This window comes from Pseudomonas sp. AIG, from assembly GCF_977020205.1.
In genome coordinates this window covers 1-93,460 of sequence record NZ_CDROCK010000024.1, presented here as the reverse complement: position 1 = coordinate 93,460, position 93,460 = coordinate 1, and the positions used below count along the sequence as shown (strand labels likewise).

The 93,460-nt window shown below is 58.2% G+C and carries 93 protein-coding genes, 2 tRNA genes and 3 pseudogenes; 58 read left to right on the top strand and 40 right to left on the bottom strand.

Translation table 11 applies throughout. The annotated features are described in order from the left end of the window. From glnA to ntrC, 5 genes and pseudogenes are all read left to right on the top strand, one after another. Nucleotides 1–444 (top strand): annotated as a pseudogene (glnA, locus tag ACWR1S_RS15570) (glutamine synthetase); the annotation flags it as partial. Between the two features lie 307 nt (nucleotides 445–751). Continuing rightward, on the top strand, nucleotides 752–1,264 hold the full coding sequence (locus ACWR1S_RS15565; RefSeq protein WP_454564111.1) for a DUF4124 domain-containing protein: 513 nt from the start codon (nucleotides 752–754) through the stop codon (nucleotides 1,262–1,264). Continuing rightward, nucleotides 1,261–1,884, top strand: a complete 624-nt coding sequence (locus ACWR1S_RS15560) for a DUF4124 domain-containing protein (protein ID WP_454564110.1) — start codon at nucleotides 1,261–1,263, stop codon at nucleotides 1,882–1,884. The genes ACWR1S_RS15565 and ACWR1S_RS15560 overlap by 4 nt, the downstream gene beginning before the upstream one ends. 231 nt (nucleotides 1,885–2,115) lie before the next feature. Beyond that, the gene (gene glnL / locus ACWR1S_RS15555) at nucleotides 2,116–3,201 is read left to right on the top strand and encodes a nitrogen regulation protein NR(II) (protein ID WP_064117045.1); all 1,086 of its coding nucleotides are present in this window, start codon (nucleotides 2,116–2,118) and stop codon (nucleotides 3,199–3,201) included. After that, the gene (gene ntrC, locus ACWR1S_RS15550; RefSeq protein WP_008080565.1) at nucleotides 3,198–4,634 is read left to right on the top strand and encodes a nitrogen regulation protein NR(I); all 1,437 of its coding nucleotides are present in this window, start codon (nucleotides 3,198–3,200) and stop codon (nucleotides 4,632–4,634) included. The genes glnL and ntrC overlap by 4 nt, the downstream gene beginning before the upstream one ends. A 552-nt stretch (nucleotides 4,635–5,186) precedes the next feature. Here ntrC and ACWR1S_RS15545 read toward each other — a convergent pair. Next, complete coding sequence (locus ACWR1S_RS15545) at nucleotides 5,187–7,121, bottom strand: leucine-rich repeat domain-containing protein (RefSeq protein ID WP_454564109.1); 1,935 nt, start codon at nucleotides 7,119–7,121, stop codon at nucleotides 5,187–5,189. 222 nt (nucleotides 7,122–7,343) lie between these two features. Further along, complete coding sequence (locus ACWR1S_RS15540) at nucleotides 7,344–7,784, bottom strand: hypothetical protein (RefSeq protein WP_454564108.1); 441 nt, start codon at nucleotides 7,782–7,784, stop codon at nucleotides 7,344–7,346. Between ACWR1S_RS15540 and ACWR1S_RS15535 the strand changes: the two genes are divergently transcribed. Further along, nucleotides 7,783–8,238, top strand: a complete 456-nt coding sequence (locus ACWR1S_RS15535; protein ID WP_454564107.1) for a tRNA (cytidine(34)-2'-O)-methyltransferase — start codon at nucleotides 7,783–7,785, stop codon at nucleotides 8,236–8,238. The genes ACWR1S_RS15540 and ACWR1S_RS15535 overlap by 2 nt on opposite strands. A 123-nt stretch (nucleotides 8,239–8,361) precedes the next feature. Here ACWR1S_RS15535 and secB read toward each other — a convergent pair whose 3' ends face one another. From secB to ACWR1S_RS15520, 3 genes are read right to left on the bottom strand one after another with little or no spacing between them, the layout of a single operon-like run. Then, nucleotides 8,362–8,847, bottom strand: coding sequence for a protein-export chaperone SecB (gene secB / locus ACWR1S_RS15530; protein WP_016772114.1), 486 nt, complete (start codon nucleotides 8,845–8,847; stop codon nucleotides 8,362–8,364). Nucleotides 8,848–8,904: 57 nt separating this feature from the next. Next, nucleotides 8,905–9,159, bottom strand: a complete 255-nt coding sequence (gene grxC, locus ACWR1S_RS15525; protein WP_454564106.1) for a glutaredoxin 3 — start codon at nucleotides 9,157–9,159, stop codon at nucleotides 8,905–8,907. 1 nt (nucleotide 9,160) lies between these two features. Beyond that, nucleotides 9,161–9,574 carry a rhodanese-like domain-containing protein gene (locus ACWR1S_RS15520; protein WP_077570333.1) on the bottom strand — a complete coding sequence of 138 codons (414 nt, stop codon included), beginning with the start codon at nucleotides 9,572–9,574 and terminating at the stop codon, nucleotides 9,161–9,163. A 153-nt stretch (nucleotides 9,575–9,727) separates the two neighbouring features. On the opposite strand from ACWR1S_RS15520, the gene gpmI reads away from it, so the two are divergent. From gpmI to ACWR1S_RS15495, 5 genes are all read left to right on the top strand, one after another. After that, nucleotides 9,728–11,257 (top strand): 2,3-bisphosphoglycerate-independent phosphoglycerate mutase, encoded by a 1,530-nt coding sequence (gene gpmI, locus ACWR1S_RS15515; protein WP_454564105.1) that lies wholly within the window; start codon nucleotides 9,728–9,730, stop codon nucleotides 11,255–11,257. 230 nt (nucleotides 11,258–11,487) lie between these two features. Continuing rightward, nucleotides 11,488–12,774: a murein hydrolase activator EnvC family protein gene (locus ACWR1S_RS15510; RefSeq protein WP_454564104.1), complete on the top strand. Its 1,287-nt coding sequence runs from the start codon at nucleotides 11,488–11,490 to the stop codon at nucleotides 12,772–12,774. Between the two features lie 31 nt (nucleotides 12,775–12,805). After that, nucleotides 12,806–14,125, top strand: a complete 1,320-nt coding sequence (locus tag ACWR1S_RS15505; RefSeq protein ID WP_016986344.1) for a S41 family peptidase — start codon at nucleotides 12,806–12,808, stop codon at nucleotides 14,123–14,125. Nucleotides 14,126–14,127: 2 nt separating this feature from the next. Beyond that, a complete protein-coding gene (locus ACWR1S_RS15500; RefSeq protein WP_454564103.1) occupies nucleotides 14,128–14,904 on the top strand; it encodes a divergent polysaccharide deacetylase family protein in 777 nt (258 codons plus the stop codon). A 115-nt stretch (nucleotides 14,905–15,019) separates the two neighbouring features. Continuing rightward, nucleotides 15,020–16,390: a Vps62-related protein gene (locus ACWR1S_RS15495; RefSeq protein WP_454564102.1), complete on the top strand. Its 1,371-nt coding sequence runs from the start codon at nucleotides 15,020–15,022 to the stop codon at nucleotides 16,388–16,390. Here ACWR1S_RS15495 and ACWR1S_RS15490 read toward each other — a convergent pair. Beyond that, nucleotides 16,371–17,126 (bottom strand): substrate-binding periplasmic protein, encoded by a 756-nt coding sequence (locus ACWR1S_RS15490; protein ID WP_454564101.1) that lies wholly within the window; start codon nucleotides 17,124–17,126, stop codon nucleotides 16,371–16,373. The genes ACWR1S_RS15495 and ACWR1S_RS15490 overlap by 20 nt on opposite strands. Before the next feature lie 263 nt (nucleotides 17,127–17,389). Between ACWR1S_RS15490 and ACWR1S_RS15485 the strand changes: the two genes are divergently transcribed. Further along, nucleotides 17,390–18,877: a trypsin-like serine peptidase gene (locus tag ACWR1S_RS15485; protein ID WP_454564100.1), complete on the top strand. Its 1,488-nt coding sequence runs from the start codon at nucleotides 17,390–17,392 to the stop codon at nucleotides 18,875–18,877. Nucleotides 18,878–18,950: 73 nt separating this feature from the next. Here ACWR1S_RS15485 and hisF read toward each other — a convergent pair whose 3' ends face one another. The 6 genes from hisF to ACWR1S_RS15455 all read right to left on the bottom strand — a co-directional run bounded on the left by hisF (nucleotide 18,951) and on the right by ACWR1S_RS15455 (nucleotide 23,941). After that, on the bottom strand, nucleotides 18,951–19,721 hold the full coding sequence (gene hisF / locus ACWR1S_RS15480; RefSeq protein ID WP_007909211.1) for an imidazole glycerol phosphate synthase subunit HisF: 771 nt from the start codon (nucleotides 19,719–19,721) through the stop codon (nucleotides 18,951–18,953). A 9-nt stretch (nucleotides 19,722–19,730) separates the two neighbouring features. After that, nucleotides 19,731–20,468, bottom strand: coding sequence for a 1-(5-phosphoribosyl)-5-[(5-phosphoribosylamino)methylideneamino]imidazole-4-carboxamide isomerase (hisA, locus tag ACWR1S_RS15475; RefSeq protein ID WP_007909210.1), 738 nt, complete (start codon nucleotides 20,466–20,468; stop codon nucleotides 19,731–19,733). Nucleotides 20,469–20,510: 42 nt separating this feature from the next. Then, the gene (locus tag ACWR1S_RS15470) at nucleotides 20,511–20,771 is read right to left on the bottom strand and encodes a DUF2164 domain-containing protein (RefSeq protein ID WP_008080554.1); all 261 of its coding nucleotides are present in this window, start codon (nucleotides 20,769–20,771) and stop codon (nucleotides 20,511–20,513) included. After that, on the bottom strand, nucleotides 20,772–21,410 hold the full coding sequence (hisH, locus tag ACWR1S_RS15465; RefSeq protein ID WP_311885034.1) for an imidazole glycerol phosphate synthase subunit HisH: 639 nt from the start codon (nucleotides 21,408–21,410) through the stop codon (nucleotides 20,772–20,774). Then, nucleotides 21,410–22,003, bottom strand: a complete 594-nt coding sequence (gene hisB, locus ACWR1S_RS15460) for an imidazoleglycerol-phosphate dehydratase HisB (protein ID WP_007909204.1) — start codon at nucleotides 22,001–22,003, stop codon at nucleotides 21,410–21,412. The genes hisH and hisB overlap by 1 nt, the downstream gene beginning before the upstream one ends. Nucleotides 22,004–22,276: 273 nt before the next feature. Beyond that, the gene (locus ACWR1S_RS15455) at nucleotides 22,277–23,941 is read right to left on the bottom strand and encodes an OFA family MFS transporter (protein WP_454564099.1); all 1,665 of its coding nucleotides are present in this window, start codon (nucleotides 23,939–23,941) and stop codon (nucleotides 22,277–22,279) included. 224 nt (nucleotides 23,942–24,165) lie between these two features. Between ACWR1S_RS15455 and ACWR1S_RS15450 the strand changes: the two genes are divergently transcribed. The 9 genes from ACWR1S_RS15450 to ACWR1S_RS15410 all read left to right on the top strand — a co-directional run bounded on the left by ACWR1S_RS15450 (nucleotide 24,166) and on the right by ACWR1S_RS15410 (nucleotide 32,143). Further along, nucleotides 24,166–24,570 (top strand): acetyl-CoA sensor PanZ family protein, encoded by a 405-nt coding sequence (locus ACWR1S_RS15450; protein WP_454564098.1) that lies wholly within the window; start codon nucleotides 24,166–24,168, stop codon nucleotides 24,568–24,570. 78 nt (nucleotides 24,571–24,648) lie between these two features. Further along, nucleotides 24,649–26,874 carry an AsmA family protein gene (locus tag ACWR1S_RS15445; protein WP_454564097.1) on the top strand — a complete coding sequence of 742 codons (2,226 nt, stop codon included), beginning with the start codon at nucleotides 24,649–24,651 and terminating at the stop codon, nucleotides 26,872–26,874. Continuing rightward, nucleotides 26,871–27,938, top strand: a complete 1,068-nt coding sequence (gene mutY / locus ACWR1S_RS15440; RefSeq protein ID WP_454564096.1) for an A/G-specific adenine glycosylase — start codon at nucleotides 26,871–26,873, stop codon at nucleotides 27,936–27,938. Before ACWR1S_RS15445 ends, mutY begins: the two co-directional genes overlap by 4 nt. Continuing rightward, nucleotides 27,935–28,207 (top strand): oxidative damage protection protein, encoded by a 273-nt coding sequence (locus tag ACWR1S_RS15435; RefSeq protein ID WP_008024947.1) that lies wholly within the window; start codon nucleotides 27,935–27,937, stop codon nucleotides 28,205–28,207. Before mutY ends, ACWR1S_RS15435 begins: the two co-directional genes overlap by 4 nt. Before the next feature lie 104 nt (nucleotides 28,208–28,311). Continuing rightward, a tRNA-Phe gene (locus ACWR1S_RS15430) sits at nucleotides 28,312–28,387 on the top strand. Between the two features lie 581 nt (nucleotides 28,388–28,968). After that, nucleotides 28,969–30,048, top strand: a complete 1,080-nt coding sequence (locus ACWR1S_RS15425; protein ID WP_454564095.1) for a hypothetical protein — start codon at nucleotides 28,969–28,971, stop codon at nucleotides 30,046–30,048. Nucleotides 30,049–30,123: 75 nt separating this feature from the next. Then, nucleotides 30,124–30,915 carry a TSUP family transporter gene (locus tag ACWR1S_RS15420; protein WP_454564094.1) on the top strand — a complete coding sequence of 264 codons (792 nt, stop codon included), beginning with the start codon at nucleotides 30,124–30,126 and terminating at the stop codon, nucleotides 30,913–30,915. Then, entirely contained in the window at nucleotides 30,912–31,793 is an 882-nt protein-coding gene (locus ACWR1S_RS15415; protein WP_454564093.1) for an alpha/beta hydrolase, read from the top strand. The genes ACWR1S_RS15420 and ACWR1S_RS15415 overlap by 4 nt, the downstream gene beginning before the upstream one ends. Continuing rightward, a complete protein-coding gene (locus ACWR1S_RS15410) occupies nucleotides 31,790–32,143 on the top strand; it encodes a hypothetical protein (RefSeq protein ID WP_116029282.1) in 354 nt (117 codons plus the stop codon). The genes ACWR1S_RS15415 and ACWR1S_RS15410 overlap by 4 nt, the downstream gene beginning before the upstream one ends. Here the strand turns inward: ACWR1S_RS15410 and ACWR1S_RS15405 are convergent. Next, a complete protein-coding gene (locus tag ACWR1S_RS15405) occupies nucleotides 32,140–32,430 on the bottom strand; it encodes a YceK/YidQ family lipoprotein (RefSeq protein ID WP_454564092.1) in 291 nt (96 codons plus the stop codon). The two genes, ACWR1S_RS15410 and ACWR1S_RS15405, sit on opposite strands and share 4 nt — an antisense overlap. 76 nt (nucleotides 32,431–32,506) lie before the next feature. Beyond that, nucleotides 32,507–32,956 (bottom strand): carboxypeptidase regulatory-like domain-containing protein, encoded by a 450-nt coding sequence (locus ACWR1S_RS15400; protein WP_454564091.1) that lies wholly within the window; start codon nucleotides 32,954–32,956, stop codon nucleotides 32,507–32,509. 259 nt (nucleotides 32,957–33,215) lie between these two features. Here ACWR1S_RS15400 and ACWR1S_RS15395 point away from each other — a divergent pair, with 259 nt between their 5' ends. The 4 genes from ACWR1S_RS15395 to ACWR1S_RS15380 all read left to right on the top strand — a co-directional run bounded on the left by ACWR1S_RS15395 (nucleotide 33,216) and on the right by ACWR1S_RS15380 (nucleotide 36,219). Then, nucleotides 33,216–34,274: a PDDEXK nuclease domain-containing protein gene (locus ACWR1S_RS15395; protein ID WP_454564090.1), complete on the top strand. Its 1,059-nt coding sequence runs from the start codon at nucleotides 33,216–33,218 to the stop codon at nucleotides 34,272–34,274. Nucleotides 34,275–34,375: 101 nt separating this feature from the next. Then, nucleotides 34,376–35,317 carry an alpha/beta hydrolase family protein gene (locus ACWR1S_RS15390; protein ID WP_454564089.1) on the top strand — a complete coding sequence of 314 codons (942 nt, stop codon included), beginning with the start codon at nucleotides 34,376–34,378 and terminating at the stop codon, nucleotides 35,315–35,317. 29 nt (nucleotides 35,318–35,346) lie between these two features. Beyond that, a complete protein-coding gene (locus tag ACWR1S_RS15385) occupies nucleotides 35,347–35,760 on the top strand; it encodes a hypothetical protein (RefSeq protein ID WP_016986326.1) in 414 nt (137 codons plus the stop codon). A 6-nt stretch (nucleotides 35,761–35,766) separates the two neighbouring features. Next, complete coding sequence (locus ACWR1S_RS15380; RefSeq protein ID WP_064117023.1) at nucleotides 35,767–36,219, top strand: hypothetical protein; 453 nt, start codon at nucleotides 35,767–35,769, stop codon at nucleotides 36,217–36,219. A gap of 70 nt (nucleotides 36,220–36,289) precedes the next feature. Here the strand turns inward: ACWR1S_RS15380 and gabP are convergent, their stop codons facing one another. Further along, nucleotides 36,290–37,681, bottom strand: a complete 1,392-nt coding sequence (gabP, locus tag ACWR1S_RS15375) for a GABA permease (RefSeq protein ID WP_454564088.1) — start codon at nucleotides 37,679–37,681, stop codon at nucleotides 36,290–36,292. Nucleotides 37,682–38,235: 554 nt separating this feature from the next. Here gabP and ACWR1S_RS15370 point away from each other — a divergent pair. From ACWR1S_RS15370 to ACWR1S_RS15350, 5 genes are all read left to right on the top strand, one after another. After that, on the top strand, nucleotides 38,236–39,009 hold the full coding sequence (locus ACWR1S_RS15370; RefSeq protein ID WP_108224284.1) for an ABC transporter ATP-binding protein: 774 nt from the start codon (nucleotides 38,236–38,238) through the stop codon (nucleotides 39,007–39,009). Nucleotides 39,010–39,022: 13 nt separating this feature from the next. Next, a complete protein-coding gene (locus ACWR1S_RS15365) occupies nucleotides 39,023–39,772 on the top strand; it encodes an ABC transporter substrate-binding protein (protein ID WP_122609212.1) in 750 nt (249 codons plus the stop codon). 78 nt (nucleotides 39,773–39,850) lie between these two features. After that, nucleotides 39,851–40,543, top strand: coding sequence for an ABC transporter permease (locus ACWR1S_RS15360; protein ID WP_095047149.1), 693 nt, complete (start codon nucleotides 39,851–39,853; stop codon nucleotides 40,541–40,543). After that, on the top strand, nucleotides 40,543–41,232 hold the full coding sequence (locus tag ACWR1S_RS15355; protein ID WP_099757735.1) for an ABC transporter permease: 690 nt from the start codon (nucleotides 40,543–40,545) through the stop codon (nucleotides 41,230–41,232). The genes ACWR1S_RS15360 and ACWR1S_RS15355 overlap by 1 nt, the downstream gene beginning before the upstream one ends. Continuing rightward, complete coding sequence (locus tag ACWR1S_RS15350; protein ID WP_454564087.1) at nucleotides 41,213–42,448, top strand: methyltransferase; 1,236 nt, start codon at nucleotides 41,213–41,215, stop codon at nucleotides 42,446–42,448. Before ACWR1S_RS15355 ends, ACWR1S_RS15350 begins: the two co-directional genes overlap by 20 nt. Here the strand turns inward: ACWR1S_RS15350 and ACWR1S_RS15345 are convergent. Then, on the bottom strand, nucleotides 42,445–42,729 hold the full coding sequence (locus tag ACWR1S_RS15345) for a hypothetical protein (protein WP_454564086.1): 285 nt from the start codon (nucleotides 42,727–42,729) through the stop codon (nucleotides 42,445–42,447). The genes ACWR1S_RS15350 and ACWR1S_RS15345 overlap by 4 nt on opposite strands. A gap of 148 nt (nucleotides 42,730–42,877) precedes the next feature. Between ACWR1S_RS15345 and ACWR1S_RS15340 the strand changes: the two genes are divergently transcribed. Both ACWR1S_RS15340 and ACWR1S_RS15335 read left to right on the top strand, forming a co-directional pair. Further along, nucleotides 42,878–42,953, top strand: a tRNA-Thr gene (locus ACWR1S_RS15340). 172 nt (nucleotides 42,954–43,125) lie between these two features. Then, on the top strand, nucleotides 43,126–44,445 hold the full coding sequence (locus ACWR1S_RS15335) for a tyrosine-type recombinase/integrase (RefSeq protein ID WP_454564085.1): 1,320 nt from the start codon (nucleotides 43,126–43,128) through the stop codon (nucleotides 44,443–44,445). Between the two features lie 31 nt (nucleotides 44,446–44,476). Here ACWR1S_RS15335 and ACWR1S_RS15330 read toward each other — a convergent pair whose 3' ends face one another. Continuing rightward, a complete protein-coding gene (locus ACWR1S_RS15330) occupies nucleotides 44,477–44,824 on the bottom strand; it encodes a hypothetical protein (protein WP_041475665.1) in 348 nt (115 codons plus the stop codon). Nucleotides 44,825–45,928: 1,104 nt separating this feature from the next. On the opposite strand from ACWR1S_RS15330, the pseudogene ACWR1S_RS15325 reads away from it, so the two are divergent. From ACWR1S_RS15325 to ACWR1S_RS15315, 3 genes and pseudogenes are all read left to right on the top strand, one after another. Next, a pseudogene (locus ACWR1S_RS15325) lies at nucleotides 45,929–46,310 on the top strand (hypothetical protein). After that, nucleotides 46,307–46,582 carry a hypothetical protein gene (locus tag ACWR1S_RS15320; protein WP_080932528.1) on the top strand — a complete coding sequence of 92 codons (276 nt, stop codon included), beginning with the start codon at nucleotides 46,307–46,309 and terminating at the stop codon, nucleotides 46,580–46,582. Before ACWR1S_RS15325 ends, ACWR1S_RS15320 begins: the two are co-directional and overlap by 4 nt. Nucleotides 46,583–46,778: 196 nt before the next feature. Beyond that, a complete protein-coding gene (locus ACWR1S_RS15315) occupies nucleotides 46,779–49,151 on the top strand; it encodes a TOTE conflict system archaeo-eukaryotic primase domain-containing protein (protein ID WP_454564084.1) in 2,373 nt (790 codons plus the stop codon). Nucleotides 49,152–49,698: 547 nt separating this feature from the next. On the opposite strand, the pseudogene ACWR1S_RS15310 reads toward ACWR1S_RS15315, so the two are convergent. Continuing rightward, nucleotides 49,699–49,809 (bottom strand): annotated as a pseudogene (locus ACWR1S_RS15310) (helix-turn-helix domain-containing protein); the annotation flags it as partial. Between the two features lie 473 nt (nucleotides 49,810–50,282). Here ACWR1S_RS15310 and ACWR1S_RS15305 point away from each other — a divergent pair. Further along, nucleotides 50,283–50,564: a DUF3077 domain-containing protein gene (locus ACWR1S_RS15305; protein ID WP_064388945.1), complete on the top strand. Its 282-nt coding sequence runs from the start codon at nucleotides 50,283–50,285 to the stop codon at nucleotides 50,562–50,564. 43 nt (nucleotides 50,565–50,607) lie between these two features. Here the strand turns inward: ACWR1S_RS15305 and ACWR1S_RS15300 are convergent, their stop codons facing one another. Together ACWR1S_RS15300 and ACWR1S_RS15295 are read right to left on the bottom strand one after the other, a co-directional pair. Beyond that, complete coding sequence (locus tag ACWR1S_RS15300) at nucleotides 50,608–51,273, bottom strand: RES family NAD+ phosphorylase (RefSeq protein ID WP_454564112.1); 666 nt, start codon at nucleotides 51,271–51,273, stop codon at nucleotides 50,608–50,610. An 11-nt stretch (nucleotides 51,274–51,284) separates the two neighbouring features. Beyond that, nucleotides 51,285–51,692, bottom strand: a complete 408-nt coding sequence (locus ACWR1S_RS15295; RefSeq protein ID WP_454564083.1) for an MbcA/ParS/Xre antitoxin family protein — start codon at nucleotides 51,690–51,692, stop codon at nucleotides 51,285–51,287. 697 nt (nucleotides 51,693–52,389) lie between these two features. Between ACWR1S_RS15295 and ACWR1S_RS15290 the strand changes: the two genes are divergently transcribed. Next, entirely contained in the window at nucleotides 52,390–53,316 is a 927-nt protein-coding gene (locus ACWR1S_RS15290; protein WP_007909129.1) for a LysR family transcriptional regulator, read from the top strand. Here ACWR1S_RS15290 and ACWR1S_RS15285 read toward each other — a convergent pair. The 6 genes from ACWR1S_RS15285 to ACWR1S_RS15260 form a co-directional block, all read right to left on the bottom strand. Next, complete coding sequence (locus ACWR1S_RS15285) at nucleotides 53,233–53,550, bottom strand: AzlD domain-containing protein (RefSeq protein ID WP_007952614.1); 318 nt, start codon at nucleotides 53,548–53,550, stop codon at nucleotides 53,233–53,235. The two genes, ACWR1S_RS15290 and ACWR1S_RS15285, sit on opposite strands and share 84 nt — an antisense overlap. Further along, nucleotides 53,529–54,245 (bottom strand): AzlC family ABC transporter permease, encoded by a 717-nt coding sequence (locus ACWR1S_RS15280; RefSeq protein ID WP_454564082.1) that lies wholly within the window; start codon nucleotides 54,243–54,245, stop codon nucleotides 53,529–53,531. Before ACWR1S_RS15280 ends, ACWR1S_RS15285 begins: the two co-directional genes overlap by 22 nt. Further along, nucleotides 54,242–54,619, bottom strand: a complete 378-nt coding sequence (locus ACWR1S_RS15275; protein WP_008080517.1) for a GNAT family N-acetyltransferase — start codon at nucleotides 54,617–54,619, stop codon at nucleotides 54,242–54,244. The genes ACWR1S_RS15280 and ACWR1S_RS15275 overlap by 4 nt, the downstream gene beginning before the upstream one ends. A gap of 79 nt (nucleotides 54,620–54,698) precedes the next feature. Next, nucleotides 54,699–55,445, bottom strand: a complete 747-nt coding sequence (locus tag ACWR1S_RS15270; RefSeq protein WP_123592948.1) for a 2OG-Fe dioxygenase family protein — start codon at nucleotides 55,443–55,445, stop codon at nucleotides 54,699–54,701. Nucleotides 55,446–55,677: 232 nt separating this feature from the next. Then, on the bottom strand, nucleotides 55,678–56,982 hold the full coding sequence (locus ACWR1S_RS15265; protein WP_077570275.1) for an OprD family porin: 1,305 nt from the start codon (nucleotides 56,980–56,982) through the stop codon (nucleotides 55,678–55,680). Nucleotides 56,983–57,279: 297 nt separating this feature from the next. Beyond that, nucleotides 57,280–57,948 (bottom strand): DsbA family protein, encoded by a 669-nt coding sequence (locus ACWR1S_RS15260; protein WP_454564081.1) that lies wholly within the window; start codon nucleotides 57,946–57,948, stop codon nucleotides 57,280–57,282. 255 nt (nucleotides 57,949–58,203) lie between these two features. Between ACWR1S_RS15260 and ACWR1S_RS15255 the strand changes: the two genes are divergently transcribed. Beyond that, complete coding sequence (locus ACWR1S_RS15255; RefSeq protein ID WP_454564080.1) at nucleotides 58,204–60,297, top strand: TonB-dependent receptor; 2,094 nt, start codon at nucleotides 58,204–58,206, stop codon at nucleotides 60,295–60,297. Nucleotides 60,298–60,472: 175 nt separating this feature from the next. On the opposite strand, the gene ACWR1S_RS15250 is transcribed toward ACWR1S_RS15255, so the two are convergent. From ACWR1S_RS15250 to ACWR1S_RS15235, 4 genes are all read right to left on the bottom strand, one after another. Beyond that, nucleotides 60,473–60,685 carry a hypothetical protein gene (locus tag ACWR1S_RS15250; protein ID WP_007909115.1) on the bottom strand — a complete coding sequence of 71 codons (213 nt, stop codon included), beginning with the start codon at nucleotides 60,683–60,685 and terminating at the stop codon, nucleotides 60,473–60,475. 246 nt (nucleotides 60,686–60,931) lie between these two features. After that, nucleotides 60,932–62,038, bottom strand: coding sequence for an agmatine deiminase (aguA, locus tag ACWR1S_RS15245; RefSeq protein WP_454564079.1), 1,107 nt, complete (start codon nucleotides 62,036–62,038; stop codon nucleotides 60,932–60,934). 5 nt (nucleotides 62,039–62,043) lie between these two features. Next, nucleotides 62,044–62,922 carry an N-carbamoylputrescine amidase gene (aguB, locus tag ACWR1S_RS15240; protein WP_454564078.1) on the bottom strand — a complete coding sequence of 293 codons (879 nt, stop codon included), beginning with the start codon at nucleotides 62,920–62,922 and terminating at the stop codon, nucleotides 62,044–62,046. A gap of 303 nt (nucleotides 62,923–63,225) precedes the next feature. Continuing rightward, on the bottom strand, nucleotides 63,226–66,138 hold the full coding sequence (locus ACWR1S_RS15235; protein WP_454564077.1) for an aminotransferase: 2,913 nt from the start codon (nucleotides 66,136–66,138) through the stop codon (nucleotides 63,226–63,228). A gap of 166 nt (nucleotides 66,139–66,304) precedes the next feature. Between ACWR1S_RS15235 and rfbC the strand changes: the two genes are divergently transcribed. Genes rfbC through ACWR1S_RS15215 form a run of 4 tightly spaced genes read left to right on the top strand, consistent with a single transcriptional unit; the run spans nucleotide 66,305 to nucleotide 70,535 of the window. Then, entirely contained in the window at nucleotides 66,305–66,850 is a 546-nt protein-coding gene (rfbC, locus tag ACWR1S_RS15230; RefSeq protein ID WP_127925462.1) for a dTDP-4-dehydrorhamnose 3,5-epimerase, read from the top strand. 42 nt (nucleotides 66,851–66,892) lie between these two features. Beyond that, nucleotides 66,893–68,701 (top strand): sensor histidine kinase, encoded by a 1,809-nt coding sequence (locus ACWR1S_RS15225; protein ID WP_454564076.1) that lies wholly within the window; start codon nucleotides 66,893–66,895, stop codon nucleotides 68,699–68,701. Further along, a complete protein-coding gene (locus ACWR1S_RS15220) occupies nucleotides 68,698–70,083 on the top strand; it encodes a sigma-54-dependent transcriptional regulator (RefSeq protein ID WP_454564075.1) in 1,386 nt (461 codons plus the stop codon). The genes ACWR1S_RS15225 and ACWR1S_RS15220 overlap by 4 nt, the downstream gene beginning before the upstream one ends. Further along, the gene (locus tag ACWR1S_RS15215) at nucleotides 70,080–70,535 is read left to right on the top strand and encodes a YiiD C-terminal domain-containing protein (RefSeq protein WP_454564074.1); all 456 of its coding nucleotides are present in this window, start codon (nucleotides 70,080–70,082) and stop codon (nucleotides 70,533–70,535) included. The genes ACWR1S_RS15220 and ACWR1S_RS15215 overlap by 4 nt, the downstream gene beginning before the upstream one ends. 219 nt (nucleotides 70,536–70,754) lie before the next feature. Here the strand turns inward: ACWR1S_RS15215 and cysQ are convergent, their stop codons facing one another. Further along, on the bottom strand, nucleotides 70,755–71,582 hold the full coding sequence (cysQ, locus tag ACWR1S_RS15210; protein WP_454564073.1) for a 3'(2'),5'-bisphosphate nucleotidase CysQ: 828 nt from the start codon (nucleotides 71,580–71,582) through the stop codon (nucleotides 70,755–70,757). 11 nt (nucleotides 71,583–71,593) lie between these two features. After that, entirely contained in the window at nucleotides 71,594–72,160 is a 567-nt protein-coding gene (nudE, locus tag ACWR1S_RS15205; RefSeq protein ID WP_454564072.1) for an ADP compounds hydrolase NudE, read from the bottom strand. Between the two features lie 88 nt (nucleotides 72,161–72,248). On the opposite strand from nudE, the gene yrfG reads away from it, so the two are divergent. Then, entirely contained in the window at nucleotides 72,249–72,911 is a 663-nt protein-coding gene (yrfG, locus tag ACWR1S_RS15200) for a GMP/IMP nucleotidase (protein ID WP_454564071.1), read from the top strand. A 100-nt stretch (nucleotides 72,912–73,011) separates the two neighbouring features. Here the strand turns inward: yrfG and lysM are convergent, their stop codons facing one another. Continuing rightward, nucleotides 73,012–73,452 (bottom strand): peptidoglycan-binding protein LysM, encoded by a 441-nt coding sequence (gene lysM, locus ACWR1S_RS15195; RefSeq protein ID WP_454564070.1) that lies wholly within the window; start codon nucleotides 73,450–73,452, stop codon nucleotides 73,012–73,014. Nucleotides 73,453–73,588: 136 nt separating this feature from the next. Between lysM and ACWR1S_RS15190 the strand changes: the two genes are divergently transcribed. The 4 genes from ACWR1S_RS15190 to ACWR1S_RS15175 all read left to right on the top strand — a co-directional run bounded on the left by ACWR1S_RS15190 (nucleotide 73,589) and on the right by ACWR1S_RS15175 (nucleotide 78,564). Next, nucleotides 73,589–74,476, top strand: a complete 888-nt coding sequence (locus tag ACWR1S_RS15190) for a LysR family transcriptional regulator (protein WP_454564069.1) — start codon at nucleotides 73,589–73,591, stop codon at nucleotides 74,474–74,476. A 92-nt stretch (nucleotides 74,477–74,568) separates the two neighbouring features. Beyond that, entirely contained in the window at nucleotides 74,569–75,408 is an 840-nt protein-coding gene (gene fdhD, locus ACWR1S_RS15185; protein ID WP_454564068.1) for a formate dehydrogenase accessory sulfurtransferase FdhD, read from the top strand. Beyond that, entirely contained in the window at nucleotides 75,405–77,753 is a 2,349-nt protein-coding gene (locus tag ACWR1S_RS15180; protein ID WP_454564067.1) for an FdhF/YdeP family oxidoreductase, read from the top strand. Before fdhD ends, ACWR1S_RS15180 begins: the two co-directional genes overlap by 4 nt. Nucleotides 77,754–78,081: 328 nt before the next feature. Further along, complete coding sequence (locus tag ACWR1S_RS15175) at nucleotides 78,082–78,564, top strand: glycine zipper domain-containing protein (protein WP_016986401.1); 483 nt, start codon at nucleotides 78,082–78,084, stop codon at nucleotides 78,562–78,564. A 55-nt stretch (nucleotides 78,565–78,619) separates the two neighbouring features. On the opposite strand, the gene ACWR1S_RS15170 is transcribed toward ACWR1S_RS15175, so the two are convergent. The 4 genes from ACWR1S_RS15170 to ACWR1S_RS15155 all read right to left on the bottom strand — a co-directional run bounded on the left by ACWR1S_RS15170 (nucleotide 78,620) and on the right by ACWR1S_RS15155 (nucleotide 83,169). Continuing rightward, on the bottom strand, nucleotides 78,620–79,051 hold the full coding sequence (locus ACWR1S_RS15170) for an acyl-CoA thioesterase (RefSeq protein ID WP_454564066.1): 432 nt from the start codon (nucleotides 79,049–79,051) through the stop codon (nucleotides 78,620–78,622). Between the two features lie 143 nt (nucleotides 79,052–79,194). After that, a complete protein-coding gene (locus ACWR1S_RS15165) occupies nucleotides 79,195–80,421 on the bottom strand; it encodes a 3-hydroxyacyl-CoA dehydrogenase NAD-binding domain-containing protein (RefSeq protein ID WP_454564065.1) in 1,227 nt (408 codons plus the stop codon). Nucleotides 80,422–80,550: 129 nt separating this feature from the next. Beyond that, a complete protein-coding gene (locus ACWR1S_RS15160; protein ID WP_454564064.1) occupies nucleotides 80,551–82,485 on the bottom strand; it encodes a RecQ family ATP-dependent DNA helicase in 1,935 nt (644 codons plus the stop codon). A gap of 180 nt (nucleotides 82,486–82,665) precedes the next feature. Then, a complete protein-coding gene (locus ACWR1S_RS15155) occupies nucleotides 82,666–83,169 on the bottom strand; it encodes a polysaccharide deacetylase (RefSeq protein ID WP_454564063.1) in 504 nt (167 codons plus the stop codon). Between the two features lie 303 nt (nucleotides 83,170–83,472). Between ACWR1S_RS15155 and ACWR1S_RS15150 the strand changes: the two genes are divergently transcribed. The 7 genes from ACWR1S_RS15150 (at nucleotide 83,473) to ACWR1S_RS15120 (ending at nucleotide 86,901) form a co-directional block, all read left to right on the top strand. Further along, the gene (locus ACWR1S_RS15150; RefSeq protein ID WP_038359843.1) at nucleotides 83,473–83,748 is read left to right on the top strand and encodes a hypothetical protein; all 276 of its coding nucleotides are present in this window, start codon (nucleotides 83,473–83,475) and stop codon (nucleotides 83,746–83,748) included. A 94-nt stretch (nucleotides 83,749–83,842) separates the two neighbouring features. Next, nucleotides 83,843–84,985 carry a hypothetical protein gene (locus ACWR1S_RS15145; protein ID WP_454564062.1) on the top strand — a complete coding sequence of 381 codons (1,143 nt, stop codon included), beginning with the start codon at nucleotides 83,843–83,845 and terminating at the stop codon, nucleotides 84,983–84,985. 47 nt (nucleotides 84,986–85,032) lie between these two features. Then, entirely contained in the window at nucleotides 85,033–85,215 is a 183-nt protein-coding gene (locus ACWR1S_RS15140) for an antitoxin PaaA2 family protein (RefSeq protein WP_123592938.1), read from the top strand. Between the two features lie 323 nt (nucleotides 85,216–85,538). Beyond that, entirely contained in the window at nucleotides 85,539–85,838 is a 300-nt protein-coding gene (locus tag ACWR1S_RS15135) for a hypothetical protein (RefSeq protein ID WP_116029308.1), read from the top strand. A 75-nt stretch (nucleotides 85,839–85,913) separates the two neighbouring features. Next, nucleotides 85,914–86,135, top strand: a complete 222-nt coding sequence (locus ACWR1S_RS15130; RefSeq protein WP_249122189.1) for a hypothetical protein — start codon at nucleotides 85,914–85,916, stop codon at nucleotides 86,133–86,135. After that, the gene (locus ACWR1S_RS15125) at nucleotides 86,132–86,302 is read left to right on the top strand and encodes a YhfG family protein (protein WP_123592937.1); all 171 of its coding nucleotides are present in this window, start codon (nucleotides 86,132–86,134) and stop codon (nucleotides 86,300–86,302) included. The genes ACWR1S_RS15130 and ACWR1S_RS15125 overlap by 4 nt, the downstream gene beginning before the upstream one ends. Then, nucleotides 86,302–86,901, top strand: a complete 600-nt coding sequence (locus ACWR1S_RS15120; RefSeq protein WP_116029310.1) for a Fic/DOC family protein — start codon at nucleotides 86,302–86,304, stop codon at nucleotides 86,899–86,901. Before ACWR1S_RS15125 ends, ACWR1S_RS15120 begins: the two co-directional genes overlap by 1 nt. 117 nt (nucleotides 86,902–87,018) lie before the next feature. On the opposite strand, the gene ACWR1S_RS15115 is transcribed toward ACWR1S_RS15120, so the two are convergent. Next, nucleotides 87,019–88,560, bottom strand: coding sequence for a phosphoenolpyruvate carboxykinase (locus tag ACWR1S_RS15115; protein WP_007917942.1), 1,542 nt, complete (start codon nucleotides 88,558–88,560; stop codon nucleotides 87,019–87,021). 181 nt (nucleotides 88,561–88,741) lie between these two features. Next, nucleotides 88,742–89,644, bottom strand: coding sequence for an Hsp33 family molecular chaperone HslO (gene hslO / locus ACWR1S_RS15110; RefSeq protein ID WP_454564061.1), 903 nt, complete (start codon nucleotides 89,642–89,644; stop codon nucleotides 88,742–88,744). A gap of 105 nt (nucleotides 89,645–89,749) precedes the next feature. Here hslO and ACWR1S_RS15105 point away from each other — a divergent pair, with 105 nt between their 5' ends. Continuing rightward, nucleotides 89,750–90,550, top strand: coding sequence for a phosphatase PAP2 family protein (locus ACWR1S_RS15105; protein ID WP_454564060.1), 801 nt, complete (start codon nucleotides 89,750–89,752; stop codon nucleotides 90,548–90,550). 133 nt (nucleotides 90,551–90,683) lie between these two features. Here ACWR1S_RS15105 and ACWR1S_RS15100 read toward each other — a convergent pair whose 3' ends face one another. Next, on the bottom strand, nucleotides 90,684–91,091 hold the full coding sequence (locus tag ACWR1S_RS15100) for an RNA-binding S4 domain-containing protein (RefSeq protein ID WP_454564059.1): 408 nt from the start codon (nucleotides 91,089–91,091) through the stop codon (nucleotides 90,684–90,686). A 116-nt stretch (nucleotides 91,092–91,207) separates the two neighbouring features. Here ACWR1S_RS15100 and rimA point away from each other — a divergent pair, with 116 nt between their 5' ends. From rimA to rimK, 3 genes are read left to right on the top strand one after another with little or no spacing between them, the layout of a single operon-like run. Next, the gene (rimA, locus tag ACWR1S_RS15095) at nucleotides 91,208–91,987 is read left to right on the top strand and encodes a S6 modification regulatory phosphodiesterase RimA (protein ID WP_454564058.1); all 780 of its coding nucleotides are present in this window, start codon (nucleotides 91,208–91,210) and stop codon (nucleotides 91,985–91,987) included. A 16-nt stretch (nucleotides 91,988–92,003) separates the two neighbouring features. Continuing rightward, nucleotides 92,004–92,483, top strand: coding sequence for a retropepsin-like aspartic endopeptidase RimB (gene rimB, locus ACWR1S_RS15090; RefSeq protein WP_045123093.1), 480 nt, complete (start codon nucleotides 92,004–92,006; stop codon nucleotides 92,481–92,483). Continuing rightward, complete coding sequence (rimK, locus tag ACWR1S_RS15085) at nucleotides 92,480–93,385, top strand: 30S ribosomal protein S6--L-glutamate ligase (protein ID WP_007949201.1); 906 nt, start codon at nucleotides 92,480–92,482, stop codon at nucleotides 93,383–93,385. The genes rimB and rimK overlap by 4 nt, the downstream gene beginning before the upstream one ends. Nucleotides 93,386–93,460 lie beyond the last annotated feature (75 nt).

Genomic DNA, 93,460 nt, shown 5'->3' with positions numbered 1-93,460 from the left:
CGGGTCCAGGGCCGCGACGCGCGGGTCTCGCGGGCCTACCCGCTCCGCAACCCCCCGGCTGCGACCGGTTTTCCTGAGGCGTCGGGCCTGAAAGCCCGCCGTATCGAAGCCCGCTTCCCGGATCCGGCTGCCAACCCGTACCTGGCCTTCGCAGCACTGCTGATGGCCGGTCTGGACGGTATCCAGAACAAAATCCACCCAGGCGATGCTGCCGACAAAAACCTGTACGACCTGCCGCCTGAAGAGGCGAAAGAGATCCCACAAGTGTGCGGCAGCCTGAAAGAAGCCCTGGAAGAGCTGGACAAGGGCCGCGCGTTCCTGACCAAGGGCGGCGTGTTCTCCGACGACTTCATCGACGCTTACATCGCGCTGAAATCGGAAGAAGAAATCAAGGTTCGCACCTTCGTACACCCACTGGAATATGAGCTTTACTACAGCTGCTGATCCGGTAGCGCCGCACTACGTGGCGTGAATGAAAGAGGCCTCCTTCGGGAGGCCTTTTTTATTGCAGATCAAAAACCCCTCACCCTAACCCTCTCCCAGAGGGAGAGGGGACTGATCTCCATGCTTTTCAGAACCTGAGTTCACATGGCAATTTCAGGTCGATGGAATTTGTAAGAGCAACACGGTCAATCCCCTCTCCCTCTGGGAGAGGGCTAGGGTGAGGGCATTACCAGATGTTTACCGAGTTGGGCCAACCGTCGCACCTGACCTATGCTGCACCCCATCGCTTTCAATCCCGGTCGATTTCATGGGTCGCATCATTCTCTACATTCTGCTGCTGATCGCCCTGCCCGCCGCCGCGCAGATCTACAAGTACACCGATGCCAACGGCAACACCGTCTACAGCGATCACTCGCCGGACGGCGTACAGGCGCAACCCGTGGAATTGCCGCCGCTCAATCGCGTCGAGCCGCAAGCACCGAGCGCACCCCCTGCGCCCGTCAGCGACAACCGCGAACCTCAGCGCAACGCCTATGACATCCTCGAACTCGCCGGGCTGCCCAGCGAAGAAGCCCTGCGCGCGAACAACGGCACCTTCACCGTCAACGTGCTGATCAAGCCACGCCTGCAACCGCCGCATCAATTAAGGCTGGTACTCGACGATGAGCCTTACGGTCAGCCGAGCAACGTGCCGATCCTGCAATTGGTCAACGTCGATCGCGGCGAACATCATCTCGCCGTGCAGGTCATCGACGGTCAGACGATCATTCAACAGAGCCCGCCGGTCGCCCTCAGCGTGCAGCGGGTGCACATACCATGATCCGCGCGTGGCTGATCGTCGCGATGGCGCTGGTGACACTGCAGGCCTCAGCCGAGGTGTTCACCTACATCGATGCGCAAGGCAATCGCGTCTACACCGATCAACCGCGCAGCAGCGCCAAGCGCGTACCGATCGCGACCAGCAACCGCATGTCCGCCACCCCCACCGCCGCTGCGCCGATCACCACCGCGAAAAAATCCCCGGAACAACCGCCCTTCCACTACGACATGTTGCGCATTCTGGTGCCTGAACCCGACGCCACCATTCGCAGCAGCGCCGGTGAAATCATCGTAAGTGTCACCAGTGAGCCGGGTCTGCAAAAGGGTCATCGCTACCGCCTGTTACTGGATGGTCAGGCCACTGGCGAGCCCGGCCTCAGTCCGGTGTTCCCGCTGAACAACATCGACCGGGGCAGCCACAACCTGTCCGTTGAAATCCTCGACGCCGAAGGCCGCACCGTCGAACGCACGGCCAATCAACCCTTCCACATGCTGCGCATCTCGCTTGCGCAGAAGCGTCAGGTCAAACCCTGCACCAAGGACGATTACGGCGTACGCCCGGAATGCCCTCTGAAAGAAAAACCCGAAGAGCCGAAAAACCCCTTCCTGCGTTTCTTCTAACGCCGCTCAGCTTTGCGCACTATATTGGTGCAATAGCCTGCACCGTACTCACATTCCAACCCATTTTGGTTCGAAACTACCCGTGAGAGCTGGCCCTGTGCCACGCAAACGAGCGTCAAACGCCTGTTTCACGGGTTAAGCGCTTCTTTTCGGAGCCTTGGTTTGGTTTTTGCATTTTCCCGATACCGACGCTTGCTTGTTGCGCACGCTCCGCCCCCAAAAGAGGCTCCGATGACCATTAGCGACGCAATCCACCGTTTGCTGCTCGACAACCTGACCACCGCCACCATCCTGCTCGACGCCGAATTGCGCCTTGAGTACATGAACCCGGCGGCGGAGATGCTGCTCGCCATCAGCGGGCAGCGCAGCCATGGGCAGTTCATCAGTGAGCTGTTCACCGAATCCACCGAGGCGCTGAATTCCCTGCGCCAGGCCGTCGAACAGGCGCATCCGTTTACCAAGCGCGAAGCGATGCTCACCGCCCTGACCGGCCAGACGTTGACCGTGGATTACGCGGTGACGCCGATTCTCAGCAACGGCGCGACCATGCTCCTGCTCGAAGTGCATCCGCGTGACCGCCTGCTGCGGATCACCAAGGAAGAAGCGCAACTGTCCAAGCAGGAAACCAGCAAAATGCTGGTGCGTGGTCTCGCTCACGAGATCAAGAATCCGCTGGGCGGCATCCGGGGCGCCGCGCAACTGCTGGCTCGCGAGCTGCCAGAAGACAGCCTGCGCGACTACACCAACGTGATCATTGAAGAGGCCGACCGCCTGCGCAACCTGGTCGACCGCATGCTCGGTTCGAACAAACTGCCGTCCCTGGCGATGTGCAACGTCCACGAAGTGCTCGAGCGCGTCTGCCAACTGGTCGAAGCCGAAAGTCAGGGCTGCATCACCCTGGTGCGCGACTACGACCCAAGCATTCCCGACGTATTGATCGATCGCGAGCAAATGATTCAGGCGGTGTTGAACATCGTGCGCAACGCGATGCAGGCGATCAGCAGCCAGAACGAGCTGCGCCTGGGCCGCATCAGCCTGCGCACCCGCGCCATGCGCCAGTTCACCATCGGCCACATCCGCCATCGTTTGGTGACCAAGATCGAGATCATCGACAACGGCCCGGGGATCCCGGCGGAACTTCAGGAAACCATTTTCTTTCCCATGGTCAGCGGACGCCCCGACGGTACCGGGCTCGGCCTCGCCATTACCCAGAACATCATCAGCCAGCACCAGGGCCTGATCGAGTGTGACAGCCATCCAGGCCACACCACCTTCTCGATCTTTCTGCCACTGGAACAAGGAGCCACATCGACATGAGCCGTAGTGAAACCGTATGGATCGTCGATGACGACCGTTCTATCCGTTGGGTTCTGGAAAAGGCCTTGCAGCAGGAAGGCATGACCACCCAGAGCTTCGACAGTGCCGACGGTGTGATGAGTCGTCTGGCCCGTCAGCAGCCTGACGTGATCATTTCCGACATTCGCATGCCGGGTGCCAGTGGTCTGGATCTGTTGGCGCGGATTCGCGAGCAGCACCCAAGGTTGCCGGTCATTATCATGACCGCTCACTCCGATCTGGACAGCGCTGTCGCCTCGTATCAGGGCGGCGCGTTCGAATACCTGCCGAAGCCGTTCGACGTTGACGAGGCGGTGTCGCTGGTCAAACGTGCGAATCAGCACGCACAAGAACAGCAAGGCCTGGAAGTCGTGCCGGCGCTGACCCGCACCCCGGAAATCATCGGCGAAGCGCCGGCGATGCAGGAAGTGTTTCGCGCCATCGGCCGCTTGAGCCACTCCAACATCACCGTCCTGATCAACGGCGAATCCGGCACCGGTAAAGAACTGGTCGCCCATGCCTTGCACCGCCACAGCCCGCGCGCGGCATCGCCGTTCATCGCCCTGAACATGGCGGCGATCCCCAAGGATCTGATGGAATCCGAGCTGTTCGGCCATGAGAAAGGCGCGTTCACTGGAGCGGCAAATCTGCGTCGCGGGCGTTTTGAACAGGCTGACGGCGGCACGCTGTTCCTCGACGAAATCGGCGACATGCCGGCGGACACGCAAACCCGCTTGCTGCGGGTTCTGGCGGATGGCGAGTTCTATCGTGTTGGCGGCCATGTCCCGGTCAAGGTCGACGTGCGCATCATCGCGGCGACGCACCAGAATCTGGAAACCCTCGTCCATGCCGGCAAATTCCGTGAGGACTTGTTCCATCGCCTCAACGTGATCCGCATCCACATTCCGCGCCTGTCGGATCGTCGTGAAGACATCCCGACCCTGGCCAAGCACTTCCTCAGCCGCGCCGCGCAAGAACTGGCGGTAGAGCCGAAGCTGCTGAAGAGCGAGACCGAGGAATACCTGAAGAACCTGCCGTGGGGCGGCAACGTGCGCCAGCTGGAGAACACCTGCCGCTGGATCACCGTGATGGCGTCCGGGCGCGAAGTGCACATCAGCGATCTGCCGCCAGAACTGCTGAACCTGCCGCAGGACTCAGCACCGGTAACCAACTGGGAGCAGGCGCTGCGCCAGTGGGCCGATCAGGCCTTGGCGCGTGGTCAGTCGAGTTTGCTCGACAGTGCGGTGCCGGCATTTGAGCGGATCATGATTGAGACGGCGCTGAAACACACCGCCGGGCGTCGACGTGATGCTGCCGTTTTGCTGGGTTGGGGGCGTAATACCCTGACGCGCAAGATCAAGGAACTGGGGATGAAGGTTGATGGTGCGGATGATGATGAGGGGGATGAGGGCTGATCAGCCTTTGAATCTTCGCTGACCGTGACATCCATTCGCGAGCAGGCTCGCTCCCACAGGGAATTGCATTCCAACGGTGGGAGCGAACCTGCTCGCGAAGCTTTTAGGGCAACCGTGCACCGCATCAATGCACGATGACCCGCGATTGCGCACAGTCGAATCCCCACGTTCGCTTCCGAAAACACCGAATAATTAATTTTTCAAATACACGAAAGCCCCGAATTCCGGGGCTTTCGTGTTTCTGATCAGATTTTTTGTTTCAGTAGATTAAAACCTGGCACGCCCCCTGCAATACCTCTTGCAGGTGATTCGTTTCACCACCCGTTTCGGGGACCTTGGTACAGGCAGGCCGGGGATTCCCCTCTTTACACCGGGCGCAGATCGCCACGCGATGCGCCCACCCTTTTGGGATCCTTGGTACAGGCAGGCCGGGGGTTCCCTCTTTACACCGGACCGACGCTCGCAGCGAAGTCCGCCCGTTTTGGGAACCCTGATACAGGCAGGTCAGGGATTCCCGCTTTTATACCAAACGCCGAGGCGTTCAGCCCGGCGTCAATCAAGCTTCGGACGCTTGGGTAAATGATGCAGGGGCTGGTTTTGCCGCCCCGAGTCATATTCCCGTATCTCTGCTTCAAGTCGGTCCAGCATTTTCCCAGGACTGGGTTCATTGATCAGAATATCCGTCAGCCGTGCCTTTTCGCCGGCGTCAGCTTTGACGTAGACCTCGAGAAACCACCAGACCCGCCGCTGCAGAAGCGGATACTCAACGTGAAACTCAGGCGTGCGGCTCAGTTTGCGGAGCCTGCTCGAAAGATCGCCAACGCTGTCCCAGAGTTCCAGTTTTTTAGGCACTTCTCCTACCGGCACATGCTGCAACCAAAGACTTGCCGACGAATCATTACTTTCCGCTCCCAGCCAAATATCGGCGTCGGTTTTTATCCGTGCGTGTATCAGCCGCCGGAGTGAGGCCGGATCCGCTATTGGATTGCCGATGAGATTGAAGCCTGCTCTGAGTTCAACGGACTCCGGGATCGAGGTAATGCGATTGTTCGCAAGGTTCAACACTTTCCCGGGAATCTCGTGGGTTATGCCCTCCGGAAATCTATTCAACCCCATGTTGGAAAGATCCAGCTCCTGCAACGTAGTCATTCCTTTGAGTGAAGGTGCGACAGAAAGCGCATTGTTGCCCAGTCTCAAAACCTCCAGTCTTGACGGCCCGTTGTCGGCATCGAGCCCGAAAGGGATTCGGTGTATTCCGGCGCCTGTCAGATCCAGCACACGCAACTCGGTCATCCCGGAAATATCAGGATCCGTTAGCAAAAAAATGCTCTGGTGTTGAACAGATAACTGGGCGCGCAAGTCGTCGGGATAATGACTCAGCCTTGCCGCCTGTATTTTACCAAGCCTCAACACCTGCAGTCTGGTCATGCCCCTCACCGAAACATCATCCTGTAAATCACAATCCTGCAGGTTCAACTCTCGTAAACGGGGGAGCTTCACTAATTGCTCGGTGAAGCGCGAATTCATATTGAATCTTGAGTAAGCACGCTCATATATAGAGGCGCCGAAGGATCTTCTGGTGATTAACTGGCTTGTTACCGTCAGACTTTCAATGTTTGGAAACTGCGCAAAAAACACCTCAGGGTTCAGCGGTGCATGACCTCTTAACGTAAGAGAAACGACTGAGTTGAACTTCAATGAAAGCAACTTATCGACTGGCCATAGCGTGAGATTGATATCCAGCTTGAAGCCCGATAGCCGCCCATCGCTATAGACCCGCTGATCTGGCTCACCTTGCCACTTGTACAACTGGCGTAGCCTGCTCCACATGGCAAACGCCTCAGATATCTCATGGGACTCGTGTACGTGATTTTGGTGGTTCGGGATGCTGACGTGTTCGCTGCCCAGCTGAGGAAGCCCGAGCTGAATACGCTTGAGTTCCACATCTGCCACATCCTTGTCACTGAACCGAGCGATAAAGTCATCTGCGTGTTGATCGGTCGATTCCGGAAAATACTGTTTGATCTGCGCTCGAGTGGCTGGCTCAACGACCTCACGCGGGTACCACAGACCGCTGTCGCCATCGCGCAGCATTACCGGGCCTAAAAGCAATTCGCTTGTGCGTCGGGCTCGATGCAATCCCGTTTGCGGATCCACGGCGACAAGAACAAGGTCGCCACTGGCCACGTCAGCGTATGTTCGCTTGTTAAAAACCCTTAAACCTTCACTGTTGACTTCTGGAAGTATCGCCCGGGCATTGACTACGTAATGGTCCAGGGACGGCTGAGATGCTGGCAGACGCGTTTCAGCGGGAATCATGTGAACGACGACGGCCGGAGCCGGATGGATGACATCAATGTCCGTAGCGCCGGCTCGTGACTGCGGATTGTCGGGAGTACCCCCTGAGTCAACGCTTCTGCGGCCGGAGGAACCGGGGAGCGAAGTGTCCACATCCACAGGTCGATTCGAGTGGGTGGAAACATCCACGTGAGTACTGCCACCGCGCGGTGGTTTTCCTGGCATGTTTTTTCATCCTTGAAAAAGTTGCCCTTGGCATTCGCCTGAGGGACGAAAGTATCGGCATCCTGCCGGCTTAAAAGAGCAGCGCACGATAGCGTGCGCCAGTGTTGAAGGAGATAGGAAAGACAGACTGGTGCAGTGAGAAACAACGCCAGGAAACGTAGGAGGAGAGAGACGGCAGGTTTTCGATCAGTTCGTTTGCAAGCGAATCTCCAGCCGCCAGCGGTTCTCGACTTCGCGGCCTGTCCACTCGCCCTGTAGCGGCCGCGCCGCCAGCACCGTCAGCAGCAAGCCACCGTCACTTTTGCGCGTACGCCAGTTCACGTCCTTGCCGTTGAGTTTGAACTGGCCCTTCTGCGCGGGACCTTCGGCTTGAAACAGCAGCGCCACCGTGCCGTCGATGATCTCGCCGTGCAGCTTGGGCTCGTTGTTGAACCACGCCACCAGGCCACCATCGATCACTTCAACTTGCTGCAACACGCTCGGATCCGGCGTGGTCAGGCGACCAATCATCAAACCGATCATCACGCCGACAATCGCCAGCGAACCGATCACGCGCGGGAATAGTTTCGAACGGTTGTCCACAGGCGGCGTAGAATGCCGCTCATCTTTACCTTCGGAGCCGTGCATGTTTCACGTCATCCTTTTTCAACCAGAAATTCCGCCGAATACCGGCAACGTTATCAGGCTGTGCGCCAACAGCGGCTGCCACCTGCATTTGATCGAACCGCTGGGCTTCGAGATGGACGACAAGCGCCTGCGCCGTGCCGGTCTCGACTACCACGAATATGCCACGCTGCAACGTCACGCGGACCTGGCCAGTTGCCTGAAAAGCCTGGGCAACCCACGGCTGTTCGCGTTCACCACCAAGGGTTCGCGGCCGTTTCATGATGCCGCGTTCGTCCCGGGTGATGCGTTCATCTTTGGTCCGGAAAGCCGTGGTCTGCCGGCCGACGTGCTTGATGCCCTGCCCGCCGAACAACGCCTGCGCCTGCCGATGCGCGAAGGCTGCCGCAGCCTGAACCTGTCCAACACCGTGGCCGTCGCTGTGTACGAAGCCTGGCGCCAGAACGACTTCAAGTAACACCGTAAAACAAATGTGGGAGCGAGCCTGCTCGCGATTACGGAGTGTCAGTCAACTTTGATGTGTCTGACAGACCGCTATCACGAGCAGGCTCGCTCCCACATGGGGTGTTGCTAGACCGTCTTACTGAACGGTTGGCGTCTCGCCGCTTTCCTGCATGCGCTGCAATTCTTGCGCGTACAGGGCGTCGAAGTTCACCGGGGCCAGCATCAGTGCCGGGAACGAACCACGGGTCACCAGGCTGTCCAGGGTTTCGCGCGCGTACGGGAACAGGATGTTCGGGCAGAACGCACCCAGGGTGTGGCTCATCGAAGCCGCGTCGAGGTTCTTGATCAGGAAGATACCGGCCTGTTGCACTTCAGCGATGAAGGCAACTTCTTCACCGTTTTTCACGGTGACGGACAGGGTCAGCACGACTTCGTAGAAATCACCTTCCAGCGCTTTCTGACGAGTGTTCAGATCCAGACCGACCGCCGGATCCCACTGCTGGCGGAAGATCGCCGGGCTTTTCGGGGCTTCGAAGGACAGGTCGCGTACATAGATGCGCTGCAAGGAGAATTGCGGTGCGGTTTCTTCTTCGCTGGCTGCAGTGTTCTGTTGGTCAGTCATCTCAGATCCTTATCGATCTTGGGTCTTTTAGGGAGTGCTGTACGTGGGTGCAGCCGTTCAGGCCTTGAGCAGCGCGTCGAGCTTGCCGGCGCGCTCCAGGGCATACAAATCATCACAACCGCCGATGTGCTTGCTGCCGATCCATATCTGCGGAACGGACGTGCGTCCGGCTTTCTGGGCCATTTCGGCGCGCACCTGCGGCTTGCCATCGACCTTGATCTCTTTGAAGGCCACGCCTTTGTTCTCGAGCAAATACTTGGCTCGGGAGCAATAAGGGCAGTAGTCGCTGGAGTAGACGATGACGTCGCTCATATCACTTCACCAACGGCAGGTTGTCGCCTTTCCAGCTGGAAATCCCGCCGGACAGCTTGGCGGCGGTGAAGCCGGATTTCATCAGTTCGCGGGCGTGGGTGCCGGCGGTCTGGCCCAGAGCGTCGACCAGGATGATGGTCTTGGCCTTGTGTTTTTCCAGCTCGGCGACGCGCGCAGCGAGTTTGTCCTGGGGAATGTTGATCGCGCCAACGATGTGGCCGGCAGCGAAATCCTTGGCCGGACGGATGTCCACCACCACGCCTGCGTCTTTATTGACCAGCGCAGTCAGTTCGCCGGTGCTCAGGCTTTTACCGCCGCCCTGCATCGTGTGCGCCAGCAGCAGAGCCAGCAGTACGACGAAGATACCGACAAGAATGTAGTGGTTAGTGGCAAATTCAATCAGGTGAGCAACCATCGAAGGAGGTTCCAGGGCGTTAAAATGTCGGCCAGTATACACAGCCACTATGGTCGGCCAAACCCCGTCCGGCGGTGACGCGGTCGGAACTTAGCTTTAAACTCCAACTCCCTTTTCCATCGCCCTCTTCTTTATTAGCCACGAGTGGATTCCATGACGACTACGCCTAAACCTTTGGTCCTGATGATTCTCGACGGCTTCGGTCACAGCGACAGCCCCGAATCCAACGCCGTTTTCGCGGCGAAGAAGCCCGTCCTTGATCGCCTGTGGGCCACCGTGCCGAACGGCTTGATCTCGGGCAGCGGCATGGACGTCGGCCTGCCGGACGGCCAGATGGGCAACTCTGAAGTCGGCCACATGAACCTTGGCGCAGGCCGCGTGGTGTATCAGGACTTCACGCGCGTGACCAAGTCGATCCGCGACGGTGAATTCTTCGAGAACCCGACCATCTGCGCCGCCGTGGATAAAGCCGTGGCCGCCGGCAAGGCCGTGCATTTCATGGGTCTGCTCTCCGATGGCGGCGTGCACAGCCACCAGGATCACTTGATCGCCATGGCCGAGCTGGCCTTCAAGCGCGGCGCTGAAAAAATCTACCTGCACGCCTTCCTTGACGGCCGCGACACCCCGCCGAAAAGCGCCGCATCGTCGATCGAACTGCTCGACGCGACCTTCCAGGCACTGGGCAAGGGCCGCATCGCCAGCATCATCGGCCGCTACTTCGCCATGGACCGTGACAACCGCTGGGATCGCGTCGCTCAGGCCTACAACCTGATCGTCGACGGCAACAGCGAATTCAACGCCGCCACCGCGCAGGAAGGTCTGGACGCTGCTTACGCGCGTGGCGAAAGCGACGAATTCGTCAAAGCCACCTCCATCGGCGAGCCGGTGAAAGTTGAAGATGGCGACGCCGTGGTGTTCATGAACTTCCGCGCCGACCGTGCCCGCGAGCTGACTCGCGTGTTCGTCGAAGACGACTTCAAGGATTTCGAACGCGCACGCCAGCCGAAACTGGCCGGTTTTGTCATGCTGACCCAATACGCGGCCAGCATTCCGGCACCGTCGGCATTCGCTCCCGGCAGCCTGGAAAACGTGCTGGGCGACTATCTGGCGAAGAACGGCAAAACCCAGCTGCGCATCGCTGAAACCGAGAAGTACGCGCACGTGACCTTCTTCTTCTCCGGCGGTCGTGAAGAACCGTTCCCGGGCGAAGAACGTATCCTGATCCCGTCGCCGAAAGTCGCTACTTACGACTTGCAGCCGGAAATGAGCGCGCCGGAAGTCACCGACCGCATCGTTGAAGCCATCGAAAACCAGCGCTACGACGTGATCGTGGTCAACTACGCCAACGGCGACATGGTTGGTCACAGCGGCGTGTTTGATGCGGCGGTGAAAGCGGTTGAATGCCTCGACACCTGCGTCGGTCGCATTGTCGAAGCGCTGGAAAAGGTCGGCGGCGAAGCGCTGATCACGGCTGACCACGGCAACGTCGAGCAAATGGCTGATGAGTCGACTGGCCAGGCGCACACTGCGCATACCACCGAGCCGGTGCCGTTCATTTATGTCGGCAAGCGTGATTTGAAAGTCCGCGAAGGCGGCGTGCTGGCGGACGTGGCGCCAACCATGCTGAAACTGTTGGGCCTGGAAAAACCGGTGGAAATGACCGGCACTTCGATTCTGGTCTGACCCGAATCGCCAAAGCACCGCAAAACCCTGTAGGAGTGAGCCTGCTCGCGATAGCCATCTGACAGTCAACTACTCTGTTGAATGTGAGCAAGCCATCGCGAGCAGGCTCACTCCTACATTGGTTTGTGGTGTTTTTCAGGCCAGTTATCACACAGCCCCAATTGGGCGTTTTTTTTGCAGCCTCGGGCGGGCATACTAGGCCGTCCCTTACCCTGGTGCCGCCCGCCTCTATGCTCCGCGTCCTGATCGCCCTCGCTCTGACCTGCCTGCTCCAACCGGCCTTCGCTGACGAGCGCGCGCAAACCCAACAGCAGTTGGACGCCACGCGTCAGGACATTGCCGAGCTGAAAAAGCTGCTGAGCAAAGTCCAGGAAGAAAAGTCCGGCGTACAGAAAGAGCTCAAGGGCACGGAAACCGAGCTGGGCAAGCTGCAGAAACAGGTCGATGCGCTGCAGAAAGAACTGCAGAAAAGCGAATCCGAGCTGCAGCGGCTCGATGCAGAGAAAAAAAAACTCCAGAGCGCGCGCACTGAACAGCAGCGACTGATCGCCATTCAGGCCCGTGCGGCCTATCAGAACGGCCGGCAGGAATACCTCAAGCTGCTGCTCAACCAGCAGAATCCCGAGAAATTCGCTCGCACGCTCACCTATTACGATTACCTGAGCCAGGCCCGCCTGGAACAGTTGAAGAACTTCAACGAGACCCTGCGCCAACTGGCCAATGTCGAAAAAGATATTGCCGCCCAACAGGCGCAATTGCTGGTGCAGAAAAGCAGCCTCGATACCCAGCGCGACGAACTGGAAAATGTCCGCAAGGAACGCCAGCAAGTCCTCGCCAAGCTCAACGATGACGTGAAGGCCCGCGATCAGAAACTGGCCGCCCGCGAGCAGGATCAGGCAGACCTGTCTAAAGTCCTTAAAACCATTGAAGAAACCCTGGCCCGCCAGGCTCGTGAGGCAGAAGAAGCGCGGCAGAAAGCGCTGATTGCCCAGCAGGAAGCGGAAAAAAAGCGCTTGCGTGAGGCGCAGGCTGAAAACAGCGACGCCCCACGAAAACCGGTCAAATCCACTCCCGGCGCGCTGGTCTCCAGCAGCGGCGAGACCTTTGGTGGCGCTTTTGCTGCAACACGGGGAAAACTTCCCTGGCCGGTTGATGGTCGACTATTGGCGCGCTTCGGTGAAAGCCGTGGCGACGACGCCCGGACCAAATGGGACGGCGTGATGATCAGCGCCTCCGCCGGCAGCCAGGTGCATGCCGTACACGGTGGTCGTGTGGTGTTCGCCGACTGGTTGCGTGGCGCCGGGCTGCTGGTGATCCTTGATCACGGCAATGGTTTTCTGAGTCTTTACGGTCACAACCAGACGCTGCTCAAGTCTGCCGGTGACGTGGTAAAAGCCGGTGAGTCGATCTCCACTGTCGGTAACAGTGGCGGTCAGGACACACCAGCGCTGTATTTCGCAATTCGTCAGCAGGGTCACCCGAGTGATCCGGCGCAATGGTGTCGTGCGCAAGGATAAGCGCACCGCCTAATTAAGGAGTTCGTTCGACATGCTGCATTTGTCCCGCCTTACCTCGCTGGCCCTGACGATCGCTCTGGTGATCGGCGCGCCTCTGGCGTTCGCCGCTCAACCGGCCCCGGCCGTCGCTCCGGCAGGCACTGCCGCGACCTCCAAGGCGCCGTTGCCGCTGGAAGAGTTGCGCACCTTTGCCGAGGTCATGGACCGGATCAAAGCCGCTTACGTCGAGCCGGTGGACGACAAGACCCTGCTGGAAAACGCGATCAAGGGCATGCTCAGCAACCTTGATCCGCACTCGGCCTACCTGGGCCCTGAAGACTTCACCGAATTGCAGGAAAGCACCAGCGGTGAGTTCGGTGGCCTGGGCATCGAAGTCGGCGCCGAAGACGGTTTCATCAAAGTCGTCTCGCCCATCGATGACACCCCAGCGTCGAAGGCCGGCATTCAGGCTGGCGACTTTATCGTCAAGATCAACGGTGCGCCGACTCGCGGCCAGACCATGACCGAAGCCGTGGACAAGATGCGCGGCAAGATCGGCCAGAAAATCACCCTGACCCTGGTACGCGATGGCGGCACGCCGTTCGACGTGACCCTGGCGCGCGCGGTGATTCAGGTGAAGAGCGTCAAGGCGCAGCTGCTGGAAACCGGCTACGCGTACATCCGCATCACCCAGTTCCAGGTCAAGACCGGCGAAGAGGTCTCCAAGGCCCTGGCCAAGTTGCGCAAGGACAACGGCAAGAAGCTCAACGGCATCATCCTCGACCTGCGCAACAACCCGGGTGGCGTGTTGCAGGCGGCGGTGGAAGTGGTCGATCACTTCATCACCAAGGGCCTGATCGTCTACACCAAAGGCCGGATCGCCAACTCTGAGCTGCGTTTCTCTGCCACTGGCAAAGACGAAAGCGAAGCAGTGCCGATGGTTGTGTTGATCAACGGTGGCAGCGCCTCGGCGTCGGAAATCGTCGCCGGCGCTCTGCAGGATCAGAAGCGCGCCGTGGTCATGGGCACCACCAGTTTCGGCAAGGGTTCGGTACAAACCGTGCTGCCGCTGAACAACGACCGCGCGCTGAAGATCACCACGGCGCTGTACTTCACGCCGAATGGCCGCTCGATCCAGGCGCAGGGCATCGTTCCGGACATCGAAGTGCGCAAGGCGAAGATCACCAACGAGGCCGATGGCGATTACTTCAAGGAAGCCGACCTGCAAGGTCACTTGGGCAACGGCAACGGCGGCGCGGACAAACCGACCGGCTCCGGCGCCAAGCCCAAAGCCATGCCGCAGGATGATGACTACCAATTGGCCCAGGCCCTGAGCCTGCTCAAAGGGCTGAGCATCACATCCGGCCGTTGAGGATGTCTTTGCGTTTCGTCTTCGTTCTGTTGTGCTGTCTGGCGGGTGCTGCTCACGCAGAGCCCGTCAGCCCAAAGCCACACAAAGCCTACCTGACACTGATCATCGACGACCTGGGGCAGAACCTGCCCCGGGATCGCCGCGTGCTGGCCCTGCCCGGCCCGGTGACCACGGCGATCATGCCCGATACGCCGCATGCCACCGAGTTCGCCCGCGAAGCCCATCGCGCCGGCAAAATCGTCATCCTGCACATGCCCATGGACCCGGCCACCGGGCCGTACGCCTGGCACCCGGAGCTGCCGCTCGAAGAACTGGAAAAACGCCTGAACGCCGCGTTCAAGATGGTTCCGTACACCGCCGGCATCAATAACCACATGGGCAGCCGCATGACTGCGCAACCGCTGGCGATGGCGTGGTTGATGGCCGAGTTGCAACGCCGGCACAAGTTCTTCGTCGACAGCCGCACCAGTGCACAGACCGTCGCCGCGCAGCAGGCGCAGAAGATCGATCTGGCCAGCGTTTCGCGGGATGTGTTTCTCGACGACGAACGCACTGAAGCGGCGATCTACTCGCAGTTGCAGACTGCGATCAACCTGGCGCGCAAACAGGGCTCGGCGGTGATGATTGGCCATCCATATCCGCAGACATTGGCAGTGCTGGAGCGCGAATTACCAAAGTTGAAGGCTCAGGGCATCGAGTGGATCGACATCAAACAGATGATCAGCCTGCGCAGCAATCGCGCCATGGCCGGTCACGGTAAAGACGGGGTTTATCGGTAATACCCGGTAACGCTCTATACATAGTTACCGCCAGCAGCACCGCTGGCTTCTGGATAGTGAGACCTGCAACAGGTCGCGACTCCCCCGAGTCGCTTTTCAACTATCAGGACTGACTATGACCACAACTGACAATGCCCAATTGCCGGCCAGGCAAATAGAACCGATCAGGCTCGACAACCTGCTGATCAACTTCACTACCGAATTTCTGCGCATGTGGGACACCGAGGGCTCGCGAGCGAAGCCTGCTGCATTCTGGCGCCCTACCCCTGCCCCCGATTTACTGCCCGGTTACTTTCCGCTGGGCGATGTGGTGGCGCCAGCCCTGGGCGACATCAATGGCAAGAAAGTGGTGGCCGTGGTCTGCGAATCGGCGACGCCCAGTATCGATCCTGCCAAAGGCAAGGCCTTGTGCAGACCCAATGATTTTGAATTGATCTGGCGGGATTCCGGTTCGGGATCGAAAAGGGATGGCGCTATCTGGCGACCTGTTCCTCCCGACGGTTACGTAGCACTGGGATCGGTATGCTCCAACAGTCACGAAAAGCCCTCGCTTAACTCGATTCGCTGTGTTCGCGCCGATCTGGTGACGGCTTCCAGCAACAGCGATCCGCTGTGGAACGACAAGGGCAGCGGCGCACGACAAAGCATCAGCGTCTGGAGCGCGGTGCCGCCAGCCGCAGCATCGGGTGAAATTCATCTGGCGCCTGGCACTTTCGCCGGATTCAATGGCTATACGAAACCGGCGAACTTTCCGGTCCACTCGCTGCGCCTGCAGATTCCGCTTCAGATCAATCCGCGGCCTGCGGCACCCGTGCTTTGCGGGGAAGCACCGACTGCGCTGAGCGCGACGCAGCAGCCGACCTACACGGCCAGCCTGCCTTGGTTCACAGTGAAAGACCCGCTGCTGGCCCCCCTTGCGCAACTGCGCAATTCACCGGTCTACAAGCTGGAACGCACGGACCAATACGTGCTCATCGGTCATGCTCACAACACCGAAAGCACGAGCCAGACATTTCGCTGGACCGCGCACCGCGAGCAGAGAACCGACAGTCTGCGAGCATTCACCCACAGCACTTCAATAGCGTTTGGCGCTCAATGGCAAACCAATGTGCGCGCCCCCTTCCTGTTTTCGGCAAGGCTGGGGCACGATTTCACGCAATGTGAAATATATTCGAACGAATGGCTCAACACGGCGGCCATTGAAGTCGTCGCAGTGGTGGACGGCAACAGGTCCGTGGCGGCTTATCTGATTCAAAGTGACTACAGGCTGCTACGCACGGACGGAACACCGGTGGCAAACAGTTTCAGCTACACCGACGGCAGCAGCTTGCACATCAGCCAGTACGCAGCACAGGTGCCCATCGTGGTCCCTGCCGTGCAGCCGGTCGATTCCGAAACAACCGTAGACATCCCTGAGCCGGAGCAGACACTCACTCCCGCGCTGCCCGAGCAGGAAACAGCCGGCGTTACAGATACCGTCCCATGATCTCGTCAACCACGCCTTCTTTGCGCAATTGATCCAGCGCCGCCTGAAGCTTGGCGACGACGTCGTCGGAGACATCCTTGTTCAGCGCCAGATAGAGTTCTGCGCTGTTGAAGCGCAGCACGGTCTTGAGACCGCTGACACCGTCCTGCCGTGCCAGATAGCGCCCGGCGGGATCACCGGTGGCCCAGAGGTCGATCTGGCCATTGACCAGTTTCTTCGCGTTGTCCTGATCGCGTAGCACCACGATCGGCTTCAGGCCTTGTTTGGCCAATGTCTCGGCAATCGCATCGCCCTTGTAGGCGCCGACCTTGTACTTGCGCGCATCGTTGAGGGTTTCAAGGGTGATCTTGCTGTCAGCCTTGGCCAGCATGATCCAGTCATCAGGACCAATGGGACCCACCCATTTGAAGAGTTTTTCACGGTCCGGCAGGCGCGCCATCACAAAGGCGCCATAACCGGGATTTTCCAGTGCGAGTTTATAGACACGCTCCCATGGAAAACGCAGGGTCAGGCTATAGGTGACGCCGGCACGCTTGAACATCTCGCGCACAATGTCGGCGGCGATGCCATTGATGTTCTCGCCTTTGGCGAAGTTCTTGCCATCTTTCGCCATGTTGTACGGCGGAAAGTTTTCGGTGAGGAGCACCAGATCGGTGTCGGGACTGTTTTCGGCCCGGGCCGTGTTGATGAGCAACATCGAGGCGCTGGCGAGAACGAGAAGCAGGCGTTTGATCATGTCGGGCTACCGAAATCCATGGCGTGCCCAAGAGTGCCTTGGGTGCGCCATGCTGTCCACTGGCCTGTACGGAGTCAATGCACTGCAGTCGAGTGACAAGCGTCAGCAGGACGATTTTTTCAGTTGTTTTTCAACCAATAAAGCCAGTTTTGAAGAGCCTGCAACTCACATTTTGCTACAGCGCCAACAACACCAAAAAAACGAATTAAATTAAAGTTTCAATAACAATCAACATAACTTTCAGTCTAGACCAAGGATCGGTCATGAATTACAAATCAAAACTGACAACAACTCTCGCACTGCTAACAATTACATTCACGCTGACGTCTTGCGCATACAGTTTTCCGGAAGCCGCGGAGCCTGTTATTTTGAATAATGCTGACGGCCAGAACAATCATTTAAATGGCGTTGGGCAGATCATCAAAGGAGACCGTCGCTATTGCACCGCTTTTCTTATCGACACCCGCGACTCTGACAATAACTCGAACGGCCCGGCGTATATCCTGACCAACGGACATTGCGCCTCAATCTGGATTGGAACAGCCGCTGATATGGCCTATCAGGGCCAAATGCAATTCAACTATTTTCAAGACACTCTGCTCGATGCCAGGCTTTACGACATTCAACAGGTCAAGTGGGCAAGCCTCGCCGGCACCGATGTCGCGGTCATGGAATTGAACACTTCGCTGCAAGCGGTGATCGACGACGGCATCAATCCACTCAAGCTGGGACGCAACGCGCCTGAAAAACCCGGGCCGGTCAATGTCATCGGCGCACCCTTGAGCGCCCCGGGCCTCAGGCTTTCGTCCTGCACACAAGAGCCGGCAAACACCACGCTGATCAAGTACCTGACCGTCCATACCGATTATCAGAAGCAGGATTGCAAAGGCATCGAACCGGGCTCGTCCGGCTCCCCGGTCATGGACATCGCAACACGGGAAGTCACCGGTGTGATATCGGGAACCACCTACGGCATCACGGCAGACGATTTGTGCTTCTGGCATGGACTTTGTGCAAACCCTCCCCGTCAATCCTTATTGCCTGACCAGGCCAGTCAAAGTTTTCCGATCGATTACCTCATGCCCTGCTTCTCAGAGGGTCACTTCAACAGGGATGCACCGGCCTGTACGTTAAAGCCCGACTTCAACTTCAGAGCCAGAACCAATGCAGACATTAGTCTTTATAAAACACCGGATAAAGGCCATGAAAAGGGGCCAGACTGGGACATCAGGTTTTCAATGAGCACTGATTTCTTTCGATTTAAAACGGTGCGTGACGCATATGCCTGTTACTTGCCTGAACACTACAGCGACGCGATTAATATCAGTGCCGGCCTGGTTAATGAAACGATCGGCAACGAAGCGGGTTTGTATTATCTGTGCCTGATGGGCGTCGACTCAGTCCATCAGAAACTTATCGAGGGGAAATTGCGCAACGCGCAAATTCTGCCGGCACGCCTGGTCAATCCGGGCGGAATTCGACTGCCTGAACCAGCCCCGCACATCAAACCTGGCACTGAGGATCTGTTGATCGAATACCGTGAAACGACAGATAGCAATATCTGGACGCGGATATACGTTGGGGCTGTGAACTCAACGGACTGTGCAGCCATTGATTCCAGAAGCTACAGCAAGATCGACGACAGCTTTCTGGTACCCAACGATGCCCTGCCACTGACGCTGTGCAGCTACACCATGGATCGCGATTTCAATACTTCGGCTGTGCGTACAGAGATACTGCAAACACCTTGAGCCGTCGTGCGTCAACAAGCCGGGCGGTGTGCCCCCGATGGGGTTCCGCCCGGTAGTACACAGACTCGGCGGATTAGCGCATGACAATGCCGCGTTTGGCCATGTAGGCCTTGGCTTCCTGCACGGTGTATTCGCCGAAGTGGAAAATACTCGCCGCCAGTACCGCACTGGCGTGACCTTCGAGAATGCCGTCGGCCAGATGCTGCAAGTTGCCGACACCGCCGGAAGCGATCACTGGAATGCCCAGCGCATCGCTGATCGCGCGGGTGACGCCGAGGTCGAAGCCGTTTTTCATGCCGTCCTGATCCATGCTGGTCAGCAGGATTTCGCCGGCACCGAGGCCTTCCATTTTCTTCGCCCACTCGACCGCGTCGAGGCCGGTTGGCTTGCGCCCGCCGTGGGTGAAGATTTCCCAGCGCGGGGTTTCGCCCGGGCCAGAAACCTTTTTGGCGTCGATGGCGACAACGATGCACTGCGAACCGAAATGCTGCGCCGCTTCACCAACGAACTCCGGATTGAACACGGCAGCGGTGTTGATCGATACCTTGTCCGCACCGGCATTGAGCAGATTGCGAATGTCCTGCACGGTACGCACACCACCGCCGACGGTCAGCGGAATGAACACCTGACTGGCCATGCGTTCGACGGTATGCAGCGTGGTGTCGCGGCCATCGACGCTGGCGGTGATGTCGAGAAAAGTAATCTCGTCGGCGCCCTGCTCGTCGTAGCGACGGGCGATTTCCACCGGGTCACCGGCGTCGCGGATGTTCTCGAACTTCACACCTTTGACGACCCGGCCGTTGTCCACGTCCAGGCAAGGGATGATGCGTTTGGCCAGAGCCATGGTCAGTCCTCAGCCTTTGTACGAATCGCAGAAAGCTTGCGCTTCGGCGACGTCGAGGGTGCCTTCATAAATCGCCCGGCCGGTGATGGCGCCGATGATGCCCGGCGCCTTGGCGTCGAGCAGCGATTTGATGTCACCCAGATTGTGGATGCCGCCGGAGGCGATCACCGGGATCTTGGTAGCGGCAGCCAGCGCAGCGGTGAACGGCACGTTGCAGCCCTGCATCATGCCGTCTTTGGCGATGTCGGTATAAACGATCGAGGAGACGCCGTCGGCTTCAAACTGCTTGGCCAGGTCGATGACCTGCACGGTGCTGATTTCCGCCCAGCCATCGGTCGCAACAAAACCGTCTTTGGCATCCAGACCGACGATGATCTTGCCCGGGAACGCACGGCAGGCTTCAGCGACGAATGCAGGATCTTTAACGGCTTTGGTGCCGATGATCACGTAACTGACGCCAGCCTTGACGTAGTGCTCGATGGTTTCCAGCGAACGGATGCCGCCACCGATCTGGATCGGCAGAGTCGGGTAACGCTTGGCGATCGCGGTAACCACTTCGCCGTTGACTGGCTGACCCTCGAAAGCGCCGTTCAGATCGACCAGATGCAGACGGCGGCAACCGCCCTCCACCCACTTGGCAGCCATGCTCACCGGGTCATCGGAGAACACTGTGGAATCTTCCATGCGGCCCTGGCGCAGACGTACGCAGGCACCGTCTTTGAGATCGATAGCGGGAATAATCAGCATCTGGCAAACCTTCAAATTTGAATGTTCAGCTTGGCTCGGAAATCAGTTTTTCTCGAGCGCCCACAGGTCGCTTTCGATGCTTTCAAACCGCTCTTTGAGGTGGGTCTGCACATCGAAAATCGCCCTGTTGTAATAGTGCGGAGCAATTTCGCGGGTAAACAGCTCAAGAATTTCCGCCGCTTCGAACGAACCGAGGTCCAGTTCGAAACGGTCTTCCATGAACCGCTGAATCTTGCGATTGGCCTCGTTCTCCTGTTCGGGAGTGAGGGTCAGAATCGGCGGTTTGGTTTTCTTGGCAGCCATTTACCAGCGACCGTCCCACGCGGCGAAGTTCTGCAGCAATTGCAGGCCATGGGTATGGCTCTTCTCCGGGTGGAACTGCACGGCGAAACGCGAGCCATCGGCCAGCGCCGCAGCGAAATCGACGCCGTAATGACCGCCACCCACCACTTGCCGCGCATTGGCGGCGGCGATGTAGTAGCTGTGCACGAAGTAAAAACGCGCCATGTCCGGGATGTCATGCCACAGTGGGTGGCTGACCTTCTGCTTCACTTCGTTCCAGCCCATGTGCGGGACTTTCAGGTGCTCGCCGTCTTCATGCAGGTCTTTGCCGAAGAACTTCACTGCACCCGGAAACAGGCCGATGCAGTCGACGCCGTCGTTCTCTTCGCTGCTGTCGAGCAACGCTTGCATGCCGACACAGATGCCGAGGAACGGACGATCCTGACTGACTTCGCGCACCAGCGAGTCGAAGCCGAGGCGACGGATCTCCGCCATGCAGTCGCGAATCGCGCCAACACCGGGGAACACCACGCGGTCAGCTTCACGAATCACGTCCGCATCGCTGGTGATCAGCACTTTACCGGCGCCGACGTGCTCAAGGGCCTTGGCCACCGAGTGCAGGTTGCCCATGCCGTAATCGATAACTGCAACCGTCTGCATTACAGAACGCCTTTGGTCGATGGCATCTGCCCGGCCATGCGCTCGTCCAGCTCGACGGCCATGCGCAGCGCGCGGCCGAAAGCCTTGAACACGGTTTCGATCTGGTGGTGGGTATTGGTGCCGCGCAGGTTGTCGATGTGCAGGCTGACCAGTGCGTGATTGACGAAGCCCTGGAAGAATTCCTGGAACAGGTCAACGTCGAAGCCGCCGACGGTGGCGCGGGTGTACGGCACGTGCATCTGCAGGCCTGGACGACCGGAGAAGTCGATCACCACGCGCGACAGCGCTTCATCGAGCGGCACATAGGCGTGGCCGTAGCGACGAATGCCTTTTTTATCGCCGATGGCTTTGGCAAATGCCTGGCCGAGGGTGATACCGACGTCTTCCACCGTATGGTGGTCGTCGATATGCAGATCGCCCTTGCATTCAATATCCAGGTCGATCAACCCGTGACGGGCGATCTGATCCAGCATGTGCTCAAGAAAAGGAACACCGATATCGAATCGGGCCTTTCCGGTGCCATCAAGGTTGATCGAGGCTTTGATCTGGGTTTCCAGAGTGTCGCGCTCGACAGAAGCCTTACGTTCGGCCATCACCAGCTCCGCAAAATCATTGGGCGAAAAAGGCAGCCATTATAGGCACGCAGGAAGCAAACAGAAACACGAGAGGTGAGATGGCTGACGGATAGAATGCCCGGCTGTCGCGGGTAGACATGTCCATACAAGCCATTACAGGCAGCGCAAAAACAAATGTGGGAGCGAGCCTGCTCGCGAATGCGGTGGGTCAGCCAACAATTAAGTTGACTGACACTCCGTCTTCGCGAGCAGGCTCGCTCCCACAGGTTCGGTGTTTATTCAGCTAACACCTTAGTGAAACAGTACCGCCGTCTTCTGCAGGGTTACCCACACACCCCACGCCAACGGAATACCCACAGCCAACCACGCAGCGATTGCCAAAGGCTTGCTGCCCGGCGCGGCTTTCCACTCCAGAACCGTGCTGGCATCAGCACCTTTGTCGTGGCCCAGCGCCTGTTCGGCGGCCAGCTCAGCGTCGGTCATGAAGTACTTGTCGGCCACCGGACGCACCAACAGGTTGCACAGGAAACCCAGCACCAGCAGACCGGCGAGGATGTACAAGGTGATGTCGTAAGCGGCGGCGCGTTCAACGCCAATGCTCAACTGATATTCACGCAGGTAGTTCACCAATACCGGACCCAGCACGCCAGCGGCAGCCCAGGCAGTCAGCAGACGACCGTGGATCGCGCCAACCATCTGCGTACCGAACAGGTCGGCCAGATACGCCGGAACCGTGGCGAAACCGCCGCCGTACATCGACAGAATGATGCAGAACGCCGCTACGAACAGCGCAACGTTGCCCAAATGACCCATGTTCGGAATCAGCGCGTACAGGGCAAAACCCAGGGCGAAGAACACGAAGTAGGTGTTTTTGCGGCCCAGGTAGTCCGAGAACGAGGCCCAGAAGAAACGACCACCGATGTTGAACAGGCTCAGCAGACCGGTGAAACCGGCAGCGATCGCGGCAATCGAAGCCAGTTGCCCGGCGTCCAGTTGACCGAACGGCACATCAACACCCAGCAACTTGCCGCCGAACACTTCCTGCAGCAGCGGCGAAGCCATGCCGAGGATGCCGATACCGGCAGATACGTTCAGGCACAGCACCAGCCAGACCAGACGGAATTGCGGGGTTTTCCACGCCACATTCACATGCACGTGGCGGTTGGTGATCATTGCGTTCGCAGCTTTCTTCGCCGGAGCGGTCCAGCCTTCAGGTTTCCAGCCAGTTGGCGGAACGCGGTAAGCCAAAGCGCCGCCGATCATGAACACAAAGTAAATCGCCGCCATGGCCACGAAGCTCTGCCAGACGCCGACACCTTGCGCCGAGCCGAAGTGGCTCATCAGTGCGGTTGCCAGCGGTGCACCGACCATCGCGCCGCCACCGAAGCCCATGATTGCCATGCCGGTCGCCATGCCGCGCTTGTCCGGGAACCACTTGATCAGGGTCGAGACCGGCGAGATATAGCCCAAGCCGAGACCAATACCACCGATCACGCCGGAGCCGATCCACATCAGCCAGATCTGGTGGGTATAAATACCCAGCGCCGAAATCAGCAGACCGCCGCACCAGCACAGTGCCGATACCACACCGGCCTTGCGCGGACCTGCGTGCTCCAGCCAGCCACCCCAGATCGCTGCCGAGCAGCCGAGGAAGATGAAGAACAGCGTGTAGATCCAGCCGAGCATCGAGATCGGCCAATCACATTGCGACGAGAACACTTGTGCGATGAAGCTCATGTCCGGTGCGCAAGCCACCGGAGCAGTAACGCCCAGCGCCTTGGACAGCGGCAACCAGAACACCGAGAAGCCGTAGGCCATGCCGATGCACAGGTGGATGGCCAGAGCGGCCGGTGGCACCAGCCAACGGTTGAAACCGGGCTTGGCGATGATGCGTTCCTTGGACAGGAACGCGGGCTGATCGGCGTTGAGGCCGTCCGCCGTGATGCTCGTGCTCATTGTGTATCCCCCAATTATTAGTATGGTTCGCCAGCCACTGTTCACCCCCGGCCTTTATGCACGCAGGCATGACCGTTTTTTTGGGTGAAGCTCCTTGAAGGCGCGACGTTAAGTCGCAGAAGGACTGACGAACGGGCGAAGGTTACCATTTGCACGTGACAGAAAAACCAAACTGATATCACCTTTTTTATGTCATCTGTTCTCGTACCACCCAGGAAAACGCCATGCCGATCGTTGTTCAAGCCTTGAAAGACGCCAGTTATCAGGATCAACAGGATCTGCAGAAGATCTATCGCGATGCGCCAGAATGGCTGTTCGCACCGTTTTGCGGGGAGACCAGCCTGATCGACAGCGTCCTCGCCGACGGGACTTTCATTGCCGGGCGCTTCAACGACCGCTTGCTCGGTGCCGGTCGCCTGCAAAGGCATCAAGGCGTCTGGTACTTGTCCCATTTATGCGTACGAAAAGTTACCCGTCGCCGTGGCGTTGCCGAACGGCTGGTGAACCAAGCGCAGAAAATGGCGTCGCAAGCGGGGGCGGAACTGCGCCTGCTGGCGCCTGATGGACATGTTGAGGCTCAGGCACTCGCCGCGAAGTTGCAGGTGCCGCTGGAGGTCCTGGCAACATGACGTCACAGCGAACCGGGTAGTTGCAGCGCTATACTCCCCGGCTAAATAACGAATTCGACTAACTACAAGGACTCGCCCATGAAAGCGTTCGGCAAAATCCTGGGTCTGGTACTTCTCGGGCTGTTGCTGATCATTGTGGCGGCAGGTTTTGCCCTGACCCACCTCTTCGATCCCAACGATTACAAAGACGAGATCCGCCAGATAGCCCGCGACAAGGCCCACATCGAGCTGACGCTCAATGGCGATATCGGCTGGAGCCTGTTCCCCTGGCTCGGCCTGGAACTGCACGAGGCCAGCGTCGCCACCCTGGTCAAACCTGCCGAACCGTTTGCCGATTTGCAGATGCTCGGCCTGTCCGTGCGTGTGCTGCCGCTGCTGCGCCGCGAAGTGCAAATGAGCGACGTGCGCGTCGAAGGCCTGAACCTGCGCCTCAATCGCGACAAGGACGGCCACGGCAACTGGGAAGACATCGGCAAGGTCCCCGCCCCCGCCGGCGCAACGCCGCCAGCCGCTACGCCGGGCCAATCGGCCAGCGAAGCACCTGTTGCGGTGGAAAAGCCGCCGCAGCCGATCCGCCTCGACATCGACAGCCTGACCGTCAACAACGCGCGCGTTGAGTACAACGACGAGAAGACCGGCAAGCAGTTCAGCGCCGAGAGCATCCAGTTGAGCACCGGACCGGTGCACGATTCGACCAATATCCCGGTGAAAGCCACCGCGTTCCTCGGCACCAACCAACCGGTTCTACGCGTGCGCACAGAACTCACCGGCGAGTTGCGCATCGAGCGCGCCCTGCAACGCTACAAGTTCGAGGATATGAAGCTCTCCGGTGAACTGGCTGGCGATCCGTTGCAAGGCAAGACCATGACGTTCGCAGCTCAGGGCCAGATATCGCTGGACAAAGCCGCGAACGTCGCCGAATGGACCGGTATCAAGATCTCTGCAAACCAGTTGCGCGCCTTGGGCGAGCTGAAAGCCAACGACCTCGACAAGACCCCGCAGATCACCGGCGGCCTCTCCATCGCCCAGTTCGATCTGGCGAAGTTCGTCGACAGCATCGGTCAGAAACTCCCGGCCATGGCCGAAGGCAGCCTGAGCAAAGTCGAACTGGTCAGCCGAGTGGCCGCCACGCCAACCAGCGTCGCTTTCGATAACATCAACCTGAAACTCGACGACAGCAGCTTCAGCGGCCGCATCGCCGTCGAAGACTTCGCCAAGCAGTCGCTGCGCGCTGTGCTCAAGGCTGACACGTTCAACGCTGATCGTTACCTGCCGCCAAAATCGGAAAAAGCCACCAGCGCCACGCAAACGCGTCAGGCCGAAGTCGCCAGCACCGAAGCCGATGCGATGGCCGGCGCGGGTTCCACGCCGCTGCCGGACAAACCGAGCAAAACCGCCTGGAGTACCGAGCGCCTGCTGCCGGTTGAGCGCCTGGCCAAACTCGACGTCGATGCCGATCTGAGCTTCGGCCTGCTGACCCTCGACAAATTGCCGATCCAGAACGCCGCACTGAAAGCCACCGGCCAGGGCGGCCTGCTGACCCTGACCAACCTGAGCGGCGAGCTGTACAACGGCGGCTTCGCAGCCAACGGCACACTTGATGTGCGCCCGAGCGCGCCAGTGCTGAACCTGCAGACCAGACTCAACCGCGTCCCCGTAGAAAAAATCCTCGAAAGCCAAGGCAAGAACCCGCCGGTCAAAGGTCTGGTAACCCTCACCAGCAACGTCACCGGCAGCGGTAACAGCCAGCAGGCACTGATCGATACGCTTAACGGCAACGCCAACTTCGTGATCAACAACGGCGTGCTGCTCAACGCCAACCTTGAGCAGCAACTGTGCAAAGGCATCGCCACGCTCAACCGCAAAACCCTCAGCGGCGAGCCACGCGGCAAGGACACACCGTTCCAGGAGCTGAAAGGCAACCTGACCTTCCGCAATGGCATTGCCAGCAACCCGGATCTGAAGGTGCGTATCCCCGGCATGACCGTCAACGGTGACGGCGACATCGACCTGCGTGTGCTCGGCATGGATTACCGCGTCGGCATCATCGTCGAAGGCGACACCAGCGCCATGCCGGATCCGGCCTGTCAGGTCGGCGAAAAATTCGTCGGTATCGAGTGGCCGCTGCGCTGCCGCGGCCCGCTGGAACTGGGCGCCAAGGCCTGCCGCGTCGACAACGATCGCCTCGGTCAGGTCGCGACCAAACTCGCTGGCGACAAACTCAGTGAAAAGATCGACGAGAAACTCGGTGACAAGGTCAGCCCGGAACTGAAAAACGCATTGAAGGGGCTGTTCAAGCGATGAGAGCGGAGCAATTTTCCACGGCGGTGCGGGAGTGGTTCGACCGCCACGGCCGCCACGATTTGCCTTGGCAGCAAAACATCAACCCGTATCGGGTGTGGGTGTCGGAGATCATGTTGCAGCAGACCCAGGTCAGCACCGTGCTCAACTATTTCGACCGTTTCATGGCCGCGCTGCCGACGGTTGAAGCACTGGCCGAAGCGCCCGAAGACGAAGTGCTGCATCTGTGGACCGGGCTCGGTTACTACACCCGCGCGCGCAATTTGCAGAAGACCGCGAAGATCGTTGTCAGCCAGTACGGCGGCGAATTTCCGCGTGACGTCGAAAAGCTTACGGATCTGCCGGGCATTGGTCTGTCCACTGCCGGCGCCATCGCCAGTATCAGCATGGGCCTGCGTGCGCCGATCCTCGACGGCAACGTCAAACGCGTGCTGGCGCGCTTTACTGCGCAAGAGGGCTATCCCGGCGAGCCGAAGGTCGCCAAACAGCTTTGGGCCAACGCTGAGCGCTTTACGCCGCACGATCGGGTCAACGCCTATACCCAGGCGATGATGGATCTTGGCGCAACACTCTGCACCCGCAGCAAGCCGAGCTGCCTGCTGTGTCCGCTGGAGCGTGGCTGCGAAGCGCACATGCTCGGCCTGGAAACCCGCTACCCGATTCCCAAGCCGCGCAAAGCCATCCCGCAAAAGCGCACGCTGATGCCGATGCTGGCGAACGGCGAAGGGGCAATTCTGCTTTACCGTCGTCCCTCAACGGGTTTGTGGGGCGGTTTGTGGAGCCTGCCGGAACTCGATGACCTCGACGACCTGCAACATCTCGCCGATCAGCACTCGCTGACCATGGGCGAGCAGCAGGCGCTGCCGAGCCTTGTCCATACGTTCAGCCATTTCCAGCTGTCCATCGAACCCTGGCTGGTTCAGGTGCAGGAGGCCGCCCATCACGTGGCCGAGGCCGACTGGCTCTGGTATAACCTCGCCACCCCGCCGCGCCTGGGCCTCGCCGCCCCGGTCAAAACCTTGCTCGAACGCGCGGCCGCCGTCTTGAATGCAGGAGAGTCGCCATGACCCGCACTATCATGTGCCGTAAGTACAAAGAAGAATTGCCCGCGCTGGAACGTGCTCCTTTCCCGGGCGCAAAAGGTCAGGATATTTTTGACCACGTCTCGGCCAAGGCCTGGGCGGACTGGCAAAAACACCAGACCCTGCTGATCAACGAAAAACGTCTGAACATGATGAACGCCGAAGATCGCAAATATCTTCAGGGCGAAATGGACAAGTACTTCTCCGGTGAGGAATACGCCAAGGCCGAAGGCTACGTTCCGCCCGCAGAGTAAACCCCGCAAAATCGGGGGTCGGATCGTAAGCGACGGAATTAATTTAAGAAATTTTAAAAAAGTCGTTGACGTAAATCCGAAAAACCCTTTTAATGCGCCCCGTTGCCCAGATAGCTCAGTCGGTAGAGCAGGGGATTGAAAATCCCCGTGTCGGCGGTTCGATTCCGTCTCTGGGCACCAAATACCGAAAACCCTGAATCGCAAGATTCAGGGTTTTTTTATGCCTGCGATTTAACAGGCCGCGCTTCATCCCCTCTTTCAGTGCTTTTGCTGGCCATTATTTTGATGTTAGGCTCCGTCAGCTTTTTCCGGCAGGTCATTGCTGACTGTCGAGAATGTTCGCCGGGCAGTTCAGCCCTGATGACCGGCATTTAACGCATTACCCAATTAACGCACTCCGCGCGCTCTAATCATCGGAACCTACCGAGGTTATTGCTGGCAGCAGGAGAGTTGCGTCTGCAAGCAGGATCGCTTGCAGAACAAAGACCCCTCATAAAGTTGTCATGGAGGACAAGACCTCAGCGCAGGTCATCTGCTGTTGTTTCAACTGTCAGGCAAGCGACAGCAAACACTAACCCGGCATTCAACACTTGTTTGAACTGTCGCGTCACAGCGCCCTGTGCCCTCCCGAAAAAACCAGACCTGTATCAACTCGCCCACGTCCGGATCTGTGCGTGCGCTCGGCACGCATTGCATCATCGAAACAGCCAACAGCTCCCACAAAAAATATAACGGGAGCCGATACGACAGGGATGTAACCAATGACCGAAGTCCTACAACAAACCAATAAAACCGTTGAGTCTTTAGTTGAACAGGAAGTCAGAACTTTCAGTTTTGACACGCAACAGGCAACGCTGCTGCACACCTTCTCCGAAGAACTGGCAACTATGGGCGGGCCACAAGTCGCCGGCGCCAAGTCCAAGGCCTCGCTGGCAGCGACCGAGTTGAAGTTTTCGTTTTCCAAGGATCAATGTGAACTGCTGGGCGCTTACTCCGACGGCCTCGTTTCCCTGCTGATTTTCGAAGGCATGCAAACATTCACCGAGACCAGCCCACCGGATGAACTTCCCGAACTGGCCGCTCTGGAGAATCGTCACGACGTACTTTGCCTGGCGGCACGCAATCAGATTCTGTTGAAACTGGTGGATAACAGCTCCTTCGCCTACGACATGGACAACGAAGGCAAACTGGTCCGGCTCGTCGCCAACTTCAAGGGCGGTGGACTGACCAAAATCAATGACGAACCGGAAATCAAAGAGCTGAGTTCCCACTCCGGTCTCGCCCTCGGCCCGCACACCGAAGCGCCGTACTGGTGCGCCGTCAACGCGAAAGACGGGCACTCGCCCTCGCCTTCGTCGTTGATTCTATCGGCCCTGTGGAATCCAAGCCTGGAGCCCACCTCGGTGATTCCGCTGCCACCTCTGCTGGATGAAATCGGCGTCACTGGGTGCCTCGCACTCACAACGGGCAGCTTCCAGTTCACCCGCAGCGACTCTTTCGTCAACGGCAAGGGCGAAGACGGGCGTAATGTTTCGATTCTGGAGTTCGATGACAACGTCGGATTCGCCGCGCGATTCAACTCGTACCGTTTTTCCGTCAACGACAACGCTTCGGACTTTGTCAAAGAGGCGTATTCCGCGCTTTGCCAAAGCGTGGGTAAAGCAACACCGGTTCAATACACACTGACGCAAGAGTCGGCCATGGTGATCAATAACGTCCGGGCCCTGCACTGTCGTGATGTCATCAAAGACAATCGCCGCGTACTGGTGCGCATCTTCGGCCTGTCGAAGTTCTCCTCGCCGATTGTCATTTCCGACGATCCGCTGCTGATACAGGGCTGATATTCACCGCAGGCAAGGCTGTTGAATGGCCAGTCATGTGGATGGCTGGCCAATAACTATAAAAGGGAAAATGTAATGGCTTGGGATGTAATTGGCATGTTGGCGCTTGTGGCTTTTTGCGCCGGTTTTTTTGATGCGATTGCCGGGGGTGGCGGTTTGATTACTTTGCCGGCCTTGTTTCTGGCCGGCGTCGACCCGATCAGTGCGATTGCCACAAACAAGTTTCAGGCCGCGTCGGCGACTATTTCAGCCACGGTCACTTTTGCTCGCAAAGGCATGATTGAATGGCGCGAGGGGCGCTTCCTGGTTATCTGCGCATTCCTGGGGGGCGCCAGCGGGGCACTCTTGGTCAGTTCTATTGATAAGCGCTATCTGGAAGTGTGCGTGCCCGTCATGCTTATTCTGGTGGCGATCTACTTTGCGCTCTCGCCAAAACTGGCCAATGAAGATCGTCGCAAGAGAATCGGCATTCTGCTGTTCTCGTTCACCGTGGCGCCGATCCTGGGCTTCTACGACGGTATCTTCGGTCCGGGTGTAGGCTCGTTCTTTATCGTCGGTTTCGTGCTGCTCTGCGGGCTTGGCATGATGCGGGCCATGAGCTTTACCAAACTGGCCAACGCTTCGTGCAACCTAGGGTCACTGTCAGTCTTCATCACCAAAGGCGTGATCATCTGGCCGATCGCGATTGCCATGGCGCTGGCAGCCTTCCTCGGCGCACAACTGGGTGCCAGAGCCGCTGTCCGGGTCGGCTCACGCTTGATCAAACCCATGTTGATCGTGGTCTGCTGCGCCCTGGCGATCAAGCTGTTGAGCGTGGAGACCAATCCATTGCGCGTTGCCGTCCTCCACACCCTGGCAGCCTTGTGATCAATCGGCTGGCGTTGACCGGCGCATCTCGACTTCGGTCTCGGTTGCAGTTCGACGAGGCGCCAACCGGCCCTGAGTTTTTCTTTTCGCAAACCTTCGCGGGCTACCAATTGGAAGGTCGGGTACTGGCGGGCTGCGCCGGAGAATCGCCAATGCCAACAGTGTTGGCGATTCACGGTGCCCGCTCTGACTATTCGCGACTCAACGCCATTCTGCATCCCTTGCAGGCGCTGGGTGTTGCCAGCCTGAGCTTCAATCTTTCAGGTCACAACCCCTGCGCCGACATCGCTCTTGAAAAGACTTCGCTGGCGCACAACCTTCAGGAGGCTTTGCAGTTTGCCGGTCATCTGGGCGCCGAACTCAACACCGTGATCGGTCACAGTCTGGGGGGCGCAGTGGCGCTCAAGGTGGCGCAAGCGCATTGCGCTTCAGTCAGACGCATTGTGCTGTTCTGTCCCGCCCTGTACGCGGAGGCGGCTTGGCAGCAACCGTTTGGTCCACCGTTCAAACGTGCCATTTCTGAGCCTTACGGTTTTCTCGACTCGCCATCGCTGGATTTCTTGCGCACGTTCGAAGGGGAGGTCTTGCTGGTGATCGGCGAATACGACGGCCTTCGATCAACCGCGTTTGGCGGGATCGCCGGTACATCTGCCGGGACGCAGCAACTGGGCCCGCGCATGATCAATAGCGCCATTCCCTATGAGGTTATCGAGGCCATTGAAAAGAGCCTGGGCCCCCATCAATTCAGAAAGATCGTGCTGCCGGGTTGCGACCACGCTGTATCTACGTGGTTCAGGGAAAACCCGCTACGCGCCGCAGAGTTGGCGAACGAGATAACGCAGTTCATCAATGCCGGAAACAGGTCCCAAGTGTCATGAACCAAAGGAAAACCCGCGTCCCTCTGCCCCATCCGCCACCCTATCGCCCAAGTCGGGTGACTTACTGGCTGACTGTTCTCGTTGCTCTGCTGATTACTGTCGCCATCGGGTTGTCGATCTGGATGCTGATCGACAGCTGGATCACCGGCTCTATCACCACCAATAACCGCGGCCCGCGCAGCACCTACACCCTGGCCCTGCAACCTCGGCAGTTCTGGTTCGAGTTTGTCTGGCAGAGCGTTGGCACAGTGTTTCTGCTGGCAGTTGGAGTGTTCGGCGTGTGGATCTATCGCAAAGTGCAAGAGCCCGTGCACACGCCGAAGAGCAAGCGCCGCGCAAAGAAAACCTAAAGCGTATTGATGTAATCCACCGGCAGCAAAACCGTGTCCAGAGCGGCGTCCACTGGCAGGGATACAACGGTGATAACCGGACAGACAATCATCATGTAACAGACGATCGCCGCCGGCATGCCATCGCTACCACCACCACGCACACCCAGCAGGTGAAGGCTGCCATCAACCCCTCGGTAATACTGGGCATCGGACAAACCGTCATTCAAACGCCCGATAAACGTTCCGCAGCCGGTCAACTGCAATACCAGGCCGATGACACCAACAGCACGCAAAATCCCTTTCAAACCAGCGCTTCCTTACATCACACAATATGAGGCGCGGGATTGTACCCGCGCCCAGGCTTTGCAATCACATCCATCGCTATCCCGCGTCATTCCAGTGGAACACCAGATTGCGCGGAACACCTGCGCCAACGTCTGTCACGTCGCGCCGCGTTTCGCCTTTACGCGTGGCCACCACCGTGTACTTGCCGGGTGGTAGTTGCACGTATACCAACGGGCCCGTCTGGTTAAGCGTCAGTAGGGTTTGCCCTGGCGACTTTTCAATCATCACATCGACATCAGCGGTGTACTCGTCTTGCGCGCCCACAGCGAACGTCATGTGCAGGTTGTAACCGCCGGTTTGTTGAATGGCCTTCGCCTCATCCTCACCGATCCCGCCGGCCAGATAAGTGACGCCGTTCTGTTGTTGCTGCTGAACTTGCACCCCGGCACTGTCGATAGGTTCAAGACTGGCTGCCTGCACCATCACCGGAAACAGCAATGCAGCGACGGCGGCGATGGGCAGCATGAATGAAAGAACGCGTTTCATGATCACGACTCCCGGGTTCTTGCAGAACCCAACCGTTACTCCCGTTAGATTTTGCGTATCGGGGCGGGTTTTAGATTGTTTGGAACTTGGCGCATGTACGAAATGGACTACAGGCCATTACCCTATGACGCCTCTTTCAGCGGCAACGTCCTGCAACATCAATCCCTTCTTCCGTCCCACATCACCGGCTCGCCCGACATACCCACGCGGCGACTCTTGGCATGCTTTGACGCCTGTATCCAACGATGTGGAAGAGCCGATGAGCCCGCTAAAACCTGCTGACACGCAAGACCCGAAAATCGATTCGTTGCTGGGGGAGCTGGGCGAACTGATTCGCCAGGCGCGGCAAAAAGTGCTGCGTGCGGTGGACACGATTCAAGTGCAGACCTGCTGGCAGATCGGCAGGCATATTGTCGAATTTGAACAAGAGGGAGCCCAGCGTGCGGGCTATGGCAAACAGTTGCTCGTGTTGTTGGCGAAAGATCTGACGGCGCAATTCGGGAAGGGTTTTGACGCTTCCAACCTGCGTTATATGCGCCTCTTTTATCAGGCGTTTCCAATTCGTGACGCACTGCGTCACGAATTGAGCTGGACCCACTATCGTCGGCTTCTGGGCGTGACCAATGAAAAAGCACGCCATTGGTACATGGACGAATGCGCCAACCTGAACTGGTCAAGCCGCGCCCTCGATCGCCAGATCCTCACGCTCTACTACGAGCGGCTTCTCATGAGTCGCGACAAAGCCGATGTCATCGAAGAAGCCACCACCAACATCGAAGCGCTGAAATGCAACCCGCGTGAATTCATTCGCGATCCCGTGATGCTCGAGTTTCTCGGTCTACCCTCGGCAGGCAAGGTCAGGGAAAGCGGTCTCGAACAAGCTCTGATCGACCATCTGCAGGGCTTTCTGCTTGAGCTGGGCAAAGGCTTTTCCTTTGTCGCCCGCCAACAACGCATCAGTACCGACGGCGTCGATCTGTACATCGATCTGGTGTTCTACAACTACCTGCTCAAATGCTTTGTGATCATTGATCTCAAGCGCGGCAAGCTCAGCGCCCGCGATGTCGGACAGATGGACATGTATGTGCGCATGTACGACGAACTCATGCGCAGCGAGGGCGACAAGCCGACAGTCGGGATTATTCTGTCTGCCGAGAGCAACGACTCGGTGGCGCGCTACTCAATGCTCAAGGGTAATGAGCAACTGTTCGCCAGCAGTTACAAAACGATACTGCCGAGTGAAGACGAGTTACGCGCGGAACTCAATCGCGAGCAGGCGTTGATCGAAGAGCGCATGCTCACTCAATCCACCGAGTAAAACTTGCGGATTGTTGCCGGGCGGCGGGGAGACTATCGTTGTCAGCTTATTCTTCCAGGTCGAGCGTCATGAACTGTCAGGACACGCGCGCAAGGCAAGACATGCAGTCAGGGTCGCCAACCTTGACTGCTGAGCAAGGTGAGCCTTTCAAAGAAGCTGCCGCCGACGGTTTTGCACTTGGCGGTTTCACCTGGCGTCAGTTCTTGCCTGATAGCCAACGCCCAGTAGTGATCATCAGCGCCGCCACGTCGGTACGTTGCCGCCACTACTCGCGTTTCGCGGCTTATCTGTTCGCAAACGGCTTCGACGTGATGACCTACGACTACCGCGGCATCGGCGAATCACGATCCGCGTCGATCAAAGGCTTGAACGCCTCGTGGACAGATTGGGGCGCACTGGATTTCGAAGCGATGCTCAAACGCGCGCAACGGGAGTTTCCCGGTCAGCCGATTGACGTAGTCGGCCACAGTTTTGGCGGTTGCGCGGCAGGTTTGGGCGAGTCCGGGCGGGTTATCCGACGGCTGGTCACCGTTGGTGCGCAGTTCGCCTACTGGCGCGATTACGCCCCCGAACAGCGCTGGCGCATGTTCGGCAAATGGCATGTGCTGATGCCGTTGCTGACGCTGTTCTGCGGCTTTTTCCCCGGTAAGCGACTCGGCTGGCTGGAAGATACGCCGACCGGCGTTGTACGCGACTGGAGCACGCCCACCGCGCGTTACGAACAGCGCCCCAGTGGTCGCGCGTTGATGAAAAAGAACGGCACCCTGCCCTTTTCCAATGTTCGCGCGCAGACCTTGGCCATCAGCATCAGCGACGATCCTTACGGCACAATTGCGGCGATCGAACGCCTGCTCGGCTACTTCGACAACGCTGCAAAAACCCACCTGCGCATCGAGCCGCAGGACATCGGCGAACAACAAGTCGGACATTTCGCCTTTTTTCGCAGCGCATACCAAGCCACACTATGGCCCATCGCTCTGACCTGGCTGCAAACCGGCGCACTGGCCCACGACACACCCGGGCGGCAAGTCCCGCGCAGCTGAGCCCCTCTCAACGCACGACGGAACACATCATGGCCTCCGCCAACAAGCAGCAGAAACGCGCCACCCGGGCCAAAGCCAAGGCCAAGCAGAACCGCACCAAACGCGCCGAAGCGCCGGTCGAACTGGACCCGAACGATGATCGCATCGACTTCGAATCGGTGGACTTGACCGAGCTGTTCAAGAAAATGATCGACGCCGAGAAGATCAGCCAGCAAGCGCTGTGCAGCGCATTCCTCGAAGACCCGCTGCTGGAACTGGTTTATGAGCAGGAAGGCGAAGAAGGCGCGATGGATTTCATCCTCGCCGCGCTGATCGAGTATCGCCAGTGGTCGCAGGAAACCGACGAAGCCGGCGCGCTGGCGTGGATCGAATCCCCGGCCTTCCAGGCCGACTATGTGGCGGCGTCCGACGCGATTGCCGCACAAACCCAACAGAAGAACTGAGTTCCCATGGCATCCCTGAACAAGCAACAGAAACGCGCCAAACGCGCCAAGGCCAAAGCCAAGCAAATCCGTATGGTCGGCCGCAAGCCACTGGAACAGGACGAAGACCTCGACCACCTCGCCGAGCCGATCCCGGAATACACCCTGGCGATGTTCAGCAAAATGCGCGACGCCGAAGCCATCAGCCGCAACGAGATGCTGCTGACCCTGCTGCGCGAACTGGCGTTCGTCATTGTTGATCATCCAGAACTGCTGGACATGGAAAACGCCGACAACGAAGGCATGGCCGCCACCCACCTGGCCGCCGACATGTTGATCGACTACCGCATGTGGGCCGAAGGCGTAACGATCGAAGAGGCCCAGGCCTGGTTGAGCGAGCCACAGTTCATCACCGATTTCGGGGTTGCGCTGGATGCTTATGGCAAGTCGGTGGAAGCGCAGGAAGACAAGAGCGAATAAACCACGCTCACAAACAAAAACGGCCGCTCGTCATCACTGACAGCGGCCGTTTTGCATTACGTGTTACGGATCAGTTCAACACCACCGCACCACGTTTTTCCAGCTTGCGACGGCGTGCCACCAACAGACCGGCAGCCACCACCATCAGGCTCAGCAGGCCAGTTGCGAGGATCTCCACGCGGTGCGCTTCCTGGAACAGCATGATGGTCAGGGCCGCGACGATGAAGATGATCACCGCGTAGGTCAGGCCCGGGAACAGCCACATGCTGAAGACGATTTTCTCGCCGCGCGCCATGCGTTGTTTTCGCATGCGCAGTTGCGAGAAGGCGATCACCAGGTACACCAACAGTGCGATGGCGCCGGAGCTGGCCAGGAGGAATTCGAACACTGCGGCCGGGGCCACGTAGTTGGCGAAGGTGCACAGGAACGCCGCGCCGGTCGACAGCATCACTGCCCAGTAAGGCGTACCGCTTTTGTTGGTGCGGGTCGACATGGCCGGTGCATCGCCACGCTTGCCGAGGGAGAAGAGCATGCGCGACGAGGTGTACAGCGCCGAGTTCAGGCAACTGGTCACAGCAACAAGTACCACGATGTCGACGATCATTTTCGCGTTAGGAATGCCCATGCGCTCAAGCACGGTCTGGTAGGAACCGAGGTTGGCCAGCGTAGGATCGTTCCAAGGCACCAGGGCCACAACGATGAAGATCGATACGAGGTAGAACAAGCCGATCCGCCAGATCACCGAGTTGGTGGCCTTGGAGATTTGCTTGCCCGGGTTTTTCGATTCCGCGGCCGCGATGGTGACGATTTCGGTACCCATGAAGGAGAACATGGTAGTCAGGATTGCACCCAGTACCGCGCCCATGCCGTTGGGCAGGAAGCCGCCGCTGTCGAACAGGTGCGAAACGCCGCTGACCTGGCTGTTCGGCAGGTAGCCGAAGATCGCTGCAAGACCGAGGGCGATGAAGCCGATGATCGCCAGCACTTTGATCAGCGCGAACCAGAATTCGAATTCACCATAGTTCTTCACGCTGAACAGGTTGGTGACGGTCAGCAGCATGGTGATGATCAGCGCGAACGCCCAGATGCCGACATCAGGGAACCATGCATGGAGGATGGTCGCGGCGGCGTTGGCTTCCAGTGGAATCACCAACACCCAGAACCACCAATACAGCCAGCCGATGGTGAAACCGGCCCAGTGCCCGATGGCACGGTCGGCGTACGTCGAGAACGAACCGGTGTCCGGCGAAGCAACAGCCATTTCGCCGAGCATGCGCATCACCAACACCACCAGAGTACCGGCGGCGGCGTAAGCCAGCAGAACGGCAGGGCCGGCGGCGGCGATGGCGTGGCCGGAGCCAACGAACAGACCGGCGCCGATGACACCGGCGATCGACAACATGGTCACATGACGCGGTTTGAGCCCCTGTTCGAGGCCATTGGAGCTTGGGGTACTGCTCATCGAAACTACCTTTGCAAGGAAAGCGATTGCGTCCGGCCCGTCTGGAATTTTCTTTCTCGTAAAAAGAAACCAACGGGGCGTTCCGGATTCTGCACGCAATAAATGCGCCAAAATGTTTCAAAGTCTTCTGGGCTGCGGTTTTGCGCGAGACCGGACAGTCATCGCAAGTCCTTGAGATTAATGGCGATTCGCCAGAACGTTACCCTGCGACTCACTTTCAAGATGAATCAGCGCACCAGAAACACACTGAAAAAGTGTGGGATGCACAATAAAAGGGCGATTCAGGAACGTTCGGCCGGATAGCGCTTCCAACACCCCGCCAAAGCTGGCAACATCGCGCCTTTTTTTACGCGACACCCGCGGGTTTGCACGATCAAACACCCGTTCGGTTGTTGATGGGGCGACAGTCTGCTGCGCCGATGCGACAACCAGCCACACGCCACCCGTTAACCGCTCGCAGCGCTGTTGGCTGCCATTGAAACGCTATGCTAGCTTGGCCGCCTCGCCAGGACGGCCATCCAACAGCTGGAGCGCAACATATATGAGGAACGCACATGGCTGAGGCCACGCCCGCGCTTGAAATCCGCAACTTGCACAAACGCTACGGACAGCTTGAGGTGCTCAAAGGCATCTCGCTGACCGCCCGCGACGGCGATGTGATCTCGATCCTCGGTTCCTCCGGTTCCGGCAAGTCCACGTTCCTGCGTTGCATCAACCTGCTGGAAAACCCGCATCAGGGCCAGATTCTGGTGGCCGGTGAAGAACTCAAGCTCAAATCCGCCAAGAATGGCGAACTGGTTGCCGCCGACGGCAAACAGATCAATCGCCTGCGCTCCGAGATTGGTTTTGTATTTCAAAACTTTAATCTGTGGCCGCACATGAGCATCCTCGACAACATTATCGAGGCACCGCGTCGCGTGCTCGGCCAGAGCAAGGCCGAAGCCATCGAAGTCGCTGAAGCGCTGCTGGCCAAGGTCGGCATCGCCGATAAGCGCCACGCCTATCCGGCGCAATTGTCCGGTGGTCAGCAACAGCGCGCAGCAATCGCTCGCACGCTGGCGATGCAACCGAAGGTTATCCTGTTCGACGAGCCCACCTCGGCGCTTGACCCGGAAATGGTTCAGGAAGTACTTAGTGTCATCCGCGCATTGGCCGAAGAAGGCCGCACCATGCTGCTCGTGACCCACGAAATGGGTTTCGCCCGTCAGGTCTCCAGCGAAGTGGTGTTCCTTCACCAAGGCCTTATAGAAGAGCAAGGATCGCCTCAGCAGGTGTTCGAAAACCCGCTTTCGGCGCGCTGCAAACAATTCATGTCCAGCAACCGCTAACGGAGCAACATGCATGCAGAATTTCAAGAAGGTCTTCCTGGCCGCCGCCGTCACCCTCGCGTTCAGCGCCGGTGCCATGGCTGAAACCCTGAAGATGGGCATCGAAGCGGCCTACCCGCCGTTCAACAACAAAGACGCCAGCGGCAACGTGGTCGGCTTCGACAAAGACATCGGCGACGCTCTGTGCGCGAAGATGAAAGTCGAGTGCACCGTGGTCACTTCCGACTGGGACGGCATCATCCCGGCCCTGAACGCGAAGAAGTTCGACTTCCTGATCTCCTCGCTGTCGATCACCGACGAGCGCAAAGGCGCGGTCGACTTCACCGACCCGTACTACTCGAACAAACTGCAATTCATCGCACCGAAAAACGTCGACTTCAAAACCGACAAGGACTCCTTGAAGGGCAAGTCCATCGGTACCCAGCGTGCCACGCTGGCCGGCACCTGGCTGGAAGACAACTACGGCAGCGATCTCAACGTCAAACTCTATGACACCCAGGAAAACGCCTACCTCGACCTGACCTCCGGTCGTGTTGACGCGATCCTCGCCGACAAGTACGCCAACTATGACTGGCTGAAAAGCGACGCGGGCAAGAACTACGAGTTCAAGGGTGATCCGGTTGTAGAAAGCGACAAGATCGGCATCGCTGTGCGTAAGGGCGACCCACTGCGTGAGAAGTTGAACGCTGCTCTGAAGGAAATCGTCGCCGACGGTACCTACAAGAAGATCAACGACAAGTACTTCCCGTTCAGCATCTACTGATCCTGACCTGTGGGACTGGCGCCCTGATGCAGTGGCGCCGGCTCCCGACTTTGCCTGCCGCAATTTGAACAGAATTCCATGATTATCGACCTCTACGGATTCGGCCCGGCCCTCGCTGCCGGCGCGCTGATGACCGTCCAACTGGCTCTCACCGCCCTGTGCCTGGGACTGGTGCTCGGTCTGCTCGGCGCCTTGGCCAAGACTTCCCCGTACAAGCCGCTGCAATGGCTTGGCGAAACCTACTCGACCATCGTACGTGGCGTGCCGGAACTGCTTTGGGTTCTGCTGATCTACCTCGGCACCGTCAAGACGATGAATGCCATTGGCGAATACTTTGGCAATCCAGACCTGGCGCTAAGCCCCTTTGTGGCGGGCGTAACTGCACTCGGACTGTGCTTCGGCGCCTATGCCACGGAGGTATTTCGTGGCGCCATCCTGGCCATTCCGAAAGGACACCGTGAGGCCGGTCAGGCCCTGGGCCTGTCGAAATGGCGGATCTTCACCCGGTTGATCATGCCGCAGATGTGGCGCATCGCCCTGCCCGGCCTGGGCAATCTGTTCATGATCCTGATGAAAGACACCGCTCTGGTGTCGGTCATCGGCCTGGAAGAAATCATGCGCAATGCGCAGAACGCCGTGACCTTCGCCAAGCATCCATTCACCTTCTATCTGGTCGCAGCCGTCATGTATCTGGGCCTGACCATACTGGCGATGGCCACCATGCACTTTATGGAAAAACGCGCCGCCCGTGGCTTCGTGAGGACGACGTAATGGAATGGGAAGTCATCTATAAGTGGCTGCCGAAGTTCTTTCAGGGCGCCGTCCTGACACTCGAACTGGTGGGCATCGCCGTTATTCTCGGGTTGTTGCTGGCGATCCCTCTGGGCATCGCGCGCTCCTCCAAGCTCTGGTTTGTTCGCGCATTTCCTTACGCTTACATCTTTTTCTTTCGTGGCACTCCGTTGCTCGTACAACTGTTTCTGGTCTACTACGGCCTGGCTCAGTTCGACGCCGTACGCGACAGTTTCATGTGGCCGTATTTGCGAGAACCCTTCTGGTGCGCTGTCGCCACGATGACCCTGCACACTGCCGCCTATATCGCCGAAATCCTGCGTGGCGCCATTCAAGCGATCCCGCCGGGCGAGATCGAAGCCGCGCGTGCACTGGGCATGTCCAAGGCCAAGGCATTGTTCTATATCGTCCTGCCGCGCGCCGCGCGCATCGGCCTGCCGGCCTACAGCAACGAAGTCATCCTGATGTTGAAGGCCAGTTCTCTGGCGAGCACGGTGACCTTGCTCGAACTCACCGGCATTACCCGCACGATCATTGCCCGCAACTACCTCACCGTGGATATGTTCTTCACCGCAGGCGTCATTTACCTGCTGATGTCGTTTGTTCTCGTTCAGGCATTCAAACAGCTGGAGCGATGGTTGCGCGTCGATGCCTGCCAAGGGCGTTGACTCCTCCTGCGTGCTGACGGGCGAGGAGTTACTCGCCCGCTTCACCGCGCTGGATGCTTTTTTGATTGAGCATCAGGCGCTGTGGAAACCTCGTCCGTTCACTCATCTGCAGCTTCCATGGGAAGCGTCCTACCCGAAGTTGGCCTTGTGGCTACGAGGACGGTCGCTGGACGATGCAGAAAACGCACACAACCAACCTGCTGATCTTGCCGAAGCGCCGGAGCCATTTGCTTCATTGGCAGCGATATCGGCTGAGCTGAGCGCTGTCGGTCAGTTGCCGGGGCATGCGCTGGAAGCTGCGGTGCATCGCTTGAATGTCGATGTGCCGGGGCGCAAGTGGCAGCAGATCGAAGCGTTTGCCAGTCGCTTGTCTTTTGCCTCGCAGCCGACGCATTGGCTGGATTGGTGCTCGGGCAAGGGTCATTTGGGTCGGCGCTTGTTGGACTCGGGGCAACAACTGACTTGCGTTGAATACGACCCTCTGTTGGTCGCCAGCGGTCAGGCCTTGAGTCAGCGTCATCACTTACATGCACTGCATGTCGAACAGGATGTGCTTGCGGCGGACGCCCCAGCCGTATTGAACGCCACCCATACACCCGTCGCTCTCCACGCCTGCGGGGATCTGCATGTACGTTTGATGCAACTGGCCAGCGCTGCAGGTTGCCAGCAAATGGCGATCGCGCCCTGCTGCTACAACCGCATCAGTCGCAGCGAATATCAGGCATTGTCTTGCGAAGGATCGGTATCGCTCCTACAGCTCTCGGTAGAAGATCTGGCGCTGCCGATGAGCGAAACCGTCACCGCCGGTGCTCGCGTCCGACGTCAGCGTGACACCTCGATGGCTCGACGACTGGCCTTTGACCTACTGCAACGGCAAGTGCGCGGCGTCGACGAATACCTGCCGACGCCCTCCCTACCCAGCGCCTGGCTGGAAAAACGGTTCGCTGATTACTGTCGAGATCTGGCTGCGCTCAAAGAGTTATCCACAATCGGTGCGCCAGATTGGCCCGCACTCGAAGCAGCCGGTTGGCAGCGATTGGCCGAAGTTCGCAATCTGGAATTGCTTCGCGGATTGTTCCGACGGCCGCTGGAGCTTTGGCTGAATCTGGATCGAGCGCTTTTCCTTCAAGAACAGGGCTACACCGTCCGCCTCGGCACCTTCTGCGACACCCCGCTGACTCCGCGTAATTTGCTGCTACTGGCCGAACGCGTTTAAAACATCACAGCCTGTGGATAACTCTGTTGATGGTTTTCCCATGGATCCAATATCTGCGCCTGTTTCGCTGCGTTAACAGCACTGGTCATTTTTTGTTCAAATGAATAAAAAACCTGTAAAACAGGGATTTGCGAACAAAATGAGAATGGCTTCACAAAACCCCGCCTGAGTCCGATTTCGTGGCTCTCAGTTGTGCATAAGCTGCCAATCAAAACGACATAACCGCCGAATAATGGGCTTACCGAGCGAATAATTGCGGCCTCACGAAAGCCGAAACTCAACTGCCTGTCCTGCAAAACAGCCCTATCGTGCGTAGGGTACACATGCTGCGTTGCGCATCGCGCAGCGCTTAATTTACTGCGATGCAAAAATAGTCTGAATTCAGGGGTTTACAGGATCTTCCCAATCGCTATAATCGTCGCCCACAACGCCGGTATAGCTCAGTTGGTAGAGCAACTGACTTGTAATCAGTAGGTCCCGGGTTCGACTCCTGGTGCCGGCACCATACAAGGTTCCAGAGAAGGCTTTCAAAATCTCTGAAACCCCCGAAAAACCCGCCTTCTGGCGGGTTTTTTCGTTTTGGCGTTCCGTCGGATTCCGCCAAAATCTTATAGATACCAGCCGTGTTAAGGATAAAGATAGGGGTAAGGTCATTCGATAAAGGGAGGAGTACCCTTATGTCGCGCACCACTGCCCCACTCTCCGATTCGGCTTGCCGTTCAGCCAAGCACACCGACCGCGCCTACAAGCTTTTCGACGGCGACGGCCTCTACCTTTTAGTCCAACCCAATGGCCGCAAAGGCTGGCGTTTCAGGTATGTAAAACCTGATGGTCGTGAAGGACTGACCTCGTTCGGCAACTACCCCGTGGTCGGCCTCGCCGATGCGCGCAAGAAGCGCCTGGAGGTCAAACGGATGCTGGAGGAAGGGCTCGACCCCATCGAGTCCAAACACCAGGCCAAGACGCAAGCCACAATCCGAGGCCGAACCTTTGAGAGCGCAGCCTTGGACTGGCACAAAGCGATGTCTGCCAAATGGGCTCCGGGACATGCTAAGACGGTCCTGAGCCGTCTCAAAACCCATGTTTTTCCACTAATCGGTGATCGCGCTATTGTCGACCTAGACACTCACGACTTAATGCAACCTCTGGAAGCAATCCAGAAGCGTGGCACGATTGACGTCGCGTTAAGGGTACAAAACTACCTGCAAAGCATCATGCGCGAGGCGAAACGAGCTCGACAGATCGCGGCAAACCCTGCCTCCGACCTTGAGGGTTTGATCAAAGCCTCGAGGGTAGTTCACCGCCCAGCTTTACCCTTATCGCGTTTGTATGAATTGCAGGAGCGCATCGACACCTACAAAGGACGAACGCTGACTCGGCTGACAGTCATGCTCTCGCTACATGTGTTTGTCCGCTCCAGCGAACTGCGCTTCGCCCGCTGGAGTGAGTTCGACCACAAGCGCGGCAGCTGGGAGATACCGGACACTCGGCCCGCGTTGGACGGAGTACCCTTTTCAACAAGAGGTACGAAGATGGCCGGGGACATCCACCTTGTACCCTTATCCCCGCAAGCCGTGACCCTGCTTGAACAGATCCGCACCCTCACCGGCGAATTCGACCTGGTATTTGCAGGCGATGCCAACCCTTCGAAACCGATGTCTGAAAACACGGTGAACAGCGCGCTTCGAAATATGGGTTACGACACCAAAACCGAAATCTGTGGCCATGGCTTCCGCTCGATGGCCTGCAGCGCACTGATCGAGTCAGGATTGTGGTCGGAGACAGCCATTGAACGGCAGATGAGCCACAAGGAGCGCAACAACGTCCGCGCCGCTTACATCCACAAGGCCGAGTTCATCGAGGAGCGCAGGCTGATCATGAACTGGTGGAGCCGGTACCTGGAAGCCAACCGTGAAGAGCATGTCACTCCGCATGAGTTCGCTAATCAGATTGGGGCGAATGTTACCCGGATGAAGGTGAAGCGGATCAATGATTGAATCCGCCACCCAGGTCACTGAGACAGTCCTGCTATGGGAGGATGCCTAAAACCTCAGGCGTCAAGATCTGAAGCCCAATCCCAGACAACAGACTTGTGCCCAACACGAAGAGAGCTACTTTCAACACCAAACGAATACCACCGCCGAATCCTTTATGACGCAACAAATAGCTGGCAACAATCTTCCTGTAACCATCACCGTGGCTAAACGCATAGATGATCGCTACCGCGAAGACAAACCATGCAGCGCGCTCGGGATGAGGCATTGTGATTATCGTCAACGCCAAACCGACACAAACAAAACCAATGCTATTAACCTTCTTGAAATAGCTCTTGGCGATGGCTTCATCTTCATCGTCCAGAAAGAAATTCGGTCTCATTGATATGCTCCTTTTGAGATCACAGTGCCGATCACCATGTCATCCAGTCACAGATTAAGAACTCTCTCTGACCGTTTCCACCCAAAGCAGGTGCATTACCCCCGCAATTGACAGGAGCATGTCACTCCAAACGAATTCGCGAACCAGACCGGAGCGAACATCACTCGCCTAAAAGCAAAACGTGGCGCAACCGAGTAAGCGCTCGGTCTTCATATCTCAGTGATCTGTCCACGCGGGTCCATCCAAACAGGGCTGCAAAGCCGCCCTGTTTGGATGGACCTCACTTAAAAAATCTAAAGCCCACGCAACTATCTGTGGAAAACCACAGATTTCCACCGGTGGATAATTTCATCCACAACCGCAGAACTCCCAAAAATTCGAGCCTTGACCCGAATTATCCACAGGCGTAGAAAAGATCGGGCAAAGCGCTGTCGCTGACAGCAACCCCAGGTAGCCAGAACCTTTAAGGCTACGCCACACCGTGGTGGTTCTCCCAAAGTGCGATTAGCGTCCGGCGGCTCGCACGGTCACAGCGATGTGATGGATGCCTACTTTTAACAGTGCGCCCACTGCGGCAACTCACCCCCTTTCATAGCCGCCCTGCAGCAACCTATCCGCTTGGCCATTCCGTGCGCCAACCTGCGCCCGTCTCTTTCTCCCGGAAAGAGACGGGCGCTCCTACCGCTGCTGCAGCCCAACTCGTACAAGGCTTTGCGGCATTCCCCCTCGTGATAATCGGCGTGACAAACACCGAAGTCACCAGCAACAGCGATGCAGATGATGGTGCCGCAGCCCACGGAATGGACTGCACCTGACTGACAGTCAGGCATGCCCCGTTCATCGCATCACTGCCTTCACCTGACTCAGGATTTCGCGGCACCGGTCTCGTCAGCCAGTGCAGCCTCCACCCGCCCACTTCCTCGGAAGTGTTCAGGAGGCCAGATCATGAGATGCCCAAGCTCCCGGTCGTAAGGAGCCGCCAGTCCCGCGTTAGTGGACAACCCTCACAGGTCGCAGGGGCCTTGATCCCTGATAACACTCAACATTCGTGGCGGGATGACGTGGGGAAAGTTTCAAAGGTTTGGCTTCGGGAGGAGTTTGATCATGGCACTGGTGGGCAGGCGAGATGGACGCAATTTTGGTTACGGTCGGCAACTGAGCTATGCCGGGCCGCAGGCATTGCGGGACCTGTTTGGCGGCGGGCATTACGGCACGGTCAAAGCGCACAGTGATCGATGGCAGGCGTTTGTACGGCCCCGCACGGAACATCCTCCATCAGCACAACCTCAAAGGCTTCCACGAATTGCGCGCGGCTTATGCATGCGAACGTTATGAGCAGATCACTCATCACCTAGCGCCCATCAACGGTGGCAGGTGCAGGCGCCTCGATCCACGCCTTGATCGAGAGGCACGCTTACAAATCAGCTATGAGCTGGGACACGGTCGAATCGACGTGGTATCGGCGTACATCGGTGGTCGGGTATGAATAAACCATTCGATATGGAGATCTTCTTGGCTGGGGCACTGACTGGAGCACATGCCACACGCGAACGTCACATCCGCCAGGCCAAGACTATTCAAGCAGCCATTTCTGAACGCTGGAACCGAGATAATCCATGGACATGGCAAAGAAAGCATCTCGTTTGGTTTTTGAACCACCACATGAACTCAAACTCGAAATCGACGCGCTACTACTACCTGCTGACCACAAGCCTGATCACTCTGCGCCTAGGAAAATCCTGGAATTTTCAACGTTAGCCGAATGCCAGCAACTGCGCGCTCTGTATCCCTAACTGGCAGATTGAGCCAGCCAACGATTTGATTGGGATTAGGGCGGGCCTCTTGAGCCCCTGAACCTAACCTCTGTTGTTTGATAACCTCTATGTTTTACTGATGGACTGAGGGTTGTAGCTTGAGGCTACAGGCTTCACCTGAGACGTAGAGGCTGAAGGCGGTGATAGACACTAGTCTGGTGGCGAAGCTAAGGGCTGAAAATGCAAGATTGGTTGCCTTGCTGGATGCTCATGGCATCGAATGGCGCCCGCCTGCTGAGCCAGTCAAGATAGCGATTCTCCGAGCAGAACAATCACAGCAACTCGATACTGATGGAAAGCTTGCCCTATTCCGAAGCTTGTTTCGTGGTAGGACGGACGTTTATCCCATCCGCTGGGAAAGCAAGGCAGGAAAATCAGGATACGCACCCGCTTGCGCAAACGAATGGAGGCCTGGCGTTTGTGAGAAGCCCCGAATTAAATGTGGCGACTGCGGTAACCGCCAGCTGCTTCCGCTGACCGATGAGGTGGTCTATCGCCATCTGGCGGGCGAAGTGGTCGTTGGCATCTACCCCCTACTCTCTGATGACACTTGTTATTTTTTGGCGGTCGACTTCGATGAGGCCGAATGGCGTGATGATTCCAAAGCTTTTGTGCAGTCATGCCATGAGCTGAACGTCCCGGTGGCGCTGGAAATATCGCGCTCAGGCCAAGGGGCTCATGGCTGGATTTTCTTTGAGCGTAATGTTCCTGCCTGCGATGCGCGCCGCCTCGGTGCCGCAATCATCAGTCATGCCTGTGAGCGCACTCGGCAGTTGGCGCTCAGCTCCTATGATCGACTGTTTCCAAATCAGGACTATATGCCTAAGGGCGGCTTCGGAAATCTCATCGCGCTCCCTTTGCAAAAGCGGGCCAGGGCCCAAAACAACAGCGTTTTTGTAGACGACACGCTTGAGCCTCATCCTGATCAATGGGCCTTCCTGGCATCGATTCAGCGCATGAGTCTAGAAGATATCCAGCCCGTTATTATCCAGGCGATGGGTAATCGGGACCCTCTAGGGGTCGCCTATGTCGATGACGAAGGTGATGCAGAACCTTGGAAAGATTGTGAATCGAGATCACGTAAATTGACATGCCCGTTGCCTGCTGCTGTCAACATCACGCTGGCTAACTTAATTTACTTTGAAAAGTCGGAATTGCCACAGCCATTGGCAAACCAGCTTGTCCGGCTCGCGGCCTTTCAAAATCCCGAGTTCTACAAAGCTCAGGCCATGCGCATGTCAGTGTGGAACAAGCCAAGGATTATCGGCTGTGCCCAGAACTTCCCCAAACATATTGCGTTACCACGTGGCTGTTTGGATGCTGCGCTGGAGCTTTTAGGGGAAAACGGGGTTACCCCTATTCTTAAAGACGAACGCTTCGCGGGCGACACCATCGACGTGAGTTTTCTCGGAACCCTGCGTTCTGACCAAGAGGCGGCTGTCAGCGCAATGCTAAGTCATGACACTGGTATCCTCTGCGCACCGACGGCTTTCGGTAAAACTGTCAGTGCTGCTGCGTTGATTGCCGCACGTGGCATTAACACGTTGGTGCTTGTGCATCGGACGGAACTGTTAAGGCAGTGGCAAGAGCGCTTGCAGGTGTTCTTGGGAGTCGGGAATGGTGTCGTTGGAACTCTTGGGGGCGGAAAAGCGAAGCTTACCGGCATCATCGACATTGCCGTCATGCAGTCTTTATCGCGAAAAGGCGAAATCAGCGATCAGGTAAAAAACTACGGCCAGATCATCGTTGATGAGTGTCATCACCTATCAGCGGTGTCATTCGAGGCACTACTGAGGAGCGCGACCGCGCGGTACGTGCTGGGACTCACGGCAACCCCAGTGCGCCGAGATGGGCAGCAGCCCATTATTTTCATGCAGTGCGGACCGATCCGACATTCTGCTGCTCGACCAGCGAGTGCGCCCCATGACCTCTCTGTCGTGCCTCGATTGCTGTCCAAACCAATAGTGGTCCCCGACGGCTTTGGGATTCAGGACGTTTTTCGGCATCTAGTGGACGACTCTGAGCGGACAGCCAAAATCGTCTCGGAGATTGAGCTGGCGTACAACGAGGGTAGAAAAATTCTAGTGCTAACGGAGCGAACAGAACATGTGGATGCCCTTGAATTAGAATTGAAGCAGCGCGTGCATAACCTTTTCACGCTTCATGGGCGAGTGCCTAAGAAACAGCGGATTTCCCGTATGCATGAGCTTGAGTCCCTTCCCCCTGATGCTCCACGAGTGCTGTTGGCAACAGGAAAACTAGTAGGTGAAGGCTTCGATCATCCGCCGTTGGACACGCTGGTGCTGGCAATGCCCATCTCATGGAAGGGAATCCTTCAGCAATATGCGGGGCGGTTGCATCGATCACATGCCGATAAGGCCGACGTGCGAGTGATCGACTTCGTTGACGAGGGTAATGTCGCGCTGATGAGGATGTGGGATAAGCGCCAGGCGGGTTACAAAGCGATGGGCTACCGCATGGCTGATTCCATGGCCACCATGGACCTACTCTAACTCTAACGTGGTTGACAGTTGACACATCAACGGCCCAACTCTCATAGACGAATGGCCGGCCGCTGTGGGGGCAACTCCGGCCCTTCGCCGTTAGTCACGTCAAGCAAGATCCTCAGGCGTACGAGGACCTTGAGGTAGTTTTAGAGGTAGACTTGCACAGGTCTTTAAGTATTAATCAGCTAATTCAATAACTTATTAGATCGTTCGACTCCTGGTGCCGAACCATACAAACAAAGCCCCTGCAGAAATGCAGGGGCTTTGTTGTTTATGGGTGTTTATATTTTTAGCCGCGTTTCAGCTTCAGTACAAATAGCGCCTCTCCTCCGCACACGTCGGTCTAATCGCCAGACGTCCTTATCCCACAAAGCACGGCTTTCGCCCAAAACGCCCGAACTTCCGCTTTTATGCCAAATTATGAACTGGCAATAATTATGGCGTGCCCATAAAAAATGTAATTGCATGAGCAGGGTTTCTCAGCGCACTAACCGGCGGAGTCAATGGCAACCCGGTTTCCCAGTCCAAGAGTGCTTGATGCCTCGACGCTTGGTTCCTCCGCCGCAAAGAACGGCATCGGCGTTACGCGCGCGGCTTCACCGGCCTTCATCTGACGTACAGACTCCAGTAAGTCCTGCTGGAATTGCTCCAGTTCATCGACCATCGCTGATCTCCTCGTTTTGTTGCTTAGAAAAGGTTAAGGACAAGTCATGACCGACAAAACGCATGGCGCGAAATCCTGAGAAATTTGTTGTAACGACAAGCAAGCAAAGCCACTACTGGCCACGATTGCGCGCCTGGTACTCCCCAAGCTACCGTCAAACCCGTCGCTGCCAATTCAGCGACCGGGCCTGATAACCCGGGTAAGATACAGGCGCACCAGCGCCCCAACTCACGTTTGCCGGCGCATTTTTTGTGTCTGCATTACCGTGCAATGGCGGCTGTGCGTGGGAGACCTTCGGGTCTGCCGGGTTCCTGTATCTCCGGTTTATCAGCCCGCGCATAGCTGCCACCCATTCGTCTGATAACGAATAGGCAGCTCTCATTTGATACAGGGAGTTCACAAATGAAAGCCATTGCCCCGTCAGCACACCGGTCACTTCACGCCCGCCCAGCTCGAACGGCAGGTGAAGCGAAATGACCCATTCTCAAGATCTGAAAACCCTCGGCCTCACCCACTTTTCCTTCCACTCCAATCAAGCGATGTTCCGCACCAATCGTGGTGTACCGGTAATCGCCGCCCTTTCCCACGCCTCGCACTTGCTTCACATTTCACGACTGCTCACTGCGGACACTTCAGTTTCTCGCGACCCTGATCTTCACGCTTACGCCTCTCAGTATTTGCAGGAATTGAGCAAAGCGCTGATCGATGATGTGGTGAAAGTGATGGATGCGCCGCCGGACAAGCCGTTGATGTAAACGCCGGTTTCAGGCCCTCGCCGATGCGAGGGCTTTTTGCGTTTCAGACCTGACTGATCTCAAGCACAAACGAAATCTTCTGCTGACTCGCGCTCCACACATAACGCAGATGCTTGCCCTGCTTCGGAATCGATACCGCTGGCGGCCGAAACGCGGCGACGCATTCGTGGCCCGGCAGGCGAACGCTGTTGTAGAGCAGTCCCCACGATTCGGTTTCGCGCAGTTGCCGGGCGAATAGCTGAGAGGGCCCGTAAGCCTCCGGATCCGGATTGTGCAGTTCGGGATGATCGTGGCGGATATCGTGCAGCGGTTTAACCACCCGATTAACGTAAGTCCGCATGGTCAACTCAAGATCCGCTTCTTGGGTCGCCGCAAGAAATCGCTCCTGGTGATAACAGGTCTCGGCGATGGCAGCAGTCTGGCTGCTCGCAGCGTAGTAAACGCCGAAGGTGCCATCGCAGAAACGACTGCGTTTGCCGATGTGGGTGAAAGCGGCCATCACCGGAGTCGAGCCGGGGCCGGAGAGTCGATCTTCGGGACGCACTCGGGCGAGAACCCCGGCCTGTTCGATCAGGCGATCGTTGGTCAGCGCTTCCAGCGCGTAGGCAACTTCCAGGTCTTCGGGATCGAGCACGTCTTCGAACAGCGCAATCGGCGGAAAGCTGCTGTTGACGATCCGGTAGGCTCGCGGCCATTGCACATCAACCAAATCGGGCACTTTCAACCGCGCACCCCGTCGAGGTAGCGACGCACATCGGCGATATCGACCACTCGACCCGCCAGCATGTAATCCAGCGCCGTTTGGCCATTGAATGGCGCTGCCGTGTTCGGACTACTGACCCACGTGTAGGCACGCTCACGGCTGTTGCTGAAGATGATGCTCAACGCCTTGTGAATGCCCATCAGGTAGGAGATCCGCTCAAGGGTGTCGTTAGGCAGACGGATGTTCGGCAGGTGTTTGTATTTGTAGAACGTTGTGTTGCCAACGCCGCCGAGTAATGTGCGTTGCTGCTCGGCGCTACAGCCCCAGTGCTCCATGAGGTTGAAAAAGAACTTCAGCGCGACGCGGCCGGCTTCGGGGGCGTCTAGTTGTTCGCGTGGGGTGAGGGCTGGGGATGAGGTAGTCATTGAGCCTCTCCAGATTTGTCTTGCTTTGATACTAGTACATATACGAATAAATCGATAAAAAAGCTCCGTAAGCGTATTACTGGTTACCACATTCCCCATTGATTGGGATTCGGATATGACCGGATTTGAGCATTTCGTCGACCGAATCGAACCGCTGCCGAATAGTTCGTGCTTCCAACATGGCTTGGGCAGTCTTGTCCGTAGGAATTCGTGCAATGGACGGCTGCTCTTGGATTTCAATAACGTCGTGAAGCCTGTTGCCAACTTGGCACTCCATATCGGCCGCTTCTTGTGATGCGATCACTTCGCTTACCTCACTCAGAACTGTAGCCACAGAGACTCGATGTCTCGACGCTGCCACTTCATCTGCTTTAACAAGTCGCCGCTATCAGCTCGGTCGCAAGTTCGCCTAGGATGCATCCACGTATTTCGCAGGCCAAAACCACTAACGTTGTCAGCCATTTCCCCGTGAAAAATCACCCCCACGCACCAAAACCACGCACTTTTTTTGACCCCCATCACCCCCACGTCACCAAAAACCCCGATCCTGTGTCAGCCTCCAGCCATCGGCGGAGACATCGATTCGCTACTAAACCCGCGACAACTATGCTCAGGTACAGGAATATAGCCAGCATATGGCGCCTGACCGGCAGTCTCGTAAACAACAATACCCAGCCCACTTCAGAGGGCATTACCCATGGATAGCAGAACCTTACGCAACCTCATGCGCATCGTGCAGACCGGCTCGTTGTCGGCCGCAGCCGAGCATTCGTGCCTGACTGTGCAGGCCTTGGCCGCACAGTTGAACAAGGTCGAAGAGCAGTTCGGTTTCCGCTTGTTTCGACGTTCCAACAAAGGGCTGACGCTGACGCCGCAAGGCACCGAGCTCACGCCTTATATGGACAAAGTGCTGATTGCCACGCGACAGATGGAAGAAAAGGTCGAGGCGCTGAAAGTGCCGGGGCAGCGGACGTTGAAGGTTGCGTTGAACAACACCTTATCAACTGACTTCAACCGGCGAATGATCGGCCGCCTGATCGAGGTGTTTCCCGATTATCAGATGGAATTCAGCTACGCCGAGTCGATGGAAAACCTCAGCAAGCTGAAGAATGAAGACTTCGACCTGGCGGTGCTGATCGGCCCGCAACGGCCGGGACTGCCGAGCATCGTCCTGCCCGATGTGCAGGTGCAAGTGGTCGGCGCGCACTGTGGCCAGGAAAACGATCCGCTGACATTGCTGGGCAATAAGTTTCAGGTACGTCCTGCGGAAGATTGTCCTTATTCCCACAGCTTTTTGCGTTTTCTCGACGCAGGGCTGGGCAATCACGAGAACGGCCAGCGCATGGTCTATTCGTGCAGTGAAACGTTGACGCTGTCGCTCATCACGCAGATGGACGCAGTCGGCATGGTCTCGCGGGAGGCCGCGCAGAAGAACGGCCTGACGATTTTCCCCGGTTTCGAGGATTTCCTCGAAGTGCGCCTGGCGGTGAACAATCCGGAGTTGTCGAACCAGGCGCTCAGCGACGTTGTTGACCTGCCGTTACATGAACGAGCCGAGCGCAATGTACGCAGCCGTCCCAACCGCCACACTGAGAAAGAGGTTTTTGCTGAAATACGCACATAACAACGTCGGAATCGCGGCATAAAATTCCGGGCGATCGAGCTGTATGTGCTGATCCTTGATCAACAAGGGTGTCAGGCTGATCGCAGCGACGATCGCCACCGGCAGGTATTCCAGCGCCCGCGCAACAAACGGCGGCCAGTGCTCGGTATTCACTTGCAGTGGCAAGGCGCGCGGCAGAAAGGTCACGGCCATCATCAGCGCGACCACCAGAATCAGGAACGTTTGGTCAGGCATACACCCACTCCGCAGCCCACAAACGTGGCGATAAACACATTGAACGGCGAACTGCCGACCAGGCTCAGCGCGCCCATGCACAACACGGCAGCGGCGGCAGCGATGAGTTTGTTGCGGGTGTTGCACAGCGACACCAGCACGTAGAGCATCATCGCCGTCAGGGCGTAATCGAGCTGATATTTGATCAGGTGCGCCGCGTACTGTGCGCAGACCGCGCCCAACAATCCGCCGAGCACCCATGAGGTGTGGCAGAACAAGTTGAAGCCGATCAGGTAACGCACGTTGACCGGCGCACCCGTGCCGAGTTTAACGCTGTGGAAAGCGAAGGATTCGTCAGTCAGGCCACCGGCGTATGCCCAACGCTCCATGCGGCTCAAACCGAGTGCACGTAGCGCCTTGGCCATATAAACCGACATCAACATGTGTCGCGCGTTGATCAGGAATGTGGTCAGTACGATGGTGGTCAGCGATGCACCGCTGGAGATCAGCGCCAGCGCGGCGAATTGCGAAGCGCCGGCATACACGAACAGACACATCGCCACCGGCAGCCACATCGGCAGGCCGGCGTTGACAGCCATTAGCCCGAACACGAATGACACCGTGAAGTAGCCGGCGATAACCGGGCTGGCTTCGGCAAACGTGCGCGATGGCTGATGGGCAGCCATCAGCGGCGCACTGCCGGACGTTTCATTCATAGATCCCTCTCAAATGTCCGTTCGCCATGGGGCTCGCAAAAACCCTGGGCAGTCCAAAAACGCTTGCCCGCGAGGTTAGCATCGTCGACGAACAGAAACATCCGTAACACCCCGACCCGTTTCATATCGGACGACGCCGCTTCAACCAGCCGTTGACCGACGCCCTGGCTACGATAGCGCGGGCTGACGGCCAAATGATTGATCGTGCCGCGACTGCCGAGCATGCCACCCAACACCGCGCCGACGATTTCGCCGGCGACGTCGAAGGCGAGATAGGCCGTGGTGGTCTTCTGGATCAGCACGCCGCGCAGGCACTTGGCATCCTGCCATTCGCAGAAGGACACTTCGTCGAACTGGCGGAAGAAGCGCTCCATGCGCTGCGCATCCTTGGCCGTGGCGCGTCGCAGCACCACCGGCGTCGAGCACTCGACGCCGTCGATTGGGGTGATCTGATTAGCGAACAATGTCGAAAGCGGTCCCGGGCCGCGAGAAGGAAATCGCCAGAATCTGCCGGTACGCCATGGCATGGGTGTGCGTGTTGCGCGCCGGGGTCACGTAGTGGCGCATGTCGCGATCGAGGAAGTAGGTGGTGTCGAGAATTTCCTGGTAGGTGGTCGACGCCAATTGATGCTCGTGGATGTCGTACAGACGACTCTCCGCGCCCTCAACATTATTGCGGCCCCAGAAGTGCACACCGCTGAACGGATAGCCGTCGCAGTGAATCCCTTCAGGAGTAATTTCAAGTTGTTTGCCGGGTTTGATCTCGATGCGGATCTGATGGATCTGGCACTGCCAGATTTCATCGTGCAGCTCTTCCGGCAACACGCTTTTGTACACTTCGAAATCGGTGTCGATCAGGCTGCGCATCACCGGAGACGTAATCACTTCATCAGAGAAGTCCTGGAAGTGCCGCACCAGGCCACCGACGTAGGCGTTGTTCTCTTTCGATTGCACGTACGCGCGATGCTCAAGTTGCGTCAGCTCACGGGTTTTCGGGTTGTACTCAAAGTCGCTGTAACGACGGTAACGCATGCCGGCTTCGGCCTGACCGTAGTAACTGTCAGGCTCCATGTTTTCCCAACTTTTGGTCAGTCTGACGAAGTCGGCAAAATGACCGTAGAGATTGAAGTCACCACCCTGGACGTTGACATATTTGTCGCGCCGTAGCGATTCGCCCACTTCTCTGTTCAAAACGATCATTACCCAATTCTCCGCTGCGTTGAGCGGCCTAATCTATTAGGTGGAGAATTTGCGTCCATGAGAAAGAATTTCAGGCATTTAAAGCCCTGTTTGAAACGGCGTTTGCAGCGACTTGAAAACAACTTTTACATGACAAAAACACGGGTTTTTTCTGGTATTCATCGAAAAACCGTCGAAAAAAAACCCCGAACCAGTCGGGGTTTTTCTCATGTTTCTTACACTTGATCAGGCATCAGAAGATGTTGATCGGGTAATCCACGAATACGCGCAGTTCGTTACCGCTGACGTTGTACTCGCTGGATTTCTGCGAAACACGCAGAATCGAGCTGCGCAATTTCACGCTCAGGTCTTTGGCCGGGCCAGACTGCACGACGTATTTGAACTGGTTGAAGATCTCGCGCTCGGTGCCGCCTTCGCTGGTGGAAGTGGTGATGTTGTCGCCACGCACGTAAGCGAAGTTGTAGCTCAGGCCCGGTACGCCGAAAGCGCCGAAGTCGAGGCCGTAGCCCAATTGCCAGCTGCGTTCGTCTTCAGCGTTGAAGTCGGACCAGTAGGAGTTGGCCAGGTAGATGGTGTTACCGCCGTCGCCAACGCGATGTTGATCTTTCTGGTAACCACCGTAGGCGTAGCCCAGGTTGCTGTCGCCGGTGGAACGCTGGTGGGCCACGGTGAACGAGTGCGGGCCAGTGGCGAACGTTGCAGCCAGGCTCCAGATCTTGTTGTCGCGACCGGTCACGATGCTTTCGCCGGGAATGGTGTTTTCGCGAACGTAGGAGCTGTCGAGCTTGGTGCGGTAACCGTTGAAGTCCAGGGTCAGCGACTGATCCTTGTTGAACGGCAACACGTAGTTGGCGTTAACGTATTGTTTCTTCAATACGTCTTCGACGTCGGAAGCGTACAAAGCACCTTTGAAGTTCTCGGTAAACTGGTAGCTACCGCCCAATACGTTGATCGACTTCAGACCACCGCTGTCACGGCCTTCATCGCTCTTGCGCGATTCAGCGGTGAAACGACCGGCGTTCAGTTCCAGGCCTTTGATCTCTTTGGAAGTGATCAGGGTACCGGTGTAGCTTTCCGGCAGCAGGCGGGAGTTGTCGTAGTTCAGCACCGGCAGGGCCGGCATCTGGTCGCCGTAGGTCAACACGGTGTTGGAGAAGCGGAACTTAACTGCGGCACCGCCCTTCGCTATGTCATGGTTCGCGCGACCGTCATTTTCCTGCTTGAAGAAATCGATACCACCGGCGCCGCTGCGGCCCTTGCCGCCGTCCAGACGCAGTGCGTACAGACCGAAAGCGTCGACACCGACACCCACGGTGCCTTGGGTGAACCCGGACGAGAACGTACCGATGGCCGCTTGGCCCCACTCGGCTTTGTCTTTGTTGCCGTCTTTGTAATCACGATTGATGTAGGCGTTGCGCAGCAGCACTTTGAGGCTGCTGTCTTCAACAAAACCCTTGGACTCGGCCTGGTCGTTAGCCATGGCCTGAGTGGCACTCAACATCCCCAGTGCGATCAGACTGATTCGCTTGTTCAACATTTTGTTTTCCTTATTACGGGTTGAAACGCGCTGTGTCGAACGGCGGAAACGGCGCTATTGCACTCTTTTATTCACCCCGAAACAAAAAGGCCCGCCCACGATAATGTGATGGCGGGCCTGCTCCTTATTTTGAGTCATGGCGGTTGGCCACAGGCGTTGGGCCGAATCGTATCCGCGCCCTCAACAATGTGTCAATTTCAAGAATCGTCTTTAAATAGGTAAAAATCGTCTAAGAAACGTAAATTTTGCGCTGACTCCTTGCTGGGAAATGCATACAGCCAGTGAATCCAGTGCGTATCAGGCGCAACCATCGATAGAACAAAATGCAGAAGTTTTACCGGTTTCATCGAGCACGATTGCCTGTTTCAACCAATCGGCAAATGCCTGCGGCTTGCCCAACCAGGGACTGATGTCGATCAATTGGAATTTGCCGCTCTGTTCCAGAGCAATCGTTGGAAAGCCCTGGCCGCCCAATTGAGCCAAAAACTGGCGACTGGCTTTTATGTGCTCCTCGCTATCAACCGACTCCAACGCAACGTGGAAATCTTCCTGCGCATAACCCATCTGTATCGCCAACTCCAACAGCACGGCTGAATCGGCAATGCGTCGGCCTTCCACATAGTGCGCCGCCTGCAACCGCCCCAACAGGCGCAAACCGCCGCCGTCGATGGCTTCGGCTGCCATGACCGCAGCAATCGGTGGCGTCGAATCGAACACAGCCGAGTGATCACGCAGCAAACCGTCGAAATACGCCTCACCGAAAGGCTGGCCGGTGTACTCGGCAATGCGTCGGTCGTGGGGCATGACGTAATTGCGCAGTTGCGGGGAAACAGGTTGGCGATTGGCGCCACTCATCATGCCCCCGGCATGCGCAATCATTGGCAGCACCTGTTGCGCAGCTTCAACCAGCGGCTTGGCGCCATAACACCAGCCACACAACGGGTCGTAGATGTAATGAAGAATCATGGGAAAACTCCGGCAGAAAGTCAGGAAAATCGATAGCGGCAGATTAGCCCTCGACCCCCTGCGGAAAAACGCCGGAATGGATTTCAGTCTGTTTCGAGAATCGGTCGAATTGTCTGAGCAGTCGGATTGTGTCGAAGCTGACACAAGTTGAAACAATCGGACAAGGGAACTTATAAGGAATAATTAACGGAAGTAAATGCAAAGCATTACCATTCGCGCGTTCGAATTCCTCCATCCTTTCGGAAGCGCTGTTCAATGCCTGCCCCGTTCCGTCTTACGCCCGTCACCCTTGGGCTTTCTGCTTTTCTGTCCAGCGGTTTTGCCTGTTCCGCGACCGAATTACCCGCCACCGCGATCAGCGCCGAAGCGCAAGCCGATGACCCGCGCGTGAAGCTCAGCAGCACCGCGACCCGCACCTCGACGCCCGTGCGCTATGTGCCGCAGGCGATCGATTCGATCAAGACCTCGAACGTCGCCAACTACGGCACCAATGACATCGGCGACGCCTTGAGCGGCATGCCCAACGTCAGCAGCAGCGCCGACACCCGTTTCGACAGCCTGCGCATCCGCGGCTTCGATGCCAGCAACGACTTCTATCTGGACGGCGTCCGCGACGACAGCCAATACAAGCGCGACTTGCACAACATCGAACGTGTCGAAGTGCTCAAAGGCCCGGCCGCCGTTCTGTACGGGCGCGGCAGTCAGGGCGGGATCGTCAACCGCGTGAGCAAGATGCCGGAGTTCGGCCGTCGCTCGACCATCGAAGCGCAAGCTGGCAGCGAAGATTTGCGCAGCCTTTACGCCGACCTCAGCACCGACCCGAGCGAAAATATCAGCCTGCGCCTGAACATGGGCAACATGGATGAAAACAGCTTCCGTGACGGTGTCAGCGGTAATCGCCAATTGTTCGCACCGTCGATGAGCTGGCAACTGACACCGGATCTGAACTGGCTGGTGCAGTACGAATACAGCCGCTACAACCGCACGCCAGATCGCGGCATTCCCGGCGTTAACGGGCGCCCGGCCGATGTCGGTCGCGACACGACCTACGGCAACGATCACGATTTCATCGATGACAAGTCGCAGTCCTTGCGCTCAAAACTCACCTACGAAATCAACGACAACTGGCAACTGCGCCAGACCCTCGGTGTGTTCAAGCTCGACAGCGATTTCGACAACACCTACCTCACCGGTTACACACCAGCGACCAACAAGGTCACGCGCCAGCACTGGCAGCAGGATCTGACCACCCGCAACGTCTATAACAACGTTGAACTCGAGGGCGGATTCGATACCTTCGGCCTGGAACATCGTCTGCTCACTGGCGTCGAGATCGGCAGTCAGCGCCGCGATCCGACGCTGTCCAACGCCGCCACCGGCAGAACCCCGGGCGCGCAGCCCGTGCCGGCGCTCGACCTCTTCAATCCAAATCGCGATCTGCGCCACACCGGCAGCATGCAGGTCTCGAGCAGCAGCCACACCGAAGTCGAAAGTCGCGCGGTCTACGTGCAGGACCAACTGCGCCTGAACGATCAATGGCAACTGCTGGGCGGCCTGCGCTACGACACCTTCGATATCGAGTCGACCAACAAGCTGCGCAACATCTCCGAAGACCGTGACAGCCACAGCACCAGCCCGCGCGTCGGCCTGGTCTGGACGCCGCTGCAGAACCATTCGTTCTACGCTTCGTGGTCGAAAACGTTTTCGCCAGTCGGCGGCGGCTTGATCGGCATCACCCCAGGCGCGGCCGGCAACACCAACGACCTCAGCCCCGAACTGACCAAACAGAAAGAAATCGGCGTGAAGAGCGACTGGTTCGACGATCGCTTGAGCACTACGCTGGCGATCTATGACCTGGAACTCTACAACCGCCGCACCACTGATCCAAACGACCCGACCCTGACCGTGATGTCCGGCCTGCAGCGCTCTCGCGGGATCGAGTTGACCGCCACCGGTAACATCGTCGGCAACTGGTACATGCGCGGTGGCGTCGGCATGCAGGATGCGACCATCGAGAAGGACAACAACGGCCTCGAAGGCAAGCGCATCAACAACGTCGCCAAACGCAACGGCAGCCTGTTCCTGACCTGGAAACCGGAGATGGGCTGGTATGGCGAAACCGGTCTGACCCTGGTTGGCCAACGCTATGCCGATAACGCCAACACCACTGTGTTGCCGGGTTATGGCCGCTGGGATGCGCTGGTCGGTTACCGCTTCAAGGACTGGGATTTGCGCGCGGCGCTGAACAACATCACCGATCGCGAGTATTACGCGTCGGCGACCAGCCAGTATCAGATCCAGCCAGGCGCGCCGCGCAGCGTCGTGATGACCGGCACCTATTCCTTCTGATTCAACGCAGAACCTGTAGGAGTGAGCCTGCTCGCGATAGCGGTGTGTCAGTTGATATTGATGTCGACTGACACACCGCTATCGCGAGCAGGCTCACTCCTACATTGGATTTTGTATGGTGCATAAAAAAGCGCCGCCATCCCGGCAGCGCTTTCACCAATCCCTGTTGTTCTTCTTATCCTTCCATCACAGCCCACAACGCATCCAGTTCGGCCTCGCTGAACAGGCCAGCGGGGTAACGCTCGATCATCGTCCGGCGCGGATCAGGTTCCCTGATCTGACGCGTTCCATTGGACTTCAACCAGTGCGCGACAATCTGGAGCGATTCGCCGTTAACGGCCATGGGGTGCAACGTCCGCTCGCTGACTACGTTCACTTCGGCGTTCATTTCAGCGCTCTCTCCCCGTTCATGAGCGGCTAACTTATCCAAGGTTTATGACAGAACTGTTGAAGTTCTCCCCCCTCCCTAGTGCACGGGTGATGAATACAAGAGCTATGCCAATGTTTCTCGGTTGTCGACAAGCGGATACAAAGAAGCCCGCCGTCCTCTCGGGCTGCGGGCCTCGGTTGATGCATAGCGAGCTAATCATTGCCCGGCTGATTTGGTAATCAACTCAAGCTGTTACGACTCAACTCACTCTTTGTGCGGCGCGGGTTGCTGTTGGGTAAGGCAGTGGATATTGCCGCCACCCAGTAACAGTTCGCGGCCCGGCACCATCACCACTTCGTGCTGCGGGAACAGCTTCTGCAGAATCTCTTTCGCCGGAGCGTCCATTGGATCGTCGAAGCTCGGCGCGATGATGCCGCCGTTGACGATCAGGAAGTTCACGTAGGAACCGGCCAGGCGCACGGACGGGTTGCGCTCTTGCGTGCCGTCCACCGGATCGACACCGGCGCACTCTTCTTCAGTCGCGTACAGCGGCCCCGGAATCGGCATTTTGTGCACCGTGAACGGGCGACCCTTGGCGTCGGTGCTGCTTTGCAGCACGTTCATCGCAGCTTGGCAGCGCGGGTAGTTCGGATCCTGCGGATCGTCGGTCCACGCCAGCAGTACTTCGCCCGGACGCACGTAGCAGCAGAAGTTATCCACATGGCCGTCGGTTTCGTCGTTGAACAAACCGTCCGGCAGCCAAATGATTTTATCCACAGACAGATTGGCGCTCAGTACCGCTTCAATCTCTTCGCGGCTCAGGTGCGGGTTGCGATTGCGGTTGAGCAGGCATTCTTCGGTGGTGATCAGCGTGCCTTCGCCGTCGACATGAATCGAACCGCCTTCAAGCACGAAACCTTCAGTGCGGTAACGCGGGCTGCGCTCGATCTCGAGGATCTTGCCGCCGACCTGCGAATCGCGATTCCACGGCGAATACAGACCGCCGTCGAAGCCGCCCCAGGCGTTGAAGTCCCAGTTCACACCGCGCACTTCGCCGCTGTTGTTGATGACGAAAGTCGGGCCGCTGTCGCGTACCCAAGCGTCATTGCTGGACATCTCGACCACGCGGATATTCGGCACGTCGAGGCGCGCGCGGGCGTTTTCATACTGGCCCGCGGACACGGCCACGGTGACCGGTTCAAAACGCGCGATGGCCTTGGCCACCGCAGCATGTGCGGCTTGCGCCGGTTTGCCGCCCAGACGCCAATTGTCCGGGCGCTCGGGCCAGATCATCCAGGTCTGCGTTTGCGGCGCCCACTCGGCCGGCATGTGAAAGCCGTCGGCGCGCGGGGTACTTTTCAAGGTGGTCATCGGGATCAGGACTCCAGGGAACCGTCGAGGGTTTTCAACGCGCCGTACAGGTTCGGACGGCGGTCACGGAATGAACCCCACGCGCTGCGAATGTGTTCGAGCTCGTCGAGGTTGAAAGTGTGCACAAGAATACCTTCTTCGGTTTTATTCAGCTCCTGCACTTTTTCGCCGAACTGATTGGCGATGAACGAAGAGCCGTAGAACGTGATGTCGTAGCCGTCCTGTTCTTCGTTGCCGATACGATTGCTGGCGATCAGCGGCATCAGGTTGGCGCCGGCATGGCCCTGCTGCACGCGCTGCCAGTGATCGCGCGACGAGATGGTCTTGTCGTGCGGTTCGCTGCCGATCGCGGTCGGGTAAAACAGGACTTCCGCACCTTGCAGCGCCATGCTGCGTGCGGCTTCCGGGAACCACTGATCCCAGCAGATGCCCACGCCGATCTTCGCGTAACGGGTGTTCCACACTTTGAAACCGGTGTCGCCCGGATTGAAGTAATACTTCTCGTGGTAGCCCGGGCCATCCGGGATGTGGCTTTTACGATAAATCCCGAGGTTGCTGCCGTCGGCGTCGATGATCGCGATGCTGTTGAAACGCGCACGGCCGGCCAATTCGTAGAAGCTGATCGGCAGCACCACTTGCAGCTCTTTGGCGATTTTCTGGAAATGCTTGATCGCGACGTTTTCTTCCACCGTCGTCGCCAGTTGCAGGTAGTCCGGGTTTGGCTTCTGGCAGAAGTACGGCGCCTCGAACAGCTCCTGAATCAGGATGATCTGCGCGCCTTTGGCGGCGGCTTCACGCACCAGTCTTTCAGCGATTTCGAGGTTGGCTTCCAGATCCCAGGAACAGGCCATCTGAGTGGCGGCAACGGTAACGATACGGCTCATGAATCATCTCCGGGCAAGTGCTTTGACGGTCGATAATTCGACCGAAAAGAAAAACGCGCGCACCGAACATGAAATCGCCATGCCGGAGCAATGGCGACTTTATAGCCGATAAATATCGGCTTTAGAAGCTTGGTAGATACCTTTCGTCTAAATATACCCTGTAAAGACCGATACAAATCGAATTAACAACCCAAAAATGTGGGAGCGAGCTTGCTCGCGAATACGGTGTGTCAGGAACTGAATAAGGTGACTGACACACCGCTTTCGCGAGCAAGCTCGCTCCCACAGGGGATTGGCTGCGTTTTACAGGCCCTCGGTGAGGACTCGGTCGAGCATGTCGACAAAGAAATCCACACTCTGACGCGACGTCACCATCGGCGGTTTGATCTTTAGAATGTTCAGATCATCACCGGTCGGCTGCATGAAGATCCCCAAATCACGCAAGCGATCGCACAACAGCGCGGTCTCCTCGGTCGCCGCTTCCAGCGTCTCGCGATTACGGATCAGCTCCAGCCCCAGATAAAACCCGGAACCATGCACCGCGCCCACCAGCGGATGTTTATCGATCAACGCTTCGAGTCGCGCCTTGAAATGGCCACCGACCACTTGCGCGTTCTCCCAGAGTTTTTCTTCTTCCATGACATCCAGTACCGCCATGCCGATCTGGCAACTCACCGGACTGCCGCCCGCCGAAGAGAAGAAGTAGCCCTCGGCCTCCAGCGCCTCGGCAATTTCCCGCCGCGTGATGACCGCACCCAGCGGTTGACCGTTGCCCATGCCCTTGGCCATGCAAATGATGTCCGGCACCACGCCCTGCTCTTCAAAGCCCCAGAAGAAGTGACCCATGCGCCCGTAACCGACCTGCACTTCGTCGGCGATGCACACCCCGCCCTGCGCGCGCACCAATTCGTACACCTGCTGGAGATAGCCCGGCGGCAGCGAGATGCCACCGGCATTGCCGTACACCGGCTCGCAGATGAATCCGGCCAACTGGCGCTTCTGTTCGGCGAGTTTTTCCAGATGATGCTCAACGCTGCGCACGTAGTCCGGCGCCGAATCGAGGCCACGGAATTCACCGCGATAGGTGTTTGGCGCAGGCACCGGATGCACCCAGTCCGGGCGGCTTTCCAAGGCTTTCGGGTTGTCGGCGATTGACGTCGATACCGCATCGGCACCGACCGTCCAGCCGTGATAGGCCTCAAGCACGCTGATCATGTCGCGCCCGCCGCTGTAGGCCCACGCCAGACGAATCGCCAGGTCATTGGCCTCGCTGCCGCTGTTGACCAGAAACACCCGATCCATGCCCTCCGGCGCCAGTTTCAGCAAGCGCTCGGAAAACTCTGCCACCGCCGCATAGTTGAACCGCGAATTGGTGTTGAGCAACGACCACTGGCGCGCCGCGACTGCCGCCATGCGCGGGTGACCGTGACCGAGTACCGCCACGTTGTTGAGCATGTCCAGATAGGAGCGGCCCTGCATGTCGATCAGGTGGTTGCGCCAGCCGCGTTCGATGCGCGGCGGATCGACGTAATAGTGTTTTTGGGTGCGGGCGAAACTGGCATCGCGACGTTCGAGCAGGGTTTTCGCGTCCAGCTCCGGCTCCGCGTCGCACGCCAGTCCCAGCAATGCCGCCGGCGACGGACACAGCGCCTGCCATGCGACTACGCGGGAGGGCGTGCAGAACAACGGCGCATCCAGCTGCGCGCCTCGACACAACTGCACGCGTAACGGTCCGCTGACTGCGCCCAGCACCTGACCTTTGACCAGCGCCGCGCCGCTGTGCAGCGAAGGTGTCACGCCCCACAGGCGAACGCTGAGTTGCGGACCATCAAGTCTCAGCGCACCATCAGCCGCTTGATGCACTACACCCGCGAACGGCGACTCCACAGCAGTGCCATTCGGCACACGCAATTCGACATGCAACGGGAAGGTGTCCGGCTCAACAGCGCTGTCCGGACACGTGCGCGACAAACGGTACTGACCATAACGGCTTGCCGCCAAGCCATGGGCAGCCGCCGCTTCGTTCAACAGGCGCTGATCGATGCCCTCCTGCTCCCAATTACCGGCCTCGAAATGCGGACTCAGGACGCCGAGATCGATCAGCGCAAACTCACGCCCGACCAGACCGGGCAGCAAGGGCACAAATCCTTCGCTGTCGATAGCCGGCAAAGCATGACCGACGGTCGTGAGGATCGCCGCTTCCATCAGTGCCTGCGGCACCGAAGTGGCCACGCGGAAGATCTCCCACTCATGGCTGAGATTATCGCGGCTGTAAGTATTCGCAGGGTCGATGCTGACCTGTTGCTCGCCACTGAGCACCAACACCGCCGCACGCGCAACGATCAACGGCCACAGGGCCTGTAGTTCTTCATGTTGCAACGGATTGATCGCGTGATACGCCTGCACCGCCGGCAGAATGACAAACGGATCGCCGCCCGCGTGATGCAACAACGCTGCGCAGGTCACCGACAAATCGGTGATGCGCCACGTGCGCACCAGATCGCCGAAGTCGATCACCCCCTGCAACTGCCAGTGACGCTGGGCATCGCGCGCCCAAACGGCATTGTCATCGGTGATGTCCATGTGAATCGCTTGCACCGGCAGCTTGTCCACAAGTGGCTGTAACCGGCGCTCGGCTTGTTCGGCCGCATCGGCAATCAATGTGCGCTGCTGCTCGTCCTTGATCACTGGCAGAAGGTGGCTGATCAGTGCGCTGGCATGGCGGGCATCCCACTGCAACGTGCGCTCAAGGCCCGGATGATCGAACCCGGCCAGCGCCAGATCCATCTCACCGCAGAGCCGGCCAAACCCCGCCACCACGTCACGACCCAAGTGATCGAGATGCGTGAGCGGCTGCCCCTCGATGTAATCCAGCAGCCGCACATGAACGGCTTCGCCCCCAACCTCCAGTGACAGCAGGTCTTCGCCGTTATTGGCCGCAATCACCCGCGGCACCGTCACCGCCGAGTGCTCGGCCAGATAATTGAGCCCGGCATGCTGGGCTTGCAGCTCCACCAAGGCGTAATCGCCACGGCAGATTTTCAACACAAACCGCCCACGCGGGCTGTCGACGCGGTAATTGAGATCCTGCTGACTGCCAAGAGCCTGCAACGTGCCGCTGAGCCCGTAATGCTCCGCCAGCCATTGCCGGGCCTGCTCGGCAGACACCTGCGGGCTGGGCAAACTGGCGCGATGAATCAACGTGGCGAGCGGCATGAAACGACCCCTGAAATTTTATTAGGCGCCTATATCGCCATTGCTGCGCAGGATCCGCAACCCCCAACCGCGTAAAGGCATCCGGGCTATTTGTCTTCCGGCACTCGCACCCTTTGGCACTTTGCGCAAGAATGACGACCATTCACACCAGCCTATGGAAGTCCCCATGAATGTAATCACCACCGACCTGCCCGGTGTCCTGATCATCGAACCGAAGGTGTTTGGTGACGAGCGCGGTTTTTTCTACGAGAGCTTCAATGCCAAGTCGTTCCAGGACGCCACCGGTCTCGACACGCAATTCGTCCAGGACAACCACTCGCGCTCGCAAAAAGGCGTGTTGCGGGGCCTGCATTACCAACTGCAAAACACCCAGGGCAAACTGGTGCGTGTGACGGTTGGCGAAGTATTGGATGTGGCGGTGGACATTCGCCGCAGCTCGCCGCACTTCGGCAAATCGGTGGCGGTGCGTCTGTCGGCTGAAAACCATCGTCAACTGTGGGTGCCGGAAGGTTTTGCTCATGGTTTCGTGGTGCTGAGCGAGTTCGCCGAATTCCTCTACAAGACCACCAACTACTACGATCCATCGTCCGAGCGCAGCATTCGCTGGGATGACCCAGCTCTGGGCATCGACTGGCAGCTGGACGAAGCGCCGAAGCTGTCCGCCAAGGATCAAGCCGCAGCGTTGCTCAAGGACGCTGACGTCTTCGCCTGAGCCTAGGCATAATGCGCCTGTCCCTACAGGCGCATCCGGCTCATGAAACCAACCCTTCCCCGCAGACCTCGCTGGCGCAGCCTCGCCCTGCTGGCCCTGTGTCTGGCGCCGCTGTTGTGGCCGCTGGAACATCTGGCCGAGCGCTATTACCGCAGCGAACTGGCCGGGCAGAACCGTCAGACCCTCGACCTGTACGTCGCCAACCTGCTGGGCACCCTGCACCGCTATGAAGTGTTGCCGCAGATCCTCGGCGACCTGCCGGCGCTGCGCTCGGTCCTCGGCGCGCCGGACGACGGCGTCAGCCAAGGCAATGCCAATCGTCTGCTGAAGAACATCGCTGCGCAGACCGGCGCCGAAGTCATGTACCTGATGGACACCAGCGGCCAGACGCTGGCAGCGTCGAATTGGGACAAGCACGACAGTTTTGTCGGTCGCAACTTCTCCTTCCGCCCGTATTTCAGTGAAGCCATGGCCGGACGCCTGGGACGCTTTTTCGGTCTCGGCACGACGTCGGCCAAGCGCGGTTATTTCTTCGCCGCTGCCGTGCGCAACGGCGAAAAAATCATCGGTGTGCTGGTGATCAAGGTCGACCTCGACCACACCGAAAGCCTATGGGGCAAAACCCCGGAACAACTGCTCGTAACCGACCACAACGGTGTGGTCATCCTCACCTCGCGCCCGGAATGGCGCTTTCGCTCGACCCGTAACTTGAGCGACGGCGAACGCTCAGCGATCACCGCCATCCAGCCTTACCCGACCCGTGAGCCACGTCCATTGAACCTCAGCCCCAGCGCTTGGCTGATCCAGACCCACGACATCGCCGAAACCGGCTGGAGTGTCAGCATCCTCGCCCCGCGCACGCTGATCGACCGTCCGGTGCGCACCGTGGTCGCCATCGGCGGCGCCACGCTGCTGGTGGTGATGCTGTTGCTCGGTCTGCTGATGCAGCGCCGTCGGCATTATCTGGAACGCATCGCGTTCGAGGCCAAGGCACGCCGTGAACTGGAAGGCCGCGTGGCGGAACGCACCAGCGACCTCGAAGGCCTCAACCGACGTTTGAAAGAAGAGGTGCTGGAGCGTGAACAGGCTCAGCAGGAGCTGGTGCGCGCCCAGGATGACTTGGTTCAGGCCGGCAAGCTGTCGGCGCTGGGGACCATGTCAGCGAGCATCAGCCACGAACTCAATCAGCCGCTGGCAGCGATCCGCAGCTACGCGGAAAACGCCGAGGTGTTGCTCGATCATCAGCGCACCGACGACGCTCGCGGCAACCTCAAACTGATCAGCGAACTGACCGGGCGCATGGCCTCGATCATCGCCCATCTGCGCGCCTTTGCCCGCCGTGATCGCCACGCCCCGGAAAGCGTTGCCCTGCAACCGGCGCTCGACGATGCCCTTGCCCTGCTGGCCAAGCGTCGCCGCAGCATGGAGGTGGAGCTGATCCGCGATCTGCCGGCCGCCACTCTGTGGGTCGAGGCTGGAGAAACGCGCCTGCGTCAGGTGCTCGGCAACCTGCTGGCCAACGCCCTCGACGCGCTCACCGAGAAAGGTCCGCCGCGCAAACTCTGGCTGAGTGCCGAATCCACCGCCGAGGGCGTCAATCTGTACATTCGCGACAACGGCCCGGGCTTTTGCATGGAAGCCCTCGGCCGCGCCAGCGAGCCCTTCTACACCACCAAGACCCGCACTCAGGGCTTGGGTTTGGGGCTGGCAATCTGTGAAACGCTGATGCGCGCCTTCGGTGGTGAACTGTCGTTTGCCAACCACAAGCAAGGTGGCGCCTTGATTACCCTGCGGCTGCGCGCCGGTGCGCCCGGGGTCAGCCTGCAACCGTCCGAGGATCGAAGTGCATGACCATCGACAATCGCATTCAGGTGGTGTTGATCGACGACGATCCGCACCTGCGTCAGGCCCTCGGCCAGACACTGGATCTGGCCGGCCTGAAAATTCTGCCGCTGTCCGAAGCCAAGGGCCTGGCCGCACAGCTGGAGCGTGACTGGCCGGGTGTGGTGGTCAGCGATATCCGCATGCCGGGCATGGATGGCCTCGAATTGTTGAGCGAATTGCACGCGCAGGATCCCGAACTGCCGGTGCTGCTGATCACCGGCCACGGTGACGTGCCGCTGGCGGTCCAAGCCATGCGTGCCGGCGCTTATGACTTTCTCGAAAAACCTTTCGCCAGCGACGCGCTGCTCGACAGCGTGCGTCGCGCGCTGGCCCTGCGCCGTCTGGTGCTGGACAACCGCAGCCTGCGACTGGCCCTGAGCGACCGCAATGAACTGAGCGCGCGGCTGGTCGGTCACTCAACGCCCATGCTGCGCTTGCGTGAGCAGATCGGTGCACTGGCCGCGACCAAGGCTGACGTGCTGATCCTCGGCGAGACCGGCGCAGGCAAAGAAGTGGTCGCCCGTGCGCTGCACGATTTATCCAGCCGTCGAAACGGCCCGTTCGTAGCGATCAACGCTGGCGCCCTGGCCGAATCCGTGGTGGAAAGTGAACTGTTCGGTCACGAACCCGGCGCGTTTACCGGCGCGCAAAAACGGCGGATCGGCAAGTTCGAATTCGCCAACGGCGGCACGCTGTTTCTCGATGAAATAGAAAGCATGAGTATGGATGTGCAGGTGAAGCTGCTGCGCATGCTGCAGGAGCGCGTGGTCGAACGACTGGGTGGTAATCAACTGATCCCGCTGGACATCCGCGTGATTGCCGCGACCAAGGAAGACCTGCGCCAAGCCGCTGATCAGGGCCGCTTCCGCGCCGACTTGTATTACCGCCTCAACGTTGCGCCGCTGCGCATTCCGCCACTGCGTGAGCGTGGCGAAGATGCGTTGGTGCTGTTCCAGCATTACGCCGATGAAGCCAGCGCTCGCCACGGTTTGCCGCCCCACGAGTTGCAACCGGCGCAACGCGCCTTGCTGCTGCGCCACACTTGGCCGGGCAACGTACGTGAACTGCAGAATGCCGCCGAACGTTTCGCCCTTGGCCTGGAACTGGCGCTGGATAACGCTGGCGCCGAAGGCGGTGGCAGCACCACGGTCGAGGTCATCAATGGCGGGCTCAGCGAGCAGGTGGAAAACTTCGAGAAGTCGTTGATCGCCGCCGAACTGGCGCGCTCGCACAGTTCGGTGCGCAGCCTCGCCGAAGCCTTGGGTATTCCGCGCAAGACCCTGCATGACAAGTTGCGCAAGCATGGCCTCAACTTTGGCGATAGCAGCCATGGGGACGAGAACGAATGAGCACAGACACTCGCTATCTGGAGTCGGTCCTGCATCACGACATCCCGCTGACCCGGGACATGGGCCTTAAGGTGCTCGACTGGCGCGAGCAGCAATTGAGTCTGCATTTACCGCTTGATCCGAACGTCAATCACAAGAGCACCATGTTCGGCGGCAGCCTTTACTGCGGCGCGGTGCTGGCCGGTTGGGGCTGGTTGCATCTGCGTCTGAAAGAAGAAGGAATCACCGACGGGCACATTGTGATTCAGGAGGGGCAGATCAGTTACCCGCTGCCGGTCACTGGAGATGCCGTGGCGATTTGCCCGGCGCCGGATTCAGCGGTGTGGAAGAAGTTTCTGGCGATGTATCGGCGTTATGGGCGGGCGCGGTTGATGCTACAAACGCGCATCGTCAATCAGGGCAGCGAAGAAGATGCCGTGACATTTACCGGGCAGTATGTTTTGCACCGCTGAAGATCAACAGCCCCTCATCGGAACGCCGCCCGCCTAACCCTCTCCCAGAGGGAGAGGGAACTGACCGAAGTGTCTTGCGTTATACATCGACCTGAAAGATCGCAGCGATTACGGATTCAGCAAAGCTCGACCAGGTCGGCGATGCTCTCAAATATCCTGCGGTCGGCTCCCTCTCCTGGGGGAGAGGGCTGGGGTGAGGGGGATTACGGATCAGCCCACTTAACCGCGAGCCAACTCCAACAATCTGGAACGCCAGGCCGCCTTCGCCGGCAGCGCCAAAAAGAACTCATTGCGCAGCGATTCCCGCGCCGGATAACTGAACGCTTCCCCGCGCAGATCCAACACTTCTCCGCCCGCACCTTCCAGCACACCCTGCGCCGCCGCCGTGTCCCACTGTGAAGTCGGCGCCAGTCGTGGATAGCAATCCGCTGCGCCTTCCGCCAGCAGGCAAAATTTCAGCGAGCTACCAATGTTCGCCAATTGCAACTCACCCAGAGTTGCACTCAGCCCGGCCAGCAGACGCTCCTGTTCGGGACTTGAATGCCGTCGGCTGGCCACTACGGTAAACGCCTCTCCCGGCCCCGGCACATCACGCACCTGAATCGCAACCGGCGTGCCGTCCTTGTCGCAGCGCCACGCCCCAAGCCCGGCGCCGCCGACATAGAAGCGACCATTGGTCGGCATCGACACCACACCAAACACGACACGACCGTTTTCAATCAACGCGATGTTGACGGTGAATTCTTCACTGCCGCTGATGAACTCCTTGGTGCCATCCAGCGGGTCCACCAACCACCAGCGCTGCCAGCCGGCGCGCACGCTCTGGGCGATGTCGGCGTCTTCTTCCGACAACACTGGAATGCTCGGATCCAGCGCCGTCAGCCCGGCGACAATCAAGTGGTGTGCGGCCAGATCCGCCGCTGTCACCGGCGAGTCATCGGACTTGGCCGTGACTTCAACGCCGGCGCGCCAGAACGGCAAAATCGCCTCGCCGGCCTGCAATGCCAGCTCAACGACTGGCGCCATCAACGGGTGGGGCAACTTCATAGACATCTCACTCATGCTGGAAAGAACCCGCGCTGGGTCAGCAGATCGCGGGTCAGGTACAGCGCTGCCAATGCGCGACCTTCGGAGAATTGAGGATTGAGCGCCAGCGACGACAATTCGCGCAGGTTCACCTTATCGACACGCATCGGCTCAGGCTCATCGCCTTCCAGACGCTCCTCGTACAAATCAGTGGCGAGGACAACCTGAATCTTCTGGCTCATGTAACCGGGCGACAGCGACAACTCAGTCAGATGCTCCAGTTGCCGCGCGCCAAAACCGGCTTCTTCCTTCAGCTCACGCTCGGCTGCCGCCAGTACATCTTCGCCCGGTTCGATCAAACCTTTAGGCAAGGACAGTTCGTACTCATCGGTACCGCCGCAGTATTCCTCGACCAGCACCGCGTGCTCAGCATCCAGCATCGCCACGATCATCACTGCGCCGTAGCCCGCACCTTTGCCGACCAGACGCTCGTAAGTACGCTCCACGCCGTTGGAAAAGCGCAACTGGAGTTCTTCGACGCAAAACAGACGACTGGTGGCGACGATCTCGCGGGCAAGTACGGTGGGTTTCTGGCGCATGCAAAGCTCCTTGGCGTGAACGCGCTACTATAACGCGGCTTTCCCGATTGTTTACGTCGGATATCTTTCTACCGCTCGAGACGTTGCCATGCCTTCATTACCGTGGTCCGACATCGATACCGTTCTGCTGGACATGGACGGCACGCTGCTGGATCTGCACTTCGACAATCATTTCTGGCTGGAACACCTGCCCCAGCGTTACGCCGAACTGCACGGGATCAGCCGGGCCATGGCCGAGATGGAATTGCAGCCGCTGTTCGAACGCCATGCCGGTCAGTTGCAATGGTATTGCCTGGATTTCTGGAGTGCCGAACTGAAGTTGTCGGTGCGGGAATTGAAGCTGGAAACCGCGCACCTGATCGCCCTGCGGCCGGATGCCGATACGTTTCTTGCAGCGATCAAGCGCGCCGGCAAACGGGTGGTCATGATCACCAATGCACACCGCGACTCACTGTCGCTGAAGCTTGAGCGAATCGAACTGGCGCCGTATTTCGAACGGCTGATCAGCTCGCATGATTACGGGTTTCCCAAGGAGAACCCGCAGTTCTGGGATGCCTTGCAGGCGGACATCGGCTTCGATCCGGCGCGCAGTCTGTTTATCGACGATACCTTGCCGATTCTGCGCAGTGCGCGGGATTTTGGTGTCGCGCATTTGTTGGCGGTGAAAGAACCGGACAGCCGCAAGGGGCCGAAGGACACGGCTGAGTTTGCGGCGGTTGAGGATTATCGCAGTTTGATTGCAGGGCTTTGATCTTTGTAGGGGCTGCCGAAGGCTGCGATCGTTTGATCTTGTTTGGAAAAATCAAAATCAAAAGATCGCAGCCTTCGGCAGCTCCTACAGAGGTGTTGTTTTACTCAGGAATACGCAGAGTCTGCCCCGGATAGATCTTGTCCGGATGCGACAGCAGCGGCTTGTTGGCCTCGAAGATCTTGTTGTACTGGTTGGCGTTGCCATACACAGCGAGGGAAATCGCGCTGAGGGTGTCGCCTTTTTTCACCACAACAAATTTTGCTGCAGCCACCACCGGCCCGCTCACGGTGATCTGATCATCCACGCTGCCAACCCCGGCAATATTGCCCACCGCCAGCAGAATCTTCTCTTTCTCTTCCTGACTCGCAACCTCACCGGTGACGGTCACTTTGTCGCCATCCACCGTCGCCTGCACATTCGGATTGCCCAGACCGACCTTGCTGATGTGTTCCTTCAACTGTTCACTGGCATTGGCGTTGCCCGGGGTCAGCAGATCTAGCAGCTTTTCACCGGCTTCTTTCACAAAGCTCAAAAGACTCATAGCGCACACTCCTTGATTTGGGTTCCAGACGTCCAAGCCTAGACCACGACGGACAAACCCGGTTCCAAGCCGACCAATGACCCTGCCGCCGCGCAAGCGGTAGAATCGCCCCCCCCTGCCAGCGCCTGGAGCGAAGATGGACATCAAGCAGCTGAAATTCCTCATCGCCCTCGACGAAACCCGCCACTTCGGCCAGGCCGCCGCGCGTTGTCATATCACCCAGCCAACCCTGTCGATGCGCCTGCGCAGCCTTGAAGAAGAACTCGATCTGCCACTGGTCAACCGTGGTCAGCGCTTCGAAGGCTTCACCGCACCGGGCGAACGCGTGCTGGCGTGGGCACGGTCGGTCATGGCGGCTTATGACGGCTTGCACGCCGAAGCGGCAGCGTGTCGCGGGAACCTCATCGGTACGCTGCGACTCGGCGTGGTGCCGCTGTCGAGTTTCGATCCGCTGCCGTTGATGCAACGCCTGCACAGCGCCCACCCGAATCTGCGTTTTGAAATGTCGGCGCTGAGTTCCGAGCAAATCCTTGAGCATTTGGCGAACAACCGAATCGACCTCGGCGTGTCTTATCTCGAGCGTCTGGATCACGAACGTTTCGAATCACTGGCATTCGACGAAACCCGCATGGGCCTGCTGTACGACCAGCGCACCTTTACCTTCGGTGAAGCCCCGCTTAGCTGGGAATCACTGATCGAACTGCCGCTGGGCATGCTTACCAGCGGCATGCACTTTCGCCAGTCCATCGACCACAACTTCCACAGCCGTGGTCTGACCCCGCAACCCTTGCTGCAAACCGACGCCGTGCATCAATTGTTACAAGCAGTACACGGCGGCTTTTGCTGCGCGATCATGCCGCTGGACGGCGGCCTGGAAAAACTCACCGACCACCTGCGTCTGCAACCCATCGAAAAGGCCCAGACCCTCGCGCCGCTGGGGCTGATCATGCGCCGTGGCGCCCCGCGTTCAGCGCTGGCCGAGGCCTGTTTCGCGCTGTATCGAGAATCACCAACAGCCTCTTGATCGACGGCATCTATCGATAGATCGACAGTAGCGATTAGACGCGACAAGTTGCCGCGCCTAGTCTTAACGTTGATCAAACCGTCGGTGATGCCATGAACGCCAAGCGCCCAGCCTGCGCGGCGCCTGCACTTGAAACGCCCGCGCCTGCCGCCAGCCAGACCTACAGTTACAGCGATTTACCCCGTGAGGAATCGGCCAGCACCGCGCTGGCCGAGGAAGTCGCGTTGGCGATCGCCTACAACGGCATCAGTCAGGCAGTGATGCTGGTGACACCGACCGACCTTGAAGACTTCATCGTCGGCTTCAGCCTCGGCAGCGGCATCATCGAAGACGCCACCGATATCTACGACCTGCAACTGACAGGGGCCGGCTCAGCGCAATACGCGCAAGTGACCATCGCCAATCGCGCGTTCTGGAACCTCAAGCAACAGCGCCGGCAAATGGCGGGTACCAGTGGTTGCGGATTGTGCGGTGTTGAAGCGGTGGAGCAGGCGTTGCCCGATCTCAAGGTGTTGCCCGGTGCGCCGCTGCCGCCGATCGAATGGCTCGACGGTTTGCGCCAGCGCATCGGTGCGTTCCAGCCGCTCGGTCAGCATTGCGGCGCGGTGCATGCGGCGGTGTTCATGAACGCCAGCGGCGAATTGCTGCTCGGGCGCGAAGACATCGGCCGGCACAACGCCCTCGACAAGCTGATCGGCGGGCTGATCCGCCAGAAGATATCCACAGAAGGCGGACTGGCGATTGTCACCAGCCGTTGCAGTCTCGAATTGATCCAGAAAGTCTTGCGTGCCGGCATCCAGACCCTGGTCAGCCTGTCCGCGCCCACCGGCCTTGCCGCGCAGTGGGCCCGTCGACACAACCTCAATCTCATCCACCTGCCGCAGAAAAGTGCGCCGCGGGTGTATAGCCCCGCGATGGAGAATCAAGCGTGAGCCAACATCATCAAGCCGACCAGAAACCTGTCCCGCGCTACAAGCCTTACAAAGGTGCCGCCGGCGGCTGGGGTGCCCTGATCAGTGTGGCTCAGGCCTGGTTGACCAGCGACAACGCCCTGAAAAACCTGCGCATGATGCTCAAGACCAACCAGAACGGCGGCTTCGACTGCCCGGGTTGCGCCTGGGGTGATTCGCCGGAAAGTGGCATGGTCAAGTTCTGCGAAAACGGCGCCAAAGCAGTGAACTGGGAAGCGACCAAGCGTCGCGTGGACGCCAAGTTCTTCGCCAAGCACAGCGTCACTTCGTTGCTGGAGCAGAGCGACTATTGGCTGGAATATCAGGGTCGTCTGACTGAGCCGATGGTCTACGACGCCGAAACCGATCGCTACAAGCCGATCAGTTGGGACGACGCTTACACGCTGATCGCCAAACACCTGCAAAGCCTGCCGAGCCCGGACCTGGCCGAGTTCTACACCTCGGGTCGCGCCAGCAACGAAGCGGCGTATCTGTATCAACTGTTCGTGCGCGCCTACGGCACCAACAACTTCCCTGACTGCTCGAACATGTGCCACGAGGCCAGCGGTGTGGCGTTGGCGCAAAGCGTTGGCGTCGGTAAAGGCACCGTGACCTTCGACGATTTCGAACACGCCGACGCGATTTTCGTCTGGGGCCAGAACCCGGGTACCAACCACCCGCGCATGCTCGAACCACTGCGTGAAGCGGTGAAGCGCGGTGCACAAGTGGTATGCATCAACCCGTTGAAAGAGCGTGGCCTGGAGCGTTTCCAGCATCCGCAACACCCGATCGAAATGCTCACCAACGGTGACAAGCCGACCAACACCGCCTATTTCCGCCCGGCCCTCGGTGGCGACATGGCGCTGCTGCGCGGCATGGCCAAGTTCCTCCTGCAGTGGGAGCGCGACGCGCAGAAGGCTGGCAAACCTGCCGTGTTCGATCACGACTTCCTCAATGCCCACAGCGCCAACGTGCTGGAGTATCTCGGCGTGGTCGATGACACACCGTGGGAACAGATCGTCGAGCAATCCGGCCTGACTCTTGTCGAGATCGAGCAAGCCGCGCGCATGTACGCCAAAGGCAAGAACGTGATCATGTGCTGGGCGATGGGCATCACCCAGCATCGCCACTCGGTACCGACCATCCAGGAAATCGCCAACCTGATGCTGCTGCGCGGCAACATCGGCAAACCGGGCGCAGGCCTGTGCCCGGTGCGCGGCCACAGTAACGTGCAGGGCGACCGTACGATGGGCATCAACGAGCGTCCGCCGGTGGCGTTCCTCGATTCGCTGGAGCGTCGCTTCCAGTTCAAGGTGCCGCGCCACAACGGCCACAACGTGGTCGAGGCGATCCACGCGATGGCCGAAGGGCGCGCCAAAGTCTTCATCGGTCTGGGCGGTAACTTCGCCCAAGCCACGCCGGACAGTCCGCGCACGTTCGCGGCGCTGAGCAATTGCGACCTGACCGTGCAGATCAGCACCAAACTCAACCGCAGCCATCTGGCTCACGGCAAGGACGCGCTGATCCTGCCGTGCCTCGGTCGTACCGACATCGACATCCAGACTGAGGGCCCGCAAGCGGTCACCGTGGAAGACTCGTTCAGCATGGTTCACGCCTCCAACGGTCAGTTGCAGCCGCTGTCGAACCAGATGCGCTCGGAGCCGTCGATCATTGCCGGCATCGCTGCCGCCACACTGGGCAGCAAACCGGTGGACTGGAACTGGCTGGTGGCGGATTACGGGCGCATACGCGAACTGATCGCCGACACCATTCCCAACTTCAAAGAATTCAACGAGAAGATCAAAAACCCGGGCGGTTTCTACCTCGGCAACAGCGCCGGCGCACGCAAGTGGAACACGCCATCGGGCCGGGCCAACTTCCGCGCGAACATGCTGCCGAAAGATCTGGTGCACGAACGTACCCGCGCCACCGGGCAACTGCCGGATCTGATCCTGCAATCGATGCGCTCCCACGATCAGTACAACACGACGATTTATGGTCTCGATGACCGTTATCGCGGAGTGAAGGGCCAGCGCGATGTGCTGTTCGCCAACGAGGCCGACATTATTCGTCTGGGCTTCCGGCCGGGGCAGAAGGCTGACATTGTTTCGATATGGGACGATGGTCGTGAGCGTCGGGTGAAGGGCTTCACCTTGCTGGCGTTTGATATTCCGGCCGGTCAGGCGGCGGCGTATTACCCGGAAGTGAATCCGCTGGTGCCGCTGGAGAGCACCGGGGATGGCAGCCATACGCCGACGTCGAAGTTCATTGCGATTCGCCTGGAAGCGGCGAGTGAGACCGGGTTGATCATGGCCAAGTCCGCTTAACGCGGCGCTTGAATCGGCCCCTTCGCGAGCAGGCTCGCTCCCACATTGGAATGCAGTGCAAATGTGGGAGCGAGCCTGCTCGCGAAGGCGGTGGGACATTCAATACATTTCTTCCAGCTCGCACTTTTCAACCGCCCACAAAAAAGGCCGTTTTTTCACAAAAACGGCCTGTCCGAAGTAGCTAAAGACCGGCGAAAATCGCTTAAGTTCCGCATACAAAACAGTAACTTGCGAAATTGTATACAAGTCGTGTTATTCGTCGGATTTCGATTGTCACGCTTGTTACACGGCCTCAGGATCGGCGCCGTCATCCCTTTGAGGCTCCTCTATGAAGTTCTCCTCGATTCTCTTGTTGTCCCTTGGCCTGGTCAGTGGCTTCGCGTCTGCTGGCGGCACCACCGAAGCAGGTGTGGGCGGCGCATTGGGCGGGGTTCTTGGCTCGGTCGTCGGTCAGTCCTTAGGCGGCAATACAGGTTCCACCATTGGCGCAGCCTTGGGCGGCGCGGGTGGTAGTGCGGTCGGCGCCGACAAGCGCAGCCGTGGCGAAGCCGCCATCGGTGGTGCACTGGGCGCGGCCGGCGGTAACGTGGTCGGCCGTAGCATGGGCGGCACCACCGGCAGCCTGATCGGCTCCGCAGCAGGCGGCGGCGCCGGTGGCGCGCTGGGCAACTACATGGGCAACAAGAGCGATGACGACGATCGTCGTTACGACCGTCGCCATGATGATCGCCGCTACTATCGCGACGACCACCGTGGTCGCGGCCATGCCTATGGCCACCGCAAGCATCACAAGTACTATCGCCACCGTTAAGGCGAATGCTTGAACAAAAATCGCAGCCCGAGGGCTGCGATTTTTTTTGCCTTTGTTAAACCACCAGACGCTCGAGCGCCTCGCGCAAGCGGGCAGGAATTGGCACAGGTTGATTGCTCGCCCGATCAACGAACACATGCACGAAGCGCCCGGCTGCACAGGCTTCGCTTTCACCGACCTTGAACACCGCCAATTCGTACTGCACCGAACTGTTGCCCAACTTGCCGACCCGCAGACCAATCTCGATCAGGTCCGGAAACGCGATCGAAGCGAAGTAGTCACACGCTGAACTGACCACAAATCCCACCACCTCACCGTCATGAATATCCAGACCACCGACCTGAATCAGGTAGGTGTTCACCGCCGTGTCGAAGAAGCTGTAGTAGGTGACGTTGTTGACGTGACCGTAGGCGTCGTTGTCGTGCCAGCGCGTGGTGATGGGCTGGAAGTGTGGGTAGTCGGTGCGTTGTGGCATCGGGTTGGACATTGCTCAACAATCCCTGAAGTTAATGGGCGAGTCTAATTCAAAATCGCGCCGCACCCTTCGCGAGCAGGCTCGCTCCCACATTTGAAAGGCGCTCTCCTGTGGGAGCGAGCCTGCTCGCGAAGACGTCAGCACCGCCGCCAGACTTAACGATCTGCAAACCCCTTACCCTGCGCCGCCAACTCACCAATCAACCGCGCCGGTTTCCACTGATCGCCCTGCCGCGTCTCCAGCGCCAGCAAGCGCTGATGAATATCGGCCAGCCCTTGCTGATCCGCCCAAGCCATCGGCCCACCCTTGTCCGCCGGAAAGCCGTAGCCATTCAGATACACCAGGTCGATGTCGTGCGCCGACTCGGCAATGCCTTCCTGCAAAATCTTCGCGCCCTCGTTGACCAATGCCAGCAAACAACGCTCCAGAATCTCTTCAGGGCCGATCTCGCGGCGCTGGAAGCCCAACCCTTCGCTGATCTGCAACACCAGCGCATCGACCTCAGGATCATGCTCAGCCTGACGACTGCCCGGCTCGTAATGGTAATAACCGTTGCCGGACTTCTGCCCGAATCGCCCCATCTCGCACAAACGGTTATCCACCTGTACCTCAGGCGCATCTTGCCCCTTGCCGGCCAGCTCGCGTGCACGCCACTCCAGATCGATGCCGACCACGTCGTACATGCGAAACGGCCCCATGGCAAAACCAAAACCTTGCAGCGCCGCGTCGACCTGCTGTGGGTAAGCGCCTTCAAGCAACATCTTGCGCGCCTCCAGCACATACGGATGCAACATGCGATTGCCGATAAACCCGTGGCAATTGCCCGACACCACACTGACCTTGCCCATACGCTTGCCCAGCGCCAGCGCCGCTTCCAGTGCCGCCGGAGAAGTCTGCGCACCGCGCACGATTTCCAGCAGTTTCATGATGTGCGCCGGGCTGAAGAAATGCAGGCCCAGCACTTGCTCCGGGCGCCGGGTCGCCGCGGCAATCGCATCGATATCCAGCGCCGAGGTATTACTCGCCAACAATGCCTCTGGCTTGAGCAAGCCATCCAGCTCACGAAAGATCTTCTGCTTCAGCTCAAGATTTTCGTACACCGCTTCGATTACCAGATCGACATTGCGAATTGCCGCGTAATCCGCCGCCGCGCTGACCCGCGTCAAACGCGCATCCGCCTCGGCCTGATCAATCCGGCCCTGACGCACATTGTGTGCATAGGTTTCGGCCACGGTGGTGAGTGCCTGTTCAAGCATCTGTGGATTGTTATCCACCCACTGCACCGTCACGCCGGCATTGGCCAGGCACATGACAATGCCGCGCCCCATGGTGCCTGCGCCGATCACCGCAGCCTGCTGAATTTCGAAGGATGTCTGGTTCATGTTGTTCTCTTGTTGGCGATCCAAAGACTGGTCTCACCATAGTCAGCCAACGACGTTTTTTGAAGTTTATTACCGTGATGATCGACATTCAGCGGATGGATAGAGCCTCGCTCCCACAAGAACGCCTGGTTAATCGAGCAAATGATTGTCAGCCCAGCTGCGCACTTCGGCGTAGGGATACTCTTCCAATGCCGCAAACCCGGGAATCGCTCGCGCCTTGAGCTTGGTGAACAACGGCACGCTGATCCCGCACAGAAACCTCGTCAGCCGCTCCGCCGTCGGAATCACCCCGGTGTGCTGCTCATGCCTGTGGATAAAATCACCACACAGCGCCGGGAAGTTTTTATCCACAAGCGCTGGCAACTCCGGTGGTGCCGGCAACCGCGCCACCCGCCCGTGACACACCGAACAATGCCCACACTGCTCGGGCGCATTGTGATCACCGAAATACTCCGCCAGGCGATAACCCAGGCAGCGCTCGCTGGCGAAGACTTCAAGCATCGCGTGGATGCGCGCCACTTCGGCCTGCTCATGCCGGGTGAAATAATCGTGCAGTTCAGCGCTCAGGGCATCGCTGTCAAAGTCACTATTCAGCAGGCTGTAGACCTCGGTCATCTGCTTGCTTTCCAGTTCGACCCAGCCCTTTTCCTGAAAATAATCCAGCGCCTTGACCACTCGATTGCGCTCGGCGGAATACTGCGCGTACATCGCCTCGAAATTCACCGTGGCCCAAGTGCGCGCACGAGGCGAGGTCTGAATGATCGCGCCGACAAAATCCCTGCGCTCACCTTCAAAGCGCTCAAGCAGCGCTTCGGGTTCCAGCAGGTATTTGAAACGGTATTCGGCGTAATAGGCGTAGCGCGGCGCGATCAAACCGCGCAATTCCAGTTGCACCAGCAACGTCTTCAGCGGCAGCGCGCGAATGTTGCTCTGATCCGCCAGCGGACCGAGCAGAAACTCCCACTGCCCTTCCGGCACCGAGGCCTTCAGTTCGTCGAGCACATAGCGAATGCCGTCACGCTCCGGCGTATCACCGTAGACGAAGTTTTCCAGCACATTGAGGCTGTCGCGATTGGCCAATACCAGACAATCCGACGGCTGCCCGTCACGCCCGGCGCGACCGATTTCCTGACTGTAGTTTTCGATGGATTTGGGCAGGTCGAAGTGCACGACATTGCGGATGTCACTCTTGTCGATGCCCATGCCGAACGCGATGGTCGCGACGATGCAATTGGACTGCCCGGCCATGAAGCGTTTCTGGATCGCTTCGCGTTTGTCGTGGGCTAAACCGGCGTGATACGCCTCGGCCTGAATGCCGTTGCGCTCAAGGTGTTCAGCGATGTGCTCAGCAGTTTTCTGCAAGGTCACGTAGACGATACTCGGCTGCCCCGCACGCTCGGTCATCCACTCGACCAGACGCCGGCGCTTGTCCTGGCCACGTACCGGTTCCACCAGCAGATTGAGGTTGTGCCGATAGAAACCGGTGGTCACCACATCGTCAGCGGCGATAGCGAATTTGGCCTGCATGTCGGCGATGACTTTCGGCGTTGCGGTGGCCGTCAGCAGCAAAGTTTGCGGGATGTTGAACTGGCGCTGATAGTCCGGCAGCTTGAGATAATCGGGCCGGAAGTTGTGGCCCCATTCCGAGATGCAATGCGCCTCGTCCACCACCAGCAGCGAGATCGGCACCTGCTGCAAAAAGTTGCGGAAACGCTCGTTCTTCAAGCGCTCCACCGAGATCATCAAAATTTTCAATTCACCCGAACGGGCGCGGGACATCACGTCATTAGCGGCATCGCGGCTCTGCGCCGAATCGATGCTGCCAGCCGAAATACCGTGTCGCTGCAAGAAGGCCAACTGATCCTGCATCAGCGCCAGCAACGGCGAAACGACCAGCGTCAGGTGCGGCAGCATCAGTGCCGGCAATTGATAACAAATCGACTTGCCGGAACCGGTAGGAAAAATCGCCGCCGCCGAGCGCCCGGCCAGCACCGCGCTGATCGCAGCCTCTTGTCCAGGTCGAAACTGTGGAAAACCAAAAACCTGTTCCAGGGTGTTGTGCATTCGCTGTCACTCCATTGACTGCTGCCATGCCAACAGCCTAGCGGGCGATCGCAGCGAGTCGAGAAAAGGTCGGGGCCAAATCGATTCGGAATGATACAGCGATTACTTGAACACCACGGTCCCTGTGGGAGCGAGCCTGCTCGCGAAGAGGCCGCTCAGAACAACACAAAATCCTGCAGTTCAGGGACGCAAAACCGCCACCCGCAACTGCTCATTCAGCATCTGCTCATGGATATTTTGGCTCTTGCTCGCCCACAGCGCATGAGCCGGGCTGATGTCGCCAGTAAACGCTGCTGCCAACTGCCGCAGGTCAGCGACGCTGCGCACGCGCGGACAGAAAGGCTGTTCATCACAGTTCTGACTGGCATTGCGATAGGTGCTCAGCAACCCCTCCCAGAGACCGTCGCGTACATGGCGAATCGACTTCAGTTGCACGTGCGGCACACCGAGTCGCTGCTCAAGCCCTTCCTCATCCAGTGCTTCGCTGGCCAACAGCGCTTTGGCGAACATCAACACTTCACCGCGCGACGCCGTGTCCATGCTTGTCTGACTGATAAGCGCATCAGGCCAACCAGTGCGATCGAGATGATCCAGCACCCACGCGTTGCCAACGTCAGAGGCCATCGCCAAACGGCAAGTGCCCAACCCCAGCCATAAAATCGCGGCCATTCGTAGCCAGTGCATACCTAATTCCCTTTAAGCGCGTGTCAGACGTTTGGAAACGCCCTACAGATTCTGGCGCGCACGATACAGCGGTTTACCGCGAATCGCCTGACAATCCCGTAGGAATTATTTCGCCTAAGGGTTTCAGCCTGAAAAAGCTGCGAAAACACGTAGGGCATTTCCTCAAAACAAGGAAAAACCCCTACGAATACTGTCCATTGTGGCTGTCTTGTCCCACAGAGAAACGCCCTTCTATAGTGGCCGGCGCGGCTGCAAACCTTCTGCCGGCCCGCCCCAGCGCCTTAGAACAGGACACGCCTCACCATGATCAACCGTTATCGCCCACTCAAGACTTGCTACAGCGAAAAGCCGGTACTGCTTATCGACAGCCACTCCAGCCAGACGGATCTGATCAATGCCGCCGATCAGCGCCTGCGCGCCGCCGGTGATTTGCTGGAAACACTCTATTGCTTATGTTTCAAACAGGCTGACGTCAAAGACATTCCCAACATCGTCAATGCACTTTATTTATTGGTGCAGGATGGTTGCGACTTGCTTGAAGTTGCCAAACAGAAACCACCGCAAACAACATACAACTAATCCACATTACAAATGCGGAAACACCATCACGCTTTATTTATATATACCACTCACACTAACTTGTTCGCTCTTACAACTAAACGAGAGCAACACCATGACAGTTCTAACTATATTTTTTTGCGGTACTGGCTCCAACAAGTTCGATACCACCCATGAAAACTTCTGGGATGGCGAACTGGTTTCCACACTGGCAGCCAACCATGTCGGCCGCGAGTTCGCCGAATGGATCGTCGTTGACGGGCCCGGCAGCGGTAATCTGCAGGCCGATGACCTGTTCACCAAGACCAAGGAATACGGCCTCACCGGCACGCTGTTCGGCAAAGGCTGGGAAGAAAACGTGCGACACGCCATCAATATCATCAAGGGCCAATGCGACTGGCAGCGTGAGCAACTGACCGAGGCCGAATACAACCGCCTTAAAGCCGCCGGTATTCCTATTGAGGATGTGAAGGTGGAAGGTTCGTGGTTCTGGCGTAAATATAACTACGGTGATCGTAGTGTGACCCAGCAGAAGTTACAGGAGCAGATCATCAAAACGTTTCGCAAGGACGGCGTTATTCCCACCCGAGTCAATTTGGTGGGCTGGAGTCGCGGCGGGATAAGTTGCCACATGCTGGCCAATGCGATGTTAAATGATCCTCAACTTAACAATATTCCAGTGAATATATTCGCCCTTGATCCAGTACCGGGAATCGGCAACTTCCAGGATCAGCGCGTCAAACTCGGCGTCAACGTCAAAGAATATGTCGCCTTCTATGCCCGCGATGAACGCTCCAAAGGGTTTAGCTGCGTCATTCCACAAACCGCCACCGGCACTAAAACCTGCGTGTACCCGATGGCCGGCCGCCACGCGACCATGGCCGGCAACGCCACCGCTGCCGGCGGCGTACCCACCAACAGCGGCGACCTGAAAACGCTGGTCGCGCCTGGCCGCATCGTCCGCCACCTCGCCGAAACCTGCCTCAAGCGCTGGGGCGTACAACTGAACAAAACCCTGAACCTGAGCGAAGCCGACCTCCTGCGCCTGACGGGCGCCATCGTCGCCGACGAAGCGCGCTACAAGCGGATGCACAGCGTTTCCTACACCTACTTCACCGAACTGGATAAAGGTGAGCGCTATGTTTCGCTGGGCAGCAAAGGCGTGCCGTTCACGGCGGTGAAGGGTTCGATCTACGCGCCGGCAACGGGGCTGACGACGAGTGTGCTGGATGTGGCGGCGTATCGGGTTATTGGTTGAGGCGGAGCGGCGACCGATAGGTTTTTAACCAAGAAGGAAATAGAACGATGAACAGTACGAGCGATGAATCGGAGCAGGCTAGCGACAAGGAAACCTACGAGGCATGGTTCATCAGGCAGGTCCAAGCCAGCATTGATGATCCTCGGCCAAGCATTTCCGATGAAGTAAGCAGGAAACTGATGGCAGATAAACGCGCTCGTTTAAGACGTCTGAAGGATTGTCAGCAATGACCTATTGAATCTACGTCCTGTTCCTACAAGGACAGACTCCTTGTCTTCTATCGCCGTCGTGTAGCTCGTCTCTATAGTCGTGACTGTCGCTGCCAATTCAGCGACTCGGGCTTGGTCACCCGTATTAGATGTGCATTCACAGTCGTTGTATGCTGCTGGCGCTTTTTTGTGTCAGCACGCTTAATGGCGGCTGTGTTCGGGACGCCTTCGGGCGTGCCGGTTGTGAATGCCTCATCGGTTGACCAACCCGAACGCAGTCCGCCACCTATCGCTTGGTCACGGTGGGTGCGGATTCTCATGACGCAAAAAACGAGGCAAAAATAATGAAAACATGGAATCAATTCACCACCGATCGCTACCGCCCACTCGAATCCAACCTCACCGACACCAAGCCTCTGCTCATCGACACACAGGTCAACCCCCAAGACATCCTCGAATGCGCCGTCCAGCGCCTGCGCGCCTCCGCCGATCTGCTACGCACCCTCTACTGCCTCAGCTTCAAACAAGCCGACGTCGAAGACATCCCCCACATCACCCACGCCCTCTATCTGCTGACGCAGGATGGCTGTGACCTGCTGCAAGTCGCACAGCAGCAGATGCTCAACTGGAAGGCTCCAGCCTGAAATCGAGTGATCGTATCGCTCTTTTACACTCTGTAAGAGCGATCAAAAAAACGGTAATCAACCATGGGAGCAACCATGAGCAAATTCTTTGATGAGCTGATGGAAAGCGTGCGAGAAATGGACGAAATTCTGCGTGGTGAATGTGCACCATCGCGTATATCCAAGGCTGGCAAAATGATTCAAAAAAACCAACAGACTCTCGATGAACAGCCTCGCTTTAAGGATCGAAAATCCCGACCTATCACTCCACACGATTGCGCTACACTGGAGTCCTGCACCAAGAGGCCTATGAAATGAGCGAATTGACGTTCCAGCAGAAGCAGGCTTATTACGAAAAAGTACGCCGGTCAAACTATCTGGCGAGCTTACGTCTGGAAGGTTTCGATACCAGCCGTGCCGATGCCGAGAAACCGCTTCCATCAAGGGAATCGGTCATTGAAAAATATCGTCAGACTGCACGTTAATGACGGACAAATATGGGGTCGGACAAGACCCCTATTGCTACCCTCATAGTGATGTTCTACGTAACTTGCTCGACATCCACTCTGAAGAAGAACTGCAAAAAGCAGAGCGAGAGCTCTCGGAAATCGCGATCAGTCGATTTCGTCTTCTCCCCCCTCCTTATGATTTAAGTGTCCTGCAGCACGCCCATAAAACTCTTTTTTGCGATGTTTACGATTGGGCCGGGCAGTTGCGTACCGTTAACATCAAAAAGGGACAAACATTTTTCTGCACTGCAGAGCGAATTCTTCCAGAAGCGCAAAAAATCTTTAGCGTGATGGAGCGCTCGGCGTGGTTCGCGGGAATGGGCAAACCAGAACTTGTGGTGAACATCGCTGAGGCTTATGGCGATTTGAATGTCATCCATCCTTTTCGCGAAGGTAATGGCCGAGCGCAACGCCTATTATTTGAACAAATCATTATTAACGCAGGCTTCCCAGTCGATTGGTGGCTGGTTAAAGATGACGCTTGGGTCCCAGCAAACATTGATGCTGTGTCATGTGATTATCGGGGGCTAGTGGCGATCTTTGAGCGCTGCATTGGCGAAAAGCTGGCTCTTTAAGTGGCAGTATTCTGGTAGTTAAGGCCATTTTCTGCGGGAATATTGCCAGTTAGTCTTGTTTTCGCCCACAAAAAAGCCGCCCCAAAGGGCGGCTTTTTCATTCGCTACAAACCAATCTTACAACTTCGGCCCTGCAGCCTTGATCGCGTCGCTCACTTCGAACTTCTTGAAGTTCTCGATGAACAGACCGGCCAGTGCTTTCGCTGCCTCGTCGTAAGCAGCCTTGTCAGCCCAGGTGTTGCGTGGGTTGAGCAGGTTGGTTTCAACGCCCGGTACGGCCAGTGGCACGTCGAGGTTGATGGTGTCGAGGTGTTCGGTGGCTGCACCGATCAGCGCGCCGCTCTGGATCGCTGCGATCACCGCGCGGGTGGTCGGGATGTTGAAGCGTTTGCCGACGCCGTAGCCGCCGCCGGTCCAGCCGGTGTTGACCAGGTAAACCTTGGAGCCGAAACCGCGGATGCGCTTGATCAGCAGCTCTGCGTATTCGCCAGCCGGACGCGGGAAGAACGGTGCGCCGAAGCAGGTGGAGAAGGTCGATTTGATGCCGCTGCCCGAGCCCATTTCAGTCGAGCCCACCAGTGCGGTGTAGCCGGACAGGAAGTGGTAGGCCGCTTGTTCTTCGTTGAGGATCGACACTGGCGGCAGGACGCCGGTCAGGTCGCAGGTCAGGAAGATCACCGCGTTTGGCTCGCCACCGAGGTTGTGCTCGGAACGCTTGGCAACGTGCTCCAGCGGGTACGCGGCGCGGCTGTTCTGGGTCAGGCTGACATCGGCGTAGTCGGCGTGCTTGGCGTCGTCGATAACAACGTTTTCCAGGACGGCACCGTGCTTGATGGCTTTCCAGATAACCGGCTCGTTCTTCTCGGAGAGGTCGATGCACTTGGCATAGCAACCGCCTTCGATGTTGAACACCACGCCTTCGCCCCAGCCGTGTTCGTCGTCACCGATCAGGTAACGGCTTTCGTCGGCCGACAGGGTGGTTTTACCGGTGCCCGACAGACCGAAGAACAAGGTCACGTCGCCTTCTTCGCCGATGTTGGCAGCGCAGTGCATTGGCAACACGTCAGCGGCCGGCAGCAGGAAGTTCTGCACGGAGAACATGGCTTTCTTCATCTCACCGGCGTAACGCATGCCAGCGATCAGCACTTTCTTCTGTGCGAAGTTGAGGATCACGCAACCGTCGGAGTTGGTGCCGTCACGCTCAGGCACGCACTCGAAGTTGGCCACGTTGAGCACTTGCCACTCTTCACGACCGGCCGGGTTGTACTGGGCCGGGTTGATGAACAGGCAACGACCGAACAGATTCTGCCAGGCAGTCTGGGTGGTCATTTTCACGGCCAGGTAGTGATCTTCCGCCGCGCCTACATGCACGTGGGACACAAAGTGCTCTTGCGCGTTGTTGAATGCTTCTACGCGAGCCCACAGCGCGTCGAACTTGTCGGCCGGGAACTTGCGGTTGATCGGGCCCCAGGCAATAGCGGCCTGGGTGGAAGGCTCTTCAACGATGAAACGGTCAACAGGCGAACGACCGGTGCGGTGACCAGTGCGAACAACCAGAGCGCCGGTATCGGCAAGCTCGCCCTCACCGCGGTTCAGGGCTTCTTTTACCAGATCATCAACACTCAGATCGGTGTACACGGCGTTATTGGCTTGCGTCATGAGGTTCCCCGTCGGCCAGTGGCCGAGTGTGCTCCAAACGTTTTGTAGTAGAAAGTCGTGCACTACTACCGCGAAAAAAGTGGGCCGGATTATGCCAGAAAAGCCCAAAAAGAGTAGGGTCCTCCCGTCGTAACGGCGATATTCCGTCGTTACGCAGTGAATTTACCTGCGCTGAACCGTTTTAGTGCCGGGTATCTGACGGCGTGTCGACGCCTGCGCCAGCAAACAATTGAGCAATATCAGCGGCGTCGAACAGGTAGCGCTGGTTGCAGAACTGGCAATCGATCTCCACTTCACCACCGCGTTCTTCCACCAGTGCCTGCGCATCTTCCAGGCCCAGACTGACCAACGCATTGCCCGAACGCTCGCGCGAGCAGCTGCAACGGAAGCGCAGGTTCTGCACATCGAACAGGCGCACCTGCTCTTCATGGTAGAGGCGATGCAGGACGGTTTCGTTGTCCAGGCTCAACAGTTCATCAGCGGTCAGGGTGCTGGCCAGCGCGGTGATGTGCTGCCAGCTGTCGGCGCGCTCTTCTTCATCTTTCAGGCGGTCGGCCGGCAGTTGCTGCAGCAGCATCCCGCGGGCACGGCGGCCGTCGGCGAACAGCTTGAAGCGCGTGCCGACCTGTTGCGACATGACGAAGTAGTTGGTGAAGCACTCAGACAGGGTCTCGCCGTCAAGGTCGACGATGCCCTGGTAGCGCTGACCGACAGTCGGGTCGACGGTCAGGGTCAGGTCGCCGTTCGGCATCAGGTCGGCAAGGGTGGCGTCCGGCGCGATCTGCTCAGCGTCGTAGCGCGCCAGGCCACGGATTTCGCGCTCGCTGGAGCATTCGATCATCAGCAGCGGAATCGGCCCTTCGGAGCGCGCTTGCAGAATCAGCAAGCCGTCGAACTTCAAGGTGCCCACGAGCAACGAGGCAGCCGCCATCAATTCGCCGAGCAGTTGCGCCACCGGCTCAGGGTACGGGTGCTTGGCGAGGACTTCGGCGTAGCTGCGCTCAAGCGCAACCAGTTCGCCGCGCGTGTCGCTGTCATCGAAGATGAAACGTTGGGTGAAATCGGTATCCGCTAGCTCGGTCATAATTTTGGGTATCTGAATGTGGTGACAAAATGGTTACAAGGCGTGAAAATTTGCGCTTCTTGGCACTCTTTTTGGTGCCGACTGCTCTGCCATGGGAGGCATTTTATGAACAATCCGGGTTTGTTCCAATCAAGGTGGAACCTCGGCCGGCTGGTTCTGTGCAACGTAGTGCCATTAGCGCTACTGGCTTTCTGGTTATGGCCTACGGGCAACTCGCTGTGTGTGATTTTCGACGAGTGGCTGTTCCGCTCGCTCAATGCACCGCTGGCCAGCAACCCGATATGGCTCCACATCTGGGCAATTGCAAGTCTGCGTCCGTTCGACATCGTCGTCGGCGTCATCCTGCTAACGCTGCTGATCAAGGGCGACTGGGTGTTCAAGGCCATTGATGTGCGTCGCGCGTTTTTCGGTTTTTTCTCGATCCTGCTGCTGATGGTGGTGATCCGCACACTGTTTTCCAAGTTCGCCGACCACATGGACTGGCAACACAGCAGCCCGTCGATGGTTCTGGAGGGCGCGGTACATATCAGCGATTACTTCCCGCATCTGGAGAAGACCTGGGAACTGAAGGATCGCTCGAGCCAGAGTTTCCCAGGGGACCATGCTTCGGTGCTGCTGATCTGGGCGCTGTTCATGGGCGTGTTCAGCCGCACGGTTGGGCAGTTTGTGATCATCTGGGGGCTGGCGTTATTGTTCATGCTGCCGCGCCTGGTAGCCGGTGCGCATTGGGGTCAGGACGATTACATTGGCGGCGTATTGCTGGCGGTGTGGGCATTGGGTTGGGGTTACTACACGCCGTTTGCGTATCACGCCTCGAACTTCTGGCTGAAGGTGACGGCACCGATCTTTGCTTTGCTGGGCAAGTTGCCGCTGGTGTCGCGGATGAGTGTGGTGCGTAGCGCCTGATACCGAGCTGTCTTCGGCGAGGGCTGCGCCCTCGATTCGCGAGCAGGCTCGCTCCCACATTGGAATGCAATCGCCTGTGGGAGCGAGCCTGCTCGCGAAGAGGCCAGCACCAACAACGCAAAAACGCCCCCGCTTACTCGTCGTTACTGCTGCCGCGAAACTTGAACAAATCCCGCCGCTGTTTCTTGCTCGGCTTGCCGTCGGTGCTCACGCCCAGCGCGCCCGCCTTGCGCATCGCCGCAGCCGCTTCACGTTTGGCAATACTCGCTTCGGTCTCCGCGTACAAAGTCTGCGCCTCCGGTGCGCCGCGTCGAACAATCGACAACGCCTCGACCTTCACCATACGCACCTCAAACCCGGTACGAATCTCGAACTCATCACCGATGCGTGGCTCTTTGCCAGGCTTGCAGCGTTCACCTCGACAATGCACCTTGCCGCTCTCGATCGCCGCTTTGGCCAAGGCGCGGGTCTTATAAAAACGCGCAGCCCATAGCCACTTGTCGAGACGAACCTTGTCGTCCTCTTCGCTTTTTTGTGCCATTTGAATTCCTCGTTCGGCCAGTAGTCGGAACTGTACTACCGTTTCTGTCGGGCGCAAGAACTCGGCCCTCCAGATAGACTGTGATCTTGGCCGGTTCAGCGGCATGGAGTGATCGAGTGACTAAATTTCCGTCTTCATTAACCTCACCCAAGGCCGGTTGCCAAGGGTGTCAGCAAAGCGAACCGTTGGGCTTCGATTTTTCCTTCGCCTATCAACCCATCGTCGATCTGCGCGACCAGTCGGTTTTCGCCCATGAAGCGCTGGTTCGCGGGGTGAAGGGTGAAGGCGCACTGACGGTGTTGAATCAGGTTACAGAAGAAAACCGCTACCGTTTCGACCAGCTCTGCCGGACCCGCGCGATCGAAGGCGCGGCCAATCTAAATATGCAGACACACTTGTCGATCAACTTCATGCCCAACGCCGTCTATCGTCCAGAGTTATGCATTCGCAGTACGCTCGAAGCGGCAAAAAAACATAATTTCCCGATCAATCGACTGATTTTCGAAACCCTGGAAAGCGAGCACGTAGATAACTATCGCCATTTGACCAATATTCTGCGTGAATACCGCGAATTCGGCTTCAAGACTGCCATCGACGATTTCGGTGCCGGTTATTCGGGGCTCAATCTGCTGGCTGATTTCCAACCGGACCTGATCAAACTCGACATGGCGCTGATCCGCGATGTCGACCAAGACCGTGTCCGTCAGGCGATCGTCCGGGGGATTGTCACAATCTGTGCGGAGTTGAACGTTACAGTCATTGCCGAAGGCATTGAGAGCGCCGGTGAACGGGATTTCCTGGCGGACTGTGGAATTTTTCTGATGCAAGGTTACTGGTTCGCCAAGCCTGCATTCAAAGCGTTGGCCCAGGTTTCACCTGAGGCCTGGAAGCGTTAATCGTTGGTTTTTCCTATTGAAGACATTTGACCATTTGACCGTTGTCGGTCTGCGCGAATGGGTGGCGCTCCCGGATTTGGGAGTCGCGGGCCTGCGGGCGAAGATCGACACCGGCGCCAGCACCTCCAGCCTGCATGCCACCGACATCGAACCGTTCGAACGTAACGGCGAGAAGTGGGTGCGTTTCACCGCGCACCTGGGCACGGTGGTGCAATTGCGTCACCGCCGCTGTGAAGCACCACTGGTAACGCGCAAGACCATCAAAAGCTCCAACGGCCATGCGCAGGTGCGCTACGTCATCAGCACCACCCTGGCCCTGGGAGATCGAGTGTGGCCGGTCGAGTTCACGCTCGCCTGCCGCAAGTCCATGCGCTATCGCCTGTTGCTCGGTTCCAAAGCCCTGATCGATGGCCAGTTGGTGGTCAATCCGGGCATCAAGTATGTACAAGACAAGCCGGTGTTCCCGGTATCTACCTCCTCCACAGGTGTTGCATGAAGATCGCTGTGCTGTCGCGGAACCCGCGTCTGTATTCCACCCGCCGTCTGGTCGAAGCCGGAACCGAGCGCGGGCATGAAATGGTAGTGATCGACACCTTGCGCGCCTACATGAACATCGCCAGCCACAAGCCGCAGATCCACTACCGCGGCAAACCGCTGGAAGGCTTTGATGCGGTCATTCCGCGGATCGGCGCGTCGGTGACATTTTATGGTTGCGCAGTGTTGCGCCAGTTCGAAATGATGGGGGTGTTCCCGCTCAACGAGTCAGTAGCGATCGCCCGTTCGCGGGACAAGTTGCGCTCGTTGCAACTGCTGTCGCGTCGTGGCATTGGCTTGCCGGTTACCGGATTTGCTCACTCGCCGGATGACATTCCCGACCTTATCGACATGGTCAACGGCGCGCCGCTGGTGATCAAAGTGCTGGAAGGCACCCAGGGTATCGGCGTGGTGCTGTGCGAAACCGCGACCGCTGCCGAATCGGTGATCGAAGCGTTCATGGGCCTGAAACAGAACATCATGGTTCAGGAGTACATCAAGGAAGCGGGCGGCGCGGACATTCGCTGCTTCGTGGTGGGTGACAAAGTCATCGCGGCGATGAAGCGTCAGGCCAAACCGGGTGAGTTCCGTTCAAATCTGCATCGCGGCGGCAGTGCTAGCCTGATCAAGATTACCCCGGAGGAACGCATGACCGCGTTGCGTGCGGCCAAGGTCATGGGCCTGGCGGTGGCGGGTGTGGATATTTTGCGTTCCAATCACGGGCCGTTGGTGATGGAAGTGAACTCATCGCCGGGGCTGGAAGGGATCGAGACCACCACGGGCAAGAACGTGGCGGGGATCATCATTGAGCACCTTGAGAAGAATGGTGGGCCGAATATGACCCGGACCAAAGGCAAGGGCTAGAGCGAAGAGCTAGAGCTAAGAGCAACAGCCCCTCATCGGAACGCCGCCCGCCTAACCCTCTCCCGAAGGGAGAGG

Excerpts from the sequence above, each read along its gene's own strand:
- ACWR1S_RS15565 (WP_454564111.1), top strand. The coding sequence starts at position 752 with ATGGGTCGCATCATTCTCTACATTCTGCTGCTGATCGCCCTGCCCGCC.
- ACWR1S_RS15560 (WP_454564110.1), top strand. The coding sequence starts at position 1,261 with ATGATCCGCGCGTGGCTGATCGTCGCGATGGCGCTGGTGACACTGCAG.
- glnL (WP_064117045.1), top strand. The coding sequence starts at position 2,116 with ATGACCATTAGCGACGCAATCCACCGTTTGCTGCTCGACAACCTGACC.
- ntrC (WP_008080565.1), top strand. The coding sequence starts at position 3,198 with ATGAGCCGTAGTGAAACCGTATGGATCGTCGATGACGACCGTTCTATC.
- ACWR1S_RS15535 (WP_454564107.1), top strand. The coding sequence starts at position 7,783 with ATGTTTCACGTCATCCTTTTTCAACCAGAAATTCCGCCGAATACCGGC.
- ACWR1S_RS15540 (WP_454564108.1), bottom strand. The coding sequence starts at position 7,784 with ATGCACGGCTCCGAAGGTAAAGATGAGCGGCATTCTACGCCGCCTGTG.
- secB (WP_016772114.1), bottom strand. The coding sequence starts at position 8,847 with ATGACTGACCAACAGAACACTGCAGCCAGCGAAGAAGAAACCGCACCG.
- grxC (WP_454564106.1), bottom strand. The coding sequence starts at position 9,159 with ATGAGCGACGTCATCGTCTACTCCAGCGACTACTGCCCTTATTGCTCC.
- ACWR1S_RS15520 (WP_077570333.1), bottom strand. The coding sequence starts at position 9,574 with ATGGTTGCTCACCTGATTGAATTTGCCACTAACCACTACATTCTTGTC.
- gpmI (WP_454564105.1), top strand. The coding sequence starts at position 9,728 with ATGACGACTACGCCTAAACCTTTGGTCCTGATGATTCTCGACGGCTTC.
- ACWR1S_RS15510 (WP_454564104.1), top strand. The coding sequence starts at position 11,488 with ATGCTCCGCGTCCTGATCGCCCTCGCTCTGACCTGCCTGCTCCAACCG.
- ACWR1S_RS15505 (WP_016986344.1), top strand. The coding sequence starts at position 12,806 with ATGCTGCATTTGTCCCGCCTTACCTCGCTGGCCCTGACGATCGCTCTG.
- ACWR1S_RS15500 (WP_454564103.1), top strand. The coding sequence starts at position 14,128 with ATGTCTTTGCGTTTCGTCTTCGTTCTGTTGTGCTGTCTGGCGGGTGCT.
- ACWR1S_RS15495 (WP_454564102.1), top strand. The coding sequence starts at position 15,020 with ATGACCACAACTGACAATGCCCAATTGCCGGCCAGGCAAATAGAACCG.
- ACWR1S_RS15490 (WP_454564101.1), bottom strand. The coding sequence starts at position 17,126 with ATGATCAAACGCCTGCTTCTCGTTCTCGCCAGCGCCTCGATGTTGCTC.
- ACWR1S_RS15485 (WP_454564100.1), top strand. The coding sequence starts at position 17,390 with ATGAATTACAAATCAAAACTGACAACAACTCTCGCACTGCTAACAATT.
- hisF (WP_007909211.1), bottom strand. The coding sequence starts at position 19,721 with ATGGCTCTGGCCAAACGCATCATCCCTTGCCTGGACGTGGACAACGGC.
- hisA (WP_007909210.1), bottom strand. The coding sequence starts at position 20,468 with ATGCTGATTATTCCCGCTATCGATCTCAAAGACGGTGCCTGCGTACGT.
- ACWR1S_RS15470 (WP_008080554.1), bottom strand. The coding sequence starts at position 20,771 with ATGGCTGCCAAGAAAACCAAACCGCCGATTCTGACCCTCACTCCCGAA.
- hisH (WP_311885034.1), bottom strand. The coding sequence starts at position 21,410 with ATGCAGACGGTTGCAGTTATCGATTACGGCATGGGCAACCTGCACTCG.
- hisB (WP_007909204.1), bottom strand. The coding sequence starts at position 22,003 with ATGGCCGAACGTAAGGCTTCTGTCGAGCGCGACACTCTGGAAACCCAG.
- ACWR1S_RS15455 (WP_454564099.1), bottom strand. The coding sequence starts at position 23,941 with ATGAGCACGAGCATCACGGCGGACGGCCTCAACGCCGATCAGCCCGCG.
- ACWR1S_RS15450 (WP_454564098.1), top strand. The coding sequence starts at position 24,166 with ATGCCGATCGTTGTTCAAGCCTTGAAAGACGCCAGTTATCAGGATCAA.
- ACWR1S_RS15445 (WP_454564097.1), top strand. The coding sequence starts at position 24,649 with ATGAAAGCGTTCGGCAAAATCCTGGGTCTGGTACTTCTCGGGCTGTTG.
- mutY (WP_454564096.1), top strand. The coding sequence starts at position 26,871 with ATGAGAGCGGAGCAATTTTCCACGGCGGTGCGGGAGTGGTTCGACCGC.
- ACWR1S_RS15435 (WP_008024947.1), top strand. The coding sequence starts at position 27,935 with ATGACCCGCACTATCATGTGCCGTAAGTACAAAGAAGAATTGCCCGCG.
- ACWR1S_RS15425 (WP_454564095.1), top strand. The coding sequence starts at position 28,969 with ATGACCGAAGTCCTACAACAAACCAATAAAACCGTTGAGTCTTTAGTT.
- ACWR1S_RS15420 (WP_454564094.1), top strand. The coding sequence starts at position 30,124 with ATGGCTTGGGATGTAATTGGCATGTTGGCGCTTGTGGCTTTTTGCGCC.
- ACWR1S_RS15410 (WP_116029282.1), top strand. The coding sequence starts at position 31,790 with ATGAACCAAAGGAAAACCCGCGTCCCTCTGCCCCATCCGCCACCCTAT.
- ACWR1S_RS15400 (WP_454564091.1), bottom strand. The coding sequence starts at position 32,956 with ATGAAACGCGTTCTTTCATTCATGCTGCCCATCGCCGCCGTCGCTGCA.
- ACWR1S_RS15395 (WP_454564090.1), top strand. The coding sequence starts at position 33,216 with ATGAGCCCGCTAAAACCTGCTGACACGCAAGACCCGAAAATCGATTCG.
- ACWR1S_RS15390 (WP_454564089.1), top strand. The coding sequence starts at position 34,376 with ATGCAGTCAGGGTCGCCAACCTTGACTGCTGAGCAAGGTGAGCCTTTC.
- ACWR1S_RS15385 (WP_016986326.1), top strand. The coding sequence starts at position 35,347 with ATGGCCTCCGCCAACAAGCAGCAGAAACGCGCCACCCGGGCCAAAGCC.
- ACWR1S_RS15380 (WP_064117023.1), top strand. The coding sequence starts at position 35,767 with ATGGCATCCCTGAACAAGCAACAGAAACGCGCCAAACGCGCCAAGGCC.
- gabP (WP_454564088.1), bottom strand. The coding sequence starts at position 37,681 with ATGAGCAGTACCCCAAGCTCCAATGGCCTCGAACAGGGGCTCAAACCG.
- ACWR1S_RS15370 (WP_108224284.1), top strand. The coding sequence starts at position 38,236 with ATGGCTGAGGCCACGCCCGCGCTTGAAATCCGCAACTTGCACAAACGC.
- ACWR1S_RS15365 (WP_122609212.1), top strand. The coding sequence starts at position 39,023 with ATGCAGAATTTCAAGAAGGTCTTCCTGGCCGCCGCCGTCACCCTCGCG.
- ACWR1S_RS15360 (WP_095047149.1), top strand. The coding sequence starts at position 39,851 with ATGATTATCGACCTCTACGGATTCGGCCCGGCCCTCGCTGCCGGCGCG.
- ACWR1S_RS15355 (WP_099757735.1), top strand. The coding sequence starts at position 40,543 with ATGGAATGGGAAGTCATCTATAAGTGGCTGCCGAAGTTCTTTCAGGGC.
- ACWR1S_RS15350 (WP_454564087.1), top strand. The coding sequence starts at position 41,213 with ATGCCTGCCAAGGGCGTTGACTCCTCCTGCGTGCTGACGGGCGAGGAG.
- ACWR1S_RS15335 (WP_454564085.1), top strand. The coding sequence starts at position 43,126 with ATGTCGCGCACCACTGCCCCACTCTCCGATTCGGCTTGCCGTTCAGCC.
- ACWR1S_RS15330 (WP_041475665.1), bottom strand. The coding sequence starts at position 44,824 with ATGAGACCGAATTTCTTTCTGGACGATGAAGATGAAGCCATCGCCAAG.
- ACWR1S_RS15320 (WP_080932528.1), top strand. The coding sequence starts at position 46,307 with ATGAATAAACCATTCGATATGGAGATCTTCTTGGCTGGGGCACTGACT.
- ACWR1S_RS15305 (WP_064388945.1), top strand. The coding sequence starts at position 50,283 with ATGACCCATTCTCAAGATCTGAAAACCCTCGGCCTCACCCACTTTTCC.
- ACWR1S_RS15295 (WP_454564083.1), bottom strand. The coding sequence starts at position 51,692 with ATGACTACCTCATCCCCAGCCCTCACCCCACGCGAACAACTAGACGCC.
- ACWR1S_RS15290 (WP_007909129.1), top strand. The coding sequence starts at position 52,390 with ATGGATAGCAGAACCTTACGCAACCTCATGCGCATCGTGCAGACCGGC.
- ACWR1S_RS15285 (WP_007952614.1), bottom strand. The coding sequence starts at position 53,550 with ATGCCTGACCAAACGTTCCTGATTCTGGTGGTCGCGCTGATGATGGCC.
- ACWR1S_RS15280 (WP_454564082.1), bottom strand. The coding sequence starts at position 54,245 with ATGAATGAAACGTCCGGCAGTGCGCCGCTGATGGCTGCCCATCAGCCA.
- ACWR1S_RS15275 (WP_008080517.1), bottom strand. The coding sequence starts at position 54,619 with ATGGAGCGCTTCTTCCGCCAGTTCGACGAAGTGTCCTTCTGCGAATGG.
- ACWR1S_RS15270 (WP_123592948.1), bottom strand. The coding sequence starts at position 55,445 with ATGATCGTTTTGAACAGAGAAGTGGGCGAATCGCTACGGCGCGACAAA.
- ACWR1S_RS15265 (WP_077570275.1), bottom strand. The coding sequence starts at position 56,982 with ATGTTGAACAAGCGAATCAGTCTGATCGCACTGGGGATGTTGAGTGCC.
- ACWR1S_RS15260 (WP_454564081.1), bottom strand. The coding sequence starts at position 57,948 with ATGATTCTTCATTACATCTACGACCCGTTGTGTGGCTGGTGTTATGGC.
- ACWR1S_RS15255 (WP_454564080.1), top strand. The coding sequence starts at position 58,204 with ATGCCTGCCCCGTTCCGTCTTACGCCCGTCACCCTTGGGCTTTCTGCT.
- ACWR1S_RS15250 (WP_007909115.1), bottom strand. The coding sequence starts at position 60,685 with ATGAACGCCGAAGTGAACGTAGTCAGCGAGCGGACGTTGCACCCCATG.
- aguA (WP_454564079.1), bottom strand. The coding sequence starts at position 62,038 with ATGACCACCTTGAAAAGTACCCCGCGCGCCGACGGCTTTCACATGCCG.
- aguB (WP_454564078.1), bottom strand. The coding sequence starts at position 62,922 with ATGAGCCGTATCGTTACCGTTGCCGCCACTCAGATGGCCTGTTCCTGG.
- ACWR1S_RS15235 (WP_454564077.1), bottom strand. The coding sequence starts at position 66,138 with ATGCCGCTCGCCACGTTGATTCATCGCGCCAGTTTGCCCAGCCCGCAG.
- rfbC (WP_127925462.1), top strand. The coding sequence starts at position 66,305 with ATGAATGTAATCACCACCGACCTGCCCGGTGTCCTGATCATCGAACCG.
- ACWR1S_RS15225 (WP_454564076.1), top strand. The coding sequence starts at position 66,893 with ATGAAACCAACCCTTCCCCGCAGACCTCGCTGGCGCAGCCTCGCCCTG.
- ACWR1S_RS15220 (WP_454564075.1), top strand. The coding sequence starts at position 68,698 with ATGACCATCGACAATCGCATTCAGGTGGTGTTGATCGACGACGATCCG.
- ACWR1S_RS15215 (WP_454564074.1), top strand. The coding sequence starts at position 70,080 with ATGAGCACAGACACTCGCTATCTGGAGTCGGTCCTGCATCACGACATC.
- cysQ (WP_454564073.1), bottom strand. The coding sequence starts at position 71,582 with ATGAAGTTGCCCCACCCGTTGATGGCGCCAGTCGTTGAGCTGGCATTG.
- nudE (WP_454564072.1), bottom strand. The coding sequence starts at position 72,160 with ATGCGCCAGAAACCCACCGTACTTGCCCGCGAGATCGTCGCCACCAGT.
- yrfG (WP_454564071.1), top strand. The coding sequence starts at position 72,249 with ATGCCTTCATTACCGTGGTCCGACATCGATACCGTTCTGCTGGACATG.
- lysM (WP_454564070.1), bottom strand. The coding sequence starts at position 73,452 with ATGAGTCTTTTGAGCTTTGTGAAAGAAGCCGGTGAAAAGCTGCTAGAT.
- ACWR1S_RS15190 (WP_454564069.1), top strand. The coding sequence starts at position 73,589 with ATGGACATCAAGCAGCTGAAATTCCTCATCGCCCTCGACGAAACCCGC.
- fdhD (WP_454564068.1), top strand. The coding sequence starts at position 74,569 with ATGAACGCCAAGCGCCCAGCCTGCGCGGCGCCTGCACTTGAAACGCCC.
- ACWR1S_RS15175 (WP_016986401.1), top strand. The coding sequence starts at position 78,082 with ATGAAGTTCTCCTCGATTCTCTTGTTGTCCCTTGGCCTGGTCAGTGGC.
- ACWR1S_RS15170 (WP_454564066.1), bottom strand. The coding sequence starts at position 79,051 with ATGTCCAACCCGATGCCACAACGCACCGACTACCCACACTTCCAGCCC.
- ACWR1S_RS15165 (WP_454564065.1), bottom strand. The coding sequence starts at position 80,421 with ATGAACCAGACATCCTTCGAAATTCAGCAGGCTGCGGTGATCGGCGCA.
- ACWR1S_RS15160 (WP_454564064.1), bottom strand. The coding sequence starts at position 82,485 with ATGCACAACACCCTGGAACAGGTTTTTGGTTTTCCACAGTTTCGACCT.
- ACWR1S_RS15155 (WP_454564063.1), bottom strand. The coding sequence starts at position 83,169 with ATGCACTGGCTACGAATGGCCGCGATTTTATGGCTGGGGTTGGGCACT.
- ACWR1S_RS15150 (WP_038359843.1), top strand. The coding sequence starts at position 83,473 with ATGATCAACCGTTATCGCCCACTCAAGACTTGCTACAGCGAAAAGCCG.
- ACWR1S_RS15145 (WP_454564062.1), top strand. The coding sequence starts at position 83,843 with ATGACAGTTCTAACTATATTTTTTTGCGGTACTGGCTCCAACAAGTTC.
- ACWR1S_RS15140 (WP_123592938.1), top strand. The coding sequence starts at position 85,033 with ATGAACAGTACGAGCGATGAATCGGAGCAGGCTAGCGACAAGGAAACC.
- ACWR1S_RS15135 (WP_116029308.1), top strand. The coding sequence starts at position 85,539 with ATGAAAACATGGAATCAATTCACCACCGATCGCTACCGCCCACTCGAA.
- ACWR1S_RS15130 (WP_249122189.1), top strand. The coding sequence starts at position 85,914 with ATGAGCAAATTCTTTGATGAGCTGATGGAAAGCGTGCGAGAAATGGAC.
- ACWR1S_RS15125 (WP_123592937.1), top strand. The coding sequence starts at position 86,132 with ATGAGCGAATTGACGTTCCAGCAGAAGCAGGCTTATTACGAAAAAGTA.
- ACWR1S_RS15120 (WP_116029310.1), top strand. The coding sequence starts at position 86,302 with ATGACGGACAAATATGGGGTCGGACAAGACCCCTATTGCTACCCTCAT.
- ACWR1S_RS15115 (WP_007917942.1), bottom strand. The coding sequence starts at position 88,560 with ATGACGCAAGCCAATAACGCCGTGTACACCGATCTGAGTGTTGATGAT.
- hslO (WP_454564061.1), bottom strand. The coding sequence starts at position 89,644 with ATGACCGAGCTAGCGGATACCGATTTCACCCAACGTTTCATCTTCGAT.
- ACWR1S_RS15105 (WP_454564060.1), top strand. The coding sequence starts at position 89,750 with ATGAACAATCCGGGTTTGTTCCAATCAAGGTGGAACCTCGGCCGGCTG.
- ACWR1S_RS15100 (WP_454564059.1), bottom strand. The coding sequence starts at position 91,091 with ATGGCACAAAAAAGCGAAGAGGACGACAAGGTTCGTCTCGACAAGTGG.
- rimK (WP_007949201.1), top strand. The coding sequence starts at position 92,480 with ATGAAGATCGCTGTGCTGTCGCGGAACCCGCGTCTGTATTCCACCCGC.